The sequence below is a fragment of the Sulfurospirillum halorespirans DSM 13726 genome, assembly GCF_001723605.1.
Classification (GTDB): domain Bacteria; phylum Campylobacterota; class Campylobacteria; order Campylobacterales; family Sulfurospirillaceae; genus Sulfurospirillum; species Sulfurospirillum halorespirans.
In genome coordinates, this window is record NZ_CP017111.1 from 689,460 (window position 1) to 804,802 (window position 115,343).

General features: G+C 40.8%; 112 protein-coding genes and 1 tRNA gene (1 of these 113 only partly in view). 68 read left to right on the top strand and 45 right to left on the bottom strand.

Going from position 1 to position 115,343, the window contains the following annotated elements; all coding sequences use genetic code 11:
- Positions 1–5: 5 nt before the first annotated feature.
- The 6 genes from SHALO_RS03475 to SHALO_RS03500 all read left to right on the top strand — a co-directional run bounded on the left by SHALO_RS03475 (position 6) and on the right by SHALO_RS03500 (position 4,854).
- Positions 6–935 carry a tetratricopeptide repeat protein gene (locus SHALO_RS03475; RefSeq protein ID WP_069477376.1) on the top strand — a complete coding sequence of 310 codons (930 nt, stop codon included), beginning with the start codon at positions 6–8 and terminating at the stop codon, positions 933–935.
- A gap of 109 nt (positions 936–1,044) precedes the next feature.
- Complete coding sequence (locus tag SHALO_RS03480) at positions 1,045–1,671, top strand: FKBP-type peptidyl-prolyl cis-trans isomerase (protein WP_069477377.1); 627 nt, start codon at positions 1,045–1,047, stop codon at positions 1,669–1,671.
- Positions 1,562–2,422 (top strand): Fis family transcriptional regulator, encoded by an 861-nt coding sequence (locus tag SHALO_RS03485; protein WP_238585279.1) that lies wholly within the window; start codon positions 1,562–1,564, stop codon positions 2,420–2,422. Before SHALO_RS03480 ends, SHALO_RS03485 begins: the two co-directional genes overlap by 110 nt.
- Positions 2,423–2,479: 57 nt before the next feature.
- Positions 2,480–3,403 (top strand): ACP S-malonyltransferase, encoded by a 924-nt coding sequence (fabD, locus tag SHALO_RS03490; RefSeq protein WP_069477378.1) that lies wholly within the window; start codon positions 2,480–2,482, stop codon positions 3,401–3,403.
- Positions 3,404–3,413: 10 nt separating this feature from the next.
- On the top strand, positions 3,414–4,115 hold the full coding sequence (locus SHALO_RS03495) for a 5'-methylthioadenosine/adenosylhomocysteine nucleosidase (protein ID WP_069477379.1): 702 nt from the start codon (positions 3,414–3,416) through the stop codon (positions 4,113–4,115).
- The gene (locus SHALO_RS03500) at positions 4,102–4,854 is read left to right on the top strand and encodes a PP-loop family protein (protein WP_069479302.1); all 753 of its coding nucleotides are present in this window, start codon (positions 4,102–4,104) and stop codon (positions 4,852–4,854) included. Before SHALO_RS03495 ends, SHALO_RS03500 begins: the two co-directional genes overlap by 14 nt.
- 79 nt (positions 4,855–4,933) lie before the next feature.
- On the opposite strand, the gene recO is transcribed toward SHALO_RS03500, so the two are convergent.
- The gene (gene recO, locus SHALO_RS03505) at positions 4,934–5,551 is read right to left on the bottom strand and encodes a recombination protein RecO (protein ID WP_069477380.1); all 618 of its coding nucleotides are present in this window, start codon (positions 5,549–5,551) and stop codon (positions 4,934–4,936) included.
- Between the two features lie 239 nt (positions 5,552–5,790).
- Between recO and gltB the strand changes: the two genes are divergently transcribed.
- Genes gltB through SHALO_RS03545 form a run of 8 tightly spaced genes read left to right on the top strand, consistent with a single transcriptional unit; the run spans position 5,791 to position 16,059 of the window.
- Positions 5,791–10,215 (top strand): glutamate synthase large subunit, encoded by a 4,425-nt coding sequence (gene gltB / locus SHALO_RS03510; RefSeq protein WP_069477381.1) that lies wholly within the window; start codon positions 5,791–5,793, stop codon positions 10,213–10,215.
- A gap of 1 nt (position 10,216) precedes the next feature.
- A complete protein-coding gene (locus SHALO_RS03515) occupies positions 10,217–11,599 on the top strand; it encodes a glutamate synthase subunit beta (protein WP_025343879.1) in 1,383 nt (460 codons plus the stop codon).
- A 10-nt stretch (positions 11,600–11,609) separates the two neighbouring features.
- The gene (locus SHALO_RS03520) at positions 11,610–12,335 is read left to right on the top strand and encodes an inositol monophosphatase family protein (protein WP_084011007.1); all 726 of its coding nucleotides are present in this window, start codon (positions 11,610–11,612) and stop codon (positions 12,333–12,335) included.
- 22 nt (positions 12,336–12,357) lie between these two features.
- On the top strand, positions 12,358–13,236 hold the full coding sequence (gene accD / locus SHALO_RS03525; protein ID WP_025343881.1) for an acetyl-CoA carboxylase, carboxyltransferase subunit beta: 879 nt from the start codon (positions 12,358–12,360) through the stop codon (positions 13,234–13,236).
- Entirely contained in the window at positions 13,233–13,688 is a 456-nt protein-coding gene (locus SHALO_RS03530; protein ID WP_069477382.1) for a 23S rRNA (pseudouridine(1915)-N(3))-methyltransferase RlmH, read from the top strand. The genes accD and SHALO_RS03530 overlap by 4 nt, the downstream gene beginning before the upstream one ends.
- 53 nt (positions 13,689–13,741) lie before the next feature.
- A complete protein-coding gene (gene dksA / locus SHALO_RS03535) occupies positions 13,742–14,101 on the top strand; it encodes an RNA polymerase-binding protein DksA (protein WP_025343883.1) in 360 nt (119 codons plus the stop codon).
- Positions 14,102–14,113: 12 nt separating this feature from the next.
- Positions 14,114–15,124: a fatty-acid--CoA ligase gene (locus SHALO_RS03540; protein ID WP_069477383.1), complete on the top strand. Its 1,011-nt coding sequence runs from the start codon at positions 14,114–14,116 to the stop codon at positions 15,122–15,124.
- The gene (locus SHALO_RS03545) at positions 15,121–16,059 is read left to right on the top strand and encodes a tRNA dihydrouridine synthase (protein ID WP_069477384.1); all 939 of its coding nucleotides are present in this window, start codon (positions 15,121–15,123) and stop codon (positions 16,057–16,059) included. The genes SHALO_RS03540 and SHALO_RS03545 overlap by 4 nt, the downstream gene beginning before the upstream one ends.
- On the opposite strand, the gene SHALO_RS03550 is transcribed toward SHALO_RS03545, so the two are convergent.
- Genes SHALO_RS03550 through fliN form a run of 4 tightly spaced genes read right to left on the bottom strand, consistent with a single transcriptional unit; the run spans position 16,053 to position 18,525 of the window.
- The gene (locus SHALO_RS03550) at positions 16,053–16,415 is read right to left on the bottom strand and encodes a hypothetical protein (RefSeq protein WP_069477385.1); all 363 of its coding nucleotides are present in this window, start codon (positions 16,413–16,415) and stop codon (positions 16,053–16,055) included. The two genes, SHALO_RS03545 and SHALO_RS03550, sit on opposite strands and share 7 nt — an antisense overlap.
- A complete protein-coding gene (locus SHALO_RS03555; RefSeq protein WP_084010680.1) occupies positions 16,412–17,341 on the bottom strand; it encodes an AEC family transporter in 930 nt (309 codons plus the stop codon). Before SHALO_RS03555 ends, SHALO_RS03550 begins: the two co-directional genes overlap by 4 nt.
- Before the next feature lie 6 nt (positions 17,342–17,347).
- Positions 17,348–18,217, bottom strand: a complete 870-nt coding sequence (locus tag SHALO_RS03560) for a hypothetical protein (RefSeq protein WP_069477386.1) — start codon at positions 18,215–18,217, stop codon at positions 17,348–17,350.
- Positions 18,214–18,525, bottom strand: coding sequence for a flagellar motor switch protein FliN (gene fliN / locus SHALO_RS03565; RefSeq protein ID WP_025343889.1), 312 nt, complete (start codon positions 18,523–18,525; stop codon positions 18,214–18,216). Before fliN ends, SHALO_RS03560 begins: the two co-directional genes overlap by 4 nt.
- A 168-nt stretch (positions 18,526–18,693) precedes the next feature.
- On the opposite strand from fliN, the gene SHALO_RS03570 reads away from it, so the two are divergent.
- A complete protein-coding gene (locus SHALO_RS03570; protein ID WP_025343890.1) occupies positions 18,694–19,122 on the top strand; it encodes an ArsC/Spx/MgsR family protein in 429 nt (142 codons plus the stop codon).
- Complete coding sequence (locus tag SHALO_RS03575; RefSeq protein ID WP_025343891.1) at positions 19,107–19,406, top strand: hypothetical protein; 300 nt, start codon at positions 19,107–19,109, stop codon at positions 19,404–19,406. Before SHALO_RS03570 ends, SHALO_RS03575 begins: the two co-directional genes overlap by 16 nt.
- On the opposite strand, the gene SHALO_RS03580 is transcribed toward SHALO_RS03575, so the two are convergent.
- Both SHALO_RS03580 and SHALO_RS03585 read right to left on the bottom strand, forming a co-directional pair.
- Entirely contained in the window at positions 19,403–19,987 is a 585-nt protein-coding gene (locus SHALO_RS03580; RefSeq protein WP_069477388.1) for a gamma carbonic anhydrase family protein, read from the bottom strand. The two genes, SHALO_RS03575 and SHALO_RS03580, sit on opposite strands and share 4 nt — an antisense overlap.
- 100 nt (positions 19,988–20,087) lie before the next feature.
- A complete protein-coding gene (locus SHALO_RS03585; RefSeq protein WP_084010682.1) occupies positions 20,088–21,011 on the bottom strand; it encodes an AEC family transporter in 924 nt (307 codons plus the stop codon).
- Between the two features lie 131 nt (positions 21,012–21,142).
- Here SHALO_RS03585 and SHALO_RS03590 point away from each other — a divergent pair, with 131 nt between their 5' ends.
- Complete coding sequence (locus SHALO_RS03590; RefSeq protein ID WP_069477389.1) at positions 21,143–21,625, top strand: HugZ family pyridoxamine 5'-phosphate oxidase; 483 nt, start codon at positions 21,143–21,145, stop codon at positions 21,623–21,625.
- A gap of 146 nt (positions 21,626–21,771) precedes the next feature.
- A complete protein-coding gene (locus SHALO_RS03595; protein ID WP_069477390.1) occupies positions 21,772–22,326 on the top strand; it encodes a GrpB family protein in 555 nt (184 codons plus the stop codon).
- 176 nt (positions 22,327–22,502) lie between these two features.
- On the opposite strand, the gene SHALO_RS03600 is transcribed toward SHALO_RS03595, so the two are convergent.
- Positions 22,503–23,036, bottom strand: coding sequence for a GNAT family N-acetyltransferase (locus SHALO_RS03600; protein ID WP_238585280.1), 534 nt, complete (start codon positions 23,034–23,036; stop codon positions 22,503–22,505).
- Positions 23,037–23,207: 171 nt separating this feature from the next.
- On the opposite strand from SHALO_RS03600, the gene SHALO_RS03605 reads away from it, so the two are divergent.
- Entirely contained in the window at positions 23,208–24,059 is an 852-nt protein-coding gene (locus tag SHALO_RS03605) for a DUF5677 domain-containing protein (protein WP_069477392.1), read from the top strand.
- Between the two features lie 141 nt (positions 24,060–24,200).
- Here the strand turns inward: SHALO_RS03605 and thiC are convergent, their stop codons facing one another.
- Positions 24,201–26,069, bottom strand: coding sequence for a phosphomethylpyrimidine synthase ThiC (gene thiC / locus SHALO_RS03610; RefSeq protein WP_069477393.1), 1,869 nt, complete (start codon positions 26,067–26,069; stop codon positions 24,201–24,203).
- 224 nt (positions 26,070–26,293) lie between these two features.
- Positions 26,294–26,710 (bottom strand): chemotaxis protein CheX, encoded by a 417-nt coding sequence (locus SHALO_RS03615; RefSeq protein ID WP_069477394.1) that lies wholly within the window; start codon positions 26,708–26,710, stop codon positions 26,294–26,296.
- Between the two features lie 148 nt (positions 26,711–26,858).
- On the opposite strand from SHALO_RS03615, the gene SHALO_RS03620 reads away from it, so the two are divergent.
- From SHALO_RS03620 to SHALO_RS03655, 8 genes are all read left to right on the top strand, one after another.
- Entirely contained in the window at positions 26,859–28,196 is a 1,338-nt protein-coding gene (locus tag SHALO_RS03620; RefSeq protein ID WP_025343904.1) for an amino acid permease, read from the top strand.
- Between the two features lie 122 nt (positions 28,197–28,318).
- Positions 28,319–29,074 (top strand): TSUP family transporter, encoded by a 756-nt coding sequence (locus SHALO_RS03625; protein ID WP_069477395.1) that lies wholly within the window; start codon positions 28,319–28,321, stop codon positions 29,072–29,074.
- Positions 29,071–31,893, top strand: a complete 2,823-nt coding sequence (gene uvrA / locus SHALO_RS03630; RefSeq protein ID WP_069477396.1) for an excinuclease ABC subunit UvrA — start codon at positions 29,071–29,073, stop codon at positions 31,891–31,893. The genes SHALO_RS03625 and uvrA overlap by 4 nt, the downstream gene beginning before the upstream one ends.
- A gap of 163 nt (positions 31,894–32,056) precedes the next feature.
- Complete coding sequence (locus tag SHALO_RS03635) at positions 32,057–33,343, top strand: cation:dicarboxylate symporter family transporter (protein ID WP_069479306.1); 1,287 nt, start codon at positions 32,057–32,059, stop codon at positions 33,341–33,343.
- A 176-nt stretch (positions 33,344–33,519) separates the two neighbouring features.
- Positions 33,520–34,848: a cation:dicarboxylate symporter family transporter gene (locus tag SHALO_RS03640; protein ID WP_084010688.1), complete on the top strand. Its 1,329-nt coding sequence runs from the start codon at positions 33,520–33,522 to the stop codon at positions 34,846–34,848.
- A 128-nt stretch (positions 34,849–34,976) separates the two neighbouring features.
- The gene (locus SHALO_RS03645; protein WP_069477397.1) at positions 34,977–35,786 is read left to right on the top strand and encodes an HDOD domain-containing protein; all 810 of its coding nucleotides are present in this window, start codon (positions 34,977–34,979) and stop codon (positions 35,784–35,786) included.
- Between the two features lie 25 nt (positions 35,787–35,811).
- The gene (gene polA / locus SHALO_RS03650; RefSeq protein ID WP_069477398.1) at positions 35,812–38,469 is read left to right on the top strand and encodes a DNA polymerase I; all 2,658 of its coding nucleotides are present in this window, start codon (positions 35,812–35,814) and stop codon (positions 38,467–38,469) included.
- Complete coding sequence (locus SHALO_RS03655; RefSeq protein ID WP_069477399.1) at positions 38,466–39,008, top strand: manganese efflux pump MntP; 543 nt, start codon at positions 38,466–38,468, stop codon at positions 39,006–39,008. The genes polA and SHALO_RS03655 overlap by 4 nt, the downstream gene beginning before the upstream one ends.
- On the opposite strand, the gene SHALO_RS03660 is transcribed toward SHALO_RS03655, so the two are convergent.
- Positions 39,005–39,619 carry a M48 family metallopeptidase gene (locus tag SHALO_RS03660; RefSeq protein WP_238585281.1) on the bottom strand — a complete coding sequence of 205 codons (615 nt, stop codon included), beginning with the start codon at positions 39,617–39,619 and terminating at the stop codon, positions 39,005–39,007. The two genes, SHALO_RS03655 and SHALO_RS03660, sit on opposite strands and share 4 nt — an antisense overlap.
- Complete coding sequence (gene dnaJ / locus SHALO_RS03665; RefSeq protein ID WP_202968810.1) at positions 39,612–40,748, bottom strand: molecular chaperone DnaJ; 1,137 nt, start codon at positions 40,746–40,748, stop codon at positions 39,612–39,614. Before dnaJ ends, SHALO_RS03660 begins: the two co-directional genes overlap by 8 nt.
- Positions 40,749–40,899: 151 nt before the next feature.
- Between dnaJ and SHALO_RS03670 the strand changes: the two genes are divergently transcribed.
- From SHALO_RS03670 to recR, 9 genes are all read left to right on the top strand, one after another.
- Positions 40,900–41,403: a Spy/CpxP family protein refolding chaperone gene (locus tag SHALO_RS03670; protein ID WP_069477401.1), complete on the top strand. Its 504-nt coding sequence runs from the start codon at positions 40,900–40,902 to the stop codon at positions 41,401–41,403.
- Positions 41,404–41,603: 200 nt separating this feature from the next.
- The gene (locus SHALO_RS03675) at positions 41,604–42,572 is read left to right on the top strand and encodes an SLAC1 anion channel family protein (protein WP_145923220.1); all 969 of its coding nucleotides are present in this window, start codon (positions 41,604–41,606) and stop codon (positions 42,570–42,572) included.
- Positions 42,573–42,596: 24 nt separating this feature from the next.
- Positions 42,597–42,989: a DUF6858 family protein gene (locus SHALO_RS03680; protein ID WP_069477402.1), complete on the top strand. Its 393-nt coding sequence runs from the start codon at positions 42,597–42,599 to the stop codon at positions 42,987–42,989.
- Between the two features lie 160 nt (positions 42,990–43,149).
- Entirely contained in the window at positions 43,150–43,362 is a 213-nt protein-coding gene (locus tag SHALO_RS03685; protein WP_069477403.1) for a DUF4492 domain-containing protein, read from the top strand.
- Entirely contained in the window at positions 43,359–44,888 is a 1,530-nt protein-coding gene (locus tag SHALO_RS03690) for a cytochrome ubiquinol oxidase subunit I (RefSeq protein ID WP_069477404.1), read from the top strand. Before SHALO_RS03685 ends, SHALO_RS03690 begins: the two co-directional genes overlap by 4 nt.
- Positions 44,888–46,021 (top strand): cytochrome d ubiquinol oxidase subunit II, encoded by a 1,134-nt coding sequence (locus SHALO_RS03695; protein ID WP_069477405.1) that lies wholly within the window; start codon positions 44,888–44,890, stop codon positions 46,019–46,021. Before SHALO_RS03690 ends, SHALO_RS03695 begins: the two co-directional genes overlap by 1 nt.
- 207 nt (positions 46,022–46,228) lie before the next feature.
- Positions 46,229–46,900 carry a response regulator transcription factor gene (locus tag SHALO_RS03700; protein ID WP_069477406.1) on the top strand — a complete coding sequence of 224 codons (672 nt, stop codon included), beginning with the start codon at positions 46,229–46,231 and terminating at the stop codon, positions 46,898–46,900.
- Positions 46,897–48,144, top strand: coding sequence for an ArsS family sensor histidine kinase (locus SHALO_RS03705; protein WP_084010690.1), 1,248 nt, complete (start codon positions 46,897–46,899; stop codon positions 48,142–48,144). Before SHALO_RS03700 ends, SHALO_RS03705 begins: the two co-directional genes overlap by 4 nt.
- Positions 48,141–48,710, top strand: a complete 570-nt coding sequence (gene recR / locus SHALO_RS03710) for a recombination mediator RecR (protein WP_069477407.1) — start codon at positions 48,141–48,143, stop codon at positions 48,708–48,710. The genes SHALO_RS03705 and recR overlap by 4 nt, the downstream gene beginning before the upstream one ends.
- Before the next feature lie 3 nt (positions 48,711–48,713).
- On the opposite strand, the gene SHALO_RS03715 is transcribed toward recR, so the two are convergent.
- Positions 48,714–50,909, bottom strand: coding sequence for a sensor domain-containing protein (locus SHALO_RS03715; protein WP_069477408.1), 2,196 nt, complete (start codon positions 50,907–50,909; stop codon positions 48,714–48,716).
- Positions 50,910–51,173: 264 nt separating this feature from the next.
- Between SHALO_RS03715 and SHALO_RS03720 the strand changes: the two genes are divergently transcribed.
- Positions 51,174–51,458 (top strand): TFIIB-type zinc ribbon-containing protein, encoded by a 285-nt coding sequence (locus SHALO_RS03720; RefSeq protein ID WP_069477409.1) that lies wholly within the window; start codon positions 51,174–51,176, stop codon positions 51,456–51,458.
- Between the two features lie 42 nt (positions 51,459–51,500).
- On the opposite strand, the gene SHALO_RS03725 is transcribed toward SHALO_RS03720, so the two are convergent.
- The 12 genes from SHALO_RS03725 to gatC form a co-directional block, all read right to left on the bottom strand.
- The gene (locus tag SHALO_RS03725) at positions 51,501–53,141 is read right to left on the bottom strand and encodes a fatty acid--CoA ligase (RefSeq protein ID WP_069477410.1); all 1,641 of its coding nucleotides are present in this window, start codon (positions 53,139–53,141) and stop codon (positions 51,501–51,503) included.
- 19 nt (positions 53,142–53,160) lie between these two features.
- Entirely contained in the window at positions 53,161–53,952 is a 792-nt protein-coding gene (locus SHALO_RS03730; protein WP_069477411.1) for a shikimate dehydrogenase, read from the bottom strand.
- A gap of 8 nt (positions 53,953–53,960) precedes the next feature.
- Entirely contained in the window at positions 53,961–55,373 is a 1,413-nt protein-coding gene (locus SHALO_RS03735; protein ID WP_069477412.1) for an anthranilate synthase component I family protein, read from the bottom strand.
- 1 nt (position 55,374) lies between these two features.
- Positions 55,375–56,112: an SPOR domain-containing protein gene (locus SHALO_RS03740; RefSeq protein WP_069477413.1), complete on the bottom strand. Its 738-nt coding sequence runs from the start codon at positions 56,110–56,112 to the stop codon at positions 55,375–55,377.
- Between the two features lie 27 nt (positions 56,113–56,139).
- The gene (locus tag SHALO_RS03745; RefSeq protein ID WP_069477414.1) at positions 56,140–56,682 is read right to left on the bottom strand and encodes a DUF1882 domain-containing protein; all 543 of its coding nucleotides are present in this window, start codon (positions 56,680–56,682) and stop codon (positions 56,140–56,142) included.
- An 8-nt stretch (positions 56,683–56,690) separates the two neighbouring features.
- Positions 56,691–57,938 carry a serine hydroxymethyltransferase gene (locus SHALO_RS03750; RefSeq protein ID WP_069477415.1) on the bottom strand — a complete coding sequence of 416 codons (1,248 nt, stop codon included), beginning with the start codon at positions 57,936–57,938 and terminating at the stop codon, positions 56,691–56,693.
- Entirely contained in the window at positions 57,935–59,461 is a 1,527-nt protein-coding gene (gene lysS, locus SHALO_RS03755; protein ID WP_069477416.1) for a lysine--tRNA ligase, read from the bottom strand. Before lysS ends, SHALO_RS03750 begins: the two co-directional genes overlap by 4 nt.
- Before the next feature lie 158 nt (positions 59,462–59,619).
- The gene (locus SHALO_RS03760; protein WP_069477417.1) at positions 59,620–60,084 is read right to left on the bottom strand and encodes a Fur family transcriptional regulator; all 465 of its coding nucleotides are present in this window, start codon (positions 60,082–60,084) and stop codon (positions 59,620–59,622) included.
- Between the two features lie 12 nt (positions 60,085–60,096).
- Positions 60,097–60,636, bottom strand: coding sequence for a CvpA family protein (locus tag SHALO_RS03765; protein WP_069477418.1), 540 nt, complete (start codon positions 60,634–60,636; stop codon positions 60,097–60,099).
- The gene (locus SHALO_RS03770) at positions 60,636–61,583 is read right to left on the bottom strand and encodes a GGDEF domain-containing protein (RefSeq protein WP_069479311.1); all 948 of its coding nucleotides are present in this window, start codon (positions 61,581–61,583) and stop codon (positions 60,636–60,638) included. The genes SHALO_RS03765 and SHALO_RS03770 overlap by 1 nt, the downstream gene beginning before the upstream one ends.
- Before the next feature lie 89 nt (positions 61,584–61,672).
- The gene (locus SHALO_RS03775) at positions 61,673–62,740 is read right to left on the bottom strand and encodes a type IV pilus twitching motility protein PilT (RefSeq protein WP_069477419.1); all 1,068 of its coding nucleotides are present in this window, start codon (positions 62,738–62,740) and stop codon (positions 61,673–61,675) included.
- Between the two features lie 22 nt (positions 62,741–62,762).
- Complete coding sequence (gene gatC / locus SHALO_RS03780; protein WP_069477420.1) at positions 62,763–63,053, bottom strand: Asp-tRNA(Asn)/Glu-tRNA(Gln) amidotransferase subunit GatC; 291 nt, start codon at positions 63,051–63,053, stop codon at positions 62,763–62,765.
- Between the two features lie 144 nt (positions 63,054–63,197).
- Between gatC and SHALO_RS03785 the strand changes: the two genes are divergently transcribed.
- The 5 genes from SHALO_RS03785 to hisG all read left to right on the top strand — a co-directional run bounded on the left by SHALO_RS03785 (position 63,198) and on the right by hisG (position 66,488).
- Positions 63,198–63,779, top strand: a complete 582-nt coding sequence (locus SHALO_RS03785) for a hypothetical protein (protein ID WP_069477421.1) — start codon at positions 63,198–63,200, stop codon at positions 63,777–63,779.
- Positions 63,779–64,789 (top strand): outer membrane protein assembly factor BamB family protein, encoded by a 1,011-nt coding sequence (locus SHALO_RS03790; RefSeq protein WP_069477422.1) that lies wholly within the window; start codon positions 63,779–63,781, stop codon positions 64,787–64,789. Before SHALO_RS03785 ends, SHALO_RS03790 begins: the two co-directional genes overlap by 1 nt.
- A gap of 3 nt (positions 64,790–64,792) precedes the next feature.
- Positions 64,793–65,146: a hypothetical protein gene (locus SHALO_RS03795; protein ID WP_238585282.1), complete on the top strand. Its 354-nt coding sequence runs from the start codon at positions 64,793–64,795 to the stop codon at positions 65,144–65,146.
- Positions 65,133–65,759 carry a type III pantothenate kinase gene (locus tag SHALO_RS03800; RefSeq protein ID WP_069477424.1) on the top strand — a complete coding sequence of 209 codons (627 nt, stop codon included), beginning with the start codon at positions 65,133–65,135 and terminating at the stop codon, positions 65,757–65,759. Before SHALO_RS03795 ends, SHALO_RS03800 begins: the two co-directional genes overlap by 14 nt.
- A gap of 108 nt (positions 65,760–65,867) precedes the next feature.
- Positions 65,868–66,488, top strand: a complete 621-nt coding sequence (gene hisG, locus SHALO_RS03805) for an ATP phosphoribosyltransferase (protein WP_025343941.1) — start codon at positions 65,868–65,870, stop codon at positions 66,486–66,488.
- On the opposite strand, the gene SHALO_RS03810 is transcribed toward hisG, so the two are convergent.
- The 6 genes from SHALO_RS03810 to SHALO_RS03835 all read right to left on the bottom strand — a co-directional run bounded on the left by SHALO_RS03810 (position 66,489) and on the right by SHALO_RS03835 (position 73,867).
- On the bottom strand, positions 66,489–66,869 hold the full coding sequence (locus SHALO_RS03810) for a response regulator (RefSeq protein ID WP_025343942.1): 381 nt from the start codon (positions 66,867–66,869) through the stop codon (positions 66,489–66,491).
- A 12-nt stretch (positions 66,870–66,881) separates the two neighbouring features.
- Entirely contained in the window at positions 66,882–70,085 is a 3,204-nt protein-coding gene (locus SHALO_RS03815; protein WP_069477425.1) for a response regulator, read from the bottom strand.
- Positions 70,086–70,100: 15 nt separating this feature from the next.
- Entirely contained in the window at positions 70,101–70,499 is a 399-nt protein-coding gene (locus SHALO_RS03820) for an SEL1-like repeat protein (protein WP_069477426.1), read from the bottom strand.
- Entirely contained in the window at positions 70,496–71,674 is a 1,179-nt protein-coding gene (locus SHALO_RS03825) for a hypothetical protein (protein WP_069477427.1), read from the bottom strand. Before SHALO_RS03825 ends, SHALO_RS03820 begins: the two co-directional genes overlap by 4 nt.
- Before the next feature lie 61 nt (positions 71,675–71,735).
- Positions 71,736–73,535 carry an excinuclease ABC subunit UvrC gene (gene uvrC / locus SHALO_RS03830; RefSeq protein WP_069477428.1) on the bottom strand — a complete coding sequence of 600 codons (1,800 nt, stop codon included), beginning with the start codon at positions 73,533–73,535 and terminating at the stop codon, positions 71,736–71,738.
- Positions 73,529–73,867, bottom strand: coding sequence for a hypothetical protein (locus tag SHALO_RS03835; protein ID WP_238585283.1), 339 nt, complete (start codon positions 73,865–73,867; stop codon positions 73,529–73,531). The genes uvrC and SHALO_RS03835 overlap by 7 nt, the downstream gene beginning before the upstream one ends.
- 87 nt (positions 73,868–73,954) lie before the next feature.
- Here SHALO_RS03835 and SHALO_RS15260 point away from each other — a divergent pair, with 87 nt between their 5' ends.
- The 11 genes from SHALO_RS15260 (at position 73,955) to SHALO_RS03885 (ending at position 86,172) form a co-directional block, all read left to right on the top strand.
- Positions 73,955–74,098, top strand: coding sequence for a lipoprotein (locus SHALO_RS15260; protein ID WP_145923221.1), 144 nt, complete (start codon positions 73,955–73,957; stop codon positions 74,096–74,098).
- Positions 74,099–75,559 carry an L-aspartate oxidase gene (gene nadB, locus SHALO_RS03840; protein ID WP_069477430.1) on the top strand — a complete coding sequence of 487 codons (1,461 nt, stop codon included), beginning with the start codon at positions 74,099–74,101 and terminating at the stop codon, positions 75,557–75,559.
- Entirely contained in the window at positions 75,556–76,905 is a 1,350-nt protein-coding gene (gene nhaD, locus SHALO_RS03845) for a sodium:proton antiporter NhaD (RefSeq protein ID WP_069477431.1), read from the top strand. Before nadB ends, nhaD begins: the two co-directional genes overlap by 4 nt.
- 164 nt (positions 76,906–77,069) lie before the next feature.
- Positions 77,070–78,605 carry a glutamine-hydrolyzing GMP synthase gene (gene guaA / locus SHALO_RS03850; RefSeq protein WP_069477432.1) on the top strand — a complete coding sequence of 512 codons (1,536 nt, stop codon included), beginning with the start codon at positions 77,070–77,072 and terminating at the stop codon, positions 78,603–78,605.
- Between the two features lie 4 nt (positions 78,606–78,609).
- Complete coding sequence (locus SHALO_RS03855; protein WP_238585284.1) at positions 78,610–79,236, top strand: uroporphyrinogen-III synthase; 627 nt, start codon at positions 78,610–78,612, stop codon at positions 79,234–79,236.
- A gap of 260 nt (positions 79,237–79,496) precedes the next feature.
- The gene (gene purD / locus SHALO_RS03860) at positions 79,497–80,768 is read left to right on the top strand and encodes a phosphoribosylamine--glycine ligase (RefSeq protein ID WP_069477434.1); all 1,272 of its coding nucleotides are present in this window, start codon (positions 79,497–79,499) and stop codon (positions 80,766–80,768) included.
- Positions 80,761–81,216, top strand: coding sequence for an RDD family protein (locus tag SHALO_RS03865; RefSeq protein WP_069477435.1), 456 nt, complete (start codon positions 80,761–80,763; stop codon positions 81,214–81,216). The genes purD and SHALO_RS03865 overlap by 8 nt, the downstream gene beginning before the upstream one ends.
- Positions 81,176–83,359, top strand: a complete 2,184-nt coding sequence (locus SHALO_RS03870; protein WP_084010692.1) for an LPS-assembly protein LptD — start codon at positions 81,176–81,178, stop codon at positions 83,357–83,359. Before SHALO_RS03865 ends, SHALO_RS03870 begins: the two co-directional genes overlap by 41 nt.
- Before the next feature lie 29 nt (positions 83,360–83,388).
- Entirely contained in the window at positions 83,389–85,632 is a 2,244-nt protein-coding gene (locus SHALO_RS03875) for a polyribonucleotide nucleotidyltransferase (protein WP_069477436.1), read from the top strand.
- Positions 85,633–85,734: 102 nt separating this feature from the next.
- Positions 85,735–86,037: a F0F1 ATP synthase subunit C gene (locus SHALO_RS03880; RefSeq protein WP_025343956.1), complete on the top strand. Its 303-nt coding sequence runs from the start codon at positions 85,735–85,737 to the stop codon at positions 86,035–86,037.
- Between the two features lie 50 nt (positions 86,038–86,087).
- A tRNA-Leu gene (locus SHALO_RS03885) sits at positions 86,088–86,172 on the top strand.
- 72 nt (positions 86,173–86,244) lie between these two features.
- Here the strand turns inward: SHALO_RS03885 and SHALO_RS03890 are convergent.
- The 13 genes from SHALO_RS03890 to SHALO_RS03945 form a co-directional block, all read right to left on the bottom strand.
- Complete coding sequence (locus SHALO_RS03890; RefSeq protein WP_069477437.1) at positions 86,245–86,979, bottom strand: DNA adenine methylase; 735 nt, start codon at positions 86,977–86,979, stop codon at positions 86,245–86,247.
- Positions 86,980–86,988: 9 nt separating this feature from the next.
- On the bottom strand, positions 86,989–87,873 hold the full coding sequence (locus tag SHALO_RS03895) for a site-specific integrase (protein WP_084010694.1): 885 nt from the start codon (positions 87,871–87,873) through the stop codon (positions 86,989–86,991).
- Entirely contained in the window at positions 87,870–88,673 is an 804-nt protein-coding gene (locus SHALO_RS03900; RefSeq protein WP_069477439.1) for a DNA cytosine methyltransferase, read from the bottom strand. Before SHALO_RS03900 ends, SHALO_RS03895 begins: the two co-directional genes overlap by 4 nt.
- Complete coding sequence (locus tag SHALO_RS03905; protein WP_069477440.1) at positions 88,664–88,945, bottom strand: hypothetical protein; 282 nt, start codon at positions 88,943–88,945, stop codon at positions 88,664–88,666. Before SHALO_RS03905 ends, SHALO_RS03900 begins: the two co-directional genes overlap by 10 nt.
- Before the next feature lies 1 nt (position 88,946).
- A complete protein-coding gene (locus SHALO_RS03910) occupies positions 88,947–90,293 on the bottom strand; it encodes a replication endonuclease (RefSeq protein ID WP_069477441.1) in 1,347 nt (448 codons plus the stop codon).
- Positions 90,293–90,601: a hypothetical protein gene (locus SHALO_RS03915; protein WP_069477442.1), complete on the bottom strand. Its 309-nt coding sequence runs from the start codon at positions 90,599–90,601 to the stop codon at positions 90,293–90,295. The genes SHALO_RS03910 and SHALO_RS03915 overlap by 1 nt, the downstream gene beginning before the upstream one ends.
- On the bottom strand, positions 90,601–91,830 hold the full coding sequence (locus tag SHALO_RS03920) for a hypothetical protein (protein ID WP_158513704.1): 1,230 nt from the start codon (positions 91,828–91,830) through the stop codon (positions 90,601–90,603). The genes SHALO_RS03915 and SHALO_RS03920 overlap by 1 nt, the downstream gene beginning before the upstream one ends.
- On the bottom strand, positions 91,760–92,950 hold the full coding sequence (locus tag SHALO_RS03925; protein WP_084010698.1) for a zonular occludens toxin domain-containing protein: 1,191 nt from the start codon (positions 92,948–92,950) through the stop codon (positions 91,760–91,762). The genes SHALO_RS03920 and SHALO_RS03925 overlap by 71 nt, the downstream gene beginning before the upstream one ends.
- Before the next feature lie 3 nt (positions 92,951–92,953).
- Positions 92,954–93,418: a hypothetical protein gene (locus tag SHALO_RS03930; protein ID WP_069477445.1), complete on the bottom strand. Its 465-nt coding sequence runs from the start codon at positions 93,416–93,418 to the stop codon at positions 92,954–92,956.
- Entirely contained in the window at positions 93,419–95,341 is a 1,923-nt protein-coding gene (locus SHALO_RS03935; RefSeq protein ID WP_145923222.1) for a furin-like repeat-containing protein, read from the bottom strand.
- A gap of 301 nt (positions 95,342–95,642) precedes the next feature.
- On the bottom strand, positions 95,643–95,768 hold the full coding sequence (locus SHALO_RS15600) for a hypothetical protein (RefSeq protein ID WP_274532264.1): 126 nt from the start codon (positions 95,766–95,768) through the stop codon (positions 95,643–95,645).
- A gap of 45 nt (positions 95,769–95,813) precedes the next feature.
- Positions 95,814–96,017: a hypothetical protein gene (locus tag SHALO_RS03940; protein WP_069477447.1), complete on the bottom strand. Its 204-nt coding sequence runs from the start codon at positions 96,015–96,017 to the stop codon at positions 95,814–95,816.
- 77 nt (positions 96,018–96,094) lie between these two features.
- Complete coding sequence (locus tag SHALO_RS03945) at positions 96,095–96,415, bottom strand: hypothetical protein (RefSeq protein WP_069477448.1); 321 nt, start codon at positions 96,413–96,415, stop codon at positions 96,095–96,097.
- 269 nt (positions 96,416–96,684) lie between these two features.
- Between SHALO_RS03945 and SHALO_RS03950 the strand changes: the two genes are divergently transcribed.
- The 13 genes from SHALO_RS03950 (at position 96,685) to argH (ending at position 112,652) form a co-directional block, all read left to right on the top strand.
- Positions 96,685–96,936 (top strand): helix-turn-helix domain-containing protein, encoded by a 252-nt coding sequence (locus SHALO_RS03950; protein ID WP_069477449.1) that lies wholly within the window; start codon positions 96,685–96,687, stop codon positions 96,934–96,936.
- A 9-nt stretch (positions 96,937–96,945) separates the two neighbouring features.
- On the top strand, positions 96,946–97,443 hold the full coding sequence (locus SHALO_RS03955; protein WP_069477450.1) for a hypothetical protein: 498 nt from the start codon (positions 96,946–96,948) through the stop codon (positions 97,441–97,443).
- A gap of 455 nt (positions 97,444–97,898) precedes the next feature.
- On the top strand, positions 97,899–98,159 hold the full coding sequence (locus SHALO_RS03960; RefSeq protein ID WP_069477451.1) for a hypothetical protein: 261 nt from the start codon (positions 97,899–97,901) through the stop codon (positions 98,157–98,159).
- Between the two features lie 87 nt (positions 98,160–98,246).
- Positions 98,247–100,364 carry a sensor histidine kinase gene (locus SHALO_RS03965; RefSeq protein ID WP_238585285.1) on the top strand — a complete coding sequence of 706 codons (2,118 nt, stop codon included), beginning with the start codon at positions 98,247–98,249 and terminating at the stop codon, positions 100,362–100,364.
- Entirely contained in the window at positions 100,361–101,005 is a 645-nt protein-coding gene (locus SHALO_RS03970; protein WP_069477453.1) for a response regulator transcription factor, read from the top strand. The genes SHALO_RS03965 and SHALO_RS03970 overlap by 4 nt, the downstream gene beginning before the upstream one ends.
- Before the next feature lie 132 nt (positions 101,006–101,137).
- Positions 101,138–101,671, top strand: coding sequence for a TRAP transporter small permease subunit (locus SHALO_RS03975; protein WP_069477454.1), 534 nt, complete (start codon positions 101,138–101,140; stop codon positions 101,669–101,671).
- Positions 101,668–103,020, top strand: a complete 1,353-nt coding sequence (locus tag SHALO_RS03980) for a TRAP transporter large permease (protein WP_069477455.1) — start codon at positions 101,668–101,670, stop codon at positions 103,018–103,020. The genes SHALO_RS03975 and SHALO_RS03980 overlap by 4 nt, the downstream gene beginning before the upstream one ends.
- A gap of 158 nt (positions 103,021–103,178) precedes the next feature.
- Positions 103,179–106,004 carry an FAD-binding and (Fe-S)-binding domain-containing protein gene (locus SHALO_RS03985; protein WP_069477456.1) on the top strand — a complete coding sequence of 942 codons (2,826 nt, stop codon included), beginning with the start codon at positions 103,179–103,181 and terminating at the stop codon, positions 106,002–106,004.
- Between the two features lie 176 nt (positions 106,005–106,180).
- The gene (locus SHALO_RS03990; protein ID WP_069477457.1) at positions 106,181–106,426 is read left to right on the top strand and encodes an OadG family transporter subunit; all 246 of its coding nucleotides are present in this window, start codon (positions 106,181–106,183) and stop codon (positions 106,424–106,426) included.
- A gap of 15 nt (positions 106,427–106,441) precedes the next feature.
- Positions 106,442–108,256 (top strand): biotin/lipoyl-containing protein, encoded by a 1,815-nt coding sequence (locus SHALO_RS03995; protein WP_069477458.1) that lies wholly within the window; start codon positions 106,442–106,444, stop codon positions 108,254–108,256.
- 8 nt (positions 108,257–108,264) lie between these two features.
- The gene (locus SHALO_RS04000) at positions 108,265–109,578 is read left to right on the top strand and encodes a sodium ion-translocating decarboxylase subunit beta (protein ID WP_069477459.1); all 1,314 of its coding nucleotides are present in this window, start codon (positions 108,265–108,267) and stop codon (positions 109,576–109,578) included.
- Between the two features lie 23 nt (positions 109,579–109,601).
- Positions 109,602–111,179 carry a phosphoenolpyruvate carboxykinase (ATP) gene (gene pckA, locus SHALO_RS04005; RefSeq protein ID WP_069477460.1) on the top strand — a complete coding sequence of 526 codons (1,578 nt, stop codon included), beginning with the start codon at positions 109,602–109,604 and terminating at the stop codon, positions 111,177–111,179.
- An 87-nt stretch (positions 111,180–111,266) separates the two neighbouring features.
- A complete protein-coding gene (gene argH / locus SHALO_RS04010; protein ID WP_069477461.1) occupies positions 111,267–112,652 on the top strand; it encodes an argininosuccinate lyase in 1,386 nt (461 codons plus the stop codon).
- Positions 112,653–112,687: 35 nt separating this feature from the next.
- On the opposite strand, the gene SHALO_RS04015 is transcribed toward argH, so the two are convergent.
- The gene (locus tag SHALO_RS04015; protein ID WP_037958335.1) at positions 112,688–113,044 is read right to left on the bottom strand and encodes a histidine triad nucleotide-binding protein; all 357 of its coding nucleotides are present in this window, start codon (positions 113,042–113,044) and stop codon (positions 112,688–112,690) included.
- Positions 113,045–113,201: 157 nt separating this feature from the next.
- Between SHALO_RS04015 and pheS the strand changes: the two genes are divergently transcribed.
- Positions 113,202–114,194, top strand: coding sequence for a phenylalanine--tRNA ligase subunit alpha (pheS, locus tag SHALO_RS04020; protein WP_069479313.1), 993 nt, complete (start codon positions 113,202–113,204; stop codon positions 114,192–114,194).
- Positions 114,191–115,343, top strand: partial view of a phenylalanine--tRNA ligase subunit beta gene (pheT, locus tag SHALO_RS04025; RefSeq protein ID WP_069477462.1) — the beginning only. The gene runs 1,187 nt beyond the window's last position; only the first 1,153 of its 2,340 coding nucleotides appear in the window; it begins with the start codon at positions 114,191–114,193; its stop codon lies beyond the right edge, outside the window. Before pheS ends, pheT begins: the two co-directional genes overlap by 4 nt.

Here is a 115,343-nt window from a genome sequence, read left to right on the forward strand (position 1 = left end):
TTTGAATGAAAAAACAAATTTTTCTATTTTCGATAGCGTTGCTGCCTATGGCAGCGCTATCGAGTGAACCCTCAGCCTTCGGATCCAGCGATTTTAGTAGCGGAACTACCAGTACCTCTTATATCAATACTGTCAGCGTTAGTGACAGAAAACCTCAAGACAGTCAAAAAACAGCAAGCATTAATGAAACAGTTGTCAACAACAAAGCTGCTCTCAGTAATGTCTCTGAAGAGTACGAGGGAATGCGTTCAGTTATGGAAAGTTATGCGACTAAAATTGCTAAACAAGATGAGAAAATGCGTCAACTCGAAGAGGAAAATAAAAAACTTAGAGAGTATGTTGAAGAGAGTCGTAAGATTCAAACCGAAAATCAAGATAAAATTAAAGTGGTTGTTGGAGAACTTGGATCGCTCATTGATTCAATCAACAAAAACTATGTTCCAAAAGAGAAATTTGATCAGCTTGCCAATGAGCTAAGAGGTACCAAAGGCAGTGCTGCTTCTAAAACGACTACGACACCAGAGCCTGCTAAAAAAGATACACCAGCAGTAACTCCTGCAAAAACTATCTCTGCTAAAGAGTTAAGCACGAAAGATAGTGCAACACTGATTAAAGAAGCAGATGATCATTTTGATAAAAAATCTTATACAGAAGCAGAAGCACTGTATTCAGAACTTCTAAATCGTAACTATAAACCAGCAAAAGTCAATTTTACGCTTGGTGAAATTGCCTATACTCAAAAGTCTTATACCAAAGCAATTGAATACTATAAATCAAGTATTTCACTTTTTGATAAGGCCGCTTATACCCCAACACTTCTTTATCACACAGGTACTTCTTTTGAAAAGCTTGGAAAAACCAAAGATGCACAAGGTTTTTACAAAGCACTGAAAGAGAATTACCCTGACTCACCTGAAGCTAAAAAAATTAAATAACTTTTTTTATACACTTCTTTGCCCAAAAAATAGACTTAAAGCTTTCGCCTAAGGGCATATACAACAAACTTATGTTAAAATCCCCTGTTTATAAATTAAGGGAGAAAATATGAGTATTAGTGATAATCAAGTAGTTTCAATCCATTATGAGCTTAGAAATGTTGATAGTGGTGAAATTTTAGATAGTAATATTAATGCAGCGCCACTCTCTTTTATTGTTGGAAAAGGTCAAATTATTCCAGGATTAGAAGAGAAAATTAAAGAGCTTAAAGCTGGTGAGAACGCTGACATTAAAGTAGTTGCAGCTGATGCCTATGGTATTTATGATGATAAAGCTGTTCAAACATTACCAAAAGAGCAATTTGCTGGACTTGAGCTTCAAGTTGGCATGACGCTTTATGGTCAAGGTGAAAATGGTGAGACGGTTCAAGTAAGTGTTAAAAGCTTTAATGACGAAACCGTTGAAATCGATTTCAACCATCCTTTAGCGGGGAAAGATCTTTTATTTGCTATTAGCATTTTAGAAGTACGTGATGCAACAGCCGATGAGATGTTAAACGGTTATGTTGGTGGTGGACACAGTTGTGGTTGTGGATCTGGCGGATGCGGTTCCCATGAGCATGAAGATGAGAGTGAATGCTGCGGCGGACACGATCACGATCATGAGCACGGTGAAGGCGGATGCTGCGGCGGTGAAAGTCACTCCCATGGTGGCGGATGTTGTGGATCACACTAATTATATAGCAAAGTCAAGAGCCTCTATGGAGGCTCTTAAATCAGCTAATCTTCTCAAAAGCGTTACAATTAATGCACTGATATTGGGTGAAAATGGTGCAGGCAAACAAACGCTTGCCAAACACATTGTTTCAGCTCCTATTGTCGATGCGAGTGCTTTCAATGAGCTTTTAGCGCTTATTGAAACGAACAGTAGTCTCATCGTCAAAAATTTTCATAAAATTACCAATTATAAAAAACTCAAAATCGCGTTAGATGTTCATAAAACACGCATTATTGCAACCTCTAGTTTGCCGATTGGCGAACCTTTGATGGATGAATTTTTCAGCCTTAAGATTGTCATTCCACCGCTTCGTGAACGTCTTGAAGATGTGCCTGCATTGATGGAGAAATTTGCCTATGAAGCATGTATGATGTTTGATGGAGAGTTTGGTGCAGCACCCTCTTTAGATGAAATCACCCCTGATCTTAGCAAAAATTGTTACTCGCTTCGACGATCTGTTTACAATGCCTATCTCATGAACTCTTTTGGGGAAGAGGAAATTTTAGCGATGATGGAGCGCTTTTTGTCCCAACGTATTGGTGGGCGAAATGATTACCGCGACTTGCTCTATCTTTTTGATGTTCCTATGATCAAAAGTGGCTATACCAAATTCGGTTCCCAACTTGCCATCAGTGAAAAATTTGGACTCAATCGAAATACCCTACGCAAAAAAATAAACGATTACAAAGACAGACTAAAAATAGACTAGATGTGTGCATTTGTACCTGTGGCAAAAGCTTACATGTAAAACATAAAAGGTTCATCAATGAATAATAGTATCTTTATATTTCCTGGACAAGGTAGCCAAAAAATTGGCATGGGAAAAGATTTTTATGATAACGCTCCTCTTGCAAAAGAGATGATTGAAAAAGCGAGTCAGCGAGTAGGATTTGACTTTACAGCGCTTCTGTTTGAAGAAAATGATCGATTAGATCAAACAGAGTTCGCGCAACCTGCTATCTTATTGGTCAGTCTCATCGCGCATCGCCTTTTTAGCGAGCAATGCAAAGTCCTTCCTCAATCCGTTTTGGGTCATTCTCTCGGTGAATTTTCAGCTTTAAGTGCTGCTAATGCCATGGATTATCTCGATGCGGTAGAGCTTGTACACCAACGAGGACTTCTAATGAAACAGGCGTGCGAAGGCATTAATGCGGGTATGATGGCGCTTCTTGGCTTGGATGATGTCAGTGTTGAGAATCTTACATGTAAAGAGCGTGAGCTTGGCAAAAAAGTTTGGGCGGCGAATTACAATGGCGATGGACAGATCGTTATTGCGGGGAATAAAGATGATTTAGCTTCACTCGAGCCACTTTTTAAAGAAGCGGGTGCTAAAAAAACTGTTTTACTTCCGATGTCCGTCGCAAGCCACTGTCCACTTTTAAGCTCAGCTCAGCCAAAACTTGAAGCATACTTAGAAAAATGGCTCAAAGAGAGTTTTGCAATGCCTGTGATTTCCAATGTGACAGCAAGCGCTTATCAGAGTAAAGCAGAGGCAAAAAAGCTCCTTTCAGAGCAGTTGGTTTCACCTGTCAAATACAAACAATCCATTTTACATGTAGAAAATTCTACGGACTCATTTATTGAATTTGGAGGCTCTGTACTTAAGGGTCTTAATAAACGAATTTCTCAAAAGCCAACGCATAGTATTACCGATATGAAAAGTTTAGATGAAGTGCTCGCACTTCTGTAAAAGGAAAAAGATGAAAATAGCCATTATGGGTGCGATGGTCGAAGAGATCACGCCACTTTTAGAGTTTTTTGGAAAATATGAAACCATTGAACATGCCAAAAATCGTTACTATACCACGTCGTATAAAGGAATGGATTTAGTCATTGCTTACAGCAAAATTGGTAAAGTCAATGCGAGCCTGACCGCATCAACCTTGATTGAAAAATTTGGAGCACAAAAGCTTCTTTTTTCAGGTGTTGCGGGCGCACTCAATCCTTCACTTAAAGTGGGTGATCTGCTTGTGGCAACCAAACTTGCTCAACACGATCTTGATATTACGGCATTTGGTCATCCTCATGGCTACGTGCCAGAGGGTTCTGTCTATGTTGAAACGGACAAGGCTTTAACCTCATTAGCTAAAAAAGTAGCCTTTGCACAAAAAATTCCATTGCTTGAGGGTATTATTGCCACAGGTGATCAATTCATCTGCGATGGTGTTAAAAAAGAGTGGATTCACACGACGTTTAATGCGGATGCAACAGAGATGGAAGGCGCTTCCGTTGCTGTGGTGTGTGACGCCCTCAATGTTCCTTTTTGTGTGCTTCGTGCTATCAGTGATGCTGCCGATATGGACGCGGGATTTAGTTTTGATGAATTTTTAGTGAGCTCCGCCAAAGAGAGTGCTCAGTTTATTATAGCGATGTTGGATGAACTCAGTCATGATCGAAATTAGTAAACGCCTTTTACGTATCGCTGGGCGAACCAATGCCCATTATAACCTCATAAATGAGGATGATAAGATATTGCTAGGGCTTAGTGGTGGCAAAGACTCCCTAAGCCTTGCGCATGTTTTAAAACACATGCAACGCGTTGCACCGTTTGATTTTGAATTTAAAGCGGTTACGATTGCGTATGGCATGGGTGAAGATCTTCAAACATTGCACAATCACTGTTTGGAGCATGAGATCGATCATGAGATTGTAGATACGAAGATTTTTGAGCTTGCGCAAGATAAGATTCGTGAAAACTCCTCCTTTTGCAGCTTTTTCTCGCGTATGAGACGAGGAGCGCTTTACACCTATGCACTTGAGCATGGTTATAGTAAACTTGCTCTTGCTCACCATCTGGACGATGCTGTAGAGAGCTTTTTTATGAACTTCTCGCACAATGGAGCCCTTCGCTCAATGCCACCCATTTATAAAGCACAAAATGGCTTGTGGGTGATTCGCCCACTCATTCATGTAAGAGAGCGTCAACTACGCGATTGTGCAATGGATGCAAAGATGCCGATCATTGGAGATGAAGCGTGTCCTGCGATGCGTTTTGATGTTAAAATGCCCGTGATGCGCGCTAAAACGAAAGAGATGCTTATTGCCATGGAAAAAGAGAATCCCGATCTTTTTATCTCACTCAAAAAAGCATTTGAAAATATCCAAACATCCAGCTTTAGTGATGCACGTTTTTTAGAGTAAATTTCTGCTTCGAAAGAAGCAAGCTTCAGTGCATAGCGCAGCGCAGGCTGTTAGGCTTTGCCTAGTAGGCGTGTAAAGATCAAAATCCCTCCAATAAAATTTTCCATAGCACATCAATCTGTTCATCATCCAGTGCTATGGTGCTCTGTTCTTCAAAAAGTTGCTTTACATGTAAAAGATCAAAGGTCTGATTCCACGCGCACAGTTTATGTGCAGGTAAAAAACCTCGAATCAGTGTTAAATCATTTTCAATGCGCTCATCGCAGTTAAAACAGATAAAATCATCGTGCAATCTTCCCTCATAAATCAAAAGTTTGATATAGGCTTCAATAGCGACCCGTTTAGGGTTCTGTTTTTGCCAAATAGTAGAACATACTTCTAAAAGATCAAAATAAAAACTATCAATCGTTGCTACCTCTTTGAGATGCGTGTAAAAAAGCCGAATAAAAGGTTGCCAAATCAGCATACGTTCGCGCTGGTTATTCCAAGGCGTTCCTAGGTGCATAATGGAGCGAAGCTGAGGAATGGATGACTTGAGAGAGGGAATTGCTTCAAAGTCAATTTTGTAGCCTAAATGAATCGTAGAGTGTCGGGCACCGTAAAATCTATAAAGAGTTTTAATGCTGGTTTGCGTTAAAATGGTGACAATTAAATCTTCGTCTTTGACGCGATTTAAATTGATGATGTATCCTTGCATAAAGAATTTTAGCATCTCAATATTTGACTATTATTAAAATTTAAAATTAATTATCTATATTTATTTTAATAAATTTATTGACAATTAATATGAATTAAGGTATGTAAATGCTATAAACATCGAAAAGTAGTGTTTAATTGAAAAATAAGCATTATTCATGTATTATCCTTCGCTTTTAGCTTAAAAATTTGTCAGATTTCGTCAGAATTTTGATGAAAATTCCACAAAAGGCTTGTGAAATGGATCTTATTACAGGATTTAAAGACAACTGCGGTTTTGGATTAATCGCAAACATAAAAAACATTCCAACCCATGAAAATGTCGAAGATGCTATCACGGCATTAGAGCGAATGATGCACAGAGGTGCCATTGCTGCTGATGGTAAAAGTGGCGATGGTAGTGGACTTCTCTTTTCCATGCCTGCTGAGTTTATGAAAAAAGAGGTGCACAAATTAGGCATTGATCTTCCAAAGCAGTTTGCTGTTGCTATGATTTTTTTAACCACCGATGAACAAAAAAGAATTTTTGAAGAGACCTGTGAACAAAACGATCTTAAAGTCCTTTTGTACCGCGATGTTCCTGTAAAAACAAAAGCCCTTGGAAAATTAGCACTCGATTCATTGCCTCAAATTGTTCAAGCCTTCGTAACATCCTCATCCTTAGTGGCAACCAAACGTTTTGAAGCACTGTTGTACTTAACACGTAAAATGGTTGAGCGAAGACTCGCCAATGAGCCTGATTTTTACATTGCCTCTTTTTCAAGTAAAGTGATTTCGTACAAAGGTTTGGTGATGCCAACCTACATCAAAACTTTTTTCCCCGACTTGAGCGATGTCGATTTTAAAGCAACCTTTGCCTTGTTTCACCAACGTTTCTCCACCAATACGCTCCCCAAATGGAAACTGGCGCAACCGTTTCGAACATTAGCTCACAATGGAGAGATTAACTCCATTTCAGCCAATCGTTTCAATACACACGTCAAAAGTGAGTGTATGAAAAGCACAATTTTCTCCGATGAAGAGTTGCAAAAATTGTATCCATTGACGACGAATGATGTGAGTGACAGTGCGAGTTTGGATAACATGTTTGAATTTATGCTGATTAATGGATTTGATTTCTTTAAAGCCGTACGCTCACTGATTCCTGCTCCATGGCAAAATGCACCGCACATGGACTCGGAACTTCGAGCCTTTTATGAATTCTCCAGCATTAATTTTGAGCCATGGGATGGTCCAGCGGCAATTTCACTCACCGATGGTCGTCATATCGCCTGTGTACTGGATCGAAATGGGTTAAGACCTGCTAAATACATCATTACCAAAGATGATCGCATCATTATCTCTTCGGAGTATGGTGTTTTAGATATTGAAGAAGACAACATCATCGAGCGAGGCAGATTACAAAGTGGACAAATGATCGGCGTGGATCTTAAATTTGGCAAGATCATGAAAAACGACGACATCAACGACTATCTGAAAAGCTCAAATACCTATACCGAATGGTTGAACAAAGGGCTTGTTTACTTACAAGAGTTTGTGGACATTCCTTTTTCTAAAACAACGGATTATGTACGTGAAAATTTAGAACTTGAGCAACGCTACTTTAACATTACGCAAGAAGTTAAAAATATGGTCATCGAGCCAATGATGAAAGATGGCAAAGAGGGTGTTGGCTCTATGGGTGATGACACACCAATGGCTGCGTTTAGTAAAGTCCAACGCAATTTCAGTGATTATTTTAAACAAAAATTTGCGCAAGTGACCAATCCACCGATTGATCCGATTCGTGAAAAAGTGGTGATGAGTTTAAATACGAGCTTTGGTGAAATTCGCAACATTTTAGAAGAAGATCAAGAGCATGCGATACGCATCAAATCGATCTCTCCTATTTTAATGCAAGAAAAGTACGAAATCTTAGACTCTTTTGGCGATTCTAGTAAAGCGCGCTATAAAGATGAGTATAAGAACCGCTACTTCTCAACACTGTTTGAAGACAACCTCAAAGGCAGTCTTGAAGATTTAGCCTATGACATTGCGCAAGCGGTCAAAAATGAGGGCATTCGCATTATTTTCTTGGATGATCGTGGCATGACGAGCAAGCTTAAACCGATGCCGATGATTATGGTGATTGGTCGAGTAAATCAAGTCCTGCTTGATGAAGGTGTTCGTTCATTGACCTCTATTATTGCCATTTCGGGTGAAGCGATCGATACGCACTCATGTGCGTGTATGATGGGATTTGGTGCGAGTGCTATTTATCCTTATTTACTCTATGCCACCGTTTTGGATGAAGGCAAAAAGAGTGAAATGGGCGCGTATGAGATCAAAACAAAACTCAAAAATGTCAACCATGCTTTGGGGCAAGGACTTTTAAAAGTCATGTCTAAAATGGGTATTGCGACCATTGCATCGTATAAAAACTCAGCACTCTTTGATGTTTTGGGTCTTGGAAAAGACGTGGTTCATGAGTGCTTTGATGGTGCAATTTCACTGATTCCTGGGCTTTCGTACGAAGATGTAGAAGAGCGTTTAAGTCGTAACCATCATTTAGCGTATGAGCTTAACATCAGTAAGAAGCTTTTCCCTCTTGAAATTGGTGGTTTTTATAAATACATCGATGGGCAAGAGTACCATGATTATCATCCTAATGCAATTCATGCGATTCATAAAGCAACCGTCACGGGCGATAAAAAAGATTTTCATGAATTTACGAAATTGGTGAATAATCGTGGACTCAAAATGATTAGAGATTTCTTTGAACTCAAATCCGATCGTGAGCCTATTGCGCTTGATAAAGTTGAGTCTAAAGAGGCTATTTTTAAACGTTTTTCAACCGCAGCGATGAGTTTGGGTTCCATCTCTCCTGAAGCACATGAAGCTTTGGGTGAAGCGATGAATAAGATCGGTGGTATGAGCAACTCTGGTGAAGGTGGTGAAGCACCTGAGCGTCTTAAAAGTAACAAAAACTCACGCATCAAACAGATTGCATCGGGTCGTTTTGGTGTAACGCCTGAGTATTTGCGCTCAGCCACTGAAATTCAGATCAAAGTGGCGCAAGGTGCAAAACCAGGTGAGGGCGGTCAGCTTCCAGGGCATAAAGTAACGCCACTGATTGCCAGTCTTCGTTATACAATCCCTGGTGTTACGCTGATTTCACCTCCTCCTCATCATGATATTTATTCGATTGAGGATTTGGCACAGCTTATTTTTGATATGAAACAGATCAATCCAGAAGCGATTATCACTGTTAAGCTGGTCTCAACAGCAGGTGTTGGAACGATTGCCGCAGGCGTGGCAAAAGCCTATGCCGATAAAATCATCATCTCTGGCGGTGATGGCGGTACGGGCGCAGCACCTTTAACCTCCATCAAATTTGCGGGAAATCCTTGGGAAATTGGCTTAAGTGAAGCACACAATGCCCTTAAAGCCAACCACTTAAGAGACAGTGTACATCTGCAAACCGATGGTGGACTCAAAACGGGTCTAGATGTCATTAAAGCAGCTCTTCTTGGTGCGGAGAGTTATGCGTTTGGAACACTTTCGTTAACGATCATTGGGTGTAAAGTGCTTCGTGTTTGTCACTTAAACCGCTGCTCTGTGGGTGTGGCAACACAAGATGAGAAACTGAGAGAGCATTTTGTAGGAACGGTCGATAAGCTGATTAACTTCTTTACGCTTTTAGCGGAGGATGTCAGAGAAATTCTTGCACACCTTGGGTATACGCGCATGGAAGAGATTATTGGACGCAGCGATCTTCTAAGCGTAATAGACGACGCATTTGCGAAGAAGTTTGATTTCTCTTCCGTATTGATGCGACTCGAAGGTCCTGATACGCACAATGGCAAATCGAATGATCCGTTTGATAAAAATGAATTTGAAAAAGCCATTTTAAAAGATGTCTATAAAGTCATCGAAAATCCGGATGAAAAAATAGTCTTGCATAAAAGCATTAGCAACACCAACCGTAGTTTTGGAACACTCATCAGTGGTGAAATTGCGAAGTTTTACGGCAATAAAGGGCTCAAAGATGACAGCATCGTCTTTAGACTCAACGGTGTTGCAGGTCAATCGTTGGGGGCATTTTTAGCCAATGGGATTAATATCAACCTCAAAGGCACGGCGAATGACTATGTCGGTAAAGGTATGAATGGCGGTAAAATCGTCATTGCTCCCAAATATCAAGGCAGAGACTACTCATGTGCGGGCAATACCTGTCTGTACGGCGCAACGGGTGGTAAGCTTTACATTGCAGGCAATGTAGGGGAGCGTTTTTGTGTCAGAAACTCTGGAGCAACGGCTGTTGTTGAAGGTACGGGAGATCATGCGTGTGAATATATGACGGGCGGTTTGGTTGCCATTCTTGGAAATACAGGCGTGAATTTTGGTGCTGGTATGACGGGTGGTGTCGCATTTGTTTATGACGAAACACGTGATTTTATTGATAAACTCAACCAAGAGTTAGTGATTGCGGAACGCATTGATACGGATGATATGGATGAAGCACGCCACTTCTTGAAGCGACTTTTACGAACCCATATTAACGAGACAGCAAGCTTTAAAGCAACGCATATTTTAGATGATTTCCGCCACGCGGTAAGAGATTTTTGGATGGTGAGACCTAAAGATATGACGAAGGTACCACTCAATCCTGAGCAAGGAGACTAAGATGCAAAATTTTGTGAATGAAGAGAGATGTGAGCCTAGAAAACGCTCAACCGGTGATAGAGTCAAAGATTTTAGAGAAATTTATGAAATTTTGAGTAAAGAAGATGCCTCTTTGCAAGCCGATCGTTGTATTCAATGTGGCGATCCTTTTTGCCATAGCAAATGTCCTTTGCACAACTACATCCCCTTTTGGCTCAAAGCCACGAGTGCAATGAAGCGTGATTTGGCGTTTAATCTCTCCAATGAGAGCAATCCATACCCTGAGATTACAGGGCGAATTTGTCCACAAGATCGTCTTTGCGAAGGCGATTGTACGCTGAATGATGGGCATGGCGCGATCACCATTGGGGCGATTGAGACCTTTATCTCAGAAGAGGGATTTAAAAAAGGGTTGAAGCCAAGTTTTCCAGGCATTACGACGAAGAAAAAAGTCGCCATCATTGGAGCAGGCCCTGCAGGACTTGCCTGTGCAACCTACCTTTTACGTGCGGGTATTGCGGTCAGTATGTACGAGAGACAAAACAGAGCAGGTGGACTTTTAACGTACGGCATTCCTGGTTTTAAACTCGATAAAGAGGTTGTCGCACGTCGTGTCAGATGGCTTCAAGACGCGGGAATGACCTTACATGTAAACACCCATGTGGGTAAAGAAATGAGCTTTGATGAGATCGCACACAGCCATGATGCCCTATTTTTAGGTGTGGGTGCAGAGAGTCCTCGCAAAGCCAATATTGCCAATGAAAATGCGAATGGTGTTTTTATGGCAATTGATTTTTTACGCTCTATCCAGAAAAAACTTTTTAGTGAAAGTTACGATAAAAAGTTTGAAGTCAAAGGCAAAAACGTTGTGGTTATCGGTGGTGGTGACACGGCGATGGATTGTCTAAGAACCTCGATTCGTGAAGGGGCTAAAAGTGTCACCTGTCTTTACAGACGCGATAAATACAATATGCCAGGAAGCAAAAAAGAGTTTAAAAATGCGATCGAAGAGGGTGCAGAGTTTGTTTACAACGTAACGCCAAAAGAGATTTTGGTGAACTCTGAGGGACAAGTGATCGGCATTGATATGCACAAAACGATTTTAGGTGCGAAAGATGCGAGTTGTCGTCAATGCGTTGAGATCGTTAAAGGTGGCGATTTTAGAGTGGATGGCGATATTATCATCTTTGCCCTTGGTTTTACGCCAAGTGTTCCAACCTTCTTGGCAGAAAATGGCATTGAGGTTAATAAATCAGGCTGCATTGTCGTCAATGCGGAGTATCAAACCAGCAAATCAGGTGTGTATGCAGGCGGCGATTGCAAACGAGGTTCTGACCTTGTGGTTACAGCTGCAAAAGAGGGCAGAGATGCTGCGCTTAGCATCATCAAAAAATTGCTTGGATAATGAGTCCCATGTGAGCTTTTTAAACACCGCGATAAATGCCAATGAAGAGCTGTTTGAGCTTTTACATGTAAAAGGATTAAACGCGTCGCATCACCACCTTTTTGCCGTTGGCGCGGGTGGCGATGTGAGTGCTGGCATTGACCTCGAAGCTGAGCAGATTTTCATCAAACATCTTTTGCCTTTTGGTGAGATTGTCTCGGAAGAGAGTGGGGTGATCCCTAGCTCCAACGCTCATGCGCGCATTATCCTAGACCCCATTGATGGCAGTGACAATCTTCTTTCACACCTTCCCTATTATGGTACCTCTATTGCCTATTTTGAAAACGAAAAATGCACGCAAGCGATCATCACCAATTTAGCCAATGGCGATGTTTTTATCAAAGATGAAACGGGTTTACGCCAAGGAAAAATAGGAAAAAAAGACTTTACATTGGTTACATATAACGCCTTTTCAAAGGTAGGAATTTTTGAGCGTTCTTACTGTTCCAAAAAGGCACATGAGAAGCTGCACGACGCTAAAATAAAGTACCGATCCCCAGGCGCTTTTGCCCTCTCTTTAGCCTATGCCCACGATGTTTCCTTTGTGCTGTATGAAGGCGTTATGCGCTCCTACGATGTCGAAGCGGGTCTGTTTATGTGCGAGGATTTACATACCTTTTATGGGGGAGATATTTTCCTCGTAAGCAAAGATAAGGAAATTTTTGATAAAATAAAAAGTTTATTTATAAGCAATTAGCTTTCAAAGAGGATAAAAACCGATGCGATTTGCAGAAATTTTCTCTAAAATCCGAAAAACGCAATCTGCTCCAAGTGAAGCGCCAAGCCACTGGGTCAAATGCACTGCGTGCCAATCTTTAATGTATTACAAAGAGATCGAACAACGTTTTAATGTCTGCCCAAAGTGTGGTTTTCATATGCGTATCTCTGCAAAACAACGAATTGAACAGCTCTGCGATGAGGGAAGTTTTGTTGAGTTTGACACCAATCTCATACCGATAGATCCTCTGAAATTTGTGGATAAAAAATCCTATAAAAAACGTATCGAAGAGGCGCAAGAAAAAACAGGCAAAAACTCATCTGTCATGTGTGGCTCGTGCAGTATTGAGGGTGTGCCCGCTCAGATTGTTGTCTTTGATTTTGCTTTTATGGGCGGAAGTTTGGGCTCCGTTGAGGGTGAAAAGATTGTAAGAGCTATCAACCGCGCTATTGCCAACAAAGAGGGCGTGATTATCGTGAGTGCGAGCGGTGGTGCGCGTATGCAAGAGAGCACCTTCTCCTTGCTTCAAATGTCTAAAACATCCGCTGCTTTGACCAAACTCGCTGATGCCAAATTGCCCTATATCTCCATTTTAACCGATCCGACGATGGGTGGAGTCAGTGCGTCTTTTGCCTTTTTGGGCGATATCATCATGGCAGAACCAGGCGCACTTGTAGGATTTGCAGGTCAGAGGGTTATTAAACAGACCATTGGTGCCGATTTACCAGAAGGGTTCCAAAAAGCGGAGTTTTTATTGGAGCACGGTTTGATTGATATGATCGTAACGCGTACCGATATGAAAAAAGTGGTCGCAGACTTGTTGAATCTTTTAGGTGGGAGTTGCAAAAACGATGCATTTGAGTTAAGACTCAAAGCATGAATGTAAAGGTCTTTACGATCGAAAAAAGCAGCGATAAGGCACTTGATGCGATCGCTGGCGAATACACTAAAATGATTTCTCGCTTTGCCAAAGTCGAAGAGATTAAGATCTTTAATAAGCAAATTGCCTCCGCTCAGATGATCGGAGAAAAAGAAGCGCGAGCTTCTTACACAAAAGCGTACGAATCCCATTTAAAAGGGTACAATGTTGCACTTGATGTGGAAGGGGAACAGCTCAACAGTGAGCAGTTTAGTACACTTTTCGATCAAGATGTGAGCATTAATTTTTTTATTGGTGGTGCTTTTGGGTTTGAAGAGGGTTTTTTAAGCAAAACTCAAAAGATTATAAGTTTAAGTAGATTAACATATGCGCACAAAATCGCGAAAGTGGTTTTATTTGAGCAGATTTATAGGGGATTGTGTATAAAAAACAACCATCCCTATCATAAATAGTTGATTATAATGCAACGTTATTTCAGGTCAATTTTTTGTAAAGGAAACAAAGGATGAGAGAGCACGAGCTAAAGCATTTCGAGGACATTCTCAAAGAGAGACGCGTCCAAATCAAAAAAAATATCGAAGACTCAATGCGAGAAATCGAAGATCTTAAAGATACCGATGTCGGTGATGAAGCAGATCATGCTTCCGTGAGTACCGATCGTATGATCGAGCAAGCAATTAGTGCACAACAGATGAAAGAGCTCAACGAGATAGAGTTTGCTCTCAACAAAATTCGAAATGGCAGTTATGGCATTTGTGAAATGTGTGAAGAAGATATTGGTTTTCAACGCCTCAAAGTTAAGCCACATGCGCGCTACTGCATTGTGTGCCGTGAGATCATTGAGAAATCAGCAAAAAATAAATAAGTAGGAAAAGCCATGGGAATCAAACGCTATATCCTTGTGACGCTCATTTACATGTTAGCCATTGGACTGTATATCTATAGTTTTAATGGTGAAAGTTATACCCTTGAACTGTTTGGTCTCTCATTAAGCTTGCCTATAGCGTTATGGGTACTTCTCCCTGTATTCTTCTTGGCACTTGGTTCTATCGGGCACTTGGTATTTTATAATTTCAAAGATTTCCTCTACAAAAGAGCGTTGAAAAAAGACAATGAACTGTTTCAAGAGTCTGCTAAAAATCGTATTTTAGGTGAAGAGGTTACCACTTCGTATAAAACCGAGGGATTTAAATTTGCGGGAAAAGTGCTACAAAGTATGCGTTTTGATGCGACACTTCCAACATCGTTTATTGAAGAAGAGGTGGCAAAAGCATGTGCGGTTGCGGTGAGTGTGACAAACGGAAATTACGAAGATCTAAAAAAATATAAGCTTTCTAAAACCAATCCTCTTGTGATTCAAAATAGTATCAATCGTCTTAAAATTGAGCCTCGCTTTGCACTTGAGGTGCTTAAAAATTGTAAAGAACTTAACAGTGAATTGTGCAAAAAAGCGTATGAAGCATTGCTTGATTTTGCAAGTTTTAATGAAATTAAACGGTATGACTTTCCCACCGATAAAGATGCGTTTACACGTATGATGAAGCGTTATTTGGACGCGGATGATAGTTTTGAGATGGATATTAAATCGATTGAAGATATGTGTGAACAGTTTAAAGCCGATAGGGCTGATTATTTAGAGCTTGCGCGCGAAATGAAGATGAAATTAACACCGGACGCTTTGATTGCACTCTTTGAAAAACTTTACAACTCCAAAGGTACCGTTGCGACGGATGCTTATTTGTATGTACTTTATGATCTTCAAATGATTGATAAAATTCGTGAACTTCTCCTCAATTCTGATGGTGAAGAGTTTGTTAAATTTAAAACCATTATGTTCTTACGCGACCATGGTAAAAGTATTGACATCGAAAAATTCTTGCACGCATGACTTCCGAGATAGACTTTAGTAAGGGCATTTTAGCCCTTGCACCTCTTGCTGGCTTTACCGACCTTCCTTTTCGTAGCGTTGTTAAAAAATTTGGTGCCGATGTCACCTTTTCTGAGATGATCAGCGCGAATGCGCTGCGTTATGGTTCGGAAAAAACCTTTAAGATGATCACCAAATCGCCGTTAGAAACGCCCTACATTGTCCAAATTGCAGGATCAGACCTTGTGTCGATTAAAGAGGCGGTGTTGGCTTTAAATGACATTGAAGGCATCGATGGGATTGATCTGAATTGTGGCTGTCCTGTGCCTAAGATCATCTCTCAAGAGGCAGGTTCCTCTTTGCTTCTCAATCTTCCTCATATGCAAAAAATCATTGAGACGATTAAAACACACTCAAACAAACGCTACACCAGTGCTAAAGTACGTCTGGGATTTACCACCAAAATTCCTGAAGAGATAGCACAAGCGTGTGAGAGTGCAGGGGTTGATTTTATGAGCATGCACGGCAGGACACGTGCAGGAGCCTATAAAGCCGAAGTCGACTATCAAGCGATCGCACGAGCGCGCGCGTCTGTGAAGATTCCTCTGATTGCCAATGGCGACATCACGAGCTATGAAAAAGCGTTACATGTAAAAGAGATGACAGGATGCAATAGCCTGATGATTGGGCGAGGTGCGGTAGGTAATCCATGGATTTTTTATCAGATCAAAAATGAGCTCGTGCACGTTGAAAAAACCAAAATTTTGGAAATTGTCTTAGAACATTATGATGCGATGGTTAATTTTTACGGTCAAAAAGGGATTTCGATTTTTCGTAAACATCTGCATACGTATTCTAAAGGGTTTCGCGAAGCGTCAGAGTTTAGGGATAAAATTAACCGCATTGAAGATGGTGTGTTGATGCGAGAGGCTATTTTAACTTTTTTTGCTCAATAACCGTCATCAAAGCCTTGTGCTTTGTGTTTATCTTTTTTGTAATTCCCTCGATATTTCTCTTTTTCCAGTAAATTTGCCTCTTTTAAAAGACGTTTGTGCGTCTCTTCGATGTCTATCTCTTCGAGATTAATGATGCTATTGGAAACCAAATTGACATAATTTTGCAACAAATTAGTGTAGGTCGAATCAAGTCTGACGGGATCGACTTTTCTGAGTGTCTTAAGCCCTTTTTCGGCACGTTTTACAAACAAGACAAAATCAAAATTTTCATTTTTAAGTGCACTCACGCAACTGCCTAAAAAGCGCTCAAGAGCCCTGATATATTTAACGCGAGCGTCTTTGTCGTTGATGTTCATGGCATGCTCACGATGTTAAGATAGTGTAAAAGGTTGCTGATAAGGATAAAAAAAGGTATAAAAACCAATGAGGTGAAAAAGACCAAGAGGGTCACATCTAAGGGCTTACACTCATACAATGCGGCCAAATTGACGTTAGTGACCGCCAGTGGCACAATGAGTTCAATAAAAATCAGGGTCGCGACCATCGGCTCTAAATCAAGCAAACCATAGAGAATCCAACCAGCAATCAGTGGCGTGATGACAAACTTAATAACGCTTACATGTAAAAGGAGTTTCGTGTTGATACTGCGAAGTTTGATGTTGTAAAGGTACATACCAAAAATGACCAGTTGAATGACCATCGTACAATACGCTCCCATCTCTAAAGGAATACGCATCGCAGGATGAAGGTGGATCTCAAAAATATTCATTAAAAGAGCCAAGGAGGCAAACCAGATCACAGGTAATTTGATGATGTTAAAGAGGGATTGTTTGATGCTAAAGTTGCCTCTGGAGTAGAAGAAAACGCCAAGGGTATAGACGATAAATACATTGGTGATGTTGATCATGCTCATATACAAAATAGACGCATCTCCAAAAAGCGCGATGCCCAGTGGAATGCCAAGATTTCCCGTATTGCCAATGATCACACAGATGGTGATGATGGATTTTTCTTTAATGTCCTCTTTGAAAAAGATAAAAGCAATGAGGGAGCTTATCAGCACGCAGATCAGCGAAATCGTTAAGTACCAAAAGGGTGCTTCAAGGAGTGAAAACTCAATCGGACGGCTGGAGAGTCCCCAAAATGAGAGCATGGGTTGTAAAAAATAGATGGAGAGAAGGATCATCCCTTTTTCATTCATCTCCTCTTTGAGCATCCGCTTTGCCATAAATCCTAGAAAGATGAAGGCGTAGATGGACAAGATCGAGATAGCGATGGTCATAAGGTCTTAACGGAGCTCGTCGATAGGGGTGTAATCTGCGGAAGCCTTATTTTTATAGGTGCTGAGTTTGTTGTCTTGAAGTTTGAGGTAGTCATCCAAACGTCTGCGATTTTCCTCAAAAACTTTTTCAAAATCGGTGTCATCTTTGACTTCGCCATTTTGAAATTTCTCTAAAAGAACGTTGGAATTTCCTGTCATCACGAGGTATTTGATGGTGCCGTACTCAAAAAGTACCACACTGTTTTGGTTATCGATCTGTTTTTTATGCAACAGCGTTACCTCTTGTTGCGTGCCTGTTTTTGGGTTGAAAAGCCATGATTTACCACCCTTTTGAGCAGCATTGGATGGTTTGATCGTTTGAATTGCCAGTCGTTTTTTAATCCAAAACATCACGATCACCAAGAAGAGCAAAATGGCAATCACAATAATATAGCGCATGTCGATCAGATCAACCGAAGAGGAAGGTGCGGTTGGAAGGGATGAACTGACCGTCTCTGAGGAACTTTGTGTCGGTGCTTGCATCACACTACTGCGAATGCGAAGCCCAAAACCATCAACGGTTTTAGAGGCAACCACGCTCACTTTTTTATCGCTTTTAAGCACCACTTTAAGGGTATTGTTTTTTTCAGGAATGATGGTGAGTTCTTGAATGATATTAGAGTTAATACTCTTTTCGATCATCTTGTCATAGCCAAGATCGTTAATCGTAAGCGTAATGGACGTTGCATCGTTTTTTTGAGAGATACTGCCTTCATGGGGGGCATCAAACGAGAGCATCACATCAACGCGATCACTTCGCTCGTAGACATTGTAGGTCAATAAATTAGACGCATTTACCCATGAAACTAACACGAGGAGTGCGACAAAAAGTCTCATACGTTCTCTTTTTTAAAGTATTGGATGACGGTTTTGGAATCTAAAATTTCATTGATACGGATTGCGAGGTTTTTCTCATACACCATCACCTCTCCTTTACCAAAGATTTTGTTGTTGATGTAGAGTTCAACACTTTCACCTGCAGGTTTTTCAAGGTCGATGACGGAACCTTTTTCGAGTTTTAAAAGTTTTTGAATCGTAATATTGGTCGTGCCAAGCTCTGCCACAAAATCGACATTAATATCTAAAAGATTTTCAAATCCCGAGAGAAGTTTGCGTGCGACATACTCTTGATCGACTGCGTCCAATGCTATTCCTTTACAGATGTGTTCACCTAACAAAGCAAAAACTCTTCCAAACCTTGGTGTATAGGTTTATTATAGTTTATTTTGTTTAAATTGTTTATTAAGCTAGATTTTAGTGGTATGATGTTTGGTATAGCTTTTGCATAGACCCTATCTAAACGCAAAGGAGCGATGATGTTTAAAACGACACCCAATCAGGTCATTTTCTACGAAAAAACAGGCTGTAGTGGGAACGCTCGTCAAAAAGCGCTTCTTAAAGAACACGGTGTCATATTTGAAGTGCGAAGCCTTTTGGACACACGCTGGGATGTGCAAACATTGAACGCATTTTTTGAAGGACTAAGCCTCAAAGAGATGCTCAACCCTTTTGCGCCACAGCTTAAAGATGGGACGTTTAAAGTGGACGATTACACCAAGGAAAGTCTTATCGAAAAAATGGTGCAAGAGCCCATTTTGATCCGTCGTCCGCTGATGCAAATTGGTACTGTAAAGCTCTGTGGTTTCGACATTCCAAAGCTTAATTCCCTTTTACATGTAAAGATGCCAATTCCCCAAAATATCAACGCCTGTTTAAGCAGTGACGCATGCAACAATGCTTAGAATATATCTGTCGGGAGTTTGAAAAGGTCAAGGACTATTTGCATGCGCCCACACCTGCCAAAGAGCTGATCATCAACAACCTTTTTGCCAATTTTATGGACTGCTTTTCGGAGTATCCGTTTGAAAAAAAGCGCTACCCCAAAGAGTTTTTACACAGTGCCAATCTCTACAATGCAGGCGATGTGGTGATGCTAAAACGCTTTGAGGACATCGGAATGCGCTATTTGCTGCTGAGTGATTTTTACGATTATGTCAAAATCACCCATTTGTATCACAAAGTCTAATCTTCCTTCAAACTTGCCAGTTTCGCACAAAGCTTTTGCGTCACTTTTTTGGTCGTCGCTTCATCGCGCTCCAATCCGTAAACGCTAAGAGGAAAATTCAGAGGTTTTTGGATGCGCCAGATGCACTCGTGCTCTTCGGTTGGAAGGATGGAAGCAGGATTGCCCACGGCAACCCAACCGATGGGTACCATGCTATCAGCTTTGAGGCGTGATTTGATGTGAACCACCGCGCCAATGCGAATTTCACTGCGAGCACCCACGTGTGAACCATGCAAAACAGAAGCATTGGTCGCCACAAAGACCTCTTCTTCCAAATGACAGCCAACGACATGCGCGTGCGGGCCGATAAGGCAGTTATTTGCGATGTTTAAAGGGTGATTATCAAGGCTTCGAAGCACCGCATTTTCCATGACAACACACTCGTCGCCAATGCAAATCGCGCCACCTTCTGCGATAATTTGCGCCCCAAACAAAATGCGAGCGTTCGCACCAATGGTAACATTGCCATAAACCATAGCATTAGGAGCGATAAACGCGGTAGGGTCGATGCGCGGAGATACGCCTTGATGACTTGAAATCATAGAGTTTCCTTTTGAAAGCACAACGTGTGTGGATGAGATAAGATAGAGATGAAATTATACTGCTAAGCGAGGCAAATAAAGCTATAAAAAAAATAAATTTTTAGAGTGAAACGATATGAAAATAGTTCAAAAGATAGCTAATAAACATAAGATAAGGGATGAAAATAAACGAGGTAAAAAACACCAAAGAGGCGACATCGACAGGTTTACAGCCATAAATGGCTGCAACATTGATATTATTGAGTGCCAAAGGCATGATGAGCTGAACCAGTAAGATCGCTGCAACCATTGGCTCGATGGGAAGAAGGTAAAAGAGTATCCAAGCGCTCATCAGAGGTGCAACGATGAACTTCACAAGGTTTACATGTAAAAGCAGTTTATAATTGAGCGTTTTGATCTTGACATTGCACAGATACATGCCAAAGACGATGAGTTGAAGCACGATCATACAGTAGGCACCCATCTCTAACGATTTAAAAATTGTCGGTGGGATTTGAACCTGTGCAAAATTCAGTGCTAGGGCGATAAAAGATGCCCAGATGACGGGAAGTTTGATGATATTGAGCAGGGATGCTTTGAGGTTAGAGGTGCCACCTGAGTAGAAGAAAACACCTAAAGTATAGGTCATAAAGGTATTGGCAAAGCTGATCATGCTGGTGTAGATGATGGACTCCTCACCAAAGAGCGCAATGCCCAGAGGAATACCAAGATTGCCCGTATTGCCAAGGGCTACGGCGATACTCATGATCGCTTTTTCTTTATCGTCCGTAAAAAAAAGTCGCGCAAAGATGTAGCCAAGCACAATCGTCACACATGAAATCAGCACATAATACAAGGGCACTTGCAGTAAAGAAAGTGTTATAGGTCTGGTGGAAAGTCCCCAAAACGAGAAAATGGGGTGCAGAAAATAGACAGTGATGATGCTCATGCCGCGCTCTTGTATCTGCTCTTTAAAAATCTTTTTCGCGATAAATCCAAAGAGGATAAAAACATAAATCGACAAGATCGCAATGGCAATATTCATAGCAAAGACTCTTTACATGTAACGATTTTAAAAAAGAGTATTGTAACGCAAATTGAAGCAAACGGTTTAATTTTTAGGACACTTTAGCCCTTTAGTCGTCGCATGCTAAAATGAAAGTAAAAAGAGAATCCATGAAAGAATTTATCAAAAATATTCAAACTGCCATCATCGGAACACTGGACAAAAACAATCTTCCTTTTTCATCCTATGCGCCGTATATTTACGATGCCAACCGTTTTTATGTCTACATCTCCGACATCGCCACACACGCCAAAAACATTCAAAAAACCCCGAAAGCCTCACTCTTTTTCGTGGAAGATGAGAGTAAAACGGAGAATTTATTTGCCAGAAAACGCGTCTCATTGCAGTGCGATAGCCAAAAAATAGCGCGAGGCAGTGAGCGTTTTGAAGAAGTTTTAGGTTTGTTTACTGAGAAATTTGATGCCAAAATGGTCGTAACATTGAAAAAAATGACCGACTTTAATCTGTACGAATTCAAAGTCAATTACGGCGAAGCGACCTTCGGGTTTGGCAAGGCGTATTTTATCGGTGGGGAAAATATGGACGAACTTGTCGAGCGAACAGGCGATAATCCGCATCACGAGGTGAAGTAAAAAGCTTTACATGTAAAGCTTTCTATCCGAAATTTAGATAAAATTTAACGCATCAAATAAATGGGTAACGGGCAAAAGTTAAAAGTTTAACTCTGACCTTATCTTCTTATATTAGCATATTTTAATTTTAATAAAATGAGGGGAACATGACAAAAGAGGAACTTGGAAAACTGTATCCTATTCAATTATCTGAATATACTACAAATTGGGAACAATTATATGAACAAGAGATCAAAGATTTACAGACAATCTTAGGAGGTAACCTTGCTCTTGGATTTGAGCATATCGGAAGTACAGCTATCCCAGGAATGCTTGCAAAACCGACAATAGATATACTCGTTGACATCCCAGAAGACACAAAACCACGTGAAATCATAGATAAAATGCCAGATAACTATATCCACATGCAAGAAGTAACAAGCTCTATGATGTTTGTTAAGGGATATACTCCAACTGGCTTAGCAAATGAGTCGTTTCATATTCACCTAGGGCCAAAATCTAAACACTTTCTATGGGACAGAGTGTTTTTCAGAAACTATTTAATAATGAATCCAAATGAACAGAAAGAATACATAAACCTAAAAATTAAGCTTCAGAAAAAATTCAAATATGACAGAGAAGGATATACGCATGGAAAAAGCGAATATATAAAGCGTATAACCACAAAGGCGAAAGAGATTGCCAATTCAATTCAAATATGAATTCAATCCTTTTTGAAGTAAAAAGGGCAGGGTTAAACTTTAAACTTTGTGTTTGTCCGTACAAAAAAATAAAGGCTGTTTCTGGAAGATAAAATGTTTTACATGTAAAGATAACAACTTAGAAAAAGTAGCTTCTCTCCTTTCGCATCCTTCTTAACTTTCCCCCCCCTTTTTTTTTATGGCTCTTTCATCGTTTTTTCAAATCGAAAAAAATCTTCATCTTCGGGAAGGTTGTGGTCGTGTGGCGAATGTGTATCGATGTGATGTTTATTGAAGTATTCTACAATATGAAAGCCACATTTATTGACGTAAAAATGGATGTTGCGTTTCTCAAAATAAGGCGTATGTGTTTCCCAAACTTTTGTTTTAGGGTGCCTTTCTTCGATGGCTTTCCATGCTTGCGTACCCATGCCTTTGCCGTGTGCATTGACGCAGATAAAGAAGAAAGAGAGTGCATTGTGTTGGGTAAGTTCATTGATGGTTACGACCGCACCGCCTACTTTTTCCCCGTTGGAGAGTATATGATAAATAACCGCACCCGATTCATTGAAAGAGGCTTCAATATCTTCATCTGAGGGAATCGGACCATCTAGTGTGGAGCCAAACGTTTCAACTACTGCCACAGCAAAGGATGCTTGTAGGTCTTTTTTAAATTTGGGTAGTTCTTCTTTTTTTGCAATAGCCAATGTAACGCTATTTTCAATAGTCATCTTCATGCCCTTCATAAAACTGTTTTACATGTAAAGTTGTTTTAGTGGTATTATAACGCAAGAAGTGTGAGGGAGTCATTGTTTTCAAGAGCTCATTTTTTGATGCGTGAAAAAGTCAAAATCAAGCCCCGACCCCTAAATTTCTAAATTTTCAAATTACAAGGCATATGATTGAATGATCAAGTAAAAACTTGGGCTGTAATTGCAAGTCATTATATTGGGGAATGTTTTGACCACTGTCAACATCTTCTTGATCAAGATAATTCCACTTTGGACTCTTCAGTTAGATTCATAAGTACCCAACTGTATCTTGACTGTCATTTTAGTAGCGAGAGCTCACTTATATTAATACAAGAAGGTAAAGAGTGGGATGCAGACATCATTAATAGATCAATCATCGAGGGAACAGTTAAATATCTTTATATGATCGCATGTGATGATGTATCTAAAAAGGAAAGAGCACATGAGTATTGGTACATTCTGCCAAAATTTTCCGCTATCAAACGACATCAAAGAGCGAAAGATCTTTTAGATGCCATTAATGGTTATGATGATTCAAATTGGCAAGCAATAAAAGAACAATTACTAAGTGAAGAGAAAATTGCTGAGTTTCGGTCTGGATTAAATAGAAATGAACGAAAAGCTATTGAGCAAAAGTGGTCGTTTAGTGAAATAGTAAACGAATTTGCAAAATCTAAGCAGGATGGGTTAGAAATGCTTGTTCATCTTGCATACAACTATGGGATGAGTAGCCATCTTATCCATAAAGACGGCGATGGTGTAGGAATGGTATGGGATCGTTGTATGCGTGAACCAAAAAGACAAATGGCGGTGAAATTAGGTCACAGTTCTAGAATCATCTCTGATATATGCGTATTAAGTAGATTAAGGTCAATGTACTTGATGAAAGCTTGTAGCGAAGACTACAAGGTACTATCTGAACTTGAAACTAAATATAAGCATTTATTTAGTGAACTTGCAATGGCAATTGAGAATTTTAACAAAGTCGAATATGGAACTTAACAAACTAAAGATAAAAGGGTGGGCTATTTTAAATGGTTTTTTATTTTCTCTTTCAAAATTCTTTACATATAAAGTTGTTTTAATGGCATTGTAATGCAGAAATGAGGATTTAAGCCCTTGAACACAAGGGCTTAAACGGTTTTACATGTAAATCTGTCCGCCTGTTTCTTTAAAGTGTTGGGCTTGTTCTTCCATGCCCTTTTCTAGGGCTATCGTAACATCTTCCGCACCAATTTTAGCGGCGTAGTCACGCACATCTTGCGAGATTTTCATGGAGCAGAATTTTGGACCGCACATGGAGCAGAAATGCGCTACTTTGGCACTCTCTACTGGCAAGGTTTTGTCATGGTATTCACGTGCTCTATCTGGGTCGAAGCCTATGTTGAACTGGTCGTACCAGCGAAACTCAAAGCGCGCTTTACTCATCGCGTTGTCGCGGATTTGCGCACCCGGGAAGCCTTTGGCGAGATCGGCGGCGTGGGCGGCGATTTTGTAGGCGATGATGCCTTCTTTGACGTCTTCACGGTTTGGCAAGCCTAAGTGCTCTTTTGGGGTGACGTAGCAGAGCATGGCTGTGCCGTACCAGCCGATTTGAGCTGCACCGATGGCTGAGGTGATGTGATCGTACCCTGGAGCGATGTCGGTGACCAAGGGGCCAAGGGTGTAGAAGGGCGCTTCAAAACAGTCTTCTAACTCTTTGTTCATATTCTCTTTAATCATTTGCATCGGCACGTGACCGGGGCCTTCGATCATCACTTGCACGTCGTGTTTCCATGCGATTTTAGTAAGCTTTCCTAGCGTTTCAAGCTCGGCAAATTGGGCTTCATCGTTGGCATCATAAAGTGAGCCAGGGCGTAAGCCATCTCCGAGTGAAAAGGCGACATCGTAGGCTTTCATGATGTCACAGATTTCCTCAAAATGGGTGTATAAAAAACTCTCTTTGTGATGGTGCAGACACCATTTTGCCATGATGGAACCGCCACGAGAGACGATGCCCGTAAGGCGTTTAGCCGTCATCGGCACGTAAGCAAGGCGCACACCTGCATGAATGGTAAAGTAGTCCACACCTTGCTCAGCTTGTTCGATAAGTGTGTCACGAAACACTTCCCATGTAAGGTCTTCGGCGATGCCATTCACTTTCTCTAAGGCTTGGTAAATGGGCACAGTTCCGATAGGCACGGCAGAGTTTCTAAGTATCCACTCTCTGGTTTCGTGGATGTTTTTACCTGTGGACAAGTCCATTACGGTGTCACCACCCCAACGTGTTGACCAAAGCATTTTCTCGACCTCTTCTTCGATGGATGAGGTGGTAGCGGAGTTTCCGATGTTCGCGTTGATCTTGACCATGAAATTGCGTCCGATAATCATCGGTTCGGCTTCAGGATGGTTGACATTGAGTGGAAGGACGGCACGACCTGCGGCGATCTCTTGGCGGACAAATTCGGGTGTATAAACATCGGGTAAGTTCGCACCAAAATGCTCGCCTTTGTGTTGCGCGCCTAAGAGTTTGTTTTTGCGCGCCTCTTCAAGGTTGCAGTTTTCACGAATAGCGACATACTCCATCTCAGGCGTGACGATGCCTTGACGGGCGTAGTGCATTTGAGTGATGTTTTTGCCACTCATTGCGCGACGTGGTTTTTTGAGGTTAGGGAAGCGTAGGGCGTTCAACTCTTGGTCATCGTGACGCTTATGAAAATAGACGGAGTTAAAATCGTCTAATTGCTCAGTATCATTTCGCTCTTCGATCCACTTGGCACGTAGTGGCTCCAAACCTTTGTGTAGGTCGATTTTGACGTTGGGGTCAGTGTAAACACCTGAGGTGTCATAGACATGAAGCGGTGGATTTTCCTCAAACGTGCCATCGCGAAGCGAAGTCGCATTGAGGGTGATTTCACGCATCGGGACTTGAATGTCTTTGCGTGAGCCTTGGATGTAAATTTTACGAGAACTTGGGAAGTTTTGAATGTATGAAGCATCTATTTTTTCAAGATTGTCGAGTACTTTACTCATGAGTTTATCTCCTTATTTCCTACGCTGGCATTACCCAGATCAGGTTCGTGAAGCCACATTAATGGACTTCTTGGGGTATGATCTCAGCTTTTTGGGCACCCCCACAGACAATGGTAAGAAAGTGATTATACAAAGCTATTCCCAAAAGAGACTTAAGAAAAAACGTTGGGCAGAAGAAAGGGTGTTTTTGTATAAGGGACGTTTCTTTTCTTTACATGTAAAGATTATTTTGCGATAACGAAGGTGCTGTTTTTGATTTGGTAGTGTTGTGTCTCTTGGAGTGCGATGGGAAAGGGTGTGGCGACATTGCCCATGAATTCGGGCACGCTGAGGTGGTAGTCGTTGTGGGGGTATTTCTCTTCCAAGATCACTTTAGCCGAGCCGATGATTTGATTGGCGATCTCTTTGAGCAGATCGTCGAGGTCCTCTTCGCAGAGATTTTCTTCAAAAAGAAGGTTCAGCGCGATCTCATCCAACACCTTTTTTTCAAAAAAAAGATACCACGTATGTTCCATCTCATTTTCGATGAGAGCGATCGCGGAGCCATAAAAATAGCTTCCTAATTCAGACGCTTTTTGTGGAACTTCACACAAAATGGTTGAGCAGAAATTCTCTGTCGCTTGGATCACAGCTTCTTTCATGGGTTTTCCCTTGACGCGAATGGATAAACAATTATAAGTTAAACTCTTTAAATTACGGATTAAATAAAAATTGAGCACTCAAAAGCGTACTATTTTTGCTAAAAACGCTACAATGGCGCTTTGATTTTTTACAGAATAAGGGAATTTTATGCACGCAAAAGGGCTTTCACGAGGTCTTAAAAATAGACACGTTCAACTTATTGCATTGGGCGGAGCTATTGGAACGGGACTTTTTTTAGGGGTTTCTACTACGGTTCAACTCACAGGTCCAGCGGTACTTTTAGGGTATGCGTTGGGGGGATTTATTGCATTTATGATTATGCGTCAACTGGGCGAAATGGTCGTCGAAGAGCCAGTTGCTGGTTCATTTAGCCATTTTGCGAACAAATACTGGCATCCGTTTGCGGGCTTTGCTTCTGGCTGGAACTACTGGATATTGTATGTTTTAGTCGGCATGGCAGAACTGACCGCCATTGGTACGTTTGTCCATTTTTGGTTGCCAAACATTCCGACATGGGCGTCGGCGGCGTTTTTCTTTGTCTTGGTTAACCTTGTAAATCTTGTGAATGTTCGCATTTACGGTGAATTTGAGTTTTGGTTTTCCATCATCAAAGTCGCGGCGATTATCGCGATGATCGCGTTTGGTAGTTACTTGCTGATCAGTGGAAACGGTGGAGAGACGGCTCATTTTAGTAATCTTTGGGCGTTAGAGGGTGGCTTTTTCCCACATGGCATCCAAGGCTTTTTGATGGCGATGGTCTTCATCATGTTCTCCTTTGGTGGACTGGAGCTCATCGGCATTGCCGCCGCAGAGACGGACGATCCAAGCCATACGATTCCTCGCGCTACGAACCAAGTCATTTACCGAATTTTGATCTTTTACATCGGTGCATTGGCGATCTTGCTCTCATTGATGCCATGGATGAATATGACCAAAGACGTGACACCGTTTGTGATGGTGTTTAGCAGTCTCAATGAAAATCTCATCGCGCATGTGCTCAATGCCATCGTGTTAACAGCCGCTCTTTCGGTCTATAACAGCGGTGTTTACTCCAACTCGCGTATGCTCTTTGGCTTAGCGTCACAAGGCAATGCGCCTAAGATGCTGATGAGTTTGAACGCTAAAGGTGTGCCTGTCAATGCCGTGCTTTTTTCAGCGCTCATTACAGGAATGTGTGTTGTGCTCAACTACTTTATGCCCGAAGATGCGTTTAAGTTTTTGATGGCGTTGGTTGTTTCAGCCCTTGTCGTGAACTGGTTTATGATCAGCTTTGCGCACCTCAAATTTCGCTATGCGAAGATCAAAGAGGGAATTGAGCCCAAATTTAAAGCATTTTGGTTCCCGATTGGCAACATCATCTGCCTTCTTTTCTTTGTGATGATTTTGGTCATTATGCTTTTCATCGATGGCATTAACATCTCTGTTTATCTCATCCCAGCATGGATCGCTCTGCTTGCCGTTGGGTATAAACTCTCTCGCAAATAACTCAAAACTCTTTACATGTAAAACGTTTTACATGTAAAGAGCTCTTCCCTTGCTAACCCGCTCTTTAAATGGTTTATTAAGAGGGCTTCGAGTACAATCTAACATCTTAATTTAAAGTTGGCATGGTAATGTTGGTGGGGCTTGCGTTCTTTGGTATTTTAGTAGGATTTTCATCGGGCTTTTTTGGTATCGGCGGCGGTACCATTTTAGTACCGGCGTTAATCTATTTTGGCTATGATATCAAAATGGCGATTGGCATCTCCGTGATGCAGATGATTTTCAGCTCCATGTTCGGCTCGTATCACAACCATAAAGCAGGAAGTTTGGCGCTCAAAAGCGGACTTATCTTAGGGCTAGGCTCCTTTATCGGCGCTGCTTTTAGCGGTATGATCGTCGATGCAATGCCCCATTTAGCGCTTTTAATTCTCTTTGCAGTTATTTTGCTACTCTCTATTTATAAAATGTTTACTGCAAGCCTTGAGCCGCAACTTTGCCCCAACGAATCCACTTTTTTGCTTCTGTTTATCGGAGTGTTTGTGGGCGCTATCTCTATTAGCACGGGGACGGGTGGGGCTATTTTCCTCACCCCTGCACTGGTTGGTTTTTTGGGATGGGACATTAAAAAAGCGGTTGGAACGACCCTCTTTTTTGTGATTTTTGGCTCTATTTCAGGCTTTATTAGTCTCTCCGCACATGGTTATGTGGATTATGCGGTGGGTGCGGCGATTGGTATCGGTTCTGTTATGGGTGTCTATTTTGGTGTAAAACTGTCGCACCGCATTGATAAAAAGATGCAAAAACGCGCATTGTTGATCTTGTATACGGTTATGTTTTTATTAACCTTCAATAAAATTTTAAGTGAGATGAATATCCTATGATAAAAATTTACGGCGCTAGAGAGAATAATCTTAAAAATATCAACCTAGAAATTCCTAAAAACAAACTCGTAGTTTTTACGGGGCTGAGCGGAAGTGGTAAAAGTACTTTGGCGTTTGATACGCTCTATGCAGAGGGACAACGTCGCTACATTGAGTCGCTTTCGTCCTATGCCAGACAGTTTTTGGACCGTGTGGGAAAACCTGATGTCGATAAAATCGAAGGCTTAACGCCTGCTATTGCAATTGATCAAAAAACAACGAGCAAAAACCCACGCTCAACCGTGGGAACGATTACCGAAATTTATGATTATCTGCGTCTGCTTTACGCGCGTGTGGGTAAACAGCACTGCCATTTGTGTGGCAAAGAGATTTCCCAAATGTCGGTAGCTGACATTATCGAGCAGGTCTTAAAACTCCCTCCTGAAACAAAACTTTCTATCTTAGCACCCCTCGTGCGTGAGAAAAAAGGAAGCTTTGCAGACATGATCGAATCGTTGCGTCATAAAGGTTACGTGCGTGCTCTGATTGATGGCGTTATGGTACGTTTGGATGAAGAAGTTGAGCTTTTAAAAACTAAAAAGCATACGATTAAAGTCATTATTGACCGTGTGGTGGTGCGTGAAGAGAACAAAGAGCGAATCGCTACAGACATTGAAAAAGCGCTTTTGGAGAGTTATGGTGAAGTCGAACTGGATATCTCCAATGCCGAAGAAGTAGGGCTTCCAACGTCTCACATTCACTATAGCGAGCATTTAGCATGTTTTGATTGTAAGATCAGTTTTGAACCCCTCGAGCCGCTCTCCTTTTCGTTTAACTCTCCTAAAGGTGCGTGTCCAACGTGCGATGGTTTGGGCATTCGCTACACGCTGGATTTGAAAAAAATCATCAATGAGCATGTGAGCATCGAAGAGGGTGCGATTAAAATATTTTACGGGTTTAACAAAAGCTTTTATGCCAAATTTTTACACGCCTTTTGTGAGGGTGCGGGGATTAATACCAAGATACCGTATGAAGAGTTAGAGGAGTACCAACAAAAAGCCATTTTGCACGGTGGTGTGGAAGATGCGACCTTCTTTTGGAAAAAACATAAACTGACCCGCAAATGGGAAGGTGTGATCAAAATCGCCTACGATATGCTCAAAGATGAAAAAGAGCTCGGTGATTATATGAGTGAAAAGACGTGCGACACGTGTGGTGGGTACCGTCTCAAAAAAGAGAGTTTGGCGGTTCGTTTGGCAAAGAAAAATATCGCCGATATTTTGGAGCTTCCGATCGATCAGTGTTTAGCTTTTTTCAAAGACGAGAAAAACTTTGCTTCGATGAAAGCCCAACACAAGATGATTTCGGAGCCTATTTTAAAAGAGATTAAAGAGCGTCTTTACTTCTTATTTGATGTAGGTCTGGGTTATATCAGCCTTGGACGCGACGCACGGACGATCAGCGGTGGTGAGGCACAACGGATTCGCATCGCTTCGCAGATTGGTAGTGGATTGACTGGGGTTATGTATGTTCTAGATGAGCCCAGCATTGGTTTGCACGAGCGCGATACGCTTAAACTCATCCGAACGCTTCGCAGTTTGCAGAAAAAAGGTAACTCGGTTATTGTCGTTGAGCATGACAAAGAGACGATTAAAACCGCAGATTTTATTGTCGACATTGGTCCTGGGGCTGGAAAGTTTGGGGGTGAAGTGGTCTTTCAAGGCACCAACGAAGAGCTTTTAAAAAGCAATACGCTCACCGCGCAATACCTCAATGGCACGAAAGTGATTAATTACCGTGAGAACCGAAAACAGACGCGTTGGATCGAGCTTAATCATGTCACGATCAACAATATTCAAAACCTTGATGTCAAAATTCCACTGGGAAATCTTGTCGCCATTACGGGTGTGAGTGGGAGTGGTAAGAGCTCACTGATTCTTCAAACCCTGCTTCCTGTGGCAAAAGAGTATCTGAACCGTGCGAAAAAGGTGAACAAAGTTGCAGGCGTTGAGTGCATTGGACTCGATCAACTCGATAAAGTGATCTATCTGGATCAAAGCCCGATTGGAAGGACGCCTAGAAGTAATCCTGCAACGTATACAGGCGTGATGGATGAGATCAGGGCTCTGTTTGCGAAAACCAAAGAGGCGCAAATTCGTGGTTACAGTGTTGGTCGATTTTCGTTTAACGTGAAGGGCGGACGTTGTGAGAAGTGCCAAGGTGATGGCGAAATTAAGATAGAGATGCACTTTTTACCCGACATCATGGTCAAATGTGACGTCTGTAAAGGCCATCGCTACAACGCGCAAACCTTGGAAATCAAGTACAAAGGCAAATCCATTTCGGACGTTTTAAGTATGAGTGTTGATGAAGCGTACGAGTTTTTCAAAGCAATTCCTAAAATTAACCAAAAAGTGCAAACGTTGGCAGATGTTGGTTTGGGCTACATTACCCTAGGTCAAAATGCGGTGACCCTCAGTGGTGGTGAAGCACAACGCATCAAGCTTGCCAAAGAGCTCAGCAAAAAAGATACAGGCAATACCTTGTACGTTTTGGATGAGCCAACGACAGGTTTACACTTCGCCGATGTCGATAGATTGGTCAAAGTGTTACATCATCTCACAGATATGGGTAACTCGGTTTTGGTCATTGAACACAATATGGATGTCATCAAAAATGCAGACTATATGATCGATATGGGACCAGAGGGCGGAAGCTACGGAGGGCGTATAATCGCGATGGGAACGCCATTTGAAGTCGCAAGAGATGCTGAGAAATCTGAAAGCTATACGGGAAAATTTTTAGCAGTTGAATTGGAGTCAGAAAAGAAAAATCCTTAAATGTTTCATTTAGTAACGCTTTTTAAGTGAAAAAAACCTATGAATCTCTTTACATGTAAACCTACATAAGTTAGACATATCTTTTCATTATAATCGCTCTATCTAAAAATTCAAAGGATGTTTCTTGGAACAGGTTACGAGTGTTGTAAAGAAAAAAGACTGGATGCACTACACGATTAAAAGTTTAGCGTTCTGGGTTGTATTTGCCATTATTGCAGGTATTGTTTTTGGTATGGTTGACCCGAAAATGGCAGTTTTAGCAAAACCGGGTATTGATTGGTTTATCCAAATCCTCAAATGGCTTGTTGGTCCGATTATCTTTTTAACGATTATCTCAGGTATTGTAGGGCTTGAGAGTCTTAAAGAAGTAGGCTCTATTGGACTTAAAGCGTTTATCTATTTTGAAGTGGTCAGCACCTTTGCACTTGCGATTGGTGTACTTTTTGGTAATTGGTTTGGTCCAGGAAACGGTATGAACCTCTCGGTTGAGTCGTTAGATCCTAAGAGTGTTGCGAAATTTACCAACGTCAACCAAGATGTTGGCTCATTTATGTCCATCCTCAAAGGCGCCATTCCTCACGATCCTATCACGCCATTTATCAATGGAAATACACTTCAAGTGCTCGTAATGGCGTTGGTTTTGGCAATTTTAATCTCTGCTTTTGGTGGTAAACATAAACCAACCATTTTAAAGCCTCTGGAAATTGCACAAAACTTCTTTTTCAAAATTCTAACCATTTTGATGTGGTTAAGTCCTATTGCGAGCTTTAGTGCGATGGCGTTTTTGATTGGTAAATTTGGTATTGCCTCTCTCATCAATATGGCAAGTTTACTCGGGGTTATGTTTATCTCCGTTCTTGCCTTTATCTTTGGTGTGCTTGGTATCATCATGGCAATCTTTAAGATCAACATCTTCAAATTTATGCGTTTCATCGCTAAAGAGGTCTTGATCGTTTTTGCAACCTCTTCAAGTGAATCAGCGCTCGCGCCACTCATGAAAAGACTTGAAGCAGCAGGTGTGAGCAGAGGAACGACGGGGCTGGTTATTCCTACAGGCTATTCGTTTAACCTTGATTGTACGAACATCTATCTCTCCTTGTCGATCATCTTTATCTCTCAAGCGTTTAACATTCCATTAACCCTTGCAGAAGAGCTTTCGATCATCTTCATCCTTATGGTCACTTCAAAAGGTGCTGTGGGTGTGACAGGTTCTGGCTTTATCGTGCTTGCAGGAACCTTATCAGCAATGGGTGGCGCAATTCCTGTGGTTACCGTTGCGGTTCTTTTGGGCGTGGATAAGTTTATGAGCGAGATGAGAGCGGTTGGAAACCTGTGTGGAAACGCAGTGGCAGCCGTTGTTGTCGGTGCTTGGGATAAACAGATCGATATGGAAAAATTCAAATATTCTCTTGATCATCCAGAAACGGTTGCAGACGCGATTCCTGGTTGATACTTTTTGAAGCGAATGTGGATTTTCCGCATTCGCTTCCTCTCTCTTTCGCTTAAAAATCTCATTAAAATCCCCTCTGCTGTGTCATAATTAAAAAAAACGACTCTTCCCAATCTTTACATGTAAAGGGAAATCTTTGTGTGTGCTGGTTCAAAAGGGTATTAAAGGCATTTTAATTGGAAACACTCACTGAAAAAAAAGTGACCCGTAAAGATTGGACACACTATACGATTAAAAGTTTGGCTTTTTGGGTGGTTGTGGCGATTATCTCCGGTGTGACGCTTGGTATGGTTGACCCTTCTCTTGCGGTAAAAGCAAAACCGGGAATTGATTGGTTTATTCAGGTTTTGAAATGGTTGGTGGGACCGATTATCTTTTTAACGATTATCTCAGGCATTGTTGGGCTTGAGAGTCTTAAAGAGGTTGGCTCTATCGGGCTTAAGGCGTTTGTCTATTTTGAAGTGGTGAGTACGTTTGCGCTTGCCATTGGCGTGCTCTTTGGAAATATTCTCAAACCAGGGCATGGAATGAACCTTAGCGTTGAGTCTTTGGACGCTTCGAGTGTGGCGAATTTCACAAAACCAGGGCAAGAGAGCGCAACGGCGTGGAGCATTTTAAAAAGTGCCATTCCACATGATCCGATTACTCCATTTTTGCATGGCAATACCCTTCAAGTTTTGGTGATGGCGCTTGTTTTAGCGATTCTGCTCTCTGCGTTTGGTGGCAAATACAAACCTATCATTTTAAAACCACTGGAGCAGGTGCAAAACGTTTTCTTTAAAATTTTAACGCTTGTCATGTGGCTAAGCCCATTAGCGAGTTTTAGCGCGATGGCATTTTTGATCGGTAAATTTGGCATTGCTTCTTTGATTGGTATGGCAAGTTTGCTGGGCGTTATGCTGGTTTCGGTTTTGGTCTTTTTATTTGGTGTTCTTGGCATTATCTTGTGGTTTTTCAAAATCAATGTCTTTAAATTTATGCGTTTTATCGCCAAAGAAGTTTTAATTGTCTTTGCAACCTCTTCGAGCGAATCGGCATTGGCACCGTTGATGCGCAAACTAGAAGCAGCGGGGGTGAGTCGCGGAACCACGGGACTTGTGATTCCCACGGGCTATTCGTTTAACCTTGATTGTACCAACATCTACCTCTCGCTCTCCGTCATCTTTTTAGCGCAAGCGTTTAACATTCCTCTCACGCTCTCCCACGAGCTTTCCATTATCTTTATTTTGATGGTTGCGTCTAAAGGTGCGGTGGGTGTTACGGGTTCAGGCTTTATCGTGCTTGCAGGCACGCTCTCGGCGATGGGCGATGTGATCCCTGTGGTGACAGTGGCAGTACTCCTTGGCGTTGATAAATTTATGAGCGAGATGCGCGCGGTCGGTAACCTGTGTGGTAACGCCGTGGCGGCGGTGGTCGTTGGTGCTTGGGATAAACAGATCGATATGGAAAAATTCAAATACACACTGGATCACCCCGAAAGCGTTGAAGACGTCATTCCTCTGTAGTCGCATGCAACGAATTGGAGTTCTTGCGACGCTACGGTTGTAAGAACTCTTCTAGGCGGCTTCTCTCATTAGCTTTTTAACTAAAGCGCGCTATAATCTTTACAAATTCATTAAAGCGAGATGACATCATGCTTGAAGAGATAGCTGAGCGCATCAAATCACTTCCACCCCTTCCAAAAAGTTTCCATCAGATGACATTGATCTGCAAAGATCCCGATGCCAGCGTCAACGACCTTTCCCGTGTGATCGAAGAAGATCCGATGATGGTCGCGAACCTTTTAAAGGTAGCGAATTCGCCTCTGTATGGTTTTAGACGCGAAATCAAGAGTGTGGTGCAAGCCGTCGGTCTTTTTGGCATGTCCACAACCCGTTCTTTGGTCATGGATATGTCGATTAAAAAACTCTTACATGTAGACATGGCGCCCTATGGCATTACGCCTGAAGAGTTCGCTTCCATCTCTAGTTTGCAAAGTGCCTTGATGTTGCAGTGGTACGGCAAAGTCGATGCAAGCAAGGTTGATCTTCTATTCCTTGCGGCGCTTTTGCAAGAGACGGGCAAAATTCTCATCGCCGATGAGATCGCCAAAAATAATGAAACCTATCAATTTCGCTCTGAAATAGAGAGCTGTAATAATATTGCCGATGTCGAGCGTATGTTTGTGCGCATCACCAGCAGTGAAGTAACCTCACGCATCTTCAAACACTGGAAGTTTGATAAAACGATGGTCGAAGCGATCGAATACACCGATGCGATTGGCGCAGCACCTGAGGCGATTCGTCCGTACTCTTTTGCGCTCAAAGTGGTTAAAACCGCGATTCCTCTCAACGCACCACTCAGTGAGCGCAGTGTGAATATGGCGCTGAACCTTTTAGAAAAAGAAAAATTCGACCAAACGCTGTTTCTTGGCGTGGTTCAGTCCCTTAAAAAATCCTACTAAACTCTTTACATGTAAAGGCGCTTTTGTGAAAACACTTACCATCATTGATACTTTTGGCTTTTTTTTTAGAAACTACTTCGCACTTCCTCAACTGCGCAATTCCCAAGGCTTTCCCACAGGACTTTTGACGGGATTTGCCAATTTTATCTACGCGATTAAAAACGAGCATGACACCGATTATCTGCTCTTTGCACTGGACAGCAAAGGCAAGAATTTTCGCCATGAGATTGATCCTAATTACAAAGCCAATCGCCCTGAAGCGCCGGAAGATTTAAGGCGCCAGCTTCCCGTTGCGATTTCGTGGATCGAGAAAATGGGCTTCAAATGCTACAACGAAGAGGGCTTTGAAGCTGACGATGTCATTGCCTCTGCGGTACGTTTTGCCAAACACCATGACATCAAAGTGCGCATCGTCACGCACGATAAAGACCTTTATCAGCTCATCGATGATGGCAGAGTTGTCATCTACGATCCGATGAAAAAGATGGAGATCGATACCGAAAAATGTTTTGAGAAATTTGGCGTTTATCCGCATAAAATCAATGACTATCTAGCCCTCGTAGGTGATGTTGCCGACAATATCCCTGGTGTGAAAGGCATTGGACCCAAGGGTGCTAAAAAACTTTTGGATGATTATGACACGGTGGAAGGCGTGTACGAAAACTTAGAGCGGATCGGAAATCCTCGTGTGCAAGCGATGTTGGAGGAAGGGCGCGAAAATGCCTTTTTGAGCAAACAGTTGGTGCGTTTGGATAACTCGCTTAATATCGCCGATAAGTTTGAGTCGTTTCATCTTCCATGCGATAATCCACTGCTTGGCATTGTCGATGAACTTGAAAAATACGAACTGCGCCATATGCTCTCACGCGTACGAAATGAAGCTTTACATGTAAAACCCAAAGAAGCGGTGAAAACGGGCTTTAACGCGATTTTGCTCGATGATGCCAAGATGCTGTTTAACACCATCGAAGGCATTGAAGACGATGCTATTGTCGCCTTTGATACCGAGACCAATGCACTGGATGCGTACAATGCAAAGATCGTAGGATTCTCCTTTGCGATCAATCAGGATGAAGCGTACTACGTTCCCATCGCGCACCACTATTTGGGTGTGGGCGATCAGATCAGTTTAGAAGATGCAAAACGTGCATTGACACAACTCTTTACCCATAAAATCGTAGGACAAAATCTCAAATTTGATCTTGCTGTCATCGAAAACAATTTTGGCATCCGCGATGTCGCGATTTACGCCGATACGATGCTTTTGGCATGGTTACTCAATCCTGAAACCAATGTGGGGCTTGATACGTTGGCTCTGCGCTTTTTCAACCATGCGATGGTGAAGTTTAAAGAGGTCGTTGCCAAAGGTGAAAACTTTAGCAGCGTGCCTTTGGAAAAAGCGTGTGAATATGCCAGTGAAGATGCGTGGATGACGCTCAAACTTTACCACAAACTCCAAGAGATGTTAGAGCCGCATCTGCTTGATCTGGCAAAATCGGTGGAATTTCCGTTTATTAAGACCTTGATGAAGATGGAAAAAGAGGGCATCAAAGTCGATGCGCCTTATTTTGAGACACTCTTAAAGCGAACCGATCATGCGATTGAAGCGTTGAAAGTAGAAATATTTGCCCTGTGCGATGCCACTTTTAACCTCAATTCTACGCAGCAACTGGGAGCTGTTTTGTTTGAACAACTGGGGCTTCCGACCGTGAAAAAGACCAAAACAGGTTACAGTACCGATGAAAATGTGCTCAATGAACTTCTGGATAAACACCCCAGTATCGCGAAAATTTTAGAATACCGAGAGCTTTATAAATTACGTTCAACCTACATTGAACCATTGCTAAAACTCTCAAAAGAGTCCCCCGTTGGGCGCATCCACACTTCGTTTATGCAAACGGGAACCTCCACAGGAAGGCTGAGTTCTAAAGATCCCAATCTTCAAAATATTCCGGTTAAAACCGAGCTAGGACGCGAAGTGCGTGGCGGGTTTATAGCCAAAGAGGGGTATAAACTGATCGGCATCGACTACTCACAAATTGAGCTCAGGCTTTTGGCGCATTTTAGTGGCGATGAAGCAATGGTAGAAGCGTTTCGCTCCAACAAAGACATTCACAAAGAGACGGCACTCAAACTCTTTGGCGAAGAGGACGCGGCCGCCAAACGTGGTGTGGCAAAAAGCATTAACTTTGGACTCTTGTACGGCATGGGCCCCAAACGTTTGTCGGAGACGATTGGCATTAGCACCAAAGAGGCAAAGAGTTACATTGACAGCTATTTTGCGACGTTTCCAACGATCAAAAATTTTCTTACGGCGATTGCAGAAGGGGCTAAAAAAGAGGGATTTGTTCAGACGCTGTTAGGGCGAAAACGCTATTTTGACTTTGAACACGCCAATGGCATGCAATACGCAGGCTACCTTCGCGAAGCGGTTAATACCGTTTTTCAAGGCAGTGCCGCCGATCTCATCAAGCTTTCGATGAATAAAATCATGACGACACTCGTGGATGATGAGGCAAAACTTTTGCTTCAAATTCACGATGAACTGATTTTTGAAGTCAAAGAGGAGAGGGCAGAAGCATTTGCCGAACAGGCACAAAAGGCAATGGAAGAGATTTACGCGCTTAAGGTGCCACTCAAAGTATCGATTGCCATAGGCAATAATTGGGGAGAACTGAAATGATCGAAGTTTTACTGTTAGCTTTTGCCTTAAGTATGGACGCTTTTGCGGTTTCCATCGGTCTTGGGGCAAAACAAAATGGTCATACGACCAAAGCACTAGCCCTTAAAGCAGGGCTCTTTTTTGGCATTTTTCAAGCACTGATGCCACTCATTGGTTACGCAGGTGGAAAAGGTGTGCTTGGATTTGTAAGTGAATACGCGCACTACATTGCCTTTGGACTCCTGCTACTCATTGGTGCGAAGATGATCTACGAAGGGCTCAATGAAGGCGTTGGCGAAGAGCTTGCAAAGATTACCAATAAAATCATGCTCACCTTAGCAATTGCCACGAGCATTGACGCAATGGCGGCTGGTTTTAGTTTGATGCTTTTAGATCTCAATCCACTGCTCGCCTGTGGCATCATCGGCTTGACCACTTTTATCATCAGCTTCATCGGTGTGCATGTGGGAAAACTAACGGGAACGTGGTTGGAGAGCAGAGCGGAGATTTTTGGTGGTGTGATTTTGGTGGCGATTGGATTTCGAATTCTGTTTTTTTAAGAGAGTGATGGCGAGTAATTTTTCAGGATTTTCTCACAACTTTTATATTCAGGCATAAACTCACCCACGCAGTTCCAAAAAGCTTTTTGGTGGTGTTTGTGTTCGATGTGTGAGAGTTCGTGAATGACGATGTATGTGATGCACTCAAGAGGGAGTTGAGCAAGGCTTAGGTTGAAGCTAAGCTCATTGGTGTGGCTGCAACTTCCCCAGCGTCTTTTGGCTTTTCGAAAGCGGATATGTGTGGGTTTTACGCCCATTAAAAAGCTCCACTCTTCCACCAAGCGTGTCACCAAGGGGATGCTTTTTTCTCTGTAAAAGGACTCAGGTGTTTGGTTTACATGTAAAAGAATCGGCTCTCCCAAATAGAGCACTTTCCCCTCATTTTCAAACAGCGATGCGAGTGTTGTGCGCTCTTTGGCCGCTTTCATTTTTGCAAAGATCCAGAGCGCTTTTTGCATCACTAAGGTATGAATGTAGGCTGTATTGGAGGAGGGGGTTTTGACGATGACCCCTTGGATGGGGTCTATCTTGATGTAGAAGTTTTTTAGACGCTTGTTTGTGATGATGGAGTATGAAAGTTGTTGCCCTTCATACTCTAAAATGTTAGTCAAACCAGCTTTTGATTTTATCGAAGACGCTTTCAAATTTTTCATCTTTGTGTTTGGTTTCAATGCCAAATTCTGCTTGGAGTTTCTCAAGCATCTCTTTTTGCTCTTTGGTCAGCTTTTTAGGGTAGCGAATCGAAATTTGTGCGATCATGCCACCTAGTTGATGGGTATGCACATTTTTGACGCCCTCTTTTTTAAAAATAAACTGCTGTTTATCTTTCGCGCCCAAAGGAAGTTCGAGTTCGGTTTCGCCACGAATCGTTGGAATTTTGATCGTTTGACCTAGGGCTACTTGGGTGAAAAAGATGGGGACTTCGATGTAAATATCATCATTATGGCGTACAAAATGCTCATCTTCTTTAACATGCACTAAGATGTAAAGATCACCGCGTGTTCCACGCTCATCGATGTTCCCTTTGCCTGCTACGCGAATGCGGTTGTTGTTATCGATGCCCTCAGGAATGTCGATGGTGACTTTATCGTCCACTTGACTAAAGCCTTTGCCGTTACAGCTTGGGCATGGATTGGTGACAACGCTGCCTTTACCATTACACGCAGGGCAAGTTTGAGAAAAGGTCATAAACCCTTGTCGATAAAAGACTTGTCCTTTACCTTTACACTCTTTACATGTTGCCTTAGCTTTGTCTTTGCTTCCGGTACCATCACACGTCTCGCAGGGTTTTTTATAGGAGAAACTGACCTCTTTTTTGCATCCAAAAATGGCTTCATTAAACGCTAGCGTGACTTCAGCTTCGAGGTCGAGGTTGTATTTGCGATTTTGTTTTGATCCACCGCCACCGAAACCACCGCTGCTACCAAATCCTCCGCCAAAGACAGACTCGAAGATGGAGCCAAGATCACCCATGATGTCTTCATAGCGCATATCTGAGAAGTGGCTAAAGCCTTGGGAGTCGAGTCCTGATTTACCGTAACGATCATACGTGGAGCGTTTTTGCTCGTCACTTAAGACTTGGTAGGCTTCATTGATCGCTTTAAATTTCTCTTCAGCCTCTTTGTCACCTTGGTTGCGGTCAGGATGGAATTGCAACGCTAATTTTCGGTATGCTTTTTTAATCTCTGCAGCATCTGCAGATCTACTTATTTCCAATATTTCGTAATATTCTAGATCCACTATTGTTCTCTTTACATGTAAGATTTTGAAGATCACGATTCTACCAAATTCTAGTTTAAATTTTGGTTGTTAAGGTAGGTTAACAAATGGTTAAAAGCTCGTTAAGACCAGAGGGGTAGTATTTCATCATAAAACTTTTAAGGAGTAGATTATGAAAAAAACAATCTTAACACTAGCAACGTTGGTTGCGCTTGGAACGACGGGTGCTTTTGCTTATGGCATGAGTGGTAACTGCCAAGAGATGCAGCCTGGTATGGGTATGAATGGTGGCAAAATGATGCTAGGACAAGGAATGCGTGGTGCTAAAGGTGATATGATGGGCATACCGATGCTTGAAAAACTCAATCTTACCGATGATCAAGAGCATAAACTCGATGTTTTACGCAGTGAATTTAAACTCGAAATGACAAAATTACGTGACCCAAAAATGATGACTAAAATGCAAGATCTCATGAGTGGTGAGAGCTTCAACAAAAAAGAGTTCATTAAACTGAACAATGAAATGCACGAAAAAATGGTAGCCGTTCAAGCCGATCACATGGAAAAAGTGTTTAACATTTTAACCAAAGAACAACGTGCTGAACTTAAAACATTGATGAGCCAAAAACCTAGCAGACCCGCTCCTGGGCAAGCACCTGCGCCTGTCAGTAAATAAATAGCCCTTATTAAGATCCTTAAGACCTCCTCCTCGGAGGTCTTTTTCTCAATCTCCTTTACATGTAAACTCCTTCTACTTCACACAATTCCTTTTTTTTACTTTAGACAAAACAATTGACTAGGATTATTTAGCTCTTTATGTCTGCCTGCTTGCTATAGTTACATCAAAATTTATTAATATAATAATAAAGGATAATTATGGAAGTGATGCAAGAAGTGGAGCAAAATAGGCTCAAATTTTTCCCCATTATGATGTACGCAACGGTTATGGGTATGAGTGGTTTGACCATCATGTACCAAAAAGCTGCCCTTTGGCTAGGCTTTTCAGCGTTGATTGGCGAGGTGTTAATGGCGATCACAACACTGCTGTTTGGTGTGATCAGTGTGATTTACATCACAAAGTTTTTGAAGTACCGTGCTGCTGTTAAAAAAGAGTTTAGCCATCCGGTGCGTATTAATTTTTTTGCAGCGGTTTCAATCTCTATGCTTATGTTGGCGATTATCTACAAAGAGCATTATCCCTTTGTGGCAGCCTTGTTTTGGTACCCAGGTGCGGCGCTTCATTTTTACTTAACGATGCACACGATCTCGTTTTGGATCAACAACAACCAAGAGTTGGATCACTCCAATCCTGCGTGGTTTATCCCCATTGTGGGCAATGTCCTCATTCCTGTGGCAGGTGTTGGGTTTGCAAGCCAAGGTGTGTTGCTCTATTTCTTTAGCACGGGCATCTTCTTTTGGGTGATTTTGTTTGCTATTTTGCTCAATCGCATCATTTTTCACCACCAGATGGCAAACAAATTTATGCCAACGATGTTTATTCTTATCGCACCACCTGCGGTTGGGTTTATTGCCTATGTGAAGATTTATGAGGTGGTTGACACCTTTGCGATGATCTTATTTAATCTCGCACTTTTTTTCACCTTCTTGATCGCCTTTATGTATAAAAATTTTATCAAAATCAAGTTTTTTATCTCATGGTGGGCGTTTGTCTTCCCTGTGGCGGCAATGGCAATTAGTACGATGCTCATGTACCAACAAACGCAAGATCTGCCCTTGTTGGTGCTTGCGTATACGATGATTGCGCTCACAAGCGTTATTATCACGATCGTCATTTATCAAACGTTGATTCACATGCAAAAAGGTGACATCTGCGTTCAAGAGTAAATTAAAATTCCAAAGGAAAATTCAATGCAAAAAACAATTTTTATGGACAAATACCCACTCTATTCGCTGATCATTCAAAAAAGTGAGACGGGTTATGAAAACGTTGGGCAGATCATTGCCTATTTTAAAGAGAAGATCAGTGAGCATCCTATCGCAAAATTTATCGCGGTGTTTGACCATTATGCGCATACAAAATCCTTAGGTGGTGAGATCATGGAAGGGCTCAAAGATGCTCAAAATATCATCTTCTGCTTTGGTCCGATGATTCCTAATACCAAAATCGTCGCTGTGCGCCCTCGCAGCATTGCCGTTTGCGAATTAGAAGCCTCTTTTATCATCGAATTTTTAGAAGCACCCAAAGAGGAGATGCACGCCTTGATGGAATCTTGGACAAAAGCGCTTGTTGAAGTTAAATAGTTCTATACTCTTTTACATGTAAGATACAAGAGCAATCACGCGCTCTTGTATCCCTCTGGCTCTTTTCTCTCTTTGTCTCTGCTTTTATAAGCACTCCATTTATAAAATATTAACTAATAAAAATTATAATTCAATAAAATAAATAATCAGGAAAAAACAGATGAATTTTCGATTTTGGATAGCTCTCTATAAAGAGGGTTTTAGCCATTTGAGGGTTGGAAAAACATTGTGGAAAGTGATTTTTATTAAGCTTTTGGTGATGCTAGTTCTTTTCAAAGGACTCTTCTTCAACGAAACCTTGCATACGCTCTTTGAAGATGAGACGCAAAAAAGCGAGTATGTATTAGATAATTTAACAAAGGATATCAAGTGAATGAACTCGCTTCGGTGGATTGGAGTAGGGCGCAATTTGCGCTGACCGCCATCTACCATTTTTTATTTGTTCCCTTAACATTGGGGCTCAGTTTTTTAGTGGCAATTATGGAGACACTTTATGTCAAAACGGGTGATCTGGAGTGGAAAAAAGCAACCAAGTTTTGGATGACGCTTTTTGCCATAAACTTTGCTATCGGCGTTGCTACAGGGCTCATTATGGAGTTTGAATTTGGTACCAACTGGGCGAATTATTCGTGGTTTGTCGGTGACATCTTTGGCGCACCGCTTGCGGTAGAAGGCATTTTAGCCTTTTTTATGGAGTCCACCTTTTTTGCCGTCATGTTTTTTGGCTGGAACAAAGTCAGTAAAGGCTTTCATCTGCTCTCGACGTGGTTGGTTGCCCTTGGCTCCAACCTCTCTGCCTTTTGGATTTTGGTGGCGAACGGTTGGATGCAGTATCCTGTTGGGATGGTGTTTAATCCAGACAGTGCGCGCAACGAGATGGCAAACTTTTTTGATGTTTTGCTCTCACCTGTGGCGATTGCAAAGTTTTTGCATACGGTTGCAAGTGGCTATGTGATTGGATCGTTGTTTGTTGTGGGCATCTGCGCATGGTTTTTACTTAAAAAACGCCATCTTCATTTTGCCAAACGCAGTATGCTTGTGGGAGCATCCTTTGGTTTACTCACCTCCCTTTTTTTAACCCTCAGTGGTGATGAGAGTGCCTATCAGGTTGCACAACATCAACCGGTTAAGCTTGCGGCGATGGAAGGGATTTATAAAGGAGAACATCGTGCGGGTCTTATTGCGTTTGCCTTTTTAAATCCTGATAAAAAAATAGGCGATGATCTACACCCTTTTATCGGTGATATTGAGATACCGTATCTTCTCTCGTTTCTAGGATACCGCAACATTGAGGCGTTTGTACCAGGTTTAGATGATTTGGTGTATGGCAATCCCTCAAAAGGGGTCGTATCGGCAAGCGAGCGTATCGAAAGTGGCAAAATAGCGCTGAGTGCGCTTAAGAGCTATCGTGAAGCGAAAAAAGAGGGTAATGCGGCTTTAATGCAAGAATCCCACACGCTTTTAACGACGCACATGCCCAATTTTGGTTATGGTTATTTGGACAGACCTGAGCAGATCGTGCCTCCCATTGCACTAACGTTTTACACGTTCCATCTGATGGTCAGTCTTGGTATGTGGTTTCTAGCGCTGTTTATCATTGTACTTTTTCTCTTAATGAAGCGTGAGATAATGCGTTATAAACCTATTTTGTATGCAGCGCTTTGGAGCATTCCTTTGGGTTATATTGCCGCTGAGTGCGGCTGGATTGTGGCGGAGGTTGGCAGGCAACCGTGGGCGATTCAAGACTTGATGCCAGTCCACATTGCTGCAACGAACTTAGGCAGTGGGAATGTGATGATCTCATTTACCCTATTTGCCATACTTTTTACCCTTTTGTTGATTGCTGAGATTAAGATCATGGTGAAGCAAATCGCAATCGGCCCTGATGGAGGTCACTGATGTTTGAACTACTCTCTTTGCTTCAATTGCAACAGTTGTGGTGGATTATTGTAAGCCTTTTAGGAGGCATTTTTGCGTTTTTACTGTTTGTACAAGGGGGTCAAACCTTCCTGTTTTCCCTTCCTGCCAATGAAACAGAAAAAACGATGTTGGTCAACTCTTTGGGGCGAAAATGGGAGCTTGGCTTTACCACGTTGGTTCTCTTTGGCGGTGCTTTATTTGCGGCATTTCCTCTTTTTTACGCGACCAGTTTTGGGGGTGCGTATTGGGTCTGGCTTGCCATTTTGTTCTGTTTTATCATTCAAGCGGTCAGTTACGAATACCGAAAAAAGCCTGATAATTTTTTAGGAACGAAAACATACGAATGCTTTTTGTATCTCAATGGAAGCTTAGGTGTTTTACTCTTAGGTATTGCCATCAGCACCTTTTTTAGCGGAGCAGCGTTTCATCTCGATGAGAACCGCTTTGTCTTTTGGGATAATCCTTTACGGGGGCTAGAAGCGCTACAAAATCCATTTAATTATCTTTTAGCATTCACGCTTTTCTTTCTTTCGCGCATCGGTGCAGGGCTTTATTTTATCAACACGATAGACCATGATGCTTTACATGTAAAGATCAAAACGATGCTTAGATCGCAGACGCTGCTCTTCTTACTCTTTTTTGCAAGCTTTATGGGTTGGATTCTCACCAAAGAGGGATTTGCCTATGATCCTCTCACCAAAGTGGTGATGATCGTGCCGTACCATTATGCCAACAATTTTGCCCAAATGCCTTGGGTCTTAGCGCTTTTTTGTCTGGGCGTTTGTTTGGTCGTTTTTGGCGTGTTGCGCACCCTTTTTAGCACCAACAAAACAAGCATTAAGCCTTTTGGTGTGGGCGTTGTTTTTACGGTGATGGCACTGTTTCTCACGGTTGGACTGAACTATACCGTTTTTTATCCCTCTTTGAGCGATCTTTCAAGTTCATTGCACATTGAAAATGCGAGCGGAAGCTTCTATACATTGACAACGATGAGTTATTTGGGGTTGATGATTCCGTTTGTTGTGGCATACATTGCTTACGCGTGGTATGCTATGAATCGTGTGAAAATTACGGAAGCAGAGATGAACGACTCTAGCCAACATCACTATTAGGAGAACAGTATGGATTACACACATTCGCTTTTATGGTTACTATCATGGCCACTGCTGATTGGATTAAGTTATGGATTTATTCGTTTAAATCTTTATATTCTTAAAGATGAGTAAAGGATTTCCCTTTATTCGTCCCCTTCCGCTCGTTCTTTTAAAGAAAAGAGAGACAAATTCAGTATAATTGTAAAAAAGCTCTAAGGTCATAGAATGATTAACGTTTTGATGATAGAAGATGATGCTGAATTTGCTGAAATCTTAAGTGAATACCTCGCGAAATACAATATCAAAATCACCAATTATGAAGACCCTTATTTGGGATTAACCGCAGGCATTAAAAAGTACGATCTGCTGATTTTAGATCTGACGTTGCCGGGGATGGATGGACTTGAAGTCTGTAAAGAGATTGTGGCACAGTACGACATTCCCATCATTATCTCCTCAGCGCGCAGTGACATTAGCGACAAAGTGATCGGGCTTCAAATCGGGGCAGATGATTATCTGCCAAAACCGTACGATCCTAAAGAGATGTACGCGCGCATTCAAAGCTTGATCCGTCGTTACAAAAAGAGCTCCACGCTCGAAGATCAGCAAGGAGCGAGTGTCTTTTTGGTCGATGAAAAACGCCATGAGATCTCGTTTAAAAATGAAGTTTTAAGTCTTACCCCTGCTGAGTATGAGATTCTCTCTTACATGATCAAGCAAAATGGTTTTTCGATTTCGCGCGAACAGCTGGTCTACAACTGCAAATCCCTGAAAGATAAAGGTTCTAAGAGTTTAGATGTCATCATCGGACGATTACGTGCCAAAATTGGCGATGACTCGAAGAGTCCGGAATACATCCACTCGGTTCGAGGGATTGGGTATAAGCTGGTTGGATGATTAAAAACTCGATTCTGAACAAGATCAGCGCGATCTTTTTTCTCTCACTTTTTTTGTTGGCGATGTTTTTTGCACTTTTATTGGAGCATCAAAGCGACAAAAACTTAGACAATATGAAACAGCGCCAAATTCAATCGGTCAACTATCTTTTGGTGATGTACCGCAACAACGTTCAACCGCAGGATATTGAAGAGTATTTTAATAACTTTGGACTCAAAAAAGTCTCTAGCAAACACCTGCGTGATTCGGTGTTGGAGCGTGGGGTGGTCATTTTTCAAAAGCTTTCACCCATTAGTCGTTTCTCCTCCATTGTTTACAATGATCGCTACTATCTTTTCATCGACAATTTCGAATCGAGCGTGCTTTTGGAGAGTCAAGACTACAAAAATTTTAACGAGAGTTTGTGGGTTGTTTTTGTCATAGCGCTTCTGATTTTGCTTTACATGTACATCTCCATTTTTAAAAGTATCGCTCCATTGAAAACACTCAGCTCTCAAATACGCAAGTTTGCTTCGGGCGATCTTGAGATTGAATGCAAGAGTGAATCCAACGACGAGATCGGTGAAGTCGCCAATGAGTTTGACCGAGCCGTGAAAAAAATCCACGATCTGATCAATTCACGACAGCTTTTTTTACGCACCATTATGCACGAGCTTAAAACGCCCATTGGCAAAGGGCGTATTGTCGCGGAGATGTTAGAGGATGAAACGGCTAAAAAGCGCTTGATTGGGGTTTTTGGAAGGCTGGATCTGCTCATTTCTGAGTTTTCAAAAATCGAGCAGATTACCTCGAAGCGTTACGATTTGAGTCTGAAAGAGTATTCGCTTTTACATGTCGTCGATCAAGCAATTGATCTGTTAATGCTGGATGATAAAAAAAGAGAAGATCAAGTAAAAGTGGAGGGCGATTTTGATTTTAAAGTCACCGTTGATTTTGATTTGATGGCACTTGCGCTTAAAAACCTGATGGACAATGCGATGAAGCACAGTCTGAACCATAACGTTTTTGTCAAAAGTAAAGATCAAACCGTGATAATTTCCAATGAAGGTGAACCGCTTAAAATGTCTATTGATGAGTATTTTCAACCCTTCGTTTCAGGGTCAAAAGCGTGTGGTAGTGGTCTTGGGTTAGGACTGTACATTGTTAAAAACATCATTGCTCAACATGGTTTAGAAGTGGTTTACAGCTATGAAGGGGGATTCCATCAATTTAGTATCGATTTTTCCAAAGGGTGTGCTGTATGATGCGAGGATTAGAGAAGTTTAATAAACTGGTTGAGGCATTTGAAAAACTCCCAACAGTAGGACGAAAGTCAGCTGTTCGGTTTGCATACCATCTTGTGTTAAACGACACTTTTTCTGCTATGAAACTGGCTAATGCGATTGAGAGTGCGATTAAAAGTATTCGAAAATGTGAACGTTGTGGTGCACTGAGCGAACATGAAATTTGCGATATTTGTTTGGATGAAAGACGTGATGTTCAAAAACTCTGTATCGTGGAGAGTGCGAAGGACATTTTTGTTTTAGAAGAGCATAAGCTTTTTGATGGACGCTATTTTGTTTTGGGTGATTTGGAAGAGGAGACGTTGGCACAGTTAGAAACCATCGTACAAGAAGGTGTCAAAGAGATGATCTTTGCGCTTACTCCGTCATTAGCCAATGATGCACTGATTTTATTTATCGAAGATAAGCTCAAAAACCATACACTTCATTTTACCAAGATTGCACAGGGTGTGCCAACAGGTGTTCATCTTGAAAATGTCGATATGCTCTCTTTATCCAAAGCCCTTGAATCGCGCACGAAAACCTAAAAACTATTTCTCAATCTGATTGAAAAAAAAGTAACAATTTTTGCCTAATTCTTTGGCATTGTACATCGCTTTATCGGCATACAAGATGAGATCTTCTGCCTTGATGGAGTCATCGGGATAAAAACTGATGCCAATGCTGGCTGAGATGTAAAGATCAATACCATGAATGACAATAACATCACTCATCGCTTCTATGATTCGTTTCAAAATGGGTTCACATTCACGAGGCTCTTTAAGATTGGTCAAAATAGCTACAAATTCATCACCACCCAAACGTGCAACAGTCTCATTTTTACGTAACAACGAAGCAATCCGTTTAGAAACGGCAATAAGCAGTTCGTCGCCAATGCTGTGTCCATACGTGTCATTGATCTCTTTAAATCCATCTAGATCAATGTACAAAACAGCCAAATACGTGTTGTAACGTTGTGCTTCAGCGATGGCTTGGCTCAGTCTATCCCACAGTAACATACGATTTGGAAGTGAGGTGAGGGCATCATGATGGGCAAGGTGTTCAAGCTCTTTTTCATGCTCTTTGATGATGGTAATATCTGTAAAAAGCGCTACAAAATTTTGAATTTCACCTTCGCTGTCTTTGACCGCACTGATGGTTAACATCTCAGCGTAAATACTACCATCTTTGCGACGGTTCCAAATCTCACCTTGCCAATGACCAAGGGTAAGAATACTCTCCCACATCTGTGTATAAAATATGGGCTCTTGCCTACCCGATTTCATGATGCGTGGATTGTGCCCGATGATCTCATTCAGTAAATACCCAGAATTACGTACAAAAGCATCATTGGCCTCTATAATGGTGCCATAAGGGTCTGTGATAATAATTCTCTCTTTGGCGTGTGTAAAAACATTGGCTGCGAGCTGTAGCTTGGCATCGCTTTTACTCTTTTCAATGGCAAGGGCAATAAACTGTACTTCATCTTCAACGAGCTTGATCTCTCTTGGCGTAAGAGGCTGCTCTTGTAAGGAGCAGATCATCAAAAGCCCCAAAGGTTTCCCAAAAGCGGAGAAAACAGGGTTTGCAAAGCAATGTTGCCTATCTTTTAAATAGAGATTTTGTGTTTTTTCATGCCACCATGGCTCTTCATCAAGCGTGCTAAACAGTACAGGATGAGAGGGCAGTTGCATCAGATGCGCTAAAAAGTGTTTATCGTCTTCGGAAGCATCTATGAGGGTGGTGCTGAGAAGTTGAAGCTCATTTGAAGTGGCTCCCAGTATGAGTTTATGGTTGGTTTCATCAAACAGTAGCATGCTGCATCCAATGCGGTGGTGATGAATGGACTCAATGTCTCCTGTCATTACATGTAAAATGGTTGAGAGGGGTGACGTATTGGCGATCATCTGTAAAATTTGTTTATGGTGCTGTTCACATTGCTGGATGTATTTACGCTCATCAATGTCCGCAATAACGCCTACAAGGCCTATCTCTTCGCCTTTGGTATCGTAAAATCGTTTTCCTGTCAACTGTCCCCAAAAGCTACTACCATCGGTTCGGCAATAGACACGCTCCAAATCCACCGAAGCAATTTTGCTGCTCAAAAGTGAGAGCATCTTTTGGCGTCCGATCTCTTTTTCTGAAACGTGGATAAGTTCTACATACTCTTTGTTGATAAGCTCTTCCAGTGGGTATAAAAACATCTCCGCCATACGTTGATTTGCATGCGTGATGCGACCTTCCAGATTGACCAAAAAGATGGCAACACTGGACGTGTCAAGAATCTGTTTAAAAAGAATCTCTTGTTTGGCAAGATTATCATTGACCTCGAAGAGTTCGCGTTCCACATTTTTACGATCGGTAATGTCATGAATGATGGAGAAAAGAACTCTCTTCTCTTTAAGATTGATGGGTGTTGAAAAGACTTCAACATCACGCACTTCGCCATTGGCAAGCTGATGTTGAAAGTTAAAGTAATTACGCTCTTCCTTAAGGGCACGTTGGCGCTCTTCCCTCACTTGTTCAGCAGGAAGGGTATTGATGGTGGAAATAGACATCTGCCTGAGTTGCTCTAGGGTGTACCCATAGTAGCGTGCCGCAGCTTCATTTGCATTGAGAATTTTTCCATTTTCAGGATCAAGCAGTAACATGATAGAGCTACTTTTGTCAAAAAAACGGTACAGCGCATTGTAGTCACTATCGTCTGATGCAAATAATGTATGAAACAGCGTTGAAATTAGGTTCATGAAAACTCTCTGCTGGGGAAATGTCACATCTATAATGGTATTAGTGTAACATAAAATTGGCAATTATAAAAACGTTTTTTTAAATAGTATAAATAGGCTAAAAATTAAGTACTTGTTCGCTTTGGTCATTATGCGATCTAAAAGAGTCAAAAGCTCTTTCTGTTTGGCTTTCATTCTTTTAAAATGATCCAAAAAGTTTATTTAAATTTTATTTATACTTGCAAGCTATAATCTTTAGTAATACTACAATTGAGGAGTTAGACGATGAAATGCCCTGTATGTGGAACCGTTGATCTGTTAATGAGTGAGAGATCGGGAGTTGAGATAGATTACTGCCCACAGTGTCGAGGTGTCTGGTTAGATCGTGGTGAGCTTGATAAAATCATTGAGCGCTCAAGCGCTCCCGTTGTGTCAAATCCAACGCAACAATACTATGGAAAAGCTGAAAAGTCACATCATAAAGAGTACTCTCATGATGATAAATCGTATCAGCAACAAGGTCATTACAAGAAAAAAGAGAGTTTTCTAGGCGAGCTTTTTGATTTTTAGAGAAGGGAAAGGGCATTTACATGTAAACGCCCTTTTAAAACGCTAGAGAGCGTATTTTTGACGAAGTTCTTTTTTATTCACTTTCCCAACACTGGTTTTATCGATATTTTCAACAAATTTTATTTTGAGCAGCATTCCTTCTCGTGCCATGATACCTTTTTTAATAAACTCTTTGGCATGAAGCAGTAGCTCTTTATCGGTTACTGTCTTTTGCGGATCAACGACCACAAGTGCAAGCGGTCGCTCACCCCATCTCTCATCCTCCACACCAATAACAGCAACTTCTTTCACTTGTGGATGTTGGTTGATGATGTCTTCAAGCTCCAGCGAAGAGACCCATTCCCCGCCCACTTTGATAATGTCTTTCATGCGATCCGTGATCTTGATATAGCCTTTTTCATCCATGGTGGCGATATCGCCTGTATGCAGATAACCGCCATGCCAGAGAAGTTCAGAGTTTTTTTGATCTTTAAAATAGCCTTGTGTGAGCCACGGAGAGCGCACGACAATTTCACCCGAATGTGCACCATCTTGAGGCAATGATTGCATCGTTTCATCCACCACATGAATCTCCACGAGTGCCATGGAACGTCCCGTTTTAATGCGAATGTCGCTTTGTGCATCATCATCCCTCTCTAACATTTCAGGCGTGAGCTGTGCAATGCTTAAAATGGGACACGTCTCGCTCATGCCGTATCCTGTAAACATATCAATGCCTCTTTTAAGGGCTTCTTGGCACATTGCTTTGGGAAGTGCCGCTCCTCCAATCATGACTTTCCAACCACGTAGATCGACCTCATGGATTTTAGGCGAATTAAAAAGCATGTGCATAATAGTCGGAACGCAATGCGAAAAGGTGACTTTTTCTGTGTCGATCAGCTCCAAAAGCAGGTCGGGAATGTAACGCCCTGGATAGACCTGTTTGACCCCGAGCATCGTCGCAACATAGGGCAATCCCCACGCATGGACATGAAACATTGGGGTAATGGGCATATAAACATCCCCTTGGCGAAAATTGCCTTGGTGTGGGGCGCTTCCAAGTGTCGAAAGGGCTCCTAAGGTATGAAGCACCAGTTGGCGATGGGTAAAGTAGACACCTTTGGGAAATCCCGTCGTTCCTGTTGTGTAAAATGTCGTCGCACGCGTGTTTTCATCAAAGTCTGGAAAATCAAAAAAATCGGCTTCTTTGTCTAGCAATGCTTCATATTCACCTTTTACATGTAAAGAGGTGGGTGGCATTTTTTCATCATCGCATAGCACAATAAAATGCTCCACATCCAGCCTTCCTTTGATCTGCTCAAGGACCGGTAAAAAGTCGGTATGGGCTAAGATCACATCATCTTCCGCATGATCAATCGTGTAGAGAATCTGCTCAGGGCTGAGACGAATATTGATCGTGTGTAAAATAGCTCCTAGCATAGGAATCGCAAAATAGCACTCCAAATAACGGTGCGAGTCATAATCCATCACGGCTACCGTATCGCCTTTTTTCACACCAAGAGCGCTTAGCATATGTGCGAGTTTATGCACACGTTTTTTAAATGTCGCGTAGGTAAAACGCTTCTCAGTGCGGTAGACGATCTCTTGGTTGGGATCAAAATAAATCGGAGCGTTGAGAATGTTTTTAATCAAGAGTTGATACTCATGGGCATAAGGGTTTTTCAGGGTATGTTCAAGTTGCATACGCTCTCCTTGGTAAAATTTAGAGATCAAACGCAGGGCGCATCAACGATTCGATCGTTTTAACGTCATAATGTTTGGAGAAGAAAAGGTTAAACGCAAGAACCCCTTGGTACAAAAGCATCTCTTTGCCATCTTTACATGTAAGCTGATGGCTTCGTGCCAGTTCTAAAAAAGGGGTTGGTTTGTTGTAGATCACATCAAACGCATATTTGGCGTCTTGAAACAGAGTCTCTAAAAGGGCTTTGTCGCACGGGTACGCTTCTTCTTTGAGTCCTGCTGAGGTGGTGTTGATGATGAGGTCATACGCTTTACATGTAAAGGTTTCCCATGTGTTACATGTAAAGCCTTTGGCTTCAAAAAAAGCGAGTCTGGAGGCGGAACGGTTGAGAATGGTGGTTTCGATTTGGTGTATTTTTAAAATCATCGCAATCGCTTTTGCCGTTCCTCCTGCTCCTAAAATCAGGGCATTGCGAAGATACCCAAACGATTTAATCGCCTCATAAAAGCCCTCAGCATCGGTGTTGTAGCCGATGACGCGCGCTCCTTCACTGACCAGCGTATTGACCGCGCCAATCTCTTTGGCAAGCCCTCGTACTTCATCACATTGGGCATACGCTGCCTCTTTATGGGGCACCGTGACATTTGCCCCTTGAAGATTCATCGCACGAAAGGTTGAAAGCAATTTTTCAGGCTCTTTAATGGTTTTACGAACATAACAGCCATTGAGGTTTAAGGTGTTCAAAACGGTGTTATGGAGTCTTGGGGAGATCGAATGGGTAACAGGGTCGCCAAAAATACTAAAGAGTAACATAGTGGATGTTACTCTTTTAGATCATCAAGTGAGCTGGTCATGGCTCCTAGCTTATTGGTCACTTCGAGGTATTCAAGCTCAGGTTTACTGTCCGCCACAATGCCACCCCCTGCTTGGAAAATGATTTTTTCTTCATCGAGATACGCGGTTCGGATCATAATACAGCTGTCCATATTACCATCAAATCCAAAATAACCTGCCGCCCCACTGTAAAAGCTTCGCTTCAGCCCTTCAAAATCGCTAATAAGCTCCATCGCGCGAATTTTCGGCGTTCCTGTCATCGTCCCAGCCGTAAACGTAGCGGCAAAAAGGTCGAACATGTCGTATTTGGCATCTAAAAGAGCTTCGATGTCGCTGACCATGTGCATCACGTGGGAGTAACGCTCCACGCGCATCATCTCTTTGACTTTCACACTGCCCACATGTGCCACGCGACCAAGATCGTTACGCCCAAGATCGATCAGCATCAAATGCTCGGCGCGCTCTTTCTCATCACTCAGCATCTCTTTTTCGTACGCCATATCTTTTTCATACGTCGAGCCACGTTTGCGTGTGCCTGCAATCGGACGAAGCGTTATGCGTCCATCTTTGAGTCCAACCATCACTTCAGGTGAACTGCCAATGATCGCAAATTTGGGATAGGAGAGATAGAACATATAGGGCGATGGATTTTTTTGACGCAAAATGCGGTAAAAGCTCAAACGATCAATCTGTGCGTATTGTGTAAAACGATTCGACATCAAAATCTGAAAAACATCCCCACTGCGAATCATCTCTTTGGCTTTAGCGACCATATCAAAAAAGTGCTCTTTGGAAAGGGCAAACGAGCTCTTGTTTTTATCGACAACGGCTGTTTGAATTGGAATGTGAATATGTGGCTCTTTGAGTGTTGATTCAATGGCACCCAGTTGATCGGCAATATTCGGAACAAAGGTGGTTAGTATCAATGTATTGGTTTTATGCGAAAAGGTACAGACGAGTTTGGGGCGCATCAGGTCGATTTCGGGGATATGAAGCTCATCTTTAAGGTTATCCATGTGTGAGCGTAAACGTGGCTCAAAAATCTTCACGGCATCATAACCGATGTAACCGATAAAGCCATCTACAAAGCCGACACCTAGCTCTTTGGCGTAGGTTTGGTAGAGCGTTTTATCCAGTTCTGCGTAGCGTTTTTTTAAAAATGTAAACGGATTAGCGCCTAGGTCATGTGAAATACCCTCTTCATCGATGTGTACAGCCATGTCATTTTGGTGAATGAGACGTTCACGTGCGCCAATGAAGAGAAAGCTAAAGTTGCCATCGTTGTTGTTGATGGCACTTTCAAACAAAAAGCAGAGCTCACCTTTAAAATAATCCTGCAATTTTGCAAAGATCGTAATCGGGGTGAGCTGATCGAAAAGGATTTTACGGGAGCTTAGCACCTTACTTCACCCTGTAAATAAATGCGTTTTTATTCACACTTGAGCGAATCAGTACCAAAGCACTCTCAGCATCACTTGATTTGGCATACGGTCCAATCAAGATTTTCGTTACTTTATTGCCATTTACCACCGTTGTGTAGAGCTTGTACTCAAACCCTTTAGACTTGATGTCACTGAGTTGTTTTGCCTCAGGCGTTGTTGCAACAGCCCCTACTTGAACATAAATACCAGCATCCGCGCTTCCGCCACCGGCTGTATGGGTGTCACCCACTTCGGTACTGCGAAGCAGAGGTTGTGCTTTGGGCGCCTCTTTTTTAGTCTCTTCTTTGACTTTAGGAAGGGTCTCTTTTACAGGCGTTGTTGTCGTAGCAGGCGTGGTGGTGGACTCCTTAGGTTTAGCCTCAGCCCCTTTTGCCTCTTCTTGTTTTTGTGCTTCTTTCTCTTTGAGCGTTTTGATCATATCTTCAAAACTCTCTTTTTTAGGGTTCTCTTCAATAATTGGCACTTGTTTAAAGAGCTGGTCATCTTTAGGAACTTGCATCTCTTGGGTTGGCTCTGGTGGCAAAATTAACTTAGAAGTGTCTTTCCCTTGATCTTTGTTTGCTACTTTCATGCTTGCGAGTGCGACTAAAAAGACAAGAATCAAAAAAGCAACTAAAATAAGGATACGCTTCATTTTAAGGGTCTTATTATCCCCTTTTTCTAACACAATATCACTAAGCTCATTTCTATTTTCCATCGGTTCTCCTTAGAATGATGTTATACACTACATATGCTTCGACCAAGAAGCGCCTCGCTCTTTTTGGTATAAGTCATAAGGCAATGCCAAAATGTTAAACTCTTTTGGAAGCTCCTGTGTCGGGAACATTCTCCACTCGCGCGGAAGCTTTTGGGAGAGCTTTGCTGAGAGCATTTTAGCGATCTGATACCCCTCTTGCAAGGTAGTATGGCCTTTATGAACATACAGATGTAGATGATCTTCCGTTTTACTTTTATACGCCGTAAAATTGATAAATCCCTCTTCTCTAAGCAAAAGTTGTGCCCTATGCCAAAATCGCTCGGTGTTTCTTCCGTTATAGTCAAAAACGATGTTTTCGACTTTGTCAAAGCGGTTAATCAGCGAGTGAGCAACGGTGATTTTCCCATCAAGATGATCTTTGATGATACTGTTGTTTAAAGGCTGATCAATACGCTCGTATTTATCAAAAAAGACTCTCCCTCCAAAATCGATCTTTTGGACAATGTTGTCACGTTTGATCCAATAATGATCGGTAATCATTTTGATAAGAGAGACGTCAATATTGTACATAATTTCCCTTAGTAGGTTGGTCTGTCATAGATAATAAAGTTGCTTGCAAGCACTTTCATCTCATCTTTGATCTTTACATGTAACGCTTCATCGTTGATATTATCCAGTACATCGGCAATTTTATTAGCGATGATTTCAAACTCTTTTTCTTTCATACCGCGTGCCGTAAGAGCAGGGGAGCCAATACGAACACCACTGGTGACAAACGGACTTCGAGTCTCGCCTGGAACGGTGTTTTTGTTGACGGTAATACCTGCATGACCAAGGGCTAGATCAGCCTCTTTACCGCTAAACTCTTTATTCAAAAACGAAACGAGTACCAAATGGTTGTCGGTACCGCCACTCACGATGTCATAACCTCTTTTAATTAGAACGTCTGCCAAAACTTTGGCATTGGCACGGACTTGTTTTGCGTAGGTTGTCCATTCAGGTTTTAAATTTTCAGCAAAACCAACCGCTTTAGCAGCAATGACATGCACCAAGGGGCCACCTTGAATACCAGGGAAGATCGCACTATTCACTTTTTTAGCGATCTCTTCATCGTTGGTAAGAATGATACCGCCACGAGGACCACGAAGGGTTTTGTGCGTTGTTGAGGTTACAATATGACAGTGTGGGAATGGACTTGGATGTTCACCCGCAGCCACAAGGCCTGCAATGTGCGCGATGTCGGCAAAAAGATACGCACCGACTTCATCGGCGATCTCTCTAAATTTAGCAAAATCAATTTCACGTGGGTACGCGCTGGCACCACAAATGATCATTTTAGGTTTTACAATGTGCGCGATCTCTCTTACTTTATCATAATTGATGCGACCATCCAGTTCAACGCCGTAAAAGAAACTCGAATAGGTTTTACCTGAACTGCTCACTTTGGCACCGTGTGTTAAGTGACCGCCATGGCTTAAATCCATACCTAAAATTTTATCAAATGGATTCAAAAGCGCTTGGTAGACACCTTGGTTGGCTTGGCTACCAGAGTTTGGTTGCACATTGGCATACGTACAACCAAAAAGTTTGCACACGCGATCAATCGCAAGTTGTTCAACTTGGTCAGCAAATTCACAACCGCCGTAGTAGCGTTTTGCAGGATAACCCTCAGCATATTTGTTCGTAAAAACACTGCCCATTGCTTCCATAACAGCAGGGTACGTGAAGTTTTCGCTGGCAATCATCTCAAGGTGATCGCATTGGCGGTGCAACTCTTTTACGGTTAAATCATAAACAACAGGGTCAACAGTTTTTAAAATACTCATTTTAATTCCTCATCTTTTTGTGTTAGATCATCACTCTCACCCAGTGGTTTCATGGCAGGGAACAAAATGACATCTTTAATCGACATCTCATTGGTGAGTAACATCGTTAAACGATCAATTCCAAGCCCTTGTCCCGCGGTTGGCGGTAATCCATAGCCTAGAGCGTAGACATAATCTTCATCCATCTCATGGGCTTCATCGTCACCGGCATTTTTAGCCTGCAACTGTTTTGCAAATCGTTCGTATTGATCCAAAGGATCGTTAAGTTCATTAAATCCATTGGCGATCTCTCGCCCTGCAATGAAGAGCTCAAAGCGCTCTGCAATGTTGGGATCAATTTCACTGCGACGTGCGAGTGGGCTAATTTCAATCGGATAATCAATGATGAATGTTGGATCAATCAGTTTTTCTTCCACAAAAAGATCAAAAAGTTCTTCGTAGAGTTTACCAAGGCTTAGGTTTTGCTCAACTGCAAAGCCTTTATTGGTAATATAGGTCACAATTTGAGCGCAATCATCAAGAATTTGATCGGGAATATCACCAATTTCTGCAAGGGCTGCTCTAAAGCCGATTTTACGGAATGGTTTTGAAAAATCGATTTCAAAATCACCGTAAGGAAGTTTGCGAGGGAGTTTGAGTTTTTTAAGGAGCACATCAAACATCTCTTCGGTCAGACGCATCAAATCATGGTAGTTATGGTATGCCCAATAAAACTCGATCATTGTAAACTCAGGATTATGGGTTTGATCCATCCCTTCGTTTCTAAAGTTACGATTGATCTCAAAAACCGCTTCAAAACCACCGACAACCAAACGTTTAAGGTAAAGTTCTGGGGCAATGCGAAGGTAACGATCAACACCAAGCGCATTATGATGGGTGATAAAAGGCTTTGCATTGGCTCCACCTGCAATGGGGTGCATCATCGGAGTCTCAACCTCTAAAAAGTCTCGTTCCTCAAAGAAATGGCGAATTTCACTGACAATTTTACTTCTGATCTTAAACGTTCTGCGTACATCACTGTTCATAATCATGTCGAGGTAGCGTTTGCGGTATCTAAGCTCTTTATCTTGCAGACCATGGAACTTCTCAGGAAGCGGAATAATAGACTTGGTAGCGACTTCAAGTGTGTTTACATGTAAAGAGAGCTCACCCGTTTTAGTGACAAATGGAAAACCCGTGACACTGATGATGTCGCCCACTTCAACGAGTTTTTTAGCTTCATCAAACCAAGCATCACCGATCGACTCACGGCTAAAATAGATTTGAAGCAGACCTTGTTCATCTTCGATTTTTGCAAATGCGGCTTTTCCCATATGGCGTAAAAATTTAATACGTCCTACAACGGTATTGTTCTTGTTCTCATCACGCTTGAGTTCACTCTCAGCCACATATTCATAGCACTCTAAAAACTCTTTGGTGCTGGTATCTTTGATAATATTGTGTCTGTAAGGGTTGTGGCCAAGTGCATGGAGCGCTTTTCCCTTCTCGATACGTTGTTGTTGGTATTGGTCCTGAAATAACAAATTGCTTCCTCTTTTCTAATAGTAGAGTTTTTACAAAACTCTTGACACGTTTTTAGAGCAAGCTCTAAAAACTACGTTAACACTGGGTAATCTTTGGCAGAAAGCCCACACACCCTTGGTGCTTCCCTTCTTGCAAATTGAATTTTGCAAAAAGTCTATCAGCTTTTTTCTTTAGCACATTTTTCGCAAAGACCACGCAGTTGCATCAAATGGCTGGTAATGTGAAAGTGATTCGCTTTCGCGATCTCTAGCTGAAGTTGTTCGATTTTATCGTTTTGAAATTCGATGATAAGCCCGCATGTTTTACAAATCATATGATCATGATGTGGCTTGTTGGCAAGTTCAAATTTTTTACCTGCTACGCCAAATGAGATGGAGGTGACCATAAGGGACTCTTCCAAAAGGTTCAGTGTGCGATACACCGTAGCGATGCCAATGTTAAGTTCTGGGTACGTGCTTTTAAGAAAAATATAGAGATCCTCAGGGGTAAAATGCTCATTTCGCTCGTACAAGGTTTTTAAAACAACTTCGCGTTGTTTTGTAAATTTTAAACTATTGTTTTTCAAGAGCTCTTTAAAGTTGGCGAGTAAGGAGCTGTATTCAAGATTTTCAAATGTACTCATTGGTAACCTTTCTTAAGGATTTGTTGAATTATTCACTTTAGGCTGAAGGCTCTCAAACATCGTATTGGTATCTAACTTTACAATATAATTACCCATCTGCAAAAAGAGGGGGAACATGATACTGTGAGCAACATAAGGCTCCATTTTGGATTTGACAAATTCAATGTTACTCAGGGTAATGGCCAGTACGGAGAAAACCAAAAAGATTTTCATACTTCCCACGGCAAAACCTGCTAATTTATCGATCATGCTTAGACCACTAAGGCTCAGCGCTTGTGCGATAAGGTAGCCTAAAAAGATACAGGTAATCCAAACAACAATTAAAACCGCAATAAACCCAAAAAGATACAAAGAAGCTTGGTTTCCAAAAACAAAAAGATGATCATTTATCATTTGACCAGCAACCGGTGCATAACGTGAGGCAAAATAGATACCTCCAATAATGCCTAAAAGACCAAAAACTTCTTTGACAAAACCATTAATAATACCTTTAATACCTAAAATAAGCACTAAAGCCAATGAGATAATGTCAAACATGGAAAAATTCGCCATTAATGTGCGCTCCTAAAACAATTTTTACCACTTCGTTTGGCTTCATACAGTGCTTTGTCTGCTTTATCCAACAGATCATCCGCGCTCATGGCGTGTTTATGGGAGCAGATACCCGCACTGAGTGTCAAATGAATGTCGTGGTTTTTATAGAGTAACTTACTATCACTCGTCTCTTTAATAATACGATCAACAATTTTGGTCGCCTCCTCAAACGAGGTGCGGTTGAGAATCACCACAAACTCTTCGCCACCATAACGGTAGATGCGTGTACCACGACGAAGCGAATTTTGAATCAGCTTGGATAAAAAGATCAGCGTTTTATCCCCTGCAATATGCCCAAAAGAGTCGTTGATCTGTTTAAAATCATCGGCATCAAACATAATAAGGTGCATATCCATATCTTTCTCTTTTCCAAAACTAAGCACCTCTTCTAAGTCTTTCACTAAGACTCTGCGGTTATGGGCTTTGGTCAGAGGATCGATGTTGGATTCACGCTCCAGTCGTTCGACTTCCAATTTAAGCTTTGCAATGGTCTCATCGGCCGATTGAAGCTCTTGGAAAATTTTATCTTGAAAATGGTCAAACGCTTGAAGGATTTGGCGTGTATCCACACTTTCGTAGTCTCGTTTGATGTTATCAATATTGATAGCGGTCTCATCGGAGATGACTCTGAGATTGTCGTTGGATTTGACAAACTCTTCAAGTCCTTTTTTCATTAATCCAAAGCAATTTTCACTTAAGAGTTCTTCATGCCCAGCATTGGAAAAAAGATAACTGTGTTTTTTTGAAAGGTCTAAAATTTCGGCATCGCCGTTTGCTTGCATTGTCTCGACAAAGGTATCGTGATAATATTTGGGATAGGGAGGAATGTTTAAATCTTTGAGCTTTGCAAATGTTTCATCGGCTAGCTGAAAAACCATCTCTGCGATATGATTACCATTGTTCATGTCCATAGGTGCCTTTTTACCCATTATTTTAGATTTTTTAATGCTTTAGTATAACCTGAATAAGCTGTAATATTAGTAAAACCTTCGCTTTAGATGCCCATATTGTTTAGTAGCTCTTGCGGTTGTGTAGAGTAGCGAATGGCATCTTCTTTGGTAATTAGGTTGGCTTTGAGATGTTTCATCATCGCTTGGGTTTGAGTGACCATGCCAGTTTTTTGTTGATTGAGTTGCATTTGTGAGTAAATTTGGTGAATCTTATTTTCACGAATAAGGTTTGCAATCGCCGCATTGTTAATCATGATCTCATGAATGGCAACCCTTCCTCCACCGACTTTTGGCAAGAGGCTTTGCGAAACAACAGCATACAGTGACGTTGCTAACATATTGCGCACTTGTACCTGTTCAGGACCATCAAAGCTGTCAACAATTCTATTGATCGTTTGAACGGCTGAGTTGGTGTGCAAGGTTCCTAAAACCAAGTGACCCGTCTCCGCAGCTGTAATGGCGGTACTAATCGTCTCTTGATCTCGCATCTCACCGACAAGGATAATGTCAGGATCTTGACGGAGTGAAAATTTGAGCGCCCTTGCAAAACTTTTGGTATCTTCCCCCACATTTCGGTGCGAAAAAAGGCACTTTTTATTGCTATGAATAAACTCTACAGGATCTTCAATGGTGATGATATGGCGGTGTTCAAAAAGGTTGATCTCATTTAAAAGTGCCGCTAATGTGGTTGATTTACCACTTCCCGTAGGCCCTGTGACTAAGATAAGCCCTTTTTCGCGTTTAATCAGCTCTTTAAAAACAATGGGAGCGTTGAGATCATCAAGGGAAGGAATCTCAATAGGAATGATCCTAAATGAGGCGGCTAAATCACCATTGATCGTATAATAGTAGTTCGCACGAAAACGGCCAATGTCAGGAAACATAATCGCAAAATCGAGCTCTTTCTCTTCTTCAAGCTTTTTCTTTTGTTTATCGGTAATGAGGGTATAACAGAGCTCTTCAATGACCGTACCACTCAGGTGTTCCATATCTAGAGGAACAAGTTTGCCATCAATTCTAATCTGAGGTTCACTGCGACCTACAAGGTGTAGATCGGACGCTTTATAGGCGACCACATTTTTTAATAATGCTTTAATATTGAGTGAACTCATGTTGTATTCTCCTTAAATGGGCTTATTCGATGATTTTTGGAACGACAAAAAAGCCACTTTCACTCTGTGGGGAATGATTTAAAATAGTTTTAATAATGGCTGGATTGACGCTAGGAACATCTTCACGAAAAGGAGTACCACCCGCTAGGGTTGTAAAGGTCGCCTCTTCTGTTTCAAGGTTAAGTTCATTCAGGTTTTCAACAAAAGCGACAATTTCACTCAGTTGGTTAATCACACCTTCACGTTTCTCATCGCTTATTTTCAAAGAAGAGAGTTTTTCAAGTTTTTGTAAGAGTGCGTCATCAATGTGCATTGGCTAAAATCCTTCGGTTAGTTTAAAAGCTGATTATAGCAAATTCTCTTTTGGCTAAGACTGAAATGGCATTAGTGGCTTTTTATATTTCTTGTGATAAACTTTGGCATATTTTTAAAAAAATCGCTTCTATAAGGATAGTGTTTGGGACTTCAAGAGAATATTAAAGCGGTCAAAGAAGAGATGAGCACGGAAGAACAGTTCTTAGAGGGAATGATCAAAGGTGAGCGTTTCTTTAAGCGTAATAAAAAATACATCATCGCTACACTTGTACTCTTAGTGTTGGGCGCTGGTGGGTATGCTATCAATGATGTCATGAGCAAACAGCGTTTGAAAGCTTCTAACGTTGCGTATCAGGCACTTTTGACGGATGCTAGCAATGTCGCTGCATTGGAAACCCTCAAAGCAAAAAATCCAAAATTGTACACGATGTATCTCTTTGAAACAGCACTGGCAAAAGGTGATGCAGAAGTACTCAAAAGCGTGTCACTTTCAAAAGAAGATCCTATTTTAGCGGATTTAGCAGCGTATCAGCTTTCACAGCTTGATGCAAATGCCACGGCTAAAGGCGAATTGCTTTCGGGAATGGTGCTACTTCAAGAGGGTTATGAATTGCTCAAAGAGAAGAGAGTAGAAGAGGCGAGGTTGAAATTTGCTCAAATCGATGCAAGTTCTCCACTTAAACAGATTGCAAAAAATCTAGAACACTATCAAGGTTTAAAATAATGAGATACGCAAAAATTGTTTTTTCACTTTTGGCTTTACTATTGGTTGTCAGCGGTTGTGGCACAAAACGTCAATATTTTGAACCAGAGGCACTTGCTGGTAAAGTAAGTTATGATGGCTCTTTGCCAGGTTCAATTGTGGATGCAGTACGAGATGGTGCAACACTCTCTAATGGTCAAGTCATTACCAAAAAAGGGCTTTCAAATGTTCTTTTACCTGAAGGTTTTGTCTACCTGGGTGAAGATCAAGGGCGCTATGTTGCTGCATCGAAATGCGGCGCTTTGCAAATTGTTGATGCGTCTAAAAAAGTGCTTTTCACCAAAGAGTGTAGCGTTTCTGTCGCTTCTGCTTCGCTAAAAGCCAATATCCTAGCACTTGTTTTAGGTTCCAACGAACTTATTTTGATTGACATTAACGATGGCAAAGAGATGATGCATCTTAAACAAGACAACGTTTATGTGCTTGATTCTCGTATCGCGGCACCTTATTTCTTGGGCGACTTAATCGTTTTCCCAACCTTGGATGGCAAGCTTGTGATCGTGGATGCGCAAAGCAAAAAACCGATTCGTGATGTTGTGGTCAGCAATGAAAAGTTCTTTGGCAACATCATCTACCTTCAAGTTTTAGGCGATCGTTTGGTGGCTGCAACGAAGAGCAAAGTGGTTTCCATCAGTCCTAAATCCATCAGTTTCCTTGAAAAAGAGGTCAAAGATGTGATCGTACTTGAAAATCGCATTTTTGTCTTCACCAAAGACGGGCGTGTCATTTTAGCCGATGCAGATCTTAGAGTCATTAAAGAGCGTAAATTCCCATTTGCAACGTTTGCTGGAACTATTTATGGTGACTTTATCTATATGATCGAAAAAGGTGGTTATGTGATTGCGACCGATTTAGATCTTGTCTCAACCAACGTGTATAAACTTCCCGATGAAATTGAGAGCCACATCTTTACAACAGGTGATGCGCTTTACTATAAAGATCATTTCTTCAAACTCAATCGTAAAAAATAGGAATTGGGTTGTGTTACCATCATGAAAGAGATGTTAGAGCGCATTTGTTGCAAGCAGGTCGTTTTTACATCTCTGGAAGTGGTGGATCCAAAAGTTGTGCTTCATACTCGCAAAAAACTCGCTATTTTTAGTGGCGTAGACCCAAAATCGTTTTACCATCTTATTTTTCGTATTGAACAAAAGAGCCGATTTTTACGCAAACATGTTGATGAAATGGCTGAACTTTGTAAGGCTTTAGAGTTACATGTAAAGCATACCTATAAGTATAAACACCTGCTTCTTAATGCGCCTTTGTGCTCTAAAGCGGCCCTTGTGCTTCAAGAAAATGGTTGGAAGGTTTATAATGATTTTATGTGATATTGGAAATTCCAATGCTGATTTTTACCAAGATGGTAAAGTGTGGAGCATGTCTCACAAACAATTTAAAGAGTTTTCAACCCAAGAGCGTGTCTATTATATTTGTGTGAACGACGCCCTTAAGAGTTGGTTGCAAGGAAGAAATCATTTTATTGATTTGGAGCCTTATTTTGAATTTGACACGATTTACCAAGGGATGGGGATTGATCGTATTGCGGCATGTTGTACGATTGAAGATGGGATGATTGTCGATGCGGGCAGTGCTATAACGGTCGACATTATGTCAGGAGGGATGCACTTGGGCGGTTTTATTCTTCCAGGTCTTGGGGCGTATGAGAAGTGTTATGCTTCAATTTCGCCACGTCTTAACTTACCCGTCAATCCAAGCATCGCGCTGGATGCCTTACCTCAAAAAACAAACGATGCGATTTCGTATGGCGTGGTTAAGTCGATTATCATGCTTTTGGAAGTTACATGTAAAGATAAACGCATCTTCTTTTTAGGAGGAGACGGCAAATTTTTCTCTAAATTTTTTAGCAATGCGGTTTTTGATCGAACGCTGATTTTTAGAGGAATGCTTAAAACCATTAAAGAGGCACATTTAGAACAGTAGAAATTTTTCTGCCTCGTCAGTGGCAAGCTTTAGTGCCACAGCGGCTGAGCGTAGGTTTTTAGGCTTTGCCTAAAAACCGTGATAAAAATAGAACAGTAAAGGACTCAAATGTTAACAGTGGCATTGCCAAAAGGTAGAATTGCAGAAGAGACGTTGGAAATTTTTGAAAAAATTTTTGGAACCGCGTTTCGTTTTGATGATCGTAAATTAATCTTAGAAGCCGATGGTTTTCGTTTTTTATTGGTGCGAAATCAAGATGTTCCTGCGTATGTTTTGCATCAATCGGCAGACATTGGTGTGGTGGGCTTGGATGTTTTGGAAGAGAAAGATGAAGATCTTCTGCGATTGCTTGATCTTGGCATTGGCAAATGCAAAGTCTGTGTGGGCATTCAAGAGGGCAAAGAGATCGATTACAGCGCTCCTGAGCTTAAAGTCGCTACCAAAATGACCAATATTGCTCAAAAATATTTTTCAAAAAAAGCGATGCCTGTGAATATTATTAAACTCTATGGTTCGATCGAATTAGCACCACTTGTGGGACTTTCGGATGTGATTGTGGATATTGTTGAAACGGGAAGCACCATGAAGCAAAATGGGCTTAAAGTGGTTGAGACCATTTTGGATTCATCGGCGTATTTGATTGCAAATAAAAACAGCTTTATTGAGAAAAAAGAGGAAATTACGTCGTTGTATCACCATATCAATGAGGTGATTCACCAAGGTTGCTGATCAATAAAGATCAGCAACCTTAGCGATTTTACTGCTTAAGTCATGCTCACGAATAGGCTTGACTAAAAAATCAAATGCCCCATGTTCAAAGGCTTCATGTTTGCGTGTCTCATCGGTTGTTAAAACAATGACAGGAAGCTTTTTGAACTCATTCATGGATTGGATATTGGTAAGAAACTCAATGCCATCCATAACAGGCATCTTAATATCAAGAAGCACCAAATCAATATCACCTTGCGTTTTTAACAGGTTAATGGCATCAAGCCCATTGGTTGCTTCGATGATAATGCCTACATTAACATTTTTACGTAACATAGAGCTGATCAATTTTAGATTAATGAAATCATCATCAACCGCTAGGATTTTTAACTGTTTTTCCATATATTTTGCCTTTTAAATAAACGTGTGAATCAGGATTTCAAGCTCTTTTTTACTAATTTGGTTTGGTAAAATAGCATCAAAGGCAGCAGAACTATCGTGGTTTTTCTCTTTAGGATCAATAAACATAATGGTATGAATCTTTCCTGCGTTGTGTTGCTCAGTGATGGCATGAATCCATGCTAAAAACGTCTCAGTATCGTCTAAAAGCATCTCTTTATCAAATAAGACAATCTTACACTGTTTGGACTCAATTTTTTGTTTGAACTCATTATACGAGCTCGCCGCTTCAACATGCTCACACATTTTACTCAAAACACTGGTAAAAATTTTGGTTTCAATTGGACTCTTTTTCAAGACTAAAACATCAAGCAGTTCCAAGGGTGATGAAGCGACCTTATCAGTGCTTAAAGGCTCTGATTCACTAGGCGTGATAGCGACTTCATCGTGTACGGGTTGTAGTGCTACAGGCTCGATTTTTTCCTCTTCTAATACAGGTGCTTTCGCTTCTGTAACGTTCTCTTGAGCAGAGTAATCGATCTTGTCTTGAATGAAGACGTTGAGAATACTGATGATGCTCTCTTTCTTAATCGGTTTGGTGATGTACTCATCCAAGCCTTCTTTCATAAAGCGTTCACGATCGCCCTTAAGCGCATTGGCGGTAATGGCAACAATAGGCGTATGGGTGAGGTGATTTTTCTCTTCGTACTCTAAAATTTTATGCGTCGCTTCGATACCATCCATAACTGGCATCGCAATATCCATAAAGATCATATCAAACGTCTCATTGCGTCTACGCTCTAAGGCTTGAAGTCCATTGGGGACAATGGTAATGTTCAGCCCTAAATCTTCGAGGGTTCTACGAATCAGTTTTTGGTTGATCTCATTGTCTTCCGCGACCAAGACATTGGCTTTAAACTTTTTACCAAAGGTTGCTTTTTGAACCGGTTGTGGTTGAATGTGATCTTCTTTAGCCGGTAAAAATTCACGTTTTGCCTCTAAGGCTTTAACGAGTTTTGAGACATTGATAGGCTCGTAAATTGGGGTGATGTATTTGGTATTGTATTCGTTGTATTTGGATTGCTGTGACGATTTGAAGATTAAAATAATAGGCAATTTAATCTTTTTATACTCTTCAAGCTCCTCTTTCGTGAGGTTGTTGTAATCCGCCACAATAATGTTACTGCCTGCTTTAAAGATCAGATTTTTAAGCGCTGGAAAATCGGTATAGTATTTGGCATGGGCACCAAAATAGGTAAAGTAGTCGTACATAAATTCGGTATGCGCTTTGGCACTGTTCAGTGGTGCATACAGCGCACAGTTAAAGTCACTAAAGTGGTCTTTGTAATCGGTTCCGCTAGCGGTGGATTCAAGAAGATCCAGTACAAAGAAGAAGCGGCTTCCTTTGCCTTCTTCACTCTCCACTTCCAAGCGACTTCCCATAAGCGCAATGTACTTTGAAGAGATCGTAAGACCAAGTCCTGTGCCTCCAAATTTACGCGTAATGGTCGAATCGGCTTGGTTAAAGGCGTCAAAAATACCTTCGATTTTATCGTGGTGAATACCAATACCCGAGTCTTGAACGCTAAAGAGAACGCGTGCTTTATCCAAAGGCGCGTTGCTTAAGCGTTTAATTTCAACCGTAATTTGACCGTTATTGGGGGTAAATTTAACCGCGTTACTCATAAGGTTAATCAAAACCTCTTTGACTTTAACCGCGTCACCTTTGAGGTAATTGTGCAGACTTGGATCAATGTACAAAGAGAGCTGAATATTTTTCTCAGCCGCTTTGGGTCCATACACTTCAACGGCATTTTCAAACTCATCAATAGGCGAGAAGAGAATCTCATCAATCTCGATTTTATTACTCTCTACTTTAGAAAGATCCAAGATATTATTGATAATCGCTAAAAGGTTTTCAGAACTTTTTTCAATAACATCCACAAATTCACGCTTCTCTTCATCCAAATCAGAATTTCTAAGCAGTTCCGTAAATCCGATAATACCATTCAGTGGTGTTCTGATTTCATGACTCATATTCGCCAAGAAGATACTTTTGGCAGCACTGGCCTCTTCGGCGTTTTGTTTCTCTTTGGCAATATTTTCAATCGCCTTATCGATAATGGCGTAGGCGACGTTCATACCCTCCGCCGTATTGAAATCAACCTTTTCTTTGGTATCGGCAAGCTCTTCAACGCGTGTAAAGATGTTTTCAAGCCCTTGCACGTTCTTTCTAAATTGCCCTGAGAGTCCAAAACCTAAGAACATTAAGACAATGGAGATAATCCATGTAAGACCTGCTCCAATGAGTTGTCCGATGTTTTGATTGTCGTAGTTGTGCTCTTGTGCATTTAAAGAGGCACTAATGATTTGTGCTGATTTATCAAGGATGTCAATTTTTTTTGTCAGAAGCCCAAACCACAGTGTCGGGTCAATCAGATACTCACCCGTTTGTGCCGCGGCAATCAGCTCAGCTTTAACTTGTGTGATCTCCTCTTCAAGTTTGACATTATCAGGCTGTTTGTAGAGCGTTTCGATCTGAGAACGTGTTGAGGCATCGTTAATCGTTGTATGATCAAAACTACTGGACGTTCCAAATATCGTGATCCAAATTTCGAGCTCTTTTGGGCTAAAGGGGACATATTGGCTCAAGATTTTAGAAACAAATCCACGCTCTTGTCCAAGAGATTCGATGTTTTTATAAACCGTAACCAAAGAGTAGGTAAGGTTTGAAATATTGGAATTGGTGTCAATCGTGCCGATCGTTTCAAGCTCTTTAAGAAGAAAAATGTTGATTTGACTGTAGTAATCAAAGAACATTTTATTAAAATCAATGGCAAAACTATCGACAGCTTGGCGCATTTCAACAATTTTGGTAATGTAGGTAATCACGTTTTTAATGTTGGGTGTTACCTCGTGCGTTTGGTAAAAATCATGAAACGCTTTGATGGATTTATTGACCCCAGCGCGTTGCTCTTGAAGTGCCTCTTTGGCAATACTTCCTTGACTGGAAAGGTACGATGCACTGAGCCCTCTTTCTTTGGCGAGTTCAATGGAGAGTGAACTTAGAACCTTGGTACTCTCTATCTTGTTTTTGAGTGTCAGTGTTGTATCGAATTGACTGTACGATAAAAAGAGAAAATAACTTGAAAAGATAAAAAGAATAATCAAGGGGTATTGGCTGATAAGTCGTAACGTATGTTGCGTCGTTAATTTCATGGTCGGCGTCCTTTATTAACTGTTAATAAGTATGTTGTAAGCAGAGGCGATCTCTTTACATGTAACGCTCTCTTTGGCTCCTTGGTTGAGGAGTAAAACCGCATCATCATGCTTGATTTTATTTTTGAGATAGGCTTCGGCAAGGTAGCATTTTGCCTTGATATTGCCTTTCATCACCGCTTGTTCTAAGTAGGGAATCGCAAGCGAAGCATTGGCTTCCATCCCTTCACCGTACAGATACATTTTACCGAGGTAGAAGTAGCCTTGAATGGCATTCTCTTTTTTAATGGAGAGCTCAAAAAGCTCTTTGGCTTGGGCGTAGTGACCTGCTTTGTACGCCAAGGTTGCATCGCGAAAATGATCGGCAAACAGGGGTGAAAGCAGCAGCAAAAAAACGAGGAAAAATTTGATCATAGAACATTCTCCTTAAAGTGTGAAACGGCTTTTTGGAGGGATTGGAGTGTGTGTAAAATCTCCTCTTTCGTGTCAAAATCCAAACTGGTTTCTAGGTGTTCAAACTGGTGGAACAAAGAGAGAATTTGAAGATGAAGCGCAACACTTTTAAGGTGTGAAATCTCCTCTTTGGCCTGATGGCGGTTATTGGCATTGATGGCGTCTTTTAGCCGTGGTAAACTGGTATCTAAAGAGATCACATACTCTTCAATGATTTGCGCTAACGTGCTGATATCAAGCCCTAACTCTTCGGCACACTCTGAGAGGTCAAAGGTTTCTTCTTCCACCAAAGGTGTGACATCTGATGGTGCGCGCAACTCCTCTACATGTAACGTTGGATCGTCCAAAAGATCTTCCACTTGATCTTCAGGATAAAACTCCACGGGAGCTGTAAAATCAAGATCGTGAAGTGTAATTTGATCAATCGAATGGTACGCTTCTGGCGTCTCTTCCACGATCTTTGGCGCTTTGTCTTCTTTGGGTTCATCAAGAATCGTATGGTCAAATTTGAGTTTAAAATCAAAGGTGTCTTCCAAAAGTGGGGCAGAAGTATTGAGTTTAAAGTCTTGAGCCGCTTCTGTCTCAGACAGTGAAATCATCGGTGTCGGAAGTGAGGCCGTGTAATCCTCTTCAAAAGCCGTTTCCATCGAAGGTTGTGTTGTCTCAAAGCTGATAGGCGCTGTTTGGGCTAATGGTGCTTCTTCGCTGAAGGACTCTTCATACGAGGTGATCGAAGGGGTGGGCTCTTCAAGCGTTGTGTCAAAATTTTGGGGTGTGTTCATCGAAATAGGAAGGTCACGTTTAAATGAAGGCGCATTGCTAAGCTCTACGCTGTAAAAAAGCGATGTGTTATTGAGCTCTTTTTGAAGGTAGATTTCATTAATCAAGAGGGAAGATTCAATCTCTTTACCATTTTTGGTACGGATGAGAACGCGTTTATTGGGTGTGCCACTGTGCTGAGCATAATCGATCCAGCAGAAGTTTTTAAACTTGAAGATGAAGCCTGGTTTATTGATAAAGAGATCAGCAATGTCGCTATGATAATTACGAAACTCTTCCATGTCTTCGTACCCCAAAAGGTACAACTCTTGGCTCCCCATTCCCAAAAATAGGCCACTTTTATCGTAAAGTATCAAATCACGATCCTTTAATGAACGTTAAAAAGTCAATTTTAACTCACTTATACTTAAAACTAACCTACTTTTTTAAGCCCTGAAATAGATTGACTCCAAGCTTCTTACCAACGGTGACCTCTAGCTCTTCTTGGCTTGCCGCGTAGATCGCTTCAAAGGTTCCAAAGTAAAGGAGCAATTTTTTAATCGTTGCAGCACCCACGCCTTCGATTTGCAGAAGCTCTAAACTCATATCAGCTCCTCGTTTTTTCTTCTGATGATACGTGATCGCAAAGCGGTGAGCCTCATCCCTAAGCCTTTGAATAAACTGCAAACGTTTATCACTTGGGGGGAGTTCAAAGGCTTGGTTTTGGTTGTACAAAAGATCGTGCGCAGCTCCTTTGGAGCGGTTGGCTTTCGCGTCACGTTTCTCTTTGGCAATGGCAAGCAGATCGACCTGAACCCCTTTTTGAGAGAGCAGACTTTTGGCGAGTTTGAGGATGGTTTCACCGCCGTCCAGCACCCAAAGATCGGGAGCTGATTCTTTGGAAAAATCATTAATACGACGCTCTAACATTTCTCGCATTTGCGCGTATTCATCCGTGTGGTGAAGCTCGTAACGGCGGTAGCTGGACTTATCAAATCCTTCATCCCAAACGACCATTCCACCCACGGGCGATTTACCGCCAAGATGCGAGTTGTCGAAAATTTCAATGCGTTTGGGAAGGGAGGTAAAATCAAACAAAGCTTGCATCTGTTCGCTCAAAGAGTTGTTGTTTTTCGTGCTGTGTTGGATTAAAATCGTTTTGGCATTCTCTTGTGCAATGGAGGTTAAATGCAGTTTTTCGCCACGTTGGGGAACGCTGATCGTGATTTTTTGTCCAAATTTCTCAGTTAAAAATTGACTGATAGAATTTTGTTCGTTAAAGGATTCGGCGATGAGAATCTGCTTGGCAAAGGTTTGATTCATCGGGTTGTAAAACTCAAAAAGAGCTCGCTGGTACAGCTCCTCTTTTTCAAAGCCGTACGCATTGTGCATGAGCGTGTGCGATGTTGAGACGATCTTTCCGCCACGAATAAACAGACGCATAATCACGGCCGTTTTTTCCATGATTTCAATGGCAAACACATCGTAATCTTCAAGTTTTGAAAGCTCCACATGCGTTACATGTAAAGCGTCTTTAATGGAATTAATGATGTCACGAAGCTTCGCGGCTTCTTCAAAATTGAGCTTCATCGACGCCTCTTCCATCTTTACATGTAAAAGGTTCACGAGCTTTTTTTGATCGTTTAAGGATTCAAGCGCTTCATGGACAATTTTGCCATACGTTTCGGCATCTATTTTTTGTTCACAGGGTGCTAAACAGCGGTTGATTTGGTAGAAAAGACAGGCTTTTTTGCCTTTCAAACAGCCTCGTTTTTGCACGAGCGGAAACGCCAAATAGAGCGCTTCTAAAAGCGCTTTCGCCGAACCTGAAAGTGGGCCAAAATATTTAATATGTCTGTCATTGACAATCTTGCGTGTGATCTCAAAACGAGGGAAAGGCTCGGAAAGATTGATCGCAATGTATGGATAGGTTTTATCATCGCGCAGAAGAATGTTGTACTTGGGTTTGAGCTGTTTAATCAGCGAATTTTCCAAGATGAGCGCATCGTGTTCGCTTTGAACGACGATATACTCGATATTGTCAACTTCGCTGATCATCTTTGCAATGCGAGGTGAAAGATTGGGCGCGGCACACAGTTCGCCTGAAAAGCGAAAATAGCTCTTGACGCGGTTTTTAATGCTTTTGGCTTTGCCGACATACAAAAGCATGCCTTGCGCATTAAAATACTGATAGATTCCCGCATTGTGCGGCGCGTTTTTAAGTTTTTGAGCTAGCATGTTCTATTTTTTGCAATGGTCTCTTTAATCGCTTCAAAAAGCGCGCGCAGTTTTTCATCGTCGCAGAGTGTTTCAAACGCTCCTGTGGCTTGTTCTGCATAGAAAATATCGGAATTGGCGCTGACAACCAACGCCTCTTCTTCGCTTTTTTGATTGGTCACAAAGGCTTGAACTTCGTTTACATGTAAACAAGCACACTCAGGAAAATGAACACGAACCTCTTTTAATAGACTCTTTATTAAATTACGTTTATAATTGAATTCCATTTTGGCGCAAGGATGATTGAGTACAAAAAAGAGCGTATCGTTTTTGGTGTACACAAAGCGTATCATGCTTGTGAAGCTTTTGGGTAATAAACTGAGCAATCTGTCGTAACAACGCATTTGTTCATATTTCTTCATAGAAGGTTGTTGTACGAGATGAGAAATTATACTTTTAGAATCTTTCATACGTTGATTATAGCATGTTTGGGCTTTGCGCTGCTTGGTTGCGGTTACAAAGGACCTCCTGTTTACGACGATGGCAACACAACGGCAAAAACACACAAGAAATCACTTTACTAAATGAAAACATCGTACGATGTGCTGATTATTGGTACGGGTATCGCAGGTCTTAACACCGCTTTAGCACTTCCAAAGTCATTGAGCGTTTTGATCGTTTCCAAAGATTATGCGTGGGAGTGCAATACGTTTTATGCACAAGGTGGCGTTGCGGTGGCGAAAGATGACGCCGACATCCCTTTACATGTAAACGATACATTAAGCGCTGGAGCAGGGCATTGCGACAAAGATGCGGTCAATGTTCTCTGTTCAGAAGGTCCTGCTGCCATCAAGCGCTTGATCGATAGGGGATTTAATTTTGACACCGATGAAGCAGGCAATTTGCTCTACACCAAAGAAGCCGCTCACAGCACCAACCGCATTTTACACGCAGGTGGCGATGCGACGGGGCGGTACATTCACCTCTTTTTAATGGAACAGCTGCCCTTTCCTATTTTATACAACACGCACGTAACCGATCTGCTCCTTGATGAGGGAACCTGTTATGGCGCGCGTGTTTTTCACAACGATACCATTTTCAATCTCTATGCACGCAAAGTGATTATCGCCAGTGGTGGCGTAGGATCACTGTATGAGTACCATACCAACGCACGCACCATTAGTGCCGATATGCAAGGCATTTGTCTGAGTCACGGTATTGCACTTGCGGATATGGAGATGATGCAGTTTCATCCGACCGCGTTTGTTTTGGGTAACAGTGTTCGCAAACAGCTTTTAAGCGAGTCTTTACGCGGTGAAGGTGCACTGGTCGTGGATGAAGATGGCAAGCGTTTTGTGTTTGAGTACGATCCAAGAGGTGAGCTTGCTCCTCGCGATGTGGTGAGTCGTGCCATTTTTCAGTACAAGCAAAAAACACACAAAGAGGTGTATCTCGATCTTAATGCATTTTCAGAAGAGCATTTTAAACAACGCTTTCCGAGTATCTATTTTAATATGAAAAATATTGGTTACAATGTGCCACACCAGAGAATTCCGATCTCTCCAGCATTTCACTATTCGATGGGAGGTATCAAAACAGATTTGCACGGCAGGGTTTTACATGTAAACGATCTGTTCGCTGTCGGCGAATGCGCCCACACGGGAGTTCATGGCGCTAATAGATTGGCGAGTAACTCGCTGCTCGAAGGCTTAGTCTTCTCCGAAAGAGTCGCTAACGAAGTGATCGCAACGCAAGAATCCACAAAGACGATGAAGCATTTTAGTGAAAACGAAGCAGTGTTGATGTGTGAAAACGATAAGGTGCTTAAAAATGAACTGCGCCACTTAATGTGGAATGAGGCGGGCATTATACGAGAAAATCAGGGGTTGGAAAAGGCTCTGCAAAGGGTTGAAGCGATGCTGGCATTGCCGATTGGGAAGCTTTTGAGGTTGAGGCTTTTGGTTTCACGCGAGATTATCACCAGTGCATTGAAACGAAAAACGTCTTTGGGCGCACACTACATAAAAGAGGAAGTTACACGATGAAAATAGCGTTCGTACTATTGGTTTTGGTAAATACCATCTGGGCATCCAGTGGGCAAGATATGACAACAACATGGGTAGGAATTGTCTGCTTGTTTGTGTTTGTGATCGGGTATTATATGGTCGCAACCGAAGAGAATTACCATATCAATAAAGCAAAGCCTGCTTTGTTTATGGGAACATTTATTTTTGTTCTGATTGGAATTTACAACGTGATCAATGGCTTAGATAGCAGTGCATTAACACGCAGTGTTGATCATCTGATTTTAGAAATTGCTGAGATATTCTTCTTTTTATTGGTCGCGATGACCTATATTGAGGTTTTGATTGAGCGAAGAGTGTTTGATACGCTCAAATACAACCTCGTCTCTAGGGGCTATTCGTATAAAAAGCTCTTTTGGCTTACCGGTGCCTTAGCCTTTTTTATCAGCCCCGTAGCCGATAATTTAACCACCGCATTGATTTTATCCACCGTTTTGATTACGATTGAAAAAGAGAAGCCAACCTTTTTGGTGCCAGGAGCGATTAATATCGTTGTTGCCGCCAATGCTGGAGGTGCGTGGAGCCCTTTTGGGGATATTACAACCCTCATGACGTGGATGGCAGAAAAAGCACCTTTTACGGATTTCTTTTACCTCTTTCCTGCAGCTTTCTTGGGTTGGGTGCTCACCGCATGGCTTTTATCGTTGTACGTACCTGCCGATAAGCCTCACTTTGATGTCTCAACGGAAATGCGCGTTAGCGTTTTAAAAGGGGGCAAAGTGGTGATGGGTCTTGGCGTTGTTACCATTGTCTGTGCAGTTCTGTGTCAGCAACTCTTTAAACTTCCTCCGATGTGGGGCATGGTCTTTGGACTTTCGCTCTTAAAACTTTACAGTTACCAACTCAAACGAAGGCATCATGAAGAGCTCAATACCTTTAAATCCATTGGCAAAATTGAGCACGACACACTGCTCTTCTTTTTTGGTATTTTAGCCGCTGTTGGCGGGCTCCATTTTTTAGGTTATTTGGATTTAGCTGTAAAATTGTATGATAGCCTTGGTGCAACAACGGTCAACATTGGTATTGGATTTCTCTCCGCCATTGTGGACAATGTTCCTGTCATGAGTGCGGTGTTAAAAGCCAATCCCGACATGTCCATGGATCAATGGCTTCTTGTGACGATGACGGCTGGAATTGGTGGCAGTTTGATTAGCTTTGGCTCTGCCGCAGGTGTGGGCGTGATGGGAAAACTCAGAGGGATTTATACCTTTGGTTCTCACATGAAGTACGCATGGACCGTGCTTGCAGGTTATATTCTCTCCCTTGTCGTCTGGTACGTACAGTTTGAAATACTTGATTTATATTAGACTTCTTGCATCATTGCAAGAAGTAAAAGCACCAAGGGTGCGCGGGCTTTCCGCCAAGGAAAACTCAGTGTTAACGTAGGTTTCAAAGCTTTGCTTTGAAAGCGTGTGGTAGTCGTTTAAAAGAGTTAATTAAGTTTGGTTTATATTCAAATAGAAGGAAATAAATGAAAGAAGTCCCTATTTTAGTCTTAGATTTTGGGTCACAATACACGCAGTTGATTGCACGTAAGCTCCGTGAGAGTGGTGTTTACTGTGAGATCGTCCCGTACAATGAGAAGATTGAGGCTATTAAAGCACGCAACCCTAAAGGTATTATTTTAAGTGGTGGTCCCGCATCGGTGTATGCGAAAGATTCGTACCATCCTGATGCGAAAGTGTACACACTGGGGCTTCCGATTTTAGGGATTTGTTATGGCATGCAACTTTTAACGCAATACTTTGGTGGTAGCGTGATTCCTGCGACGCACCAAGAGTATGGTAAAGCCAAGTTGCAATTTGAGAGTGATCATAAAATTTTTAAAGATACGACATGCGGACAGATCGTCTGGATGAGTCATGGCGATAGGGTTGAAACACTTCCAGCAGGATTTGAAAAAATTGGGTACAGTGAAAATTCACCGTATGCGGCTGTTGCTGATGAAAAACGTAGTATTTACGCGTTTCAGTTTCATCCAGAGGTATTTCACTCAGAGCAAGGAAGCAAGCTTTTGAAAAACTTTGCCAAACACATTTGTGGTTGTGAAAGTACGTGGAATATGGGCTCATTTGCGAAAGAGCAAATTGCAAAGATTCGTGAACAAGTCGGTTCTAAAAAAGTGTTGTGTGGCGTGAGCGGTGGCGTTGATAGCTCTGTGGTTGCAACCCTTTTAGCCGAAGCAATTGGCGATCAACTCGTTTCGGTGTTTGTGGACAATGGACTTTTACGAGCGCACGAGCGTGAGCAAGTTGAAGCGATGTTTAAAAGTCGTAATGTGCCTCTCATCACCGTCGATGCGAGTGAGAAGTTTTTAAGCCGATTGGCTGGTGTGAGCGATCCTGAGAAAAAACGTAAAATCATTGGCGAAACCTTCATTGAAGTGTTTGATGAAGAGGCGAAAAAACACAATGGCATTCAGTTTTTAGCCCAAGGCACACTTTACACTGACGTGATCGAATCCGTCTCGGTCAAAGGCCCTTCTAAAACCATTAAATCGCACCATAATGTGGGCGGACTTCCTGATTGGATGACGTTTGAACTTATCGAGCCATTACGCGAAATCTTTAAAGATGAGGTCAGAATTTTAGGAGCCGAACTAGGACTTCCAAAAGATATGCTCTCTCGCCACCCTTTCCCAGGACCTGGTCTTGCGATTCGCATTATGGGTGAAGTGACCAAAGAGGATTTAGTGCTTTTACGAGCGGCCGATGTCATTATGCTTCAAGAGCTTCGTGCGACGGGGTATTATGAAAAAACATGGCAAGCCTTTACCGTGCTTCTTAATGTCAAAAGTGTCGGTGTTATGGGCGATAATCGAACGTATGATAACACCATTTGTGTCAGAATCGTCGATGCAACCGATGGAATGACTGCAACCTTTGCGCACATTCCGCATACGGTTTTGGAAAATATCAGCCGACGTATTATCAACGAAGTGGCTGGCATTAACCGCGTGGTGTATGACATCTCTTCCAAACCACCTGCAACGATTGAATGGGAATAAAAAAGTGATCTACCTCTTCAGCGACACAGCGTATGAGGGGGTAGTGCATCTGCCTCTTTTTGAGATCGCATTTGATCCCACTCCGATTGATTTGAAAGGGTTTGATGGAATCATCTTTACCTCCAAAAACAGTGTCAAAGCACTTGAGCAAAGTGGCACGGCGTGGAAAGCCAAAAACGCCTATGCCATCGGTGAAGGAACCGCTTCATTGATCGAGCATTTGGGTGGTCATTTGGTCTTTACATGTAAAGAGTCGTATGGCGATCGTTTTGCTAAAAATCTCCTCCCTCTAGTAGAATCCCAAAACGTCTTTTTCCCCAGAGCCAAAGAGGTCATTTCTTCGCTTTTTGAGATCTTACATGTAAACGGCATTGCCATAGAAGAGCGCATCGTGTATGAGACACACTGCAAGCAGTATCCTCTCTCTTTTGCTCCTGTGAAAGAGTCAAAACTCATCTTTACAGCACCTTCCACCGTGCGTTGTTTTTTGAAAAATTTCGCATGGGATGAGAGTTATACGGCGATTGCCATTGGTGAAAAAACAGCTTCTGCTCTGCCTTTACATGTAAACTGTAAGGTCGCTTCCACCCAAAGTATTGAGGCGTGCATCGCCTTGGCGAAAGCTCTTTAGAAGCTAAAATTCTTTATAATTGAAGAAGTTTAGTAATTAACTTGCCTGGGTGAAGCGACAACCGTTTTCATGAGGGTCCAACAAATAGTATATGGGAATACGTACGTTTTTGGTGTGCCTGTGGTTTTGTTTGAGCTTTGCGAAAAGTGAGAGATTGCAGCCTAAAGAAAAGGTCGACTCCCAGAAGTTGGCTTATTAGGGCCACTTCAATCACGGAACGCTCACTTGGGTTTTTACATATAAATTTGGAGAAATAATTGATGAAAGTCATGGTTGTTGGTAGTGGTGGCAGAGAGTATTCTATCGGGTTGGCACTTAAGCGAGACCCCAATGTAACCGAAATTTTTTTCGCACCTGGAAACGGTGCAACCCCACAACTTGGACAAAACGTTACATGTAAAGATTATGAAGCTTTGGCGGATTTTGCCAAAGAAAATGGCATTGATCTCACCATCGTAGGCCCAGAGACGGCACTTGTGGAAGGTATCGTCGATAGTTTTAAAGCTAAAGGGCTTGTCATTTTTGGCGCTTCTAAAGCAGCAGCCAGACTTGAAGGCTCAAAAATATTTATGAAAAACTTTCTCTCTCGTTATAAAATTCCAACCGCTAAATTTATCGAAACGAATGATGCCCAAAAAGCCAATGATTTTATCGAAACGTTAGAACTTCCTATCGTCGTAAAAGCGGATGGTCTGTGTGCTGGCAAAGGCGTGATTATCGCGCAAAGTAAAGACGAAGCCAAAGAGGCTGTGGCAGATATGCTCAGTGGAAAAAGCTTTGGCGATGCAGGGCTTGGTGTGGTTGTGGAAGAATTTTTAGATGGGTATGAGCTTTCGTTATTTGTGATTTGTGATGGCGTGGATTATAAAATCCTTCCAGCGGCGCAAGATCATAAACGCCTCAAAGACAACGACATTGGTCCTAATACCGGTGGTATGGGTGCGTATGCGCCAACGCCATTGATTGATGATGAACTCTATAAAAAAGTGGAAGAACGCATTATTAAACCAACATTAGCGGGAATGCAAAATGAAAATGCCCCGTTTGAAGGTGTGCTGTTTATTGGCTTGATGATCGTGAAAAATGAGCCGATTGTTTTAGAGTACAATGTTCGTTTTGGCGATCCTGAGTGCGAAATCTTGATGCCACTGTTAAAAACCCCTGCGAGCGAGCTTTTTTACAAAGCTGCGACAGGCGATCTTAAAGATTTAAACATTGAATTTTTTGATAAATATGCGATTGCTGTGGTGATGGCAAGTGAAAATTATCCGTATGGCGATTCAAAGCCTTCTGAAATTATTGTCGATAAAAGTGTGCATGCAGGTCTAGCGAACACTCATATTTCGTATGCAGGTGTAAGCCTTGAAGAGGGCAAACTTTACGCCACAGGTGGACGTGTGCTTTTATGTGTGGGCGTTGGGGAAAGCATCAAAGAGGCACGAGAATTTGCCTATTTACTGTGTGGGCAAGTCCATTTTGCAGGCAAACAGTTTAGAAGTGACATTGCGTATCAGGCACTTAAACATGACTAATGATGAGTTAATCGAAAAGTTTGAGAGTGAAAATATTACATTATCCACGCTTCAAAAGCGAGGGTTGGCGTATATGATTGATGAAATTTTGATCTCTGTTTTGTTTGCATTGATCTATTTTGATCAAATTCCTGATAACATGACGACCGAAGAGATGATAGACGCGATCAATGGTCTTTTTGGCTATGTCGTTGTGTTAAAAGTGATCTATCAAACCTATTTTGTATGGATGTATGGGGCAACGTTGGGGAAAATCGCGATGAAAATCCGAGTCATCTCCACCGATGATTTGGAAAAACCTTCCTTTTTGTTTTCACTCAGTCGCGCTGCCTTTAGAATTGTCAGTGAGTCCATCTTTTATTTAGGTTTTGTATGGGCCGCTTTAAATCCAAAAAGAGAGACATGGCATGATAGAGTTGCCAACACGTTGGTGGTCAATGCACATTAAATTTTTTCTTTTCGTGGCGCTTTCTTTAGGAAGCTTATGGGCAGCACCTGCACAAAAAACACCCGCACAAAAAGGTCCTCAAGATGTTGAGGTGTTGGCTGAAAATGTTACCAAACAGGGTACGTTAATTCATGCCATCAACAACGTAGTTCTTTACAGCCCCAAATACCTTATTACCGCAGATGAAGCCTATTATGACACAGCTAGTGGTGATTTAGAGCTTTTTGGCAATATTACGATGCTAGAAGGTGTCAGTTACGCCTCTCGTACAGGCCACACAAAACTCAATCTCAATACCGATATAGGCGTTTCAGATCCACTCTTCTTTTACGATGAAGAGACAAATGTATGGATCAAATGTGAAAATGCTATTTTAAATCCTGAAACCTACATCACCCAAAAATCCATTGTCTCAAGCTGCAATACCCAAGAACCTGACTGGAAAATCGCTTTTACCTCAGGCGAATTTAACAAAGAGAGTAAATGGCTACACCTCTACAACCCTGTCTTTTACGCGAACGATGTGCCCGTTTTTTACCTTCCTTATTTTGCATTTTCAACCGATACGACACGTCGCACAGGACTTTTACAGCCTGAATTTGGCTTTGGAAGTTCAGAGGGTTTTTATTACATGCAACCCATCTTTATTGCACCTGCGGTGGATTACGATGTGGAGCTTCGTCCACAAATGCGTACCAATAGAGGTGAAGGCATGCACGGAACCTATCGTTTTGTAGACTCTGCTTACTCCAGTGGTGAGATCACGACGGGGTATTTTAATGAACACAGTGATTATGCGGAAGAAGAAAATCTGAAAAACAGTTCGCATTATGGCTTACATGTCATGTACGACCGCAGTCAACTGTTAAGTACGAAATATAACAATCTTGAAGATGGTTTATGGCTTGATATTAACTATCTCAACGACATTGACTATTACAATACGATGAGTAATGAGACAACAAGCTATGATAAATTAGTGACTTCTCGCCTTAACTACTATATAAAACAAGATCAAGACTATTATGGTGTGTATGCAAGATATGATATTGATACGTATGCTAAAGCACAAACTGGTACAAATGCTAAAACCTTACAAGAGTTGCCAACGCTGCATTACCACCATTTTACATCGCCGCTAGTGTTAGATAATTTACTCTACAGTGTTGATTATAAAGCTAGTAACTATACGCGCCAAGAGGACACAACTGCCTTTCAAAATCAAGTGGATGTCCCTTTCTCTCTCTACTTTTCACTGCTGCAAGATTATTTACATGTAAGCGTTTCAGAAAACATTTACGCATCGCATATTGCCTATGGCAATGATGATACAAACGATAATGAAGGAAAATATTGGAGAAATTACCATAAAATTTCACTCTTCACAGAGCTTGCCAAACCGTATGATAATTTTTACCATACGATGTACATTGAGCTTAACCATATTATTCCTAGTAAAGAGGATGAGTCAGGATATTTTGCTGATTTTATTACGCTTAATACGCTTGCCAAAAGCACCTCTTTAACCCTCAAAGAGTTTTTTTATAACGGAGACGGTGAGAAGAAAATCAGTCATAAATTAGTACAGTTTTACTATGATGACTATGATTATAAGTATGGTGACTTGGAAAATGACCTTAAATATCATGTAAACGAGCAACTCTCTTTTGGACATAATCTCTCTTATTCAAATGAGTATAGTAAAATTTCACGAAATCAAATTTCGATTAATTACAGTGACGAGCTTTATTCAACCTCCCTTCGCTACACCTATCAAGATTCAGTTTATAAAGAAAATACAATCTATAAAATTACTGAAAGTACCTCTACGGATGAAGATTATAGCTATGTAACACTTTATGCCGACACCAAGTATTTTACCCATTATAATATTTTTACAAGTGTCAATTATGACGTTAAAGCGGATGAATTTAGATCGTGGGCATTTGGCTTTAAAAAGACATTAAAATGTTGGGACTACTCTATTCAATATAAAGATACAACAACGCCAAAATCAACGAGTTCAAGTAATGGAATTGATTCGGTCAACAAACAAGGTATTATGTTTATGTTTAATCTCTATCCAATGGGTAGTGTTAGCTATGATTTCTCAAGAGAGTCAGAGCAAAAAGTTACAAATTAAAATTGAGTAAAAATTCAAGGAGCATCAGCGTGGAATATAAAATTAGAGTGAATAACCAAGAAGAGATTTACGATCTTGGCAAAGTTGCAAAACAAGCAGCAGGGGCTGCATTATTAAAGATTAAAAATACGGTTATTTTAGCAACGGTTGCGCGAGATGATTCCCAAGTTGGTGAAAATTTTGTACCGTTAACCGTGCAATATGTTGAAAAAACCTATGCGGTTGGAAAAATTCCTGGAGGCTATTTTAAACGTGAGACAAAGCCAGGTGATTTTGAAACATTAACCTCACGTATTATTGATAGAAGCCTTCGCCCACTTTTTCCTAAAGGGTATGCTTATCCAACACAAATTGTTATTTTCGTCTTAAGCTGTGATCCTGAAGTTGATCTTCAAGTAGCAGCGCTTAACGCTGCGAGTGCGGCACTTTATCTTTCCGATATTCCTGTGAATAAAGCCGTTGCAGGTGTGCGTATTGGTTACATTGATGGGCAGTATGTTGTGAATCCTTCCAACTCAGCTCTAAAAACAAGCACGTTGGATCTGTATGTTGCTGGAACAAAAGAAGAGCTCTTAATGATCGAGATGCGCTCCCTCGCTTCCATGGAGAGTATGAGCCTTCCTATTATGGCAATTGACCCAATGCTTGATCCTACCCTTGCACAGAACGTTATTGTGAAGCAATCCGTTAATGAATTTGATGAAGATGCGATTGTTGCCGCAATCGATAAAGCGCAAAGTGCAATTACTGAAGCGACAACGGCGTATGAAAATACCTTTAAACCTCTTAAAAAAGAGGATGCTGTACTTGATTATAAACAAGATTTAGCGAATGATTCTATTTTTGCGTACGTGGATGAATTCTACAAAGACGAGGTTAACAACGCGATCAACCAAATGGCAAAAAGTGAGCGTGCGAGTGAGCTTGGAAAAATTGTTACTAAAATTTTAGGTGATGAAGTAGCGGTCTTGGAGGGCTGGAGCAAAGAGTTAGTGGACAGCGTTGTGCAAGCGTATAAAAAGAAAATCGTGCGAGAGATGATTATTGAAAAACGTGTGCGTGCTGATGGTAGAAAGCTCAATGAAATCAGACCGATTAGCATCGAAACCAATCTTTTACCTTTAGCGCATGGTTCATGCCTCTTTACCCGTGGTCAGACACAAGCACTTGCAGTTGTCACACTGGGAAATGATAAAGATGCGCAAATGTATGATCTTTTGACGGAAAAAAATACGATTAACGATACCTTTATGGTGAACTATAACTTCCCAGGTTTCTCCGTAGGTGAAGCTTCTCCGCTTCGCGCTCCTGGTCGAAGAGAGTTGGGTCATGGCAATCTTGCACGTCGTGCACTTGAACCTGTTCTTGATAGAAATCGTTTGCAAACCATTCGTTTAGTATCAGAGATTTTAGAATCCAACGGCTCCTCTTCTATGGCAACCATTTGCGGTGGCGCATTAGCGCTGAAGGCTGCTGGAGTCAATCTTGAAAAACTCGTAGCGGGTATTGCTATGGGACTTGTTTTTGAGGGCGATAAACATGCGGTTCTCAGTGACATCATGGGCTTAGAAGATCACGATGGTGATATGGACTTTAAAGTCGCTGGAACAAGAGAAGGCATTACAGCACTTCAAATGGATATTAAATTGGGCGGCATTTCACGTGATGTCCTTAAAGAAGCATTGTATCAAGCCAAAGAGGGTAGAGCGCATATTTTAGGCTTGATGGAAGCGGCAAGTGAAGAGATTGTGATTAACAATGCCATTTTGCCAAAACTGGAACTCTTTAGTGTCGATCCTTCCAAAATTGTGGATATTATTGGACAAGCGGGTAAAACGATTCGTGAGATTATTGAGCGATTTGAAGTCTCTATCGATCTTGATCGTGAAAAAGGCGAAGTGAAGATCGCAGGCGAGAACAAAGAAAAAGTAGAAGCGGCTAAAGAGCATATCATCCAAATTACCAATAAGCCTTCTTTTGGCGGACGTGGTGGTGGAAGAGATAGAGGAGGAGATCGTCATAGTTCTCCAAGAGAAGAAAAACCAGTGCCAACTTTCGTGCAAGATGAAGTAGTTGATGGTGTGGTGAAACGCATTGTTGATTTTGGTGCGTTTATTGAACTTCCTGGTGGGATTGATGGATTGTTACATGTATCCAAAATTGCCGATCACCGTGTGGATAAAGTAAGCGATTATTTAGCCCTTGAGCAAAAAGTTCGCGTTAAAATCTTAAAGCAAACAGGAAATAAAATCGAGCTTGGCTTGGAGCGATAACTTTAAAGGCTTTTTAACAATTGGATGGCTATAATCTCGCTCACAAAGTGGAAAGTAGGGATGTCATCCGAACAGACTTTGAAAAACACATAGGAGTAATCTTTGAAAAAGATTCTTTTTTTAATGGTAGCATTTGCAACATTCGCGTTTGCAGGTGAGGGTGAAACAGTTAAAGCATATTCAGCACTCGCTGTTGGTATCGTACTTGGTCTTGCTGCACTTGGTGGCGCAATCGGTATGGGTAACACTGCCTCTTCAGCAATTTCTGGAACAGCAAGAAATCCTGGTCTTGGTGGTAAACTTGTAACAACAATGTTTATTGCACTTGCAATGATCGAAGCACAAGTTATTTATGCACTTGTTATCTCTTTGATTCTTCTTTACAAAAACCCATTTCTTGGTTAATTAACACAACAAACACGTGAGACCTTCTAAAAGGTCTCACCTTCTTTTATGCGGTCGTGGTGGAACGGTAGACACGCTACCTTGAGGTGGTAGTGCCCTACGGGTGTGGGGGTTCAAATCCCCCCGACCGCACCATTTTCTTATTTTTACCCCCTAAAATAGGCACTTTCAGAACAAACCAAAAAAATTACTGTTTCCCCCACATACCTAAATATTAAGCGTATTTTTCAAACTTTCATAAATAACCATTTGTTCATCAAAAGAGAGCTTTTGAAATTTAGAAATCCACCGATCACACTTACGTTTTATTCTTTGTCTTTCAGTAAATGTAGATCCAACATAGTCATATTGATGTTTAATATACTCATCAGGATTAAAAGATGTCCATAGACTTTCAATTCTAACACCACCACGTGACATCGTTTGAAATTCAAAATAAAACCAATCCTGAAGCATAGACATATAAAGATCACTCTTATAACCACTAATAATAAAATAAAGATTTTTTGGAAATTGTAATAATCTGTCTCTCATGAGAGACAAAAGCTGTCTATGCTGGAGCATAGTTAATTCATGTTCATATTGTGATCGAACATAGTCAGAACGAACCTCAGGAAGATAAGGAGGATCAAGATAGACTAAAACCTTTTTGCCTTGTCCAACATAGTCACATATAAAAGTATCAAGAAAAGAAAAGCAATCAACATTCAAAACAGTAAAATTATCATAAGAAGAATAATGAGTTTTTAAAAAGCGTATAAGATCGATATTTTTATCAATTAAAACATTGTCCACCATAGCCATTTTTTTTAAAGAAGCAACAACAGCACAACCACAAAAAGGTTCAATGTAAACATCATGAAAAGGCATTTTATTTATTATCCATTGCGCAACACCTGAACCGCCTTTTCGACCTAGATAGTTTCCTGGTAACATAGTCATTTTTGTATCCTAAGCATAAAGCATAATATCAGTTTTAAACGAAGTAAAATGACCCTCTATATAACTTACATAAACATCATAAATCATACGAGTATTTGAATGACCTAGATATTGAGAAAGTTCGAGCGGTGTACAGAGTTGTTTATAAAGCATATTCGTAGCGAATGTATGGCGCATGTTGTACGGTCTTCGATATTCAATACCTAACTTTATAAGTAAAGGCTTCCACCAATAGTTACAAAAGATATGCGTGTCATGGTATGGATTACCATATTGCGTTGTCATCATGTAGTTATCGTTTTCACGTTCAAACATTTTAACGATGTAAGGATAGAGTGTATCTATAATAGGAATATCCCTTATTGAGCCAAATGTTTTAGGCTTTACATCACCAAAACGAGAGATCGTAGAACGAATATGAATCACTCTTTTTTCAAAATCAATATCAGCACGTTTTAAAGCCAATATTTCACCCGTTCTCATTCCCGTAAAGAAACCCATAGCCAAAAGATAGACAAGGTTAAAATTGTAGTCCTCAGCACCCTTTAAAATACGTTGAACGTCATCGCTGGTAAAAGGCTTAATGCGTGGTGCATGATATTTAGGAAGTGCAACGTGTACCATGGGATTTTTATCTATTATTTCATCTTCCAATGCAACGTCTAGGATACCCTTTAAAACGCTCAAGTAGTTTCGTTTAGACTTATTCCCTACGGTATCAATTTTTTTATACCAGAGCTTAATATGAGAGGCTCTTATGTCTTTGATATTCATGTTTTGAAATTCATCAAAACGCTTATTGATAATGCGTCTATTTTTATCAAAGTAGGAGGGTTTCCATTCGTCCTCGTTGAGTTCAAGATAGAGTGAAGCGCATTTTTGAAAAGTCATCATGCGCCTTTTTGTTGTTGATCAGTCACAACAAATCTTTGTCTATTTCTTTGTGCTCGTTTACGACATGAAAAATCATAATATGAAGCCCGGCCAGTCACGAAACGACCACAACCACAATCACAGATTTTGTTATCCTGTTGCGTCACACTTATTTCTTCCAGATCAGTCACAGCCTTTGCAAGTGCTCGACCAATACAAAGAGGAACACCGTTACCTACAGCTCTTTTTTTACCTTGGACATTAAAACTTTTTAAGTCGAAATCATCCTCTAAGCCTTGCAATCTACAAAGCTCTCTAAAGGAACGGCTATCATTAGCTAAAGCACATGATTCTAATTTCTGTGATCGATCAGTCACGTTTTTTCTTTCAATTTGTAGGTATTTATTTTCTTTATGACCGAATTGAATGTGGCGCAGCCGAGTCACGTTTTCATACCAAGATTGATTAATATCTAGTCTTTGATGTGAGTATCCATCTATTTTTACGTTAGGTACACCTGCAACATTTTCTAAAAGAAACCAGGACGGGTCACACTCTAAAACAATTCTTTTATATTCCATAAGCATTTCAAAACCGTAAGACTCTTCCAATACAGGGCGGTCACGTTTTAAGGGTGAAAAGTCAGGGCATGGCGGACCACCAATAATTCCATCTATTTTTCCTTTTATGCCTGTGAAGTCACGAATATCGTAATGTTTACCTAAAATGATGTCACCAGCACTTACAACGCAGAATCCTGCTTCTTTGAATGCACGATCTAGTAAACCAATGCCAGAGCATAGAGAGAGGACTAATTGCATAGTAAAGCCTTGTTTTCTTCACGTTTAATTTGAGCTTTTATTCTTGAAAATTCTTTTTTAGTATCAAAAATCTTTTGAGCTAAATCAAAATCCAATTCTATTAATTTTTGATATTTACGACATGTAACCAAATCAGTCGTAAAAAAATCATTTTCTAAAGCATTTTGAGCGTTAACACAATCCTCTTTTTTTTGAACTAGCTTTTGAAGCTGCAAAGTCACACGTAAAAGTTTTATATTAAATTTTCGTAGTTGATCAGTCACAATTTTCATTTTATGCTCCAAAATCATAGATTGTTGATTGACGATCATGTTCAATGACCGTTTCAAGATCAGGTAAAAGATCAACGTGTTTAGGAAGTCTTCTATTTTTGTTATCTGCTATTCTTTTTTCTTCGGAGAGAGCAATAAGAGCAGTAAAATGGTCGTCGACTTTTTTAGGATTAGCGTTTAGATAATCTTTAAATTTAGCGAATTGATTTAGGTATGGATTGATATCAGTTCCGAGAATATTGACAGGCAAAATATCACCCTGAATAAGTCCACGTTTAATACATTCGTTTTGCACCAAAACGAAATGTTGGAAATTAGAAAGGTCAGGATTAAGAGAGTGATAATATTGCATTAGGTCGTAATTTTTACGGTGAGCTATTGGTTTTTGAATAGGATTGAGTAAAACGCCATTTTTAGAGAATATTTCGATTTTAATAGGTTTTTTGTGTTGTTTAATACACGGCTTTTGAACCTTTGACATAGCAAAGTCAATCACAGGCATTTTTTTAACCCAAATACGACCAAATTCATCAAAGACTTGCAAGACCTTATTTGTTTCAGGGTGAACGTAAACGCTAAGGCGTTTTTCTTTATACATGACTGTTAATTCGTTCAAAGAATAACGACCACCTAGGACACGATAAACGTCAAGAGATATGAGTGTGCGTGAGGTGTAAATTCTGCAAATGCCATGATAAACATACCAAAGTGTTAGGTCGCTGATATTATCCTCACCGTAACGCAAATCGTCAAGTGTTTTAAGAACGTATTTCATCAAGTAAGAGACAGGATTGTCGACCTTTGTCTCAATCTTACCGAGCGGTTCAGGAAAGTGACGTGTAAAGAGCTTTACAAATTTTTCGACTTTGTCTTCGGGAATAAAGAAAGAGATATGCAAATGCGGTGTGCCATCGTGGTGCGGTTCTGTTACACGAAAGTAACAACGATCTTCACGAGGAATACTTGAATAAAAATTGTCTTTTAAAATCTTAGCGAGCATTTTAGAAAGGAATTTTGAAGCAACCTTTGGGGTGTTTTCAGGGTTGTATTTGCGATTACGAACAATATTACCACCATTAAGCTTTTTAAGCCTATGGAAGTCAGGAGGGCATGTTATCGTGCAAAAGACATTGACAAGATTACGAGCCGTTGCGTAATTGAAAATCGACCAGACACGATTTTGAATTTCAGCGATGTAACGGTTTGGATTGATAAAAGCATTTTTGAAAAAATTAGAATACGGAACTTCCGTATCTCCGAATTTGATGAAATTGTTGTCAAGAAAAAATTTCACGTTTCTGATTTTGTCTTTTGCGACTTTGCGTTTGTGTTGGTCTAGTCCATACATTAGAGCACCTCTTTTTTACTATCATCTATTTCTAAAAAAATAGACTGCTTTTCAATGAGGTATTCAACCGTAGTTAAAACGTCCATGTTAAAATTCTCAGAAATTTTTCTAAGCTTTTCAAAGACACTAGGAGAAATCTCAACTACGTAAGCAGAACTTGAAAGAAGAAAATATTTTCTATCAAGTTCAATTAAACGATTTTCTAAGTATGAAAGTCTCATGTCTTGATATAAACGCTCAGATACTGTTGCAACTATTGATCTAAAAAAATCTGATTTATCAAATAAAGAATAGAAAAACTTTTTCATCAAAGCACCTCAATCGCAATAGTTATGATAGAGTTAGTTTTTGTTTTAGACTCATATTTAAAAAGCTCGCCAAGAAGCCAAATACTTGAAAGAACAGGAACGTTATAAGAACTATCCAGTTGCGTTTCTTTATTAATACCGCTTAAAACAAGAAGTTCACCACGTTGAAGCCCATAATTACTTTTTAGCTCTTTTTTAGAGGTTTTAAGAGTGTCATTATCAAGAATATCCTCAAGTATAAGTGTAAGGTCAAAATGAACAATATTTTCGATAATAATAGGTTTGATAATAACTTTTAAGCCAACATCTCTATAAGTGTAAGAAGTTGAAGAAGTGGAAGAAGCATTTGAATAAGAAGAAGTACCAACACTATAACGAGTATTTATAACAGAAGAAAAAGAAGCTTCCGTTTGATTACGGGCAGTAACGACAGGAGAATTTTTTATTTCAGTAAAACCATTTTGATTAAGATATTTTAAAACACCGTAAAAACCACTTTTTGAATTGTCAAGTACATTCGTCGTTGCAGAATAAGGCATAGTGATCAAATTTAAAAAATAATTATAAGACGAATTTACCGAATTGCCATCACTATCAGTTTTTTGAACAGATTGCATGTAAGCACTAAGATTTGCACCTCTATCTTTGATATCCTCCAAACTCGTCTCAAGCACAGTTATTTTGAACTGAATTTGGCTGTATGGAACATCAAGTGAAGCGATACTTTTTAAAAGTTCTGCGGAGTATTCAGGTTTGCAAAAAAACGAAACTGAATTCGTGGAAGAGATATAGGTGTACTTAACACCATCGTGCATTTTTAAAAGATTTTCAACATCTACAAAAACAGGATTTTTAAGCGTTACAGAATGAAAAACGTCTTTAATCGGTTCAGGCTCTTTTTTTGGCTCTTCTTTTTTTTCAGGTATTGGCTCAATATAGTAAAAATCGCTTTTATCTTTTTTGAGGTCAAGTCCTTTAAGATAAAGCATTTTTTTAAATGCTGGTAAATAGACCGTTGCATCTTTATCACCTATAAAAAATGTAACCTGCTCATCATCCACAGACTCCTGAATAAGAATGTTTACTTTGTTATCTGTTGCTACCTTTTGAGCAAATTCGCGAAGAGGAACAGAGTATTTTATACTCTCAGCAAAAACGCTACTTATGAGTAGCAAAAGCAGTAGGCATAGGGTTAGAGGATTTAGCCTCTTTTGAAGTAATTGCACCATTTTTATTTTCCTTAATAGATTTTTCTTTTTCAATTTTTTGGAGAAAATCAAACGTATCCGAAGGGAGCATGACAAAGTATTGAATGTATGAGCCATCATTAAAAAACCAAATGAATTCAGGCTCAAGCTTTAAAGTGAGTTTGTTTAAAAGAGGCTTTGGAAAGTCAATGCCTTTATATGTGCAGAGCATGTCAATACATCGAATTTCAAAAAGTTCATCTTTAGTATCATTGACATCTTGTTTTTGAAATTTTTTTGCATCTTTTGAAGTTTGTTTTTTACCTTGATCAGTCACATTATTTTCAGGTTGTAAAGACATTGATTTATTATGCTCTGATTTTTCTTGATTGATCGTTTCGGTTTTTTCTGTATCAAATTGAGACAAAAACACTTTAAAAACGATTACAAGAAGCACAAAAAGAATGATGAAATACATCAGATATTTTTTGACCTGACTTGGTGCATTATTGCTAGCACCACTGACATACATTTTGAAAATTTCAGGAACCATTGGAACATGAAAATCACCAATTTTGTCTTTTTGATAACACTTATAAGAGTTATATTGAACGTATCGAAATTTATTTGAAAAGAAACGAGAAGATGGTGGCACAGCTTTATAAAAGAACTCTGCTATCTTCGTATAGCCCGTAAAAATAAGATCAAGATTTTGAGTAATGAAAATGATGTCTTGATGTAAATGCCCATGATACGTCAACCACCATGTAAGAATAAGATTTTCTTTATCGAAAAAGTTTTGACATTCATCAATAACAAAAAGAGCATTAAAAAGATTGTTTGCTTTAGCATAATAAATAAGTTCATCATCGGTCTTTTTAGCCGTGTACATCGTATGAAGATTGACCAAATGAGCATAGAAGGCTGAATAGTCAAAAGGCTTGATTTTAGAAGATTTTGAGAAGTCAAATTGATTGATATTTGTGTACGCTATATCATACGTTTTTTTAAGTTTTTTAGAGGAATATTTACCGAAGAATTTGTCCAATAACTTAGTTAATTTTGTAACTGGTATAACAAAGATAAATGCCATATAAAGCAAGAACATAGCGTAATAGGTTTTTCCACTTCGAGGGATTCCAGTTAAGTATGTTATTGCCATTTTCTATTCACCCAACAAAATCGCAATTTTGAAAAATTCGTCCGAAGCGTCTTTTAAAGCATGCAAAACAACCTTTGAAATAAACAAAGCTAAGAGAGAACCAAACAGAAGTGTAAACACTGCAAAAGCATCCGTAACAGCGTCCAATAATCCTATTGCTTGCATAACCTGTAATGCAATAACCAAAATAGAATCTGAACTCAAAAGCGACGGAATCATATTTAAAAAAGAAGTTATTAGATTATAAATAGTTGCTAAAAGAGTCAAAATTGCAATCAGAAAAGCAACTTTAGAAACAACCAAAGCACCAACAACCGCAAGTTGAATAGGGACAGTTACACCCTTGACAGCAAATTTCTTACCAATCCAAACAAAAAAAGTTGCCAATGGTCCTACAGAAGAAAAAAAACCAACGATACGAGAAACCATAGTTCCAAATAAGCCAGCCGCAAAAATAGGAAGTGCCATCTATGCCATCCTCATAAGAATTTTTAAAGAAGAAAAAAGGATTCCAAAGACAAAAAAGAGGTAAAACATTGTGTAAAAAACTGGTCTTAACGGAGATAAAACCGTACAAAAATCAAAACTAAGAGGAATAACTGCAAAAACAAGATCAATAGAACCATTGTAAGGACACTGTTCAAGAGAACCTTTTGGGAGATCAAGAGTTAAAGAATCACCATTAACGAGCTCTTTTAATTCATCACCTTTTGAAGTAACCGTATCAACGGAAGATTTTAAATTATTCCATGTTGTTTGCCAAGTATTGAAGACAGAATAATCCGTAGGAATATCATTAGTCCAAGTTTGCTCAGTAAGTCCATCGGAAGTTTGAGACATTAAAGCATTCATATTTGTAGCACTAGATTGAATCGAATTTAAAGAATTAGCCATTGAAGCCGATTTATTATTAATTGAACCCAATAACTCATTTCCTGATTGAGCAGTACCATTAAGTTTTTCAAGTTGTTTTCCAAGGCTATCTAAACGACCAGTAACACCGCTTAAATCAATACTTTTGCCATCACTGGTTGTAGCAGTTCCACTAAGTGTAGAAGAAGGTGTAGTTGTTGTTTGACCCGTTGTAGGGTTTGTACTTGTTGTATTGCCATTCGAAGGCGATGTGGATGAAGGCGTTGAAGTTGTTGCTTGTGTAACCGTTCCATCATTATTAATTACAGGAGCTTTATAATCTTTGACCGTATAAGGAAGATCAGTACCACTACTTGCAGTATTTGCCAAATCTGCTTTATTAACTACGATTGATTGCGCTGTATTATCAGGACTTGTTTTTACAATTTCGACTTGTGTAGGTGAATTAATAAGCGCAGTACTTGGACTATTTGTAGGAAAAATAATATCACTACCCAAAATTAAAGCATTAGCAGGCATTTTACCAACACCTGCGGCATTATCCCAAACAGTTTTTAAATTTGCTTCCGTAATTTGTCTTTGAGTATATATTCCATTTTTAGAAAAAACAGGTGTACCACTTTCAGGCGTTGAAGACGCAACGGTTGAAAGTTGATCAAAAGAGACACCTGAATTACTAGAAACATTAACAGTAACACCATTATCAGTATTTGTAGGTGTAGCAATTACAACATCATCAGGAGTTACCATAGCAGAGCCCAAAGTAAAAAGACCAGAACCAAGAACAGCAAAAGGATTAAGAGAATTTAAACCAGTTGGAGAAACAACAAATGAACCGTCACCCGTCGACTCATAAGCAATTACCCAACCAAGAGCTTGAAAAAATTGTCCTACAGCATTTGTTATAGGTTTTCCATAAGCATCATAAGCAGTACTTAACCAAGAAGATACAGGAAGTGAATCAGGAATAAGACCATTATCTTTTACAGTACCATCAGGATTTAAATTAGGATTTAAAAAACGATTTGGAATAACATTAAAATCTTTATCATGAGTAATACATTTTTCAGTAGAAACATCACAATACATTTCAGCACCATCAGAAAAATAAACTATAAAATTATCATTATCAAAAGTAGTTTTTGTTTGATTATAATCACCCATGCATAAATTTAAATCAGAATCAACATGCGAACCAGTAGGACATTTTGGAACGCATACACCTGCAACTAAATCTTGATCAGCTGTACATGTAGGAGCAGGAACGGGACAAGTAGCATATGTATATAAATAATAATGAACTTGATTTTTTGCAAAATCTGCAATAACAATATAGCCACCCTCAAAATTGTAAGCAGAATAGCCAGTAGTACCAGCACTCCAATCATGCCAAACGCCTATTTTACGACAAACACCCTCAGATTTATAAATGTCATTACCCTCATAAGTCGCCGTAACATGTGGACCCGAAAATAAAAACGAAGAAATCATCATTAAAGCTAAAAGTATTTTTTTCATTTTGAAGTCCAAATAAGCTCTATTTCAAGAGCTTTAAGGAAGTTTGAAATGTCTAGTACTATGAACATCATTTTAAGTACCTAAGAGCAGACAATCCTAAAACCATAGGGATTGCAATAATTGAAGTCCATACAGGAAAGCTAAAAAAGAAGTTAAATGCAGGATTATCAGTTACATTGAAAATAATATAGGTCATAAGACAACCTTGAGAACAATAGCAATATATAAAGAGACTAAAAGACCGCAGAGAAGACCCGTTAAAGCCATAAGAGCTTCATAATAGGTTGTGATTAAGCCTAGCTCATTCATTGATTTTTCCTAGTTTTGAAACAGCAATTGTGATGGATTTATAGATGAAGAGTGTCACGCCAAGCACACCAAAAAGACTTAAAATGAAGCTTGAGAGAGAGATAATTGGAAGTGTCATTTTAAACCTTTCAAAATAGTAAGAGGGAGCCGAAGCCCCCGAAGCTTAAGCGACTTTTTTAAACATGCCAAGAGCAAGTTTAATGGACGCAACAACACCGATTGCAACTACGATGATCGCTACCGCAGAGTAAAAAGGTGTAAGGTTAAAAACACCAGTAAAGCCAGTAGCTTCACTATAATTTACATCAGCCGCAAAAGAGGCAACAGAAGCTAAAGCCGTAATTCCGAGAGATTTGATAAGTTTCATTTGAAACTCCTTTTGATGTAGTAGAGTATGTGAACCCTCTATCAATCCCTTTACATGTAAAAGGGATTTGTAGAAGGCTAGAGAGGTTTTTTGAGTTCGAATGGGTTTTTGTCGAAAATTTGATAGGATAAGCTATCACTAGGGAATGTATAGGTGCCGTTTTTGGTATTAATGGTAAGGTAAGGGATAACGATGAATTTACCCTTTGATTCTGAAAGAGTTTTAAAGTCGCTCATTTCCATTTGAATTTGCTCTGTGGATTTAATGAGGTAACCCTCTTTGTCTTTTGTTTCAAAAGTAACTGTGGCTTCGAGTGAAGTTGTCACAACGCCTGTCTCTTTGTTTTTGCGATTGTTTGGTCGCACCTCTTCGAGTTGTCCAATAAAAAAAGTAATCATGTCAAGAATCTCCTATCCGAAAATTTTAGGAGGGTAAGTCGGATAGCCTACCCACCTAAGGCGATTTAAAATAACCCTCATTGATGGAATGGTGAAAACCACCGAAGGTATATGTCAAACGCCTTGGTATGTGAAAAGGGTTGGTTTTCAAATAACAAGAGTTTTGACAAAATGCTATAATGTAACTTAAACATTTTAATGAAAGGAAGCCATACTTAAAATATCTAAGTAACTATACTAAAATATATTAAGTAAGTCAAGAGTAAACAATGAATAATAAAGAATTTGCTGAATATCTTGGAATATCAGAACCAACAATATACTCTTGGAAGAAACACAAAAAAAATTTATATGACATTGTTATGCAATGGAAGAATGGAAACTTAAATAATCTTAGTAGTGATGAAGAAAAATTACTTAAGATATTTAAGGAGCTAAATGAAAAACAAAAAAAATATTATCTACTAAAAATGGAAAGTGATTTAATTCAAAACGAAATGATTGAAGAGAAATATAACTAAGGATTTAAAATGATTCATAAAGAAGATGAAACACTAGATTTACTTGGTAAATACACAAAGAAGAAAGAACCAATCAAGACTAAACCACTTGAAAATATAAAAGAAAAAATTGTTTATAGAGACGTAGGAAAATTCACAGCAAAAGCAGATAGTAAAAATAATAGCAATTCAACTTTTAAAATTTTAGGAATTATTGCCATTGTATTAATTTTTATAGCAATATATAAAAACAGCTCATTCTCAAAAAATAATCCACTAATAGGAAAATGGATAAAAATGAATCAAATAGTTAATATAAATAGCTTTGTAGAATTTACAGAAGACACAATGATAAAAACAGGAATGTCAGTAAAAGTAAATTACAAAATTTACAATGACAAAGTAGAAGTAAAACCAAATGTAACATTTATTGAAAGTCCAATAGGATTTATTTATTACATAAAAGATCAAAACACAATAATTGAAGATAATCCACTCGGAAGAAGTTTTTATCAAAGAATGAAATAATAAACCTCTTTTGATTTCTCCGACTAAGATTTTAAAAATGCGAATAACTTTTTATAAGTAGCCAAGGGCGTGCGAGCTCGTTCCTCGCTTCGCACGCTTCACGCGTGTTCAAATGACATGCAGAAAAGATGAGTAAAGAGCAAAGAGCGGGCTGTTTAGGCAGGAGTTTCAAAAGTAGTTAGGGGAATGTAAAGAGTAAGGCGTTCTCATCATTATTGTAGGTTATAACAGGGTACTGTATCGCATGCGCTCAATCCTCACGCACCCATCTAGCCTAGGGCTAGGTGCTTTTATCTGCGATGCCGAAGAGAAGGGCTTTTTGGCATATATGTTTTTATTCAAATCCCCCCGACCGCACCATTTTATCTCTCCTTCTTGTACTTCCTCCCTTTTATAAAACTCACTGTTGATTTATGGTATCATTCCTCCTATTTTTCAATTTTGAAAGGTTTTTGATGCGAGAGTTAGAGCTAAAAAATGTCATCAAACTTGGTGAGCGTGAGTTTTTAATTTCAACCATTAGTATGCATGTTCGCCACTCTTTTTTCGAAGGAGACTCTAAAAAAATTGTCTATGAAACCATGGTGTTTGAGATTATGAATGATGAAGTACAATTTCACCATCCTATTTTCAATGAACGCTACAATATGGCAGACGAAGCTATCGCAGAGCATGGTGCTATTATCAAGCATCCTGAAAACTTTTTTATCATCTAATCCAAACCCTTCTAATCCATGAAAAAGATTTTTTTACTCTGTTTTTTGAGTTTGGGAGTGCTTTTCGCTCAAAATTCAAAGGATATATTGATCATCCATTCGTATCATAAAGGCTACAAATGGAGCGATGATATTTCCAAAGTCATTGAAAAAAACTTTTTAGATAAAGAAAATATTTTTGTATCTTCTGTGTATATGGACACAAAACGTGTCGATAGCCCTGAGTATTTAAATACTTTTTACCACTACTACCAAGAGCGTTTTAAACACTACACGTTTGATGTTGTTATCGCCGTGGATAATAGCGCATTAGCCTTTGTTAAAGAACATTATGAAGAGCTTTTTTCAAAAAAAACGCCCATTGTTTTTGTAGGTATTAATAATTTTGAACCCTCTTTAATTGAAGGGATCAAAAACATTAGTGGCGTGGTTGAAAATGTGGATATTGAAAAAAATATTGATTTGATGATTAGTTTGCAACCCAATCTTGATAAAATCTTGATTATAAATGAGAAAACAATCACAGGCGATGCCGTTCGCAAAGAGATTGATGCTGTGAGTCCCAAGTATGAAAGTCGCATCGAAATTGAGCATATTGATAGTATGGATATGGACGAGATCGCATCAAAAACAGCGGGGCTTAGCAAAAACAGTGCTATTTTGTGGGTTCTCCTCTTTAAGGATAAAACAGGACGCTTTTTTACCTATAAAGATAATTTACAACAGATTCGCAAAATTACCAATACCCCTATCTATGGGCTTTGGGATTTTTATTTAGATTATGGCATTGTGGGTGGATTTCTAACCAGTGCGACGGCGCAAGCAGAAGCTGCCTGTAAAATTGTCGAGCAAATTTTAGCAGGGAAAGATCCAAGCCATGTTCCCATTGTACAAAAGAGTCCCAACCGTTATCTTTTTGATTATAATGAGCTCATTAACCATCAAATAGATCCATCCCCTGTTTTAAAAAATTATGAAGTGATCAATAAGCCTTTCTCCTTTTACGAAGAGTATAAGCACTATATTTGGCTTTTTACTGCTATTTTTAGCGCTATCGTTATGATTATTCTCTTTTTGATGCAAAATGTGCGTATTCGAAAACAGAGTGAAATGGCGCTTAAAAACCAACTGGAGTTTATTAAAGTTCTGTTGGATACCATCCCAAATCCTATCTATTTTACCAATGTTGAGGGGAAGTATATTGGGAGTAATATGGCGTTTGCAAAGCTTTATGACCAGAGTAAAGAGGAGATTATTGGAAAATCAGTTTTCGATTTTTTTCCAAAAGAGTGGGCATCTGAAAGGCGAAAAAGCGATGTTGAACTCTTAGCCAAGAAAGGTTCTGATACGCTTGAATTAATGCTTCACATCCCCAAAAAAAGGGCGTGTCTTTTTACGCTGAGTAAAGCAGTGTACAGCAATATTGATGGGAGTGTGGGCGGTATTGTTTGTATTATGGATGATATGACAGAGCGGGTACAACAACAACAATTTTTAATTCAACAATCGAAACTGACTGAGATGGGCGAGATGATCGCGGGCGTTGCGCATCAGTGGAATGAGCCTTTGGTGGAGCTTTCTGCTATTATGCAAGATATGGAGTTTTGTTTTAATAATGGCGAGATGGATCGGGTGAAAATGAAAGAGTTTGTACGCGACGCCATCATTCAGATACAATACATGTCACAAACGCTTAAAGACTTCCGTAATTTCCTTAAACCTTCAACCAAGAAGACACTCTTTTGTGCTAAAAAAGCGCTGAACGAAGTGTTGGAAATCATTGGAAGACAGATTTTTTATGCGCATATTGATCTTAGTGTCATCTATCTTAAAGAGGACGACTCTTTTCCTGTATATGGTTTTGAGAATGAGTTTAAACAAGTACTCATTAATGTCATTAATAATGCTAAAATTAAACTGGTTAAAGCGCACAAAGGTGGGAAAATTAGCATTGAAGTTGATCGTGAGATGTTTTATACCAAAATTGTCATTAGCGACGATGGAGGGTTTATCCCCGAAAAAATTATTGGGTTTATTTTTGATCCTTATTTTACGACGAACAAAAATGGAACGGGTTTGGGACTTTATATGGCGAAGATGATTATTGAAGATAAGATGGGTGGGAGTATTCGCGTTCAAAACAGAGATGTCAGTACGGTCGAATTTACTATTTTAGTTCCTAATGCAAACAAAGGCAACGAATGAAAATTTTACTTTTAGAAGACAATGCACGCTTTAATGCCACCATTGTCAAGCGGTTGGAAGCGAAAGGGTATCATATTGATTCGTTTATGGATGGGCAAGAAGCGTATGATGCTTTGGATAATGGCTATGCCTGTTTTCTCTTAGACATCAACGTCCCCAGTCTTGATGGAATTGAAATATTGAAAAAAATACGCGATTTTTACCCAGAGACGCCGGTGATTATCATGAGTTCTAGTGTGGAACTGGAGGTGATCAAAGATGCTTATAATTTTGGATGCAATGACTTTTTGAAAAAGCCTTTTTTCATTGATGAGCTTGAAATTAAAATTGAAAAACTCTGCAATATTCGCCATGATATTGTTGATTTAGGGCATGAGTGTTGTTTTGATTTTAAAACAAGCTTGCTTCGTATAGGGCAGGAACACGAAGAACACCTTTCGCGCAAAGAAAAACTTCTTTTAAATGTACTCATTAGCGAAAAAGGCAAAGTCGTTACGTTTGACAAAATTCAAGCGATGGTCTGGGAAGGCAATTTCGCAAGTTTGGATTCGATTCGCTCTTTGATGCGACGGCTGCGTAAAAAAATTCCGTTTGAGTGCATCGAAACGGTAGTTGATGTGGGGTATATTCTGCGTTATTAATGCTTTACATGTAACCTGTTTTGCCAACGGCTCAGATGTTGCATGAAGCGTTTACTTCAGCATTTCGTAAAAGATAAAGCGAGCATCTTTGGAAGAAGGTTCTCGCTTTGCATTTTTGGAAAAAGGATTTCAATGCTCTTAACGATTGAAAAATGGTTTGATAAAATCAGCCACGTGATTGGGCATCTTTGCTCAGGGTTGATGCTTGTGATGATGTTAAATATCTTTTACGATGTGTTTATGCGGTATCTTTTTAAAAGTGGCTCCATCGCACTTCAAGAGATGGAGTGGCATCTTTTCTCTGTCATTATTCTCCTTGGGACTTCGTATGCACTTATGGAAGATTCACATGTGCGCGTGGATGTTTTGTACGCAAAATTCAGCGACAAGAAAAAAGCGTTGGTCAATATCTTTGGCGCGATTGTTTTTATGATGCCTATTGCCCTTTTAGTTGCGCTAAGCTCTGTGGGGTTTGTGATGGAAGCGTTTACCTCTAACGAAATTAGCAGCGATCCAGGAGGTCTGACGCACCGCTGGATTTTAAAAGCGTTGATCCCGTTTTCCTTTTGGTTATTGATTTTTATGACGCTTGGATTTATTATTAAAAATATCAACATTTACCGAGGTGTCACAAAAGCATATTTTAGAAAGCAGGAAGAGTTATGATCGGTATTGTAATGTTTGTCGTAGGCATGCTGATGCTTCTTATAGGCTTCCCTGTTGCGTTTACTTTTGGTGCGGTGTCGGTCTTTTTTGGTTTGGCTTCGGGCGTTATAGCCTCTTTGGGTGATGGTGGTACGTTGATGGAAGGGCTTGATGCGGGTGCGCGTATGTTTGCTTTTATGCCCCATCGTATTTGGAGCATTATGAACAACACGATTCTTATCTCCGTTCCAATGTTTATTCTGATGGGCATTATTTTACAAAAATCACGTTTAGCGGAGCGTCTTTTAGAAGCGATGGGCTTTTTGTTTGGCGAAATTCGTGGAGGCCTTGCCATCAGCACGGTTTTAGTAGGCGCCCTTCTTGCCGCATCGACCGGTGTTGTTGGAGCAAGCGTTGTGGCAATGGGCGTTATCTCCTTGCCCGTCATGCTCAAATACAACTATTCCAAATCCCTCGCATGTGGAACCATCTGCGCTTCAGGAACACTGGGGCAGATTATCCCACCATCCGTTGTTTTGATTATTTTAGGCGACGTCTTTCAACTTCCCGTGGGTGATCTTTTTGAGGGCGCTTTTTGGCCAGGATTGACACTAGTGGCTGTTTATATTCTCTATATCGCTATCGTCTCTTTTTTCAACAAAGAGATGGCTCCTTCTATCCCTAAAAGTGAGTTGATGCACAGCAAATCCAAACAAGTGGTGAATGCGTTTAAAGCAATTTTGCCACCACTCATTTTAATTATTTTGGTTTTGGGTTCTATTTTTGAAGGCATCGCAACGCCTACGGAGTCTTCTGCTGTTGGGTGTATTGGTGCGATGATTTTGGCGTGGATATACAAATCGTTTTCGTTTAAAATGATCCATGAAGCATCGATGGAGACCGTGCGTACAACGGCAATGGTTTTTGCCATTTTAATTGGCGCGACCGCTTTCTCCATGGTTTTTAGCTACACAGGTGGCGACGAAATTATCGCAGAGGTTATGCGTTCTTTGCCAGGCGATAAATGGGGCTTTATTGTTGTCTCGATGCTCGCAATTATGGCACTGGGCTTTTTTATCGATTTTGTGGAGATCTCTTATATTATCATTCCTATTTTAGCGCCGATTGCAGAAGCGATCGGGCTGAGCCCTGTTTGGTATGCGCTTTTAATCGCACTTAACTTGCAAACATCGTTTCTAACGCCACCGTTTGGCTTTAGCCTCTTTTATCTCAGAGGCGTTGCACCTTCGTCTGTTACAACGATGGACATCTACAAAGGAGTGGTACCATTTATTCTTTTGCAGGTTTTAGTGATGGTTATTTTTACACTTTTCCCAGAGATGTATGGCGTCTCCATGATGCTCAAATAGCTTCGTTTGTAAAAAATGTTTCGCATCTTCTTCTTTACATGTAAGGTATGTCACTTTTTGACTTGATAGGCTTTACATGTAAAGTTTTTTGACAAAATATCATGTGTTTTTTATGTCAAATTGCTACACTGACTAAAACCCCCTATAAAGGATTGTGAATGTTATTAAGCGGAAAGTATCTTGATTTCTATAATGAAATCATCACGTTTATTCCCGAGAAGAGAATTTTTACAGATCCCCTTCATACCATAGCATACGGTACGGATGCTTCGTTTTACAGGTTAGTTCCCAAAGTCGTCGTTTGGGCCAATAATGCGGATGAAGTGAGTCAAATTCTTAAAATCACCTCTTCACTCTCCTTGCCAGTTGTTTTTCGAGCTGCAGGGACAAGCCTCTCTGGGCAAGCGATTACCGATTCCATTTTACTCATGACCTCACGTGATTGGAAAAAGATCAATATCAATAAAGAGGCGAGTACCATTACCATGCAACCTTCGGTGCTTGGTTCGGATGCGAATGCATATTTGCTTCCGTATGGGAAAAAAATCGGTCCCGATCCAGCGAGTATTACCTCTGCGATGATTGCAGGAATTGCAGCGAATAACGCCAGTGGTATGTGCTGTGGTACAGCCGACAATTCCTATAAAACGCTTGAAGCAATGAAGATTATCTTCCATGATGGCTCTGAACTCGATACGGCGTCACCCCAAAGTATCAAAGAGTTTAAACAATACCATCACGCTCTGGTAGAGCGTATTAGCGCGCTCCACGCTGAGATTAAAGCCAATCCTGCCCTTCACGATAAAATTGTCCGCAAATTTAAGATCAAAAATACCTGTGGGTATGGCCTCAATGCGCTCGTGGATTATGAAGATCCGATCGATATTATCGCGCACCTCATGATCGGTAGCGAAGGAACGCTTGGATTTATCAAAGAGATTACCTTTAGAACCGTTCCTGAGTACAAAGATAAAGCCAGTGCGTTGATGATCTTTAAAAACATCAAAGATGCCTGTGACGCGGTAATTGTGCTTAAAACACAGTGTAAAGACAATGTGGCAGCCGCTGAGCTGATGGATCGAGCAGGACTTGCGAGTGTTGAAAGTAAAGAGGGCATGCCAAGTTTCCTTAAAACGCTTAGTCCTACAGCGACCGCTCTTTTAGTTGAAAGTCGCGCTGAAAATGATGCGCAATTGGATACCAATATTGCGATTATTTTGGAAAAACTCTCCCACATTGAGCCTGAAATGCCACTGCATTTTACCAAAGATGTGTATGAGTATACGAAGTATTGGAAAATTCGTAAAGGACTTTTCCCCGCTGTTGGTGCCGTGCGTGAGAGTGGAACGACCGTTATCATCGAAGATGTGGCGTATCCTATCGAGTCTTTGGCGGATGCCACGTTGGAGCTTCAAGAACTTTTCAAAAAATATGGCTACAACGAAGCAATTATTTTTGGGCATGCGTTGGATGGTAACCTTCACTTTGTCTTCACCCAAGCCTTTGAAGATCCTAAAGAGATTCAACGCTACGAAGCGTTTATGCAAGATGTCGCTGAACAAGTGGCGACAAAATACCATGGAAGTCTTAAAGCCGAACACGGAACAGGGCGTAATATGGCGCCGTTTGTGGAACTGGAATGGGGAAATGATGCTTATACACTCATGAAAGAGATTAAGAATATTTTTGACCCTAAAGGGCTTCTCAATCCAGGTGTTATTATCAATAGCGATCCTAAAGCGCATCTTAAAAATTTCAAATCAATGCCCGTCACGGATGAGTATATCGATAAGTGCATCGAGTGTGGTTTTTGTGAACCTGTCTGCCCATCGAATTTTTTAACACTCACCCCACGACAGCGTATTGTCTCCAATCGTTATATGAGTACCCTTAAAAATGCAGGAGATGAAGAAGCGTTTGAAGCGTTTCAAGCTTTGTACCAGTACGATGGTGTTGAAACCTGCGCAACGTGTTCACTCTGTTCACTGGTCTGCCCGGTTGGCATTGACACGGGTGCATTGACGAAGAAGATTCGTGCACACCAAATTACACCGACGCAACACAAATTAGCTGGAATGATTGCCAATAATTATGGAACCATTTTAGGCGTAGGTAGTTTTGTACTGAGTGCTGTCAAAGGTGTTAACGCTGTTATTCCTGATGGTGTGATGAAAGCAATGAGCGCAGGTGTTACCGCGCTCAGTGGCAATAAATTGCCACTATGGACAACCAGTCTTCCAGGAGGTCATACGTTTAAAGACAGTCGAAAACTCTTTGGTATGGCTGAAAAAGTGGTCTATTTTTCATCCTGTTTGAATCGCACAATGGGCAATCCAAAGCCAAAAGGTGAAGAGAAAGAGTTAGATGAACTCATCATTGGTATTTTGGAAAAAGCGGGTTATGAAGTCATTTTTCCAGAACAGCTAAAACCGCTCTGCTGTGGTATGCCTTTCTCCAGTAAGGGTTATAAAGCAGAAGGCAAACAAAAATCAATGGAGTTAGAAGCTGCGCTTAATAAAGCAAGCGAAAATGGGAAATACCCTATCTTGTGTGATATGAGTTCGTGTACGAAAACGATGATGGAGTATTTTGATTCTGGTTTAAAAGTTCATGACCCTATTGAGTTTATTCACGATTCTTTGTTGGATCGCTTGACGATTAAACAGATTAATGATCCTATCGTGATTCATTCCATCTGTAGCACAAGAAAGATGGGCTTAACAGAGAAATTTGAAAAAATTGCACGCTTATGCAGCTCGAAGGTAACCGTTCCTGCGGATGTAACGTGTTGTGGGTTTGCAGGAGATCGTGGGTTTAACTATCCAGAGCTCAATAAATCGGCTTTACGTCATCTAAAATCGTCCATTCCGAGTGATACAAAATTAGCCTTTTCAACAGGAAAGCCATGCGAAATTGGTCTGAGTGAAGAGAGTGGATTAGAGTATCGTTCACTCTTTTATCTCCTTGAGCGCGCTATTTCTTAAGGATTCTGCTTTACATGTAAACATGGGTCAATCACTCTTTATTTGAGAATGAATTGACCCAACTCCCCCACCTTCAAAACCACTTTTCCATAGGGTTGATTTAATAAATAAAATGATAAAATACTAAAATTTTGACTATGCTTTTTAGTTGAATTTAAACAAAAAGGGTTGCGTCTATGGAAGTGAATCTGATTGTGGAAAGCCTTAAATTCTTGGTTTTAGGGATGTCCACTGTATTTATGTTTTTAGTCTTAATGGTTGTTGTTTTGGAGCTTCAGGCTAAAATTATCCTCAAATATTTTCCTCCTAAAGAGGTAAGTGTTCACAATTCTACACAAGAATTATCACAAAAAGATAACTTCACAGTTGTTGCAGCCATTGCTGCTTCTATTCAGTCATACAAAAAAAAATCAAAACAGTAAAAAGGGCAAAGTAAGATGGCTAAAAAATACATCGATGTGATGGATACAACGTTTAGAGATGGTTTTCAATCGGTTTTTGGTGGACGTGTACTGATGGATGATTTTCTCCCTGCAGTCGCTGCAGCAAGAGATGCGGGCATTAGCCATTTTGAATTTGGTGGAGGTGCTCGCTTTCAAAGCCTTTACTTTTATCTCAATGAAGATGCCTTTGAGATGATGGATCGTTTTCGCGCTATCGCAGGCCCTGATGCCAATCTTCAAACCTTAGCGCGCGGTGTCAATACCGTTATGCTCGATACTGGCAATCGCGATTTGATCGACTTGCATGCCAAAATGTTTAAAAAGCACAGCACGACAACGATTCGTAACTTTGATGCACTGAACGATGTTGAAAACCTCAAATACAGCGGTGAACGCATTGTGCATCACGGACTTAAACACGAAATCGTGGTGACAATGATGGACCTTCCTCCTAAATGTGTGGGGGCTCATGATGTTGCTTTTTATGAGAAAACGCTTCGTGAGATTTTGGATTCAGGTATTCCGTATCACAGTGTCTGTTTTAAAGATGCAAGCGGAACGTCCAGCCCTCAAAAAGTGTATGAGACCATAAAAATGGCTAAAAAACTCCTTCCTGAAGGCACGCATGTCAGACTGCATACGCATGAAACCGCAGGTGTGAGTGTGGCGTGTTATCTCGCGGCACTCGAAGCAGGTGCTGATGGCATCGATCTTGCAGCGTCACCTGTGAGTGGCGGAACCTCTCAACCAGACATCTTAACGATGCTTCACGCGGTTAAAGGTAAAAATTACGATCTTGGAGGCCTTGAGCTTGAAAAAATTCTCACTTATGAAGATGTGTTACAAGACTGTTTAAAAGATTACTTTATGCCACCCGAAGCGGTGCAAGTCTCTCCTTTAATTCCTTTCTCCCCAATGCCAGGCGGTGCACTCACTGCCAACACACAAATGCTTCGCGATAACAACATTTTACATAAATTCCCAGAAGTGATTAAAGCAATGCGTGAAGTGGTTGAAAAAGGAGGATACGGTACGAGTGTAACACCTGTATCCCAATTTTATTTCCAACAAGCGTTTAATAACGTGATGTTTGGATCGTGGACAAAAATTGCCGAGGGCTATGGCAAAATGGTTCTTGGCTACTTTGGAAAAACGCCCGTTGCTCCTGATGAAAACGTTGTAGCACTTGCCAGCGAGCAACTGAAATTGGAACCAACGAAGAAAAATGCACTTGATTTGGCGGATGCAGATGAGAGCAAATCGCTTGCTAATGTAAAACAGATATTAGAAAAAGAGGGACTTCCTACAACCGAAGAGAATCTCTTTATTGCCGCTTCATGTAAAGAAAAAGGCGTTGCATTCCTCAAAGGTGAAGCAAAAGTCAATGTGCGTAAAATTGGTAAAGCAGAAAAAGGAAAGATTGTTTGCAGTGCCTCTTCAGATTATACGGTCATTGTCAATGGTCAAAAATACAATGTTAAATCTTCCGATAAACAAGATGCTTTTGTCATTAACGGGCAAGAGTATTTTATCGAAATCGAAGAGGGATGCAGTGATGAAACAAGTGGCGCTGGTGTCGCAACTTCTGCTTCTTCAAACGGTACTGAAATCAAAGCAGGAATCCCTGGTTCGATCTTTAAAGTACTTGTGAATGTCGGCGATAAAGTGAGTAAAGGCCAACCCGTTATTGTGATTGAAGCCATGAAAATGGAAATTGAAGTGGCAGCACCATCTGATGGTGTGGTCAGTAGTGTTAGAGTTAAACAAGGGGATACCATCGTCAATAATCAATTGCTTGTAACGCTATAAGGGATAAAATGAAAAAAAAGATTATGGGGGTGCTGTTGCTACTAGGATTCGTAATGATGATGCCATCATTACTGAATGCAGAGAATGTAGCCAAAGAGAATTTAAATCAAGATTATAAATCGAAAAGTGTATCAGAGCTTTTCGTCTCATTATACGAATCTACGGGTATTAATGCCATGATTAATCCTCAAGAAGGAATGGTAATGCACGGCATTACGATCTCTACGTTTAATCAAGGTGCGGGTAGGGTTGTGATGATCGCCATCTGTTTTTTACTTTTCTACCTTGCTATCGCCAAAGGGTTTGAGCCATTACTGCTCATTCCCATTGCTTTTGGTGGATTTTTAGCCAATATTCCTGTGGCAGACATCGCTGGTCCTGAGGGATTTTTGGGAATTTTATTTACGATGGGTATTAGCTCAGGGCTTTTCCCTTTGATGATTTTTATGGGTGTGGGTGCTATGACGGACTTTGGACCTCTTTTGGCAAACCCAAAGACGGCTCTTTTGGGAGGGGCAGCGCAACTTGGTATCTTTGGTACGATCGTAGGTGCGGCTATTTTGACCGAATACACAGGTTTTATCAATTTCTCGCTCAAAGATGCGTGCGCCATTGGTATTATTGGTGGAGCAGATGGGCCTACTTCTATTTTCGTTGCGACTCGTTTGGCACCGGATCTTTTAGGTGCAATTGCAGTAGCAGCGTATTCGTATATGGCGTTGGTACCTATTATCCAACCTCCTATCATGAGAGCGCTTACAACGAAAGAAGAGCGGCTCATTAAGATGGAGCAGTTACGCGAAGTCTCTAAAATGGAAAAAATCATCTTTCCTATTACGGTGATGATTTTGTGTATTTTAATGTTGCCCGATGCAACTCCTTTGATTGGCGCACTTGCTTTTGGAAACTTAGCACGTGAATCGGGTGTGGTCAAACGATTGTCGGATACAATGGAAAATGCCTTAATTAACATTGTAACTATTTTCTTAGGTCTCTCTGTTGGTTCAAAATTAGCTGCTGAAAAGTTTTTGGTTCCGGAAACATTGGGAATTTTGTTTTTGGGCTTGGTGGCATTTTCTATGGGAACAGCGGGTGGTGTTCTTATGGCAAAAGTAATGAATAAGTTTAGCAAACACAAAGTAAACCCACTCATTGGCTCAGCAGGTGTCAGTGCTGTGCCTATGGCAGCAAGGGTTTCTAATAAAGAAGGCATGAAGGAAGATCCAAGCAATATGCTTTTAATGCATGCGATGGGTCCAAATGTGGCAGGTGTCATTGGCTCTGCGGTTGCAGCAGGTGTGCTGCTGTCCATTTTTAAATAAAAAGTTTTGAGGATATAAACACGATGTCGAAGATTAATGAAATTGAAAAGTTAGGCTTAACCACTATGGGGAAGATTCACTACAACCTTGATTATGAAACGTTGCTGAAACATGAAATTGCCAATAACGAAGGGCGTGTCACCAGCAATGGTACGTTTAGTGTCGATACTGGAATTTTTACAGGTCGAAGCCCGAAAGATAAATATTTTGTAGATCAAGCACCTTCCAATCAGTACATCTCATGGGGCAAAATGAACCATAAGGTCAGTAAAGAGATTTTTGAAGAACTGTTTGACAAAGTCAAAAAACAGCTCTCTGGTAAAGATATTTACGTTCAAGATGCTTACAGTGGTGGAAGTTTAGCGAGTCGTAAAAGCATTCGTGTGGTTACGGAGATTGCATGGCAAGCTCATTTTGTGAAAAACATGTTTATTCGTCCAATCGAAGAGGAACTTACCCATTTTAAACCAGACTTTGTGCTCTACAATGCATGTAAAATGGTCAACGATGACTACAAAAAACACAACCTGCATTCCGATGTTTTTGTCGTCTTCAATGTCGAAGAGAATATCGCGATTATCGGAGGCACATGGTACGGTGGAGAGATTAAAAAAGGTATCTTCTCGATGATGAACTACTGGTTACCATTAGAAGGTAAACTCTCCATGCACTGTTCTGCGAATGTAGGCGAAAAAGGCGATACTGCCCTTTTCTTTGGTCTTTCAGGTACTGGTAAAACAACGCTTTCAACCGATCCTAAACGTAAGTTAATTGGCGATGATGAGCATGGTTGGGATGATGAGGGTGTCTTTAACTTTGAAGGCGGCTGTTACGCAAAATGTATCAACCTTGATCCAAGCAGTGAGCCTGAAATTTACGGCGCGATTCGTCAAGATGCCCTTTTAGAAAATGTTGTCATCAATGACAACGGTGTCGTGGATTATGCCGATGCTTCTAAAACAGAAAATACCCGCGTTTCGTACCCCATTTACCATATTGACAATCATGAAGCAAGCCTCCAAGCAGGTCACCCTAAAAAAATTATCTTCTTAAGCGCTGATGCTTTTGGCGTTTTGCCTCCTGTTTCCAAACTCACCAAAGAGCAAGCGATGTACTACTTTCTGAGTGGTTATACCGCCAAAGTCGCCGGAACAGAGCGTGGTGTAACTGAGCCCGTTGCGACCTTTAGCGCATGTTTTGGTGAGGCGTTTTTACCCCTGCACCCAACCGTGTATGCGAAGCTTTTAGGCGAAAAGATTGCCAAGCACAATGTGGATGTCTACTTGGTCAACACAGGCTGGAGTGGCGGAAGCTATGGTATCGGTAAGCGTATGAGCATTAAAGCAACCCGTGCGTGTATTAACGCCATTCTTGATGGCAGTATCAACGAGTGTGAGTTTGAAACGATTCCGGTCTTTAATATTCAAGCCCCTAAAGCGCTTGCAGGCGTTCCAACCGAAGTGCTCAATCCTAAAAGTACGTGGGAAAATAAAAGCCTTTACGATGCAACCAGAGATGAGCTTGCAGAGATGTTTATTGAGAATTTCAAAAAATACATTACAGCCGATTCTGATTTTTCTAACGCGGGTCCAAAACTCTAATTTAATCTTTACATGTAAAGGAGTTTCCAACTCCTTTACGTTATGTCCACATCACATTATCTTATTATTTTACAGGGAGACACGTTCATGTCAAAACTATGGTCAGGCAGATTTGCCACAAGCGGAGCCGCTTTGCTCGATCAATTTAACGCCTCATTACCATTCGATAAAAAACTTTATGCAGAAGATATTAAAGGCTCCATTGCGCATGCTACGATGCTTGCAAAACAGGGTATTTTAACGGAAGATGAAGCCGATCAAATTGCCAAAGGGCTCTTGCAAATTAAACAAGAGATTGAAGAAGAAAAATTTGTTTTCGATATTGCGCATGAAGATATTCACATGTCTGTGGAGACAAGGTTAATCGATCTCATTGGAGAAGCGGGAAAACGCCTGCATACGGCGCGAAGTCGCAACGATCAAGTTGCAGTTGATTTCAGATTGTACGTACAAAAAGAGAATTTAGTCATTGTGCGTGCTTTAGAAGAGGTGATTGATGTTTTGATGAGCATCGCTAAAGAGCATACCAACACGCTGCTTCCTGGTATGACGCATCTTCAACATGCCCAACCGATTAACTTGGCGTTTCATCTTTTAGCCTATGTTTCGATGTTTAAACGCGACATTGAACGACTTGAAAGCTCTTATCAGCGCAATAATGTTTTACCGCTTGGATGTGCCGCACTTGCGGGTACGCCTCATAACATTGATCGAGAGTATGTGGCAAAGCTCCTTGGGTTTGACAGTGTGAGTGTGAACTGCCTTGACACGGTCAGTGATCGTGACTTCGCTCTGGAGATTCTTTTTAATATTTCGACCATTATGATGCACATTTCACGTTTTGCGGAAGAGCTTATTTTATGGTCAAGTTATGAGTTCAAATTTATCACGTTAAGCGATGAATATTCCACCGGTAGCTCCATCATGCCACAAAAGAAAAACCCTGATGTTCCTGAACTTTTACGCGGTAAAACAGGGCGCGTGAATGGCAATCTCATTTCACTTTTAACCGTACTCAAAGGGCTTCCTTTGGCGTACAATAAAGATATGCAAGAGGACAAAGAGGGTGTGTTTGACAGTGTCGAAACCGTTTTCATGTCACTCAATATTCTCAAAGAAGCGGTTCGTACAATGACCATCAATGTAGGACGAATGAAGCAAGCGTGCGAGGTAGGGCATTTAAGTGCCACCGATTTGGCGGACTACTTGGTTCAAAAATGTAATATCCCTTTCCGTGAAGCTCATTTTATCACAGGGCGCGCCGTGGCGCATGCGGAAGGATTGGGCATTGATCTGAGTGTCATGAGTGTTCCAGAGCTTCAAAAAGTCGATGCACGCATTGGCGAAGATGTAAGTGAATATCTTTCTTTAGTCCATTCTATGAATGCACGAACCTCCCAAGGAGGAACGGCAGTCTCTTCTACATGTAAACAAATTGAAATTTTTGAAACATGGATAACATCGCGTCACTAAAAGAGAGCAGAAGAGGTGTAAACCTCTTCGATGTGTTATAGAAAATTGTGGGTGTCGCTGTCGCTTAAGTGACTCCATGAAAGTTTTGCCCCACCTAAGAGGTGAAAATGCAGATGCAACACCTCTTGCCCACCATCACTGCCGTTATTGGTAATCAAACGATACCCACGCTCATCCAATCCTAAAAGTTTTGCCACTTTTTGGGTAAATTCTGTGAGCCCAACCATGATTTTTGGATCAACTTCTTGAAAACAGGTGTACTCAACTTTTGGGATAATCAGGATATGCACCGGTGCTTTGGGGTTAATATCATGAAACGCTAAAAAGTCCTCATTTTCAAGTACTTTATTGCATGGAATTTCGCCACTCACAATTTTACTAAAGATTGTCATTGCATTCTCCTTCGTTTTATGGATATAGTGTAGTACATAGTGCTTTGAATTTAGTCTAAACGTTGGATTTTAACCTTTTATAATTAAAGTTTGACTAAAATGGGCTTCCTAATAGACTTAAGAGCGTAATGGATGCTCACGAATGAAAGGTAACCCTTTGAAAGATATAGAAAATGCGATTGCTTCATGCACTTCGCTTGTTGAATTAGAAAAATTAAGAGTCTCTCTCTTTGGTAAAAAAGGGCATTTTGCAGCGCAATTTGAAAAGCTGAAAAAGCTTGAAGGCGATGCTAAAAAAGAGTTTGCCCAAAATCTCAATATTAACAAAGAGAACTTTTTAGACCTTCTCAATCAAAAAAAGAGTGAACTTGATGCTGTGATGATTGAAGCGCAAATGCGCAAAAGCAGTGTGGATGTCACCCTTTTCAATCAAGAAAGTAGTGCGGGTGCGCTTCATCCAGTGATGGATACGATGGATAAAATTATTGAATATTTTGTGAGTATGAACTTTTCCATCGAAGAAGGTCCTTTGGTTGAAGATGACTTCCATAACTTTGAAGCGTTGAATCTTCCCAAATACCACCCTGCACGCGATATGCAAGACACCTTTTATTTTAAAGATTCGATGTTGCTTCGTACCCACACGTCACCGGTTCAAATCAGGACAATGCTCAAGCAGAGCGCTCCGATTCGTATGATCTGCCCAGGAGCGGTTTTTAGACGTGATTTTGACATTACCCACACCCCGATGTTTCACCAAGTCGAAGGTTTGGTCGTTGATAAGACAGGAAAAGTCTCCTTTGCCAATCTAAAATTTATTCTCGAAGACTTTTTAAAATACATGTTTGGCGATGTTAAAGTGCGTTTCCGTCCAAGTTTCTTCCCGTTTACGGAGCCAAGCGCTGAGGCGGATATTAGCTGTATTTTCTGTAAAGGCGAAGGGTGTCGTGTCTGTTCACACACGGGCTGGCTCGAAGTACTGGGATGCGGCGTAGTGGATTCGAATGTCTTTAAAGCGGTTGGCTACAAAGATGTGAGTGGTTATGCGTTTGGACTCGGCGTTGAGCGCTTTGCGATGCTGTTGCATCAGATTCCCGATTTGCGGTCTTTGTTTGAGGGTGATTTGAGATTATTGGAGCAATTTAGATGATAGTAACAAAACAGTGGTTAAATGAATGGATCGATCTTAGTGCGATTGATACGGATAAAATTTCTGTAGCGCTGAACGCCATTGGTCTTGAAGTCGATGGGCTCACCAAAATCAAAATTCCTGAAAATGTCGTTGTAGGCCATGTTGTTTCGTGTGAAAAACACCCCAATGCCGATAAACTCAATGTCTGCCAAGTCGATGTGGGTGAAAGCATCCAACAGATCGTTTGTGGGGCTACAAATGTGGCCGCAGGGCAAATGGTCGCTGTGGCGCTTATTGGCGCCGTTCTTCCAGGTGATCTTAAAATCAAAAAAGCGAAACTCCGCGATGTTGAATCCTGCGGTATGATCTGCTCTTCAACAGAACTTGGTCTTCCCAAAATCAATGATGGCATTATGCTCTTAGATGAGAGTATTGGAAAACTTGAGCTTGGAAAACCTTTGTGCGAATATCCTTTGATCAATGATGATGTGATCGAAATTGGACTCACTCCCAATCGCGGTGATTGCCAAAGTGTGTATGGCGTGGCACGAGATCTCAGTGTCTATTTTGATTTGGAAGTCAAAACATTGGGACACAAAGAAGAAGAGGAAAACCAACCCGGTGTTGGTCGTGTGCTTCATCTGCATGGTAGCGAAGCACTCTCTGGTTCTTACATGTACAAAGTGTTTGACAATACCGAGATTGAAGTTCCGCTTATCATTCAACTGCGCTTAGGCTTTGCCGAGGTTGAAAACAGTTGTTTACTCGGTAAACTCATTGATTATTCTACCTACGTTACGGGTGTATTGCTTCGTGCTTACAACCAAAGTTGTTTTGGCGCCAAAGAGGAGAAAGCCAAGATTGCCATCGCTAAAGATGAAAATGGCTTGGATGCTATTTTCGGTCTTGAGGGTCAAAAAGTGGCGATTACAGGTGTGGCACAGATGAGCGAATGCAGAGCAACGGCGCTGGATGAACGCATTATTGTCGAAGCAAATTACACGCATCCTGAGATCATTGCATCACGCAGTGCCAACAAAAAATTAAATGCCGATAAACATCTCTACCGCTCTTCCAGAGGCAGTGAACCGCAACTGGCTTTTGGTTTGAACTATTTCTTTAAAATGCTGACGAAGCGCTCTAAAATCATGACGTATGCGGATTCTC

Bases quoted from the DNA above. Each gene is read 5' to 3' on its own strand.
- SHALO_RS03475 (WP_069477376.1), top strand. From the start codon at position 6: ATGAAAAAACAAATTTTTCTATTTTCGATAGCGTTGCTGCCTATGGCA.
- SHALO_RS03480 (WP_069477377.1), top strand. From the start codon at position 1,045: ATGAGTATTAGTGATAATCAAGTAGTTTCAATCCATTATGAGCTTAGA.
- SHALO_RS03485 (WP_238585279.1), top strand. From the start codon at position 1,562: ATGAGAGTGAATGCTGCGGCGGACACGATCACGATCATGAGCACGGTG.
- fabD (WP_069477378.1), top strand. From the start codon at position 2,480: ATGAATAATAGTATCTTTATATTTCCTGGACAAGGTAGCCAAAAAATT.
- SHALO_RS03495 (WP_069477379.1), top strand. From the start codon at position 3,414: ATGAAAATAGCCATTATGGGTGCGATGGTCGAAGAGATCACGCCACTT.
- SHALO_RS03500 (WP_069479302.1), top strand. From the start codon at position 4,102: ATGATCGAAATTAGTAAACGCCTTTTACGTATCGCTGGGCGAACCAAT.
- recO (WP_069477380.1), bottom strand. From the start codon at position 5,551: ATGCAAGGATACATCATCAATTTAAATCGCGTCAAAGACGAAGATTTA.
- gltB (WP_069477381.1), top strand. From the start codon at position 5,791: ATGGATCTTATTACAGGATTTAAAGACAACTGCGGTTTTGGATTAATC.
- SHALO_RS03515 (WP_025343879.1), top strand. From the start codon at position 10,217: ATGCAAAATTTTGTGAATGAAGAGAGATGTGAGCCTAGAAAACGCTCA.
- accD (WP_025343881.1), top strand. From the start codon at position 12,358: ATGCGATTTGCAGAAATTTTCTCTAAAATCCGAAAAACGCAATCTGCT.
- SHALO_RS03530 (WP_069477382.1), top strand. From the start codon at position 13,233: ATGAATGTAAAGGTCTTTACGATCGAAAAAAGCAGCGATAAGGCACTT.
- dksA (WP_025343883.1), top strand. From the start codon at position 13,742: ATGAGAGAGCACGAGCTAAAGCATTTCGAGGACATTCTCAAAGAGAGA.
- SHALO_RS03540 (WP_069477383.1), top strand. From the start codon at position 14,114: ATGGGAATCAAACGCTATATCCTTGTGACGCTCATTTACATGTTAGCC.
- SHALO_RS03545 (WP_069477384.1), top strand. From the start codon at position 15,121: ATGACTTCCGAGATAGACTTTAGTAAGGGCATTTTAGCCCTTGCACCT.
- SHALO_RS03550 (WP_069477385.1), bottom strand. From the start codon at position 16,415: ATGAACATCAACGACAAAGACGCTCGCGTTAAATATATCAGGGCTCTT.
- SHALO_RS03555 (WP_084010680.1), bottom strand. From the start codon at position 17,341: ATGACCATCGCTATCTCGATCTTGTCCATCTACGCCTTCATCTTTCTA.
- SHALO_RS03560 (WP_069477386.1), bottom strand. From the start codon at position 18,217: ATGAGACTTTTTGTCGCACTCCTCGTGTTAGTTTCATGGGTAAATGCG.
- SHALO_RS03570 (WP_025343890.1), top strand. From the start codon at position 18,694: ATGATGTTTAAAACGACACCCAATCAGGTCATTTTCTACGAAAAAACA.
- SHALO_RS03575 (WP_025343891.1), top strand. From the start codon at position 19,107: ATGCAACAATGCTTAGAATATATCTGTCGGGAGTTTGAAAAGGTCAAG.
- SHALO_RS03580 (WP_069477388.1), bottom strand. From the start codon at position 19,987: ATGATTTCAAGTCATCAAGGCGTATCTCCGCGCATCGACCCTACCGCG.
- SHALO_RS03585 (WP_084010682.1), bottom strand. From the start codon at position 21,011: ATGAATATTGCCATTGCGATCTTGTCGATTTATGTTTTTATCCTCTTT.
- SHALO_RS03590 (WP_069477389.1), top strand. From the start codon at position 21,143: ATGAAAGAATTTATCAAAAATATTCAAACTGCCATCATCGGAACACTG.
- SHALO_RS03595 (WP_069477390.1), top strand. From the start codon at position 21,772: ATGACAAAAGAGGAACTTGGAAAACTGTATCCTATTCAATTATCTGAA.
- SHALO_RS03600 (WP_238585280.1), bottom strand. From the start codon at position 23,036: ATGACTATTGAAAATAGCGTTACATTGGCTATTGCAAAAAAAGAAGAA.
- thiC (WP_069477393.1), bottom strand. From the start codon at position 26,069: ATGAGTAAAGTACTCGACAATCTTGAAAAAATAGATGCTTCATACATT.
- SHALO_RS03615 (WP_069477394.1), bottom strand. From the start codon at position 26,710: ATGAAAGAAGCTGTGATCCAAGCGACAGAGAATTTCTGCTCAACCATT.
- SHALO_RS03620 (WP_025343904.1), top strand. From the start codon at position 26,859: ATGCACGCAAAAGGGCTTTCACGAGGTCTTAAAAATAGACACGTTCAA.
- SHALO_RS03625 (WP_069477395.1), top strand. From the start codon at position 28,319: ATGGTAATGTTGGTGGGGCTTGCGTTCTTTGGTATTTTAGTAGGATTT.
- uvrA (WP_069477396.1), top strand. From the start codon at position 29,071: ATGATAAAAATTTACGGCGCTAGAGAGAATAATCTTAAAAATATCAAC.
- SHALO_RS03635 (WP_069479306.1), top strand. From the start codon at position 32,057: ATGCACTACACGATTAAAAGTTTAGCGTTCTGGGTTGTATTTGCCATT.
- SHALO_RS03645 (WP_069477397.1), top strand. From the start codon at position 34,977: ATGCTTGAAGAGATAGCTGAGCGCATCAAATCACTTCCACCCCTTCCA.
- SHALO_RS03655 (WP_069477399.1), top strand. From the start codon at position 38,466: ATGATCGAAGTTTTACTGTTAGCTTTTGCCTTAAGTATGGACGCTTTT.
- SHALO_RS03670 (WP_069477401.1), top strand. From the start codon at position 40,900: ATGAAAAAAACAATCTTAACACTAGCAACGTTGGTTGCGCTTGGAACG.
- SHALO_RS03675 (WP_145923220.1), top strand. From the start codon at position 41,604: ATGGAAGTGATGCAAGAAGTGGAGCAAAATAGGCTCAAATTTTTCCCC.
- SHALO_RS03680 (WP_069477402.1), top strand. From the start codon at position 42,597: ATGCAAAAAACAATTTTTATGGACAAATACCCACTCTATTCGCTGATC.
- SHALO_RS03685 (WP_069477403.1), top strand. From the start codon at position 43,150: ATGAATTTTCGATTTTGGATAGCTCTCTATAAAGAGGGTTTTAGCCAT.
- SHALO_RS03695 (WP_069477405.1), top strand. From the start codon at position 44,888: ATGTTTGAACTACTCTCTTTGCTTCAATTGCAACAGTTGTGGTGGATT.
- SHALO_RS03700 (WP_069477406.1), top strand. From the start codon at position 46,229: ATGATTAACGTTTTGATGATAGAAGATGATGCTGAATTTGCTGAAATC.
- SHALO_RS03705 (WP_084010690.1), top strand. From the start codon at position 46,897: ATGATTAAAAACTCGATTCTGAACAAGATCAGCGCGATCTTTTTTCTC.
- recR (WP_069477407.1), top strand. From the start codon at position 48,141: ATGATGCGAGGATTAGAGAAGTTTAATAAACTGGTTGAGGCATTTGAA.
- SHALO_RS03715 (WP_069477408.1), bottom strand. From the start codon at position 50,909: ATGAACCTAATTTCAACGCTGTTTCATACATTATTTGCATCAGACGAT.
- SHALO_RS03720 (WP_069477409.1), top strand. From the start codon at position 51,174: ATGAAATGCCCTGTATGTGGAACCGTTGATCTGTTAATGAGTGAGAGA.
- SHALO_RS03725 (WP_069477410.1), bottom strand. From the start codon at position 53,141: ATGCAACTTGAACATACCCTGAAAAACCCTTATGCCCATGAGTATCAA.
- SHALO_RS03730 (WP_069477411.1), bottom strand. From the start codon at position 53,952: ATGTTACTCTTTAGTATTTTTGGCGACCCTGTTACCCATTCGATCTCC.
- SHALO_RS03740 (WP_069477413.1), bottom strand. From the start codon at position 56,112: ATGGAAAATAGAAATGAGCTTAGTGATATTGTGTTAGAAAAAGGGGAT.
- SHALO_RS03745 (WP_069477414.1), bottom strand. From the start codon at position 56,682: ATGTACAATATTGACGTCTCTCTTATCAAAATGATTACCGATCATTAT.
- SHALO_RS03750 (WP_069477415.1), bottom strand. From the start codon at position 57,938: ATGAGTATTTTAAAAACTGTTGACCCTGTTGTTTATGATTTAACCGTA.
- SHALO_RS03760 (WP_069477417.1), bottom strand. From the start codon at position 60,084: ATGAGTACATTTGAAAATCTTGAATACAGCTCCTTACTCGCCAACTTT.
- SHALO_RS03765 (WP_069477418.1), bottom strand. From the start codon at position 60,636: ATGGCGAATTTTTCCATGTTTGACATTATCTCATTGGCTTTAGTGCTT.
- SHALO_RS03770 (WP_069479311.1), bottom strand. From the start codon at position 61,583: ATGAACAATGGTAATCATATCGCAGAGATGGTTTTTCAGCTAGCCGAT.
- SHALO_RS03775 (WP_069477419.1), bottom strand. From the start codon at position 62,740: ATGAGTTCACTCAATATTAAAGCATTATTAAAAAATGTGGTCGCCTAT.
- gatC (WP_069477420.1), bottom strand. From the start codon at position 63,053: ATGCACATTGATGACGCACTCTTACAAAAACTTGAAAAACTCTCTTCT.
- SHALO_RS03790 (WP_069477422.1), top strand. From the start codon at position 63,779: ATGAGATACGCAAAAATTGTTTTTTCACTTTTGGCTTTACTATTGGTT.
- SHALO_RS03800 (WP_069477424.1), top strand. From the start codon at position 65,133: ATGATTTTATGTGATATTGGAAATTCCAATGCTGATTTTTACCAAGAT.
- hisG (WP_025343941.1), top strand. From the start codon at position 65,868: ATGTTAACAGTGGCATTGCCAAAAGGTAGAATTGCAGAAGAGACGTTG.
- SHALO_RS03810 (WP_025343942.1), bottom strand. From the start codon at position 66,869: ATGGAAAAACAGTTAAAAATCCTAGCGGTTGATGATGATTTCATTAAT.
- SHALO_RS03815 (WP_069477425.1), bottom strand. From the start codon at position 70,085: ATGAAATTAACGACGCAACATACGTTACGACTTATCAGCCAATACCCC.
- SHALO_RS03820 (WP_069477426.1), bottom strand. From the start codon at position 70,499: ATGATCAAATTTTTCCTCGTTTTTTTGCTGCTGCTTTCACCCCTGTTT.
- uvrC (WP_069477428.1), bottom strand. From the start codon at position 73,535: ATGCTAGCTCAAAAACTTAAAAACGCGCCGCACAATGCGGGAATCTAT.
- SHALO_RS03835 (WP_238585283.1), bottom strand. From the start codon at position 73,867: ATGATACGCTTTGTGTACACCAAAAACGATACGCTCTTTTTTGTACTC.
- SHALO_RS15260 (WP_145923221.1), top strand. From the start codon at position 73,955: ATGAGAAATTATACTTTTAGAATCTTTCATACGTTGATTATAGCATGT.
- nadB (WP_069477430.1), top strand. From the start codon at position 74,099: ATGAAAACATCGTACGATGTGCTGATTATTGGTACGGGTATCGCAGGT.
- nhaD (WP_069477431.1), top strand. From the start codon at position 75,556: ATGAAAATAGCGTTCGTACTATTGGTTTTGGTAAATACCATCTGGGCA.
- guaA (WP_069477432.1), top strand. From the start codon at position 77,070: ATGAAAGAAGTCCCTATTTTAGTCTTAGATTTTGGGTCACAATACACG.
- purD (WP_069477434.1), top strand. From the start codon at position 79,497: ATGAAAGTCATGGTTGTTGGTAGTGGTGGCAGAGAGTATTCTATCGGG.
- SHALO_RS03865 (WP_069477435.1), top strand. From the start codon at position 80,761: ATGACTAATGATGAGTTAATCGAAAAGTTTGAGAGTGAAAATATTACA.
- SHALO_RS03870 (WP_084010692.1), top strand. From the start codon at position 81,176: ATGATAGAGTTGCCAACACGTTGGTGGTCAATGCACATTAAATTTTTT.
- SHALO_RS03890 (WP_069477437.1), bottom strand. From the start codon at position 86,979: ATGACTATGTTACCAGGAAACTATCTAGGTCGAAAAGGCGGTTCAGGT.
- SHALO_RS03895 (WP_084010694.1), bottom strand. From the start codon at position 87,873: ATGATGACTTTTCAAAAATGCGCTTCACTCTATCTTGAACTCAACGAG.
- SHALO_RS03900 (WP_069477439.1), bottom strand. From the start codon at position 88,673: ATGCAATTAGTCCTCTCTCTATGCTCTGGCATTGGTTTACTAGATCGT.
- SHALO_RS03905 (WP_069477440.1), bottom strand. From the start codon at position 88,945: ATGAAAATTGTGACTGATCAACTACGAAAATTTAATATAAAACTTTTA.
- SHALO_RS03910 (WP_069477441.1), bottom strand. From the start codon at position 90,293: ATGTATGGACTAGACCAACACAAACGCAAAGTCGCAAAAGACAAAATC.
- SHALO_RS03915 (WP_069477442.1), bottom strand. From the start codon at position 90,601: ATGAAAAAGTTTTTCTATTCTTTATTTGATAAATCAGATTTTTTTAGA.
- SHALO_RS03920 (WP_158513704.1), bottom strand. From the start codon at position 91,830: ATGGTGCAATTACTTCAAAAGAGGCTAAATCCTCTAACCCTATGCCTA.
- SHALO_RS03925 (WP_084010698.1), bottom strand. From the start codon at position 92,950: ATGGCAATAACATACTTAACTGGAATCCCTCGAAGTGGAAAAACCTAT.
- SHALO_RS03930 (WP_069477445.1), bottom strand. From the start codon at position 93,418: ATGGCACTTCCTATTTTTGCGGCTGGCTTATTTGGAACTATGGTTTCT.
- SHALO_RS03935 (WP_145923222.1), bottom strand. From the start codon at position 95,341: ATGAAAAAAATACTTTTAGCTTTAATGATGATTTCTTCGTTTTTATTT.
- SHALO_RS15600 (WP_274532264.1), bottom strand. From the start codon at position 95,768: ATGACACTTCCAATTATCTCTCTCTCAAGCTTCATTTTAAGTCTTTTT.
- SHALO_RS03940 (WP_069477447.1), bottom strand. From the start codon at position 96,017: ATGAAACTTATCAAATCTCTCGGAATTACGGCTTTAGCTTCTGTTGCC.
- SHALO_RS03945 (WP_069477448.1), bottom strand. From the start codon at position 96,415: ATGATTACTTTTTTTATTGGACAACTCGAAGAGGTGCGACCAAACAAT.
- SHALO_RS03950 (WP_069477449.1), top strand. From the start codon at position 96,685: ATGAATAATAAAGAATTTGCTGAATATCTTGGAATATCAGAACCAACA.
- SHALO_RS03955 (WP_069477450.1), top strand. From the start codon at position 96,946: ATGATTCATAAAGAAGATGAAACACTAGATTTACTTGGTAAATACACA.
- SHALO_RS03960 (WP_069477451.1), top strand. From the start codon at position 97,899: ATGCGAGAGTTAGAGCTAAAAAATGTCATCAAACTTGGTGAGCGTGAG.
- SHALO_RS03970 (WP_069477453.1), top strand. From the start codon at position 100,361: ATGAAAATTTTACTTTTAGAAGACAATGCACGCTTTAATGCCACCATT.
- SHALO_RS03975 (WP_069477454.1), top strand. From the start codon at position 101,138: ATGCTCTTAACGATTGAAAAATGGTTTGATAAAATCAGCCACGTGATT.
- SHALO_RS03980 (WP_069477455.1), top strand. From the start codon at position 101,668: ATGATCGGTATTGTAATGTTTGTCGTAGGCATGCTGATGCTTCTTATA.
- SHALO_RS03985 (WP_069477456.1), top strand. From the start codon at position 103,179: ATGTTATTAAGCGGAAAGTATCTTGATTTCTATAATGAAATCATCACG.
- SHALO_RS03990 (WP_069477457.1), top strand. From the start codon at position 106,181: ATGGAAGTGAATCTGATTGTGGAAAGCCTTAAATTCTTGGTTTTAGGG.
- SHALO_RS03995 (WP_069477458.1), top strand. From the start codon at position 106,442: ATGGCTAAAAAATACATCGATGTGATGGATACAACGTTTAGAGATGGT.
- SHALO_RS04000 (WP_069477459.1), top strand. From the start codon at position 108,265: ATGAAAAAAAAGATTATGGGGGTGCTGTTGCTACTAGGATTCGTAATG.
- pckA (WP_069477460.1), top strand. From the start codon at position 109,602: ATGTCGAAGATTAATGAAATTGAAAAGTTAGGCTTAACCACTATGGGG.
- argH (WP_069477461.1), top strand. From the start codon at position 111,267: ATGTCAAAACTATGGTCAGGCAGATTTGCCACAAGCGGAGCCGCTTTG.
- SHALO_RS04015 (WP_037958335.1), bottom strand. From the start codon at position 113,044: ATGACAATCTTTAGTAAAATTGTGAGTGGCGAAATTCCATGCAATAAA.